This window comes from Halomonas sp. B23F22_3, assembly GCF_043496965.1.
Taxonomy (GTDB): domain Bacteria; phylum Pseudomonadota; class Gammaproteobacteria; order Pseudomonadales; family Halomonadaceae; genus Halomonas.
In genome coordinates this window covers 168,242-279,097 of the sequence record NZ_JBIEKG010000004.1, presented here as the reverse complement: position 1 = coordinate 279,097, position 110,856 = coordinate 168,242, and the positions used below count along the sequence as shown (strand labels likewise).

General features: G+C 69.1%; 104 protein-coding genes, 3 tRNA genes and 1 pseudogene. 46 read left to right on the top strand and 62 right to left on the bottom strand.

Going from position 1 to position 110,856, the window contains the following annotated elements; genetic code table 11:
• Positions 1-155: 155 nt before the first annotated feature.
• Genes acsA through ACGTNG_RS10470 form a run of 5 tightly spaced genes read left to right on the top strand, consistent with a single transcriptional unit; the run spans position 156 to position 5,418 of the window.
• Positions 156-1,913, top strand: coding sequence for an acetate--CoA ligase (acsA, locus tag ACGTNG_RS10490; RefSeq protein ID WP_394576964.1), 1,758 nt, complete (start codon positions 156-158; stop codon positions 1,911-1,913).
• Entirely contained in the window at positions 1,910-2,932 is a 1,023-nt protein-coding gene (gene pdhA, locus ACGTNG_RS10485; protein WP_394576963.1) for a pyruvate dehydrogenase (acetyl-transferring) E1 component subunit alpha, read from the top strand. Before acsA ends, pdhA begins: the two co-directional genes overlap by 4 nt.
• The gene (locus ACGTNG_RS10480; protein WP_394576962.1) at positions 2,929-3,909 is read left to right on the top strand and encodes an alpha-ketoacid dehydrogenase subunit beta; all 981 of its coding nucleotides are present in this window, start codon (positions 2,929-2,931) and stop codon (positions 3,907-3,909) included. Before pdhA ends, ACGTNG_RS10480 begins: the two co-directional genes overlap by 4 nt.
• Positions 3,910-3,937: 28 nt before the next feature.
• The gene (locus ACGTNG_RS10475; protein WP_394576961.1) at positions 3,938-5,173 is read left to right on the top strand and encodes a dihydrolipoamide acetyltransferase family protein; all 1,236 of its coding nucleotides are present in this window, start codon (positions 3,938-3,940) and stop codon (positions 5,171-5,173) included.
• Complete coding sequence (locus ACGTNG_RS10470) at positions 5,161-5,418, top strand: acyl carrier protein (RefSeq protein WP_394576960.1); 258 nt, start codon at positions 5,161-5,163, stop codon at positions 5,416-5,418. The genes ACGTNG_RS10475 and ACGTNG_RS10470 overlap by 13 nt, the downstream gene beginning before the upstream one ends.
• A gap of 31 nt (positions 5,419-5,449) precedes the next feature.
• Here the strand turns inward: ACGTNG_RS10470 and ACGTNG_RS10465 are convergent, their stop codons facing one another.
• Together ACGTNG_RS10465 and ACGTNG_RS10460 are read right to left on the bottom strand one after the other, a co-directional pair.
• The gene (locus ACGTNG_RS10465; RefSeq protein ID WP_394576959.1) at positions 5,450-5,884 is read right to left on the bottom strand and encodes an META domain-containing protein; all 435 of its coding nucleotides are present in this window, start codon (positions 5,882-5,884) and stop codon (positions 5,450-5,452) included.
• A gap of 193 nt (positions 5,885-6,077) precedes the next feature.
• Entirely contained in the window at positions 6,078-7,265 is a 1,188-nt protein-coding gene (locus tag ACGTNG_RS10460) for a M24 family metallopeptidase (protein ID WP_394576958.1), read from the bottom strand.
• Between the two features lie 148 nt (positions 7,266-7,413).
• On the opposite strand from ACGTNG_RS10460, the gene ACGTNG_RS10455 reads away from it, so the two are divergent.
• The gene (locus ACGTNG_RS10455) at positions 7,414-8,142 is read left to right on the top strand and encodes a YebC/PmpR family DNA-binding transcriptional regulator (protein ID WP_394576957.1); all 729 of its coding nucleotides are present in this window, start codon (positions 7,414-7,416) and stop codon (positions 8,140-8,142) included.
• 19 nt (positions 8,143-8,161) lie between these two features.
• Here ACGTNG_RS10455 and ACGTNG_RS10450 read toward each other — a convergent pair whose 3' ends face one another.
• The 5 genes and pseudogenes from ACGTNG_RS10450 to dbpA form a co-directional block, all read right to left on the bottom strand.
• On the bottom strand, positions 8,162-8,713 hold the full coding sequence (locus tag ACGTNG_RS10450) for a hypothetical protein (RefSeq protein WP_394576956.1): 552 nt from the start codon (positions 8,711-8,713) through the stop codon (positions 8,162-8,164).
• Positions 8,714-8,893: 180 nt separating this feature from the next.
• Positions 8,894-9,328, bottom strand: a complete 435-nt coding sequence (locus ACGTNG_RS10445) for a DUF4399 domain-containing protein (protein ID WP_394576955.1) — start codon at positions 9,326-9,328, stop codon at positions 8,894-8,896.
• Positions 9,329-9,476: 148 nt separating this feature from the next.
• Positions 9,477-9,677 (bottom strand): annotated as a pseudogene (locus ACGTNG_RS10440) (tautomerase family protein); the annotation flags it as partial.
• 85 nt (positions 9,678-9,762) lie between these two features.
• On the bottom strand, positions 9,763-10,665 hold the full coding sequence (locus ACGTNG_RS10435; RefSeq protein WP_394576953.1) for a PA4780 family RIO1-like protein kinase: 903 nt from the start codon (positions 10,663-10,665) through the stop codon (positions 9,763-9,765).
• Positions 10,666-10,730: 65 nt separating this feature from the next.
• Positions 10,731-12,125, bottom strand: a complete 1,395-nt coding sequence (gene dbpA, locus ACGTNG_RS10430) for an ATP-dependent RNA helicase DbpA (RefSeq protein ID WP_394576952.1) — start codon at positions 12,123-12,125, stop codon at positions 10,731-10,733.
• Positions 12,126-12,370: 245 nt separating this feature from the next.
• Between dbpA and ACGTNG_RS10425 the strand changes: the two genes are divergently transcribed.
• Genes ACGTNG_RS10425 through ACGTNG_RS10380 form a run of 10 tightly spaced genes read left to right on the top strand, consistent with a single transcriptional unit; the run spans position 12,371 to position 23,098 of the window.
• On the top strand, positions 12,371-12,628 hold the full coding sequence (locus ACGTNG_RS10425; RefSeq protein WP_394576951.1) for a HypC/HybG/HupF family hydrogenase formation chaperone: 258 nt from the start codon (positions 12,371-12,373) through the stop codon (positions 12,626-12,628).
• On the top strand, positions 12,621-12,998 hold the full coding sequence (locus ACGTNG_RS10420; RefSeq protein ID WP_394576950.1) for a hydrogenase maturation nickel metallochaperone HypA/HybF: 378 nt from the start codon (positions 12,621-12,623) through the stop codon (positions 12,996-12,998). Before ACGTNG_RS10425 ends, ACGTNG_RS10420 begins: the two co-directional genes overlap by 8 nt.
• A gap of 28 nt (positions 12,999-13,026) precedes the next feature.
• Positions 13,027-13,863 carry a hydrogenase nickel incorporation protein HypB gene (gene hypB / locus ACGTNG_RS10415; RefSeq protein WP_394576949.1) on the top strand — a complete coding sequence of 279 codons (837 nt, stop codon included), beginning with the start codon at positions 13,027-13,029 and terminating at the stop codon, positions 13,861-13,863.
• Positions 13,860-17,363 carry a carbamoyltransferase HypF gene (gene hypF / locus ACGTNG_RS10410; protein WP_394576948.1) on the top strand — a complete coding sequence of 1,168 codons (3,504 nt, stop codon included), beginning with the start codon at positions 13,860-13,862 and terminating at the stop codon, positions 17,361-17,363. The genes hypB and hypF overlap by 4 nt, the downstream gene beginning before the upstream one ends.
• Positions 17,364-17,376: 13 nt before the next feature.
• Complete coding sequence (hypE, locus tag ACGTNG_RS10405) at positions 17,377-18,399, top strand: hydrogenase expression/formation protein HypE (protein ID WP_394576947.1); 1,023 nt, start codon at positions 17,377-17,379, stop codon at positions 18,397-18,399.
• A 30-nt stretch (positions 18,400-18,429) separates the two neighbouring features.
• Positions 18,430-19,572, top strand: coding sequence for a 4Fe-4S dicluster domain-containing protein (locus ACGTNG_RS10400; RefSeq protein WP_394576946.1), 1,143 nt, complete (start codon positions 18,430-18,432; stop codon positions 19,570-19,572).
• Positions 19,569-20,402 (top strand): FAD/NAD(P)-binding protein, encoded by an 834-nt coding sequence (locus ACGTNG_RS10395; RefSeq protein ID WP_394576945.1) that lies wholly within the window; start codon positions 19,569-19,571, stop codon positions 20,400-20,402. The genes ACGTNG_RS10400 and ACGTNG_RS10395 overlap by 4 nt, the downstream gene beginning before the upstream one ends.
• A gap of 2 nt (positions 20,403-20,404) precedes the next feature.
• Positions 20,405-21,229, top strand: coding sequence for an NADH-quinone oxidoreductase subunit B family protein (locus ACGTNG_RS10390; RefSeq protein ID WP_394576944.1), 825 nt, complete (start codon positions 20,405-20,407; stop codon positions 21,227-21,229).
• Positions 21,226-22,557, top strand: coding sequence for a Ni/Fe hydrogenase subunit alpha (locus tag ACGTNG_RS10385; RefSeq protein WP_394576943.1), 1,332 nt, complete (start codon positions 21,226-21,228; stop codon positions 22,555-22,557). Before ACGTNG_RS10390 ends, ACGTNG_RS10385 begins: the two co-directional genes overlap by 4 nt.
• Positions 22,541-23,098, top strand: a complete 558-nt coding sequence (locus ACGTNG_RS10380) for a hydrogenase maturation protease (RefSeq protein ID WP_394576942.1) — start codon at positions 22,541-22,543, stop codon at positions 23,096-23,098. Before ACGTNG_RS10385 ends, ACGTNG_RS10380 begins: the two co-directional genes overlap by 17 nt.
• 48 nt (positions 23,099-23,146) lie before the next feature.
• On the opposite strand, the gene ACGTNG_RS10375 is transcribed toward ACGTNG_RS10380, so the two are convergent.
• Positions 23,147-23,638 carry an Lrp/AsnC family transcriptional regulator gene (locus tag ACGTNG_RS10375; RefSeq protein ID WP_138181308.1) on the bottom strand — a complete coding sequence of 164 codons (492 nt, stop codon included), beginning with the start codon at positions 23,636-23,638 and terminating at the stop codon, positions 23,147-23,149.
• Positions 23,639-23,782: 144 nt separating this feature from the next.
• Here ACGTNG_RS10375 and ACGTNG_RS10370 point away from each other — a divergent pair, with 144 nt between their 5' ends.
• From ACGTNG_RS10370 to mltF, 6 genes are all read left to right on the top strand, one after another.
• The gene (locus ACGTNG_RS10370; RefSeq protein WP_394576941.1) at positions 23,783-24,400 is read left to right on the top strand and encodes a LysE family translocator; all 618 of its coding nucleotides are present in this window, start codon (positions 23,783-23,785) and stop codon (positions 24,398-24,400) included.
• 119 nt (positions 24,401-24,519) lie between these two features.
• The gene (locus ACGTNG_RS10365) at positions 24,520-25,983 is read left to right on the top strand and encodes a dihydrolipoyl dehydrogenase (protein WP_394576940.1); all 1,464 of its coding nucleotides are present in this window, start codon (positions 24,520-24,522) and stop codon (positions 25,981-25,983) included.
• A 2-nt stretch (positions 25,984-25,985) separates the two neighbouring features.
• A complete protein-coding gene (locus tag ACGTNG_RS10360) occupies positions 25,986-26,978 on the top strand; it encodes a patatin-like phospholipase family protein (RefSeq protein WP_394576939.1) in 993 nt (330 codons plus the stop codon).
• Positions 26,979-26,988: 10 nt separating this feature from the next.
• Positions 26,989-27,933, top strand: coding sequence for an aldo/keto reductase (locus ACGTNG_RS10355; protein WP_394576938.1), 945 nt, complete (start codon positions 26,989-26,991; stop codon positions 27,931-27,933).
• Positions 27,934-27,936: 3 nt separating this feature from the next.
• Positions 27,937-28,620, top strand: a complete 684-nt coding sequence (locus tag ACGTNG_RS10350) for a DUF6064 family protein (RefSeq protein ID WP_394576937.1) — start codon at positions 27,937-27,939, stop codon at positions 28,618-28,620.
• 84 nt (positions 28,621-28,704) lie between these two features.
• Positions 28,705-30,111 carry a membrane-bound lytic murein transglycosylase MltF gene (gene mltF, locus ACGTNG_RS10345; protein ID WP_394576936.1) on the top strand — a complete coding sequence of 469 codons (1,407 nt, stop codon included), beginning with the start codon at positions 28,705-28,707 and terminating at the stop codon, positions 30,109-30,111.
• A gap of 141 nt (positions 30,112-30,252) precedes the next feature.
• Here mltF and ACGTNG_RS10340 read toward each other — a convergent pair whose 3' ends face one another.
• Positions 30,253-31,584 (bottom strand): tetratricopeptide repeat protein, encoded by a 1,332-nt coding sequence (locus ACGTNG_RS10340; RefSeq protein ID WP_394576935.1) that lies wholly within the window; start codon positions 31,582-31,584, stop codon positions 30,253-30,255.
• A 218-nt stretch (positions 31,585-31,802) separates the two neighbouring features.
• Here ACGTNG_RS10340 and cysK point away from each other — a divergent pair, with 218 nt between their 5' ends.
• Positions 31,803-33,293, top strand: coding sequence for a cysteine synthase A (gene cysK, locus ACGTNG_RS10335; protein ID WP_394576934.1), 1,491 nt, complete (start codon positions 31,803-31,805; stop codon positions 33,291-33,293).
• 207 nt (positions 33,294-33,500) lie between these two features.
• Here the strand turns inward: cysK and ACGTNG_RS10330 are convergent, their stop codons facing one another.
• Positions 33,501-34,118 (bottom strand): LysE/ArgO family amino acid transporter, encoded by a 618-nt coding sequence (locus ACGTNG_RS10330; protein WP_394576933.1) that lies wholly within the window; start codon positions 34,116-34,118, stop codon positions 33,501-33,503.
• 135 nt (positions 34,119-34,253) lie between these two features.
• On the opposite strand from ACGTNG_RS10330, the gene ACGTNG_RS10325 reads away from it, so the two are divergent.
• Together ACGTNG_RS10325 and ACGTNG_RS10320 are read left to right on the top strand one after the other, a co-directional pair.
• Complete coding sequence (locus ACGTNG_RS10325) at positions 34,254-35,123, top strand: LysR family transcriptional regulator ArgP (protein ID WP_394576932.1); 870 nt, start codon at positions 34,254-34,256, stop codon at positions 35,121-35,123.
• A 156-nt stretch (positions 35,124-35,279) separates the two neighbouring features.
• The gene (locus ACGTNG_RS10320; protein WP_394576931.1) at positions 35,280-35,591 is read left to right on the top strand and encodes a hypothetical protein; all 312 of its coding nucleotides are present in this window, start codon (positions 35,280-35,282) and stop codon (positions 35,589-35,591) included.
• A 65-nt stretch (positions 35,592-35,656) separates the two neighbouring features.
• Here ACGTNG_RS10320 and ACGTNG_RS10315 read toward each other — a convergent pair whose 3' ends face one another.
• Positions 35,657-36,289, bottom strand: a complete 633-nt coding sequence (locus ACGTNG_RS10315) for a LysE/ArgO family amino acid transporter (RefSeq protein WP_394576930.1) — start codon at positions 36,287-36,289, stop codon at positions 35,657-35,659.
• Positions 36,290-36,526: 237 nt separating this feature from the next.
• Between ACGTNG_RS10315 and ACGTNG_RS10310 the strand changes: the two genes are divergently transcribed.
• Together ACGTNG_RS10310 and ACGTNG_RS10305 are read left to right on the top strand one after the other, a co-directional pair.
• The gene (locus tag ACGTNG_RS10310) at positions 36,527-37,525 is read left to right on the top strand and encodes an NADP-dependent oxidoreductase (RefSeq protein WP_394576929.1); all 999 of its coding nucleotides are present in this window, start codon (positions 36,527-36,529) and stop codon (positions 37,523-37,525) included.
• Positions 37,526-37,652: 127 nt separating this feature from the next.
• Entirely contained in the window at positions 37,653-37,868 is a 216-nt protein-coding gene (locus ACGTNG_RS10305) for a TIGR02450 family Trp-rich protein (protein WP_394576928.1), read from the top strand.
• A gap of 4 nt (positions 37,869-37,872) precedes the next feature.
• Here ACGTNG_RS10305 and ACGTNG_RS10300 read toward each other — a convergent pair whose 3' ends face one another.
• Entirely contained in the window at positions 37,873-38,049 is a 177-nt protein-coding gene (locus tag ACGTNG_RS10300) for a hypothetical protein (RefSeq protein ID WP_394576927.1), read from the bottom strand.
• A gap of 210 nt (positions 38,050-38,259) precedes the next feature.
• Here ACGTNG_RS10300 and ACGTNG_RS10295 point away from each other — a divergent pair, with 210 nt between their 5' ends.
• Positions 38,260-38,568, top strand: a complete 309-nt coding sequence (locus ACGTNG_RS10295; protein WP_394576926.1) for a YSC84-related protein — start codon at positions 38,260-38,262, stop codon at positions 38,566-38,568.
• Positions 38,569-38,979: 411 nt separating this feature from the next.
• On the opposite strand, the gene ACGTNG_RS10290 is transcribed toward ACGTNG_RS10295, so the two are convergent.
• The 7 genes from ACGTNG_RS10290 to ACGTNG_RS10260 all read right to left on the bottom strand — a co-directional run bounded on the left by ACGTNG_RS10290 (position 38,980) and on the right by ACGTNG_RS10260 (position 45,793).
• A complete protein-coding gene (locus ACGTNG_RS10290; protein WP_394576925.1) occupies positions 38,980-39,249 on the bottom strand; it encodes a hypothetical protein in 270 nt (89 codons plus the stop codon).
• Positions 39,250-39,658: 409 nt separating this feature from the next.
• A complete protein-coding gene (locus tag ACGTNG_RS10285; RefSeq protein WP_394576924.1) occupies positions 39,659-41,236 on the bottom strand; it encodes a glutamate synthase-related protein in 1,578 nt (525 codons plus the stop codon).
• 172 nt (positions 41,237-41,408) lie between these two features.
• A complete protein-coding gene (locus tag ACGTNG_RS10280) occupies positions 41,409-41,750 on the bottom strand; it encodes a thioredoxin family protein (RefSeq protein ID WP_394576923.1) in 342 nt (113 codons plus the stop codon).
• Positions 41,747-42,667, bottom strand: coding sequence for a putative RNA methyltransferase (locus ACGTNG_RS10275; RefSeq protein ID WP_394576921.1), 921 nt, complete (start codon positions 42,665-42,667; stop codon positions 41,747-41,749). Before ACGTNG_RS10275 ends, ACGTNG_RS10280 begins: the two co-directional genes overlap by 4 nt.
• Complete coding sequence (locus tag ACGTNG_RS10270) at positions 42,664-43,950, bottom strand: dicarboxylate/amino acid:cation symporter (protein ID WP_394576920.1); 1,287 nt, start codon at positions 43,948-43,950, stop codon at positions 42,664-42,666. The genes ACGTNG_RS10275 and ACGTNG_RS10270 overlap by 4 nt, the downstream gene beginning before the upstream one ends.
• Before the next feature lie 72 nt (positions 43,951-44,022).
• A complete protein-coding gene (yghU, locus tag ACGTNG_RS10265; protein WP_394576919.1) occupies positions 44,023-44,892 on the bottom strand; it encodes a glutathione-dependent disulfide-bond oxidoreductase in 870 nt (289 codons plus the stop codon).
• A 145-nt stretch (positions 44,893-45,037) separates the two neighbouring features.
• Positions 45,038-45,793 (bottom strand): TIGR01458 family HAD-type hydrolase, encoded by a 756-nt coding sequence (locus ACGTNG_RS10260; RefSeq protein WP_394576918.1) that lies wholly within the window; start codon positions 45,791-45,793, stop codon positions 45,038-45,040.
• Positions 45,794-46,041: 248 nt separating this feature from the next.
• Here ACGTNG_RS10260 and ACGTNG_RS10255 point away from each other — a divergent pair, with 248 nt between their 5' ends.
• Complete coding sequence (locus ACGTNG_RS10255) at positions 46,042-47,661, top strand: sensor domain-containing diguanylate cyclase (RefSeq protein ID WP_394576917.1); 1,620 nt, start codon at positions 46,042-46,044, stop codon at positions 47,659-47,661.
• A gap of 56 nt (positions 47,662-47,717) precedes the next feature.
• On the opposite strand, the gene ACGTNG_RS10250 is transcribed toward ACGTNG_RS10255, so the two are convergent.
• Positions 47,718-48,164 (bottom strand): DUF6789 family protein, encoded by a 447-nt coding sequence (locus tag ACGTNG_RS10250; protein WP_394576916.1) that lies wholly within the window; start codon positions 48,162-48,164, stop codon positions 47,718-47,720.
• 197 nt (positions 48,165-48,361) lie between these two features.
• On the opposite strand from ACGTNG_RS10250, the gene msrP reads away from it, so the two are divergent.
• Both msrP and msrQ read left to right on the top strand, forming a co-directional pair.
• A complete protein-coding gene (msrP, locus tag ACGTNG_RS10245; RefSeq protein ID WP_394576915.1) occupies positions 48,362-49,378 on the top strand; it encodes a protein-methionine-sulfoxide reductase catalytic subunit MsrP in 1,017 nt (338 codons plus the stop codon).
• Positions 49,378-49,998, top strand: coding sequence for a protein-methionine-sulfoxide reductase heme-binding subunit MsrQ (gene msrQ, locus ACGTNG_RS10240; RefSeq protein WP_394576914.1), 621 nt, complete (start codon positions 49,378-49,380; stop codon positions 49,996-49,998). Before msrP ends, msrQ begins: the two co-directional genes overlap by 1 nt.
• A gap of 43 nt (positions 49,999-50,041) precedes the next feature.
• Here msrQ and ACGTNG_RS10235 read toward each other — a convergent pair whose 3' ends face one another.
• Positions 50,042-51,034, bottom strand: coding sequence for a GlxA family transcriptional regulator (locus tag ACGTNG_RS10235; protein ID WP_394577259.1), 993 nt, complete (start codon positions 51,032-51,034; stop codon positions 50,042-50,044).
• Between the two features lie 192 nt (positions 51,035-51,226).
• Between ACGTNG_RS10235 and ACGTNG_RS10230 the strand changes: the two genes are divergently transcribed.
• Positions 51,227-52,309: a class I SAM-dependent methyltransferase gene (locus tag ACGTNG_RS10230; protein WP_394576913.1), complete on the top strand. Its 1,083-nt coding sequence runs from the start codon at positions 51,227-51,229 to the stop codon at positions 52,307-52,309.
• A gap of 295 nt (positions 52,310-52,604) precedes the next feature.
• Here ACGTNG_RS10230 and ACGTNG_RS10225 read toward each other — a convergent pair whose 3' ends face one another.
• The 9 genes from ACGTNG_RS10225 to ACGTNG_RS10185 all read right to left on the bottom strand — a co-directional run bounded on the left by ACGTNG_RS10225 (position 52,605) and on the right by ACGTNG_RS10185 (position 62,296).
• Complete coding sequence (locus ACGTNG_RS10225; protein ID WP_394576912.1) at positions 52,605-52,781, bottom strand: hypothetical protein; 177 nt, start codon at positions 52,779-52,781, stop codon at positions 52,605-52,607.
• A 252-nt stretch (positions 52,782-53,033) separates the two neighbouring features.
• Positions 53,034-53,573, bottom strand: coding sequence for an ATP-binding protein (locus tag ACGTNG_RS10220; protein ID WP_394576911.1), 540 nt, complete (start codon positions 53,571-53,573; stop codon positions 53,034-53,036).
• Entirely contained in the window at positions 53,570-55,102 is a 1,533-nt protein-coding gene (locus tag ACGTNG_RS10215) for a GNAT family N-acetyltransferase (RefSeq protein WP_394576910.1), read from the bottom strand. The genes ACGTNG_RS10220 and ACGTNG_RS10215 overlap by 4 nt, the downstream gene beginning before the upstream one ends.
• On the bottom strand, positions 55,077-55,880 hold the full coding sequence (locus ACGTNG_RS10210; RefSeq protein ID WP_394576909.1) for a helix-turn-helix domain-containing protein: 804 nt from the start codon (positions 55,878-55,880) through the stop codon (positions 55,077-55,079). Before ACGTNG_RS10210 ends, ACGTNG_RS10215 begins: the two co-directional genes overlap by 26 nt.
• Before the next feature lie 79 nt (positions 55,881-55,959).
• Positions 55,960-57,537 carry a glutamine-hydrolyzing GMP synthase gene (guaA, locus tag ACGTNG_RS10205; protein WP_394576908.1) on the bottom strand — a complete coding sequence of 526 codons (1,578 nt, stop codon included), beginning with the start codon at positions 57,535-57,537 and terminating at the stop codon, positions 55,960-55,962.
• Between the two features lie 82 nt (positions 57,538-57,619).
• Positions 57,620-59,089: an IMP dehydrogenase gene (gene guaB / locus ACGTNG_RS10200; protein WP_394576907.1), complete on the bottom strand. Its 1,470-nt coding sequence runs from the start codon at positions 59,087-59,089 to the stop codon at positions 57,620-57,622.
• Positions 59,090-59,184: 95 nt separating this feature from the next.
• Positions 59,185-60,231, bottom strand: a complete 1,047-nt coding sequence (locus ACGTNG_RS10195; protein WP_394576906.1) for an ABC transporter substrate-binding protein — start codon at positions 60,229-60,231, stop codon at positions 59,185-59,187.
• Positions 60,228-61,631 (bottom strand): sensor histidine kinase, encoded by a 1,404-nt coding sequence (locus tag ACGTNG_RS10190; protein ID WP_394576905.1) that lies wholly within the window; start codon positions 61,629-61,631, stop codon positions 60,228-60,230. The genes ACGTNG_RS10195 and ACGTNG_RS10190 overlap by 4 nt, the downstream gene beginning before the upstream one ends.
• The gene (locus ACGTNG_RS10185) at positions 61,628-62,296 is read right to left on the bottom strand and encodes a response regulator (protein WP_394576904.1); all 669 of its coding nucleotides are present in this window, start codon (positions 62,294-62,296) and stop codon (positions 61,628-61,630) included. The genes ACGTNG_RS10190 and ACGTNG_RS10185 overlap by 4 nt, the downstream gene beginning before the upstream one ends.
• Positions 62,297-62,431: 135 nt before the next feature.
• Here ACGTNG_RS10185 and ACGTNG_RS10180 point away from each other — a divergent pair, with 135 nt between their 5' ends.
• From ACGTNG_RS10180 to ACGTNG_RS10155, 6 genes are all read left to right on the top strand, one after another.
• On the top strand, positions 62,432-63,412 hold the full coding sequence (locus tag ACGTNG_RS10180) for a Bug family tripartite tricarboxylate transporter substrate binding protein (protein WP_394576903.1): 981 nt from the start codon (positions 62,432-62,434) through the stop codon (positions 63,410-63,412).
• Positions 63,409-63,870 (top strand): tripartite tricarboxylate transporter TctB family protein, encoded by a 462-nt coding sequence (locus tag ACGTNG_RS10175; protein ID WP_394576902.1) that lies wholly within the window; start codon positions 63,409-63,411, stop codon positions 63,868-63,870. Before ACGTNG_RS10180 ends, ACGTNG_RS10175 begins: the two co-directional genes overlap by 4 nt.
• 12 nt (positions 63,871-63,882) lie before the next feature.
• Positions 63,883-65,391: a tripartite tricarboxylate transporter permease gene (locus tag ACGTNG_RS10170; RefSeq protein ID WP_394576901.1), complete on the top strand. Its 1,509-nt coding sequence runs from the start codon at positions 63,883-63,885 to the stop codon at positions 65,389-65,391.
• A 57-nt stretch (positions 65,392-65,448) separates the two neighbouring features.
• Positions 65,449-66,516: an AbrB family transcriptional regulator gene (locus tag ACGTNG_RS10165; protein ID WP_394576900.1), complete on the top strand. Its 1,068-nt coding sequence runs from the start codon at positions 65,449-65,451 to the stop codon at positions 66,514-66,516.
• Between the two features lie 82 nt (positions 66,517-66,598).
• Positions 66,599-68,008 carry an exodeoxyribonuclease VII large subunit gene (gene xseA / locus ACGTNG_RS10160; RefSeq protein WP_394576899.1) on the top strand — a complete coding sequence of 470 codons (1,410 nt, stop codon included), beginning with the start codon at positions 66,599-66,601 and terminating at the stop codon, positions 68,006-68,008.
• Between the two features lie 160 nt (positions 68,009-68,168).
• Positions 68,169-68,822 (top strand): peroxiredoxin, encoded by a 654-nt coding sequence (locus ACGTNG_RS10155; protein WP_394576898.1) that lies wholly within the window; start codon positions 68,169-68,171, stop codon positions 68,820-68,822.
• A gap of 84 nt (positions 68,823-68,906) precedes the next feature.
• Here ACGTNG_RS10155 and glrR read toward each other — a convergent pair whose 3' ends face one another.
• From glrR to ACGTNG_RS10125, 6 genes are all read right to left on the bottom strand, one after another.
• Positions 68,907-70,304, bottom strand: coding sequence for a two-component system response regulator GlrR (glrR, locus tag ACGTNG_RS10150; RefSeq protein ID WP_394576897.1), 1,398 nt, complete (start codon positions 70,302-70,304; stop codon positions 68,907-68,909).
• Positions 70,305-70,319: 15 nt separating this feature from the next.
• The gene (locus tag ACGTNG_RS10145; RefSeq protein WP_394576896.1) at positions 70,320-70,895 is read right to left on the bottom strand and encodes a hypothetical protein; all 576 of its coding nucleotides are present in this window, start codon (positions 70,893-70,895) and stop codon (positions 70,320-70,322) included.
• Positions 70,892-72,397, bottom strand: coding sequence for a sensor histidine kinase (locus tag ACGTNG_RS10140; RefSeq protein WP_394576895.1), 1,506 nt, complete (start codon positions 72,395-72,397; stop codon positions 70,892-70,894). The genes ACGTNG_RS10145 and ACGTNG_RS10140 overlap by 4 nt, the downstream gene beginning before the upstream one ends.
• Positions 72,398-73,217: 820 nt before the next feature.
• Positions 73,218-74,531 (bottom strand): amino-acid N-acetyltransferase, encoded by a 1,314-nt coding sequence (gene argA, locus ACGTNG_RS10135; protein ID WP_394576894.1) that lies wholly within the window; start codon positions 74,529-74,531, stop codon positions 73,218-73,220.
• 117 nt (positions 74,532-74,648) lie between these two features.
• Positions 74,649-75,914: an inorganic phosphate transporter gene (locus ACGTNG_RS10130; protein ID WP_394576893.1), complete on the bottom strand. Its 1,266-nt coding sequence runs from the start codon at positions 75,912-75,914 to the stop codon at positions 74,649-74,651.
• A 73-nt stretch (positions 75,915-75,987) separates the two neighbouring features.
• Entirely contained in the window at positions 75,988-76,668 is a 681-nt protein-coding gene (locus tag ACGTNG_RS10125) for a TIGR00153 family protein (protein WP_394576892.1), read from the bottom strand.
• A gap of 106 nt (positions 76,669-76,774) precedes the next feature.
• Here ACGTNG_RS10125 and ACGTNG_RS10120 point away from each other — a divergent pair, with 106 nt between their 5' ends.
• Both ACGTNG_RS10120 and ACGTNG_RS10115 read left to right on the top strand, forming a co-directional pair.
• The gene (locus ACGTNG_RS10120; RefSeq protein WP_394576891.1) at positions 76,775-77,668 is read left to right on the top strand and encodes a CYTH domain-containing protein; all 894 of its coding nucleotides are present in this window, start codon (positions 76,775-76,777) and stop codon (positions 77,666-77,668) included.
• A gap of 53 nt (positions 77,669-77,721) precedes the next feature.
• Positions 77,722-78,651 carry an ion transporter gene (locus tag ACGTNG_RS10115; RefSeq protein ID WP_394576890.1) on the top strand — a complete coding sequence of 310 codons (930 nt, stop codon included), beginning with the start codon at positions 77,722-77,724 and terminating at the stop codon, positions 78,649-78,651.
• Positions 78,652-78,679: 28 nt separating this feature from the next.
• Here the strand turns inward: ACGTNG_RS10115 and ACGTNG_RS10110 are convergent, their stop codons facing one another.
• Both ACGTNG_RS10110 and ACGTNG_RS10105 read right to left on the bottom strand, forming a co-directional pair.
• Complete coding sequence (locus ACGTNG_RS10110; protein WP_394576889.1) at positions 78,680-79,303, bottom strand: L-threonylcarbamoyladenylate synthase; 624 nt, start codon at positions 79,301-79,303, stop codon at positions 78,680-78,682.
• Positions 79,304-79,396: 93 nt separating this feature from the next.
• The gene (locus ACGTNG_RS10105; protein ID WP_394576888.1) at positions 79,397-80,299 is read right to left on the bottom strand and encodes a PHP domain-containing protein; all 903 of its coding nucleotides are present in this window, start codon (positions 80,297-80,299) and stop codon (positions 79,397-79,399) included.
• Between the two features lie 119 nt (positions 80,300-80,418).
• Here ACGTNG_RS10105 and ACGTNG_RS10100 point away from each other — a divergent pair, with 119 nt between their 5' ends.
• Both ACGTNG_RS10100 and mnmC read left to right on the top strand, forming a co-directional pair.
• Positions 80,419-80,718 carry a YciI family protein gene (locus ACGTNG_RS10100; protein WP_108445195.1) on the top strand — a complete coding sequence of 100 codons (300 nt, stop codon included), beginning with the start codon at positions 80,419-80,421 and terminating at the stop codon, positions 80,716-80,718.
• Between the two features lie 185 nt (positions 80,719-80,903).
• On the top strand, positions 80,904-82,958 hold the full coding sequence (gene mnmC / locus ACGTNG_RS10095) for a bifunctional tRNA (5-methylaminomethyl-2-thiouridine)(34)-methyltransferase MnmC2/FAD-dependent 5-carboxymethylaminomethyl-2-thiouridine(34) oxidoreductase MnmC1 (RefSeq protein ID WP_394576887.1): 2,055 nt from the start codon (positions 80,904-80,906) through the stop codon (positions 82,956-82,958).
• Between the two features lie 15 nt (positions 82,959-82,973).
• On the opposite strand, the gene ACGTNG_RS10090 is transcribed toward mnmC, so the two are convergent.
• From ACGTNG_RS10090 to ccmA, 13 genes are all read right to left on the bottom strand, one after another.
• The gene (locus ACGTNG_RS10090) at positions 82,974-83,243 is read right to left on the bottom strand and encodes a YheU family protein (protein WP_394576886.1); all 270 of its coding nucleotides are present in this window, start codon (positions 83,241-83,243) and stop codon (positions 82,974-82,976) included.
• Complete coding sequence (ligA, locus tag ACGTNG_RS10085; protein WP_394576885.1) at positions 83,240-85,285, bottom strand: NAD-dependent DNA ligase LigA; 2,046 nt, start codon at positions 85,283-85,285, stop codon at positions 83,240-83,242. Before ligA ends, ACGTNG_RS10090 begins: the two co-directional genes overlap by 4 nt.
• A 121-nt stretch (positions 85,286-85,406) precedes the next feature.
• On the bottom strand, positions 85,407-87,074 hold the full coding sequence (gene zipA, locus ACGTNG_RS10080; protein WP_394576884.1) for a cell division protein ZipA: 1,668 nt from the start codon (positions 87,072-87,074) through the stop codon (positions 85,407-85,409).
• 226 nt (positions 87,075-87,300) lie between these two features.
• On the bottom strand, positions 87,301-90,795 hold the full coding sequence (gene smc / locus ACGTNG_RS10075; RefSeq protein WP_394576883.1) for a chromosome segregation protein SMC: 3,495 nt from the start codon (positions 90,793-90,795) through the stop codon (positions 87,301-87,303).
• A 4-nt stretch (positions 90,796-90,799) separates the two neighbouring features.
• Complete coding sequence (ccmI, locus tag ACGTNG_RS10070) at positions 90,800-92,044, bottom strand: c-type cytochrome biogenesis protein CcmI (RefSeq protein ID WP_394576882.1); 1,245 nt, start codon at positions 92,042-92,044, stop codon at positions 90,800-90,802.
• Complete coding sequence (locus tag ACGTNG_RS10065) at positions 92,041-92,511, bottom strand: cytochrome c-type biogenesis protein (RefSeq protein WP_394576881.1); 471 nt, start codon at positions 92,509-92,511, stop codon at positions 92,041-92,043. The genes ccmI and ACGTNG_RS10065 overlap by 4 nt, the downstream gene beginning before the upstream one ends.
• Positions 92,499-93,029 carry a DsbE family thiol:disulfide interchange protein gene (locus ACGTNG_RS10060; RefSeq protein WP_394576880.1) on the bottom strand — a complete coding sequence of 177 codons (531 nt, stop codon included), beginning with the start codon at positions 93,027-93,029 and terminating at the stop codon, positions 92,499-92,501. Before ACGTNG_RS10060 ends, ACGTNG_RS10065 begins: the two co-directional genes overlap by 13 nt.
• Positions 93,026-95,017 carry a heme lyase CcmF/NrfE family subunit gene (locus ACGTNG_RS10055; protein ID WP_444875023.1) on the bottom strand — a complete coding sequence of 664 codons (1,992 nt, stop codon included), beginning with the start codon at positions 95,015-95,017 and terminating at the stop codon, positions 93,026-93,028. The genes ACGTNG_RS10060 and ACGTNG_RS10055 overlap by 4 nt, the downstream gene beginning before the upstream one ends.
• A 24-nt stretch (positions 95,018-95,041) precedes the next feature.
• Entirely contained in the window at positions 95,042-95,548 is a 507-nt protein-coding gene (gene ccmE, locus ACGTNG_RS10050; RefSeq protein WP_394576878.1) for a cytochrome c maturation protein CcmE, read from the bottom strand.
• Positions 95,538-95,762, bottom strand: coding sequence for a heme exporter protein CcmD (gene ccmD / locus ACGTNG_RS10045; RefSeq protein ID WP_394576877.1), 225 nt, complete (start codon positions 95,760-95,762; stop codon positions 95,538-95,540). The genes ccmE and ccmD overlap by 11 nt, the downstream gene beginning before the upstream one ends.
• Positions 95,762-96,502 (bottom strand): heme ABC transporter permease, encoded by a 741-nt coding sequence (locus ACGTNG_RS10040; protein ID WP_394576876.1) that lies wholly within the window; start codon positions 96,500-96,502, stop codon positions 95,762-95,764. The genes ccmD and ACGTNG_RS10040 overlap by 1 nt, the downstream gene beginning before the upstream one ends.
• A 14-nt stretch (positions 96,503-96,516) precedes the next feature.
• Positions 96,517-97,260 (bottom strand): heme exporter protein CcmB, encoded by a 744-nt coding sequence (gene ccmB / locus ACGTNG_RS10035; protein WP_394576875.1) that lies wholly within the window; start codon positions 97,258-97,260, stop codon positions 96,517-96,519.
• The gene (ccmA, locus tag ACGTNG_RS10030) at positions 97,247-97,891 is read right to left on the bottom strand and encodes a cytochrome c biogenesis heme-transporting ATPase CcmA (RefSeq protein ID WP_394576874.1); all 645 of its coding nucleotides are present in this window, start codon (positions 97,889-97,891) and stop codon (positions 97,247-97,249) included. Before ccmA ends, ccmB begins: the two co-directional genes overlap by 14 nt.
• Before the next feature lie 205 nt (positions 97,892-98,096).
• Between ccmA and lexA the strand changes: the two genes are divergently transcribed.
• Positions 98,097-98,567, top strand: coding sequence for a transcriptional repressor LexA (lexA, locus tag ACGTNG_RS10025; RefSeq protein WP_394576873.1), 471 nt, complete (start codon positions 98,097-98,099; stop codon positions 98,565-98,567).
• Positions 98,567-99,187 (top strand): IMPACT family protein, encoded by a 621-nt coding sequence (locus ACGTNG_RS10020; protein WP_394576872.1) that lies wholly within the window; start codon positions 98,567-98,569, stop codon positions 99,185-99,187. The genes lexA and ACGTNG_RS10020 overlap by 1 nt, the downstream gene beginning before the upstream one ends.
• A gap of 89 nt (positions 99,188-99,276) precedes the next feature.
• Here the strand turns inward: ACGTNG_RS10020 and ACGTNG_RS10015 are convergent, their stop codons facing one another.
• The 3 genes from ACGTNG_RS10015 to ACGTNG_RS10005 are packed head-to-tail and all read right to left on the bottom strand — an operon-like array spanning position 99,277 to position 102,733.
• Complete coding sequence (locus ACGTNG_RS10015) at positions 99,277-100,602, bottom strand: sodium ion-translocating decarboxylase subunit beta (RefSeq protein WP_394576871.1); 1,326 nt, start codon at positions 100,600-100,602, stop codon at positions 99,277-99,279.
• Between the two features lie 11 nt (positions 100,603-100,613).
• A complete protein-coding gene (gene oadA, locus ACGTNG_RS10010; protein ID WP_394576870.1) occupies positions 100,614-102,434 on the bottom strand; it encodes a sodium-extruding oxaloacetate decarboxylase subunit alpha in 1,821 nt (606 codons plus the stop codon).
• A gap of 50 nt (positions 102,435-102,484) precedes the next feature.
• Positions 102,485-102,733, bottom strand: a complete 249-nt coding sequence (locus tag ACGTNG_RS10005) for an OadG family protein (protein ID WP_394576869.1) — start codon at positions 102,731-102,733, stop codon at positions 102,485-102,487.
• A 172-nt stretch (positions 102,734-102,905) separates the two neighbouring features.
• Here ACGTNG_RS10005 and ACGTNG_RS10000 point away from each other — a divergent pair, with 172 nt between their 5' ends.
• Positions 102,906-103,886 carry a tRNA dihydrouridine synthase gene (locus ACGTNG_RS10000; protein ID WP_394576868.1) on the top strand — a complete coding sequence of 327 codons (981 nt, stop codon included), beginning with the start codon at positions 102,906-102,908 and terminating at the stop codon, positions 103,884-103,886.
• Positions 103,887-104,055: 169 nt separating this feature from the next.
• Here ACGTNG_RS10000 and ACGTNG_RS09995 read toward each other — a convergent pair whose 3' ends face one another.
• Both ACGTNG_RS09995 and ACGTNG_RS09990 read right to left on the bottom strand, forming a co-directional pair.
• Positions 104,056-104,928, bottom strand: coding sequence for an urea carboxylase-associated family protein (locus ACGTNG_RS09995; protein ID WP_394576867.1), 873 nt, complete (start codon positions 104,926-104,928; stop codon positions 104,056-104,058).
• Entirely contained in the window at positions 104,918-105,058 is a 141-nt protein-coding gene (locus ACGTNG_RS09990) for a hypothetical protein (RefSeq protein ID WP_394577267.1), read from the bottom strand. Before ACGTNG_RS09990 ends, ACGTNG_RS09995 begins: the two co-directional genes overlap by 11 nt.
• 219 nt (positions 105,059-105,277) lie before the next feature.
• Here ACGTNG_RS09990 and ACGTNG_RS09985 point away from each other — a divergent pair, with 219 nt between their 5' ends.
• On the top strand, positions 105,278-105,706 hold the full coding sequence (locus ACGTNG_RS09985) for a LysR substrate-binding domain-containing protein (RefSeq protein WP_394577258.1): 429 nt from the start codon (positions 105,278-105,280) through the stop codon (positions 105,704-105,706).
• 210 nt (positions 105,707-105,916) lie between these two features.
• Here the strand turns inward: ACGTNG_RS09985 and ACGTNG_RS09980 are convergent.
• The 6 genes from ACGTNG_RS09980 to alaS all read right to left on the bottom strand — a co-directional run bounded on the left by ACGTNG_RS09980 (position 105,917) and on the right by alaS (position 110,729).
• Positions 105,917-105,993: transfer RNA gene (locus tag ACGTNG_RS09980), tRNA-Arg, on the bottom strand.
• Between the two features lie 73 nt (positions 105,994-106,066).
• A tRNA-Arg gene (locus ACGTNG_RS09975) sits at positions 106,067-106,143 on the bottom strand.
• Positions 106,144-106,164: 21 nt separating this feature from the next.
• Positions 106,165-106,257: transfer RNA gene (locus ACGTNG_RS09970), tRNA-Ser, on the bottom strand.
• Between the two features lie 110 nt (positions 106,258-106,367).
• Positions 106,368-106,562, bottom strand: a complete 195-nt coding sequence (csrA, locus tag ACGTNG_RS09965) for a carbon storage regulator CsrA (RefSeq protein WP_138182289.1) — start codon at positions 106,560-106,562, stop codon at positions 106,368-106,370.
• Between the two features lie 201 nt (positions 106,563-106,763).
• Positions 106,764-108,014 (bottom strand): aspartate kinase, encoded by a 1,251-nt coding sequence (locus ACGTNG_RS09960; protein WP_394576866.1) that lies wholly within the window; start codon positions 108,012-108,014, stop codon positions 106,764-106,766.
• A 105-nt stretch (positions 108,015-108,119) separates the two neighbouring features.
• A complete protein-coding gene (alaS, locus tag ACGTNG_RS09955; RefSeq protein WP_394576865.1) occupies positions 108,120-110,729 on the bottom strand; it encodes an alanine--tRNA ligase in 2,610 nt (869 codons plus the stop codon).
• Positions 110,730-110,856 lie beyond the last annotated feature (127 nt).

Here is a 110,856-nt window from a genome sequence, read left to right as displayed (position 1 = left end):
CCCCTCGCCTGCAGTGTAGTCACAGCGGCTCCTCCGCCAACGGCCAGGCGATCTTCGCGATGCTTGTCCCGGATCAAGTCGACCCCATGAGCGGCGCGCGGGAACAATTCCGCGGACTACGCTGGAAGAGTCATGGATCCACGAGGTCGTCGCCCATGGAGATTTTCCGCAAGAGCCGCCGCGAGGCCGGTGAGGCGGTGCTGAAGGACTACCCGTCGACGTGCGCTGGCTTCTCCTGGGAGCAGGCGCGGTCGTGGCTCGACGGCCTGCCGGGCGGCGGGCTGAACATCGCCCACGAGGCGGTGGATCGCCATGCCACCGGCGAGACGGGGGAACGCATCGCGATCCGCTGGCTCGGCAAGTCGGGGACGCGCCGCGAGATCCGCTACCGAGAGCTGGCCGAGCTGAGCAGCCGTTTCGCCAATGTGCTGGAGGCCCTGGGCGTGGCCCGCGGCGCCGGCCTCTTCCTGCTCGCCGGGAGGATTCCCGAGCTCTACCTCGCGGTGCTCGGGGCGCTCAAGCAGGGCGCCGTGGTCACGCCGCTGTTCTCGGCCTTCGGCCCCGAGCCCATCGCCACCCGGATGACCCTCGGCGAGGGCCGGGTGCTGGTGACCACCACCAGCCTCTACCGTCGCAAGGTGGCCCCGATCCGCGACCGGCTGCCGTGCCTCGAGCACGTCCTGGTGGTCCGCGACGACGATGATGATGAAGCGCTACCCGAGGGCACCCGGGAACTCGCCCCGCTGCTCGAGGCGGCCTCGCCCGACTACACGATCCCGGCGACCGACCCCGAGACGCCGGCCCTTCTGCACTTCACCAGCGGCACCACCGGCAAGCCCAAGGGAGCCCTGCACGTCCACCAGGCCGTGGTCGCCCACCACGCCACCGCCCGCTTCGCCCTCGACCTGCGCGGGGGGGATGTCTTCTGGTGCACCGCAGACCCCGGCTGGGTCACCGGCACCTCCTACGGCATCATCGCCCCGCTCTCCCTCGGCGCCACCCTGGTGGTCGACGAGGCGGAGTTCGATGCCGAGCGCTGGTACCGGATCCTGGAGCGCGAGGCCGTCAGCGTCTGGTACACCGCCCCCACCGCCGTGAGGATGATGATGAAGGGCGGCTCGGAGCGTGCCCGCGCCCGGGCCTATCCCGCCCTGCGCTTCATCGCCAGCGTCGGCGAGCCGCTCAACCCCCAGGCCGTGCACTGGGGCGTCGAGGCCTTCGGTCTGCCGATCCACGACAACTGGTGGCAGACCGAGACCGGCGGGATCATGATCGCCAACTTCGCCAGCATGGACATCCGCCCCGGCGCCATGGGCAAGCCGCTGCCCGGCATCGAGGCCGCCGTGCTGCGCCGCCTGCCCGACGGCGGCGTCGCCCCGGTCGAGCATGTCGACGACGAGGGCGAGCTCGCACTGCGCGTCGGCTGGCCCTCGATGTTTCGCACCTACCTGAATGAGGAGGAGCGCTACCGCCGCTGCTTCGCCGGCGACTGGTACCTGACCGGCGACCTCGCCCGCCGTGACCCCGAGGGCTACTTCTGGTTCGTGGGCCGTGCCGACGACATGATCAAGTCCGCCGGGCACCTGATCGGCCCCTTCGAGGTGGAATCGGCACTGATGGAGCACCCGGCGGTGGCCGAGGTCGGGGTGATCGGCAAGCCGGACCCGGTGATCGGCGAGATCGTCAAGGCCTTCGTGGCCCTGAAGCCGGGTCATGCGCCCGGCGAGGCCCTGCGCCGCGAACTGCTCGGCTTCGCCCGCCAGCGCCTCGGCCCCGCGGTCGCGCCCAAGGAGATCGACATCCAGCCCTCGCTGCCCAGGACCCGCAGCGGCAAGATCATGCGTCGCCTGCTCAAGGCCAGGGAGCTGGGCCTGCCCGAGGGCGATACCTCGACCCTGGAGACCTCGCGATGACCCCCCAGGACACCCCCGACACCCGGCCCGCCATCGGCGCCGCCGGGCTGGACGACCCCGACCGCGCCAGGGCACTGCTGTGGCAGATGGTGCGCATCCGCCGCTTCGAGGAGAAGTGCGCCGAGCTCTACAGCGCCGGCAGCATCCGCGGCTTCCTGCACCTTTACATCGGCGAGGAGGCCATCGCGGCCGGCGCCCTGCCCGCCCTGCGCGACACCGACAGCGTGCTGGCCACCTATCGCGAGCACGGCCATGCCCTGGCCCGGGGCGTGCCGGCCGGCGAGATCATGGCCGAGATGTACGGCAAGCAGGAGGGCTGCAGCCGCGGCCGCGGCGGCTCCATGCACCTGTTCGACGCCGGCCGGCGCTTCGTCGGCGGCAGCGCCATCGTCGGCGGCGCCCTGCCGCTGGCGGTGGGCTTCGCCCTGGCCGACCGGCTGGCCGGCCGCGACAGCGTGACCGCCTGCTTCTTCGGCGACGGCGCCGTGGCCGAGGGCGAGTTCCACGAGTCGCTCAACCTCGCGACCCTCTGGCAGCTGCCGGTGCTCTTCCTGTGCGAGAACAACCGCTACGCCATGGGCACCGCGCTGGAGCGCCACCAGTCCCAGGTCGACCTCGCCGCCAAGGCCGCCGCCTACCGCCTGCCGAGCGAATCGGTGGATGGCATGGACGTGGTGGCGGTGAGCCGGGCCACCGAGGCCGCGGTGGCCTACGTGCGCGGCGGCCAGGGGCCGATGTTCCTGGAGTACCGCACCTACCGCTTCCGCGCCCACTCGATGTTCGACCCCGAGCTCTACCGCGACAAGGCGGAGGTCGAGCAGTGGCGGCAGCGCTGTCCCGTCGAGACCTTCGCCCGGGACGCCGTGGCGTGCGGGCTGCTCGAGGCCTCGGTGCGCGACGAGATCGAGCGCGAGGTCGCCGAGGAGATCGATGCCGCCGTGGCCTTCGCCGAGGCGGGCACCTGGGAGCCGGTGGAACACCTCTGCCACAACGTCTATGCCCGGGAGGTGCGCCCGTGACCACCCAGACGATCGCCTACCGCGAGGCCCTGCGCCAGGGATTGCGCGAGGCCCTGATCCGCGATGAACGGGTCTTCCTGATGGGCGAGGACGTGGGCCGCTACGGCGGCACCTATGCGGTCAGCCACGGCCTGCTGGAGGAGTTCGGCGAGGCGCGCATCCGCGACACCCCGCTCTCCGAGTCGACCTTCACCGGCGCAGGCATCGGCGCGGCCCTCAACGGCATGCGCCCCATCGTCGAGATCATGACGGTGAACTTCAGCCTGCTCGCTCTCGACCAGATCATGAACAACGCCGCCACCCTGCGCCACATGTCCGGCGGGCAGTACAGCGTGCCGGTGGTGATCCGCATGACCACCGGCGGGGGTCGCCAGCTCGCCGCCCAGCACTCCCACAGCCTGGAGGGCTGGTACGCCCATATCCCGGGGCTGCGCATCGTCGCCCCCGCGACCCACGAGGACGCCCGCGGCATGCTGCTGGCCGCCCTGGAGGACCCCGACCCGGTGCTGATCTTCGAGCATGCCCTGCTGCTGGGCGCCGAAGGCACGGTCGAGGGCGAGGCGCATCCCATGGAGCTCGACCATGCCGCCATCCGGCGGGAAGGCAGCCAGGTCAGCCTGATCACCTACGGTGGCATGCTGCACAAGACCCTGGCGGCCGCCGAGCAGCTGGCCACCGAGGGCATCGATGCCAAGGTGCTCGACCTGCGCACCCTGCGCCCCCTGGACGACGCCGCGATCATGGCCTGCGTGGCCAAGACCCACCGGGTGGTGGTGATCGACGAGGGGTGGCGCAGCGGCAGCCTGTCGGCCGAGATCATCACCCGCATCAACGAGCAGGCCTTCTTCGAGCTCGATGCTCCCCCGGTGCGGGTCTGCAGCCAGGAGGTGCCGGTGCCCTACGCCAAGCACCTCGAGGACGCGGCGCTCCCCCAGGTCGAGGACATCGTCGCCGCCGTCCGGCGGCTGCTCGGCTGATGGCGAGGCACGACATGGGGAGGGACGCATGAGCGAGTTCCGCATGCCCTCGCTGGGCGCCGACATGGAGCACGGGACCCTGGTCGAGTGGAACATTCGGCCGGGGGACCGGGTGGAGCGCGGCCAGATCGTCTGCGTGGTGGAGACCCAGAAGGGCGCCATCGACGTGGAGGTCTGGGAGAGCGGGACCGTGGAGCGCCTGGTGGTCGAGGAAGGCCAGCAGGTTCCCGTGGGCGAGGTGCTGGCGGTGATCCACTCCGAAGGCGAAGAAAAAGCCGAGGGAAAGGAGGCCGCCCCGACGGCGCCGGCCGGCCGCCCGACGCCGGCAGCGTCCCCGCCACCGGCTCCCCCTGCGCCCGAGCGCTCTCCGTCACCCCGCTCGGCGAAGACGGCCGCCGGCGAACGGCTGCGCATCTCGCCCGCGGCACGCAAGCGGGCGACCGAGCTGGGCGTCGACCCGGCGAGCGTGAGCGGCACTGGCCCCGGCGGCGCCATCACGCTATCCGATATAGAACAGGCCGACATCGAACAGGCCGCCGCGCCGGCCCCCGAGGCACCAGCCGGGCCTCGGCCGGTCGCCGGTCATGACGCCCACGCCGCCATGCGCCAAGCCATCGCCGCCGCCATGGCCCGCTCCAAGCGCGAGATTCCCCACTACTACCTGGGCCAGACCCTGTGCGTGGAGCCGGCGCTGGCATGGCTCGAGGCCTGCAACGCCGAACGCTCGGTGGCCGAACGGCTGATCTTCCCACTGCTGCAGCTGCGCGCCGTGGCGATGGCGCTTCGGGAGGTGCCGGCCCTCAACGGCTGGTTCGTCGACGGCGCCTTCCGCCCCGCCGAAGGCGTGCACCTGGGGGTCGCCATCGCCCTGCGCGGCGGGGGTCTGGTGGCCCCGGCGCTGCATGATGCCGACCGGCTCGACCCCGACGCCATGATGGCCGCTCTGCGCGACCTGCTGACCCGCGCCCGACAGGACCGCCTGCGCAGCTCGGAGCTCACCGACGCCGGCCTCACGGTGACCAACCTCGGGGATCTGGGCGTCGACAGTGTCCAGGGCGTGATCTACCCGCCCCAGGTGGCGCTGGTCGGCTTCGGACGCGTCGCCGAGCGGCCCTGGGTCCGCGCCGGCAGGGTCGTGGCCGCCCGCTGCCTGCAGATGTCGCTTGCCGCCGACCACCGGGTCACCGATGGCGCCATCGGCGCCCGCTTCCTGGCCCGACTCACCGACCTGCTGACGGAGCCCGACCGCCTATGGCCCCCCTGAGCCGCGACACCCTACGCGACACCGTGACCGACGCCATCCTGATGGTCGCCCCCGAGGCCGACCTCGAGGCATTGCGCCCCGGCCGACCGTGGCGAGAGCAGCTCGAGATCGACTCCTTCGACTTCCTCAACATCCTGGTCGACCTCGAGAAGCGCCTCGGCGTCAGCGTGCCGGAGCGCGACTACCATGAACTCGAGACCCTGGAGGGCCTGCTCGACTACCTGGAGAGGCGGCTCGCCGCCTGACGGCCGGCATCGGGCCGGCCGGGGCGTCGGTTCAGGTGAGGTGCACGGCTTCGAGGCGCGCCAGCACCTCGCCCTGGGCGTCGAGCAGCGTGAGACGCTGGCCCTCGATCCGCCATTCGGCTACCTGGCCCAGCGCATTCAGGAAGGCCTGCTCGGTCTGCATGCCATCCGGGCAGGCCATGCGGGTGCTGGCCAGCTGTGCGAAGCTCAGGGAATCGCCCTGAAGCCGATAGCGGCCGGTCATGCGATTACAGCCGGTGGAGCCCATCACGCGCTGATCTTGGATGTGCAGCACGAAGTGCGCCTCGCGCTGCTGCTCGACCACCGTGACCGGTGCATCGCTGAGATGGGTCAGCTTCCAGTAGGTGTTCACGAGCGGCTCATCGACCGTGCGCTCCGCGGATGCACACCCCACCAGCAGAAGCGCCACCAGCAGCATTGCCGATACCTGGATGATCCGTTTCATGCGTAATTCCTTGTATATGAAGTGACGTCGCTAAGACCGCGGAGATCCATAAGGTTCCCTGCCCGTGGAAGACACCCCGCGCCAGCCTCAGGATCCGCCGTCTACCGTCCCTAGCATAGAAGGGGTGCGGCGGCTGCCTCACTCCTCGCCACGCCCTCGCCCCGGCAGCGCTAGCCGTACACTTGGTCGCCGCTCAAGGCCGCTCCTGCAGCTGCCAGTCGTTATCGGTGAGCGGCTGCCCGCCCTCGGGGGTGACGCGCACGGTGTCGCTCAGGCCGATGCCCCAGCGGCCCGGCAGACGCAGGCAGAGCGGCAGGTGGAAGACCATCTCGGCCTCGAACTCGCGCTGCTGGCCGCGGGCGATATAGCCCGTGCCTTCGACCCAGCTGGGCGGGAACTGGGCCCCCACCGCATAGCCAAATACGCCGGAGAAGAAGGCGCGATCGGCATGGGGCGCCAGCACCGCTTCGGCGGCCCGGGCCGCCTCGTCGAAGGTGTGACCGGGGCGCATCGCCGGGAGCAGCGCCTCGTACATGCCACGGCAGACGTCGCGCAGCGCCTGCATCTCGGCGCTGGCCCGCCCGGCCACGGCGGTGCGCATCATCGGCGCGGTGTAGCGATGGTAGGCGGCGCCTAACTCCAGGAACACCGGCTCGTCTTCGGCGATCACGTGGCGCTGGTGATTGACGTGGATGATGCTGATGCGCCGACCGGTGGTGACGATGGGCTGCAGGCTCATGAACTCGCTGCCGGCGGCCAGCAGGGCGCGGCTACCCTCCGCCGCCACCTCGTTGTCGGTGACGCCGGGGGCGATGGCCGCGATCGCCGCCCGCAGGCCGATAGAGGTGATCCGCGCGCTCTCGCGCAGGCAGTCGAGCTCCGCCGACGTCTTGACGATGCGCAGGCGGTCGAGCAGCTCGCCGCCGTCGTCGCGGAAGCGTTCGACCCCGAGCTGGGCCTGCAGCGCGCGAATGACGCCATGGCGCAGACCGGCGCCGAAGGCGTCCAGGCCGATGGCCCGGAAGGACGCGAGCACCTCCGCCAGCGGCTCGATCACCTCCTCGATGCCCTCCCAGCGATAGCCCAGGATCTCATCCACCCGGGCGGTGACCACCGCCGGGCCGGTCTCGATGGAGGGCACCTGCAGCACCAGGCGGTCGGCCGAGACCACCAGGCAGGTGTACACCGAGACCTCGAAGGTGTGATAGCCCGTCAGGTAGAAGATGTCGGCGGGGTCGGTGAGCAGCAGCGCCTCGAGCCCGGCCTCGCGCATGACCTGTCGCACGCGGCGGCGGCGGGTGTCGAACTCCGCGGGGGGAAAGGGCAGCTCGCGTTCGGCGAGGCACTCGGCCAGGGCATGGCGGTAGGCGTGGTGGTCCATCCGGTGAGGCTCCTGGGTGGGCGGGGTCACTGGCAGTGTAGCCATGACGGCCGTCACGACGGAGGCGCGATGCGCAAAATATCCCTGTTACCGTCCGCGACGGTTTCGTAGAATCCAGCCTCGAATTTCGACGCCATAGGACAATGCAATGGGCAGGGCCTTCCAGAACCGCAAGGAATCGATGGCCAAGACGGCCGACGCCAAGACCAAGGTTTACAGCAAGTACGGACGCGAGATCTACGTCTGCGCCAAGCAGGGCGGCACCGACCCCGCCGGCAACCTGTCCCTGCGCGGCCTGATCGAGCGCGCCAAGAAGGATCAGGTGCCGTCCCACGTCATCGACAAGGCCCTGGACAAGGCCAGCGGCGTGGGCGGCGAGGACTTCTCGCCGGCCCGCTACGAGGGCTTCGGGCCGGGCAACTGCATGGTCATCGTCGAGTGCCTGACCGACAACCCGAACCGCACCTTCGGCGACGTGCGCGCCTGCTTCACCAAGGCCAAGGGCAAGCTCGGCACCCCGGGCAGCGTCAGCCACATGTTCGATCACTGCGCCATCCTCGCCTTCGAGGGCGAAGACGAGGAGGCTACCCTCGAGGCGCTGATGGAGGCCGATGTCGACGTCACCGACATCGAGAACGAGTCGGGACACATCACCGTATTCGCGCCCCACACCGAGTACGCCAAGGCCAAGCAGGCGCTGATCGACGCCTTCGGTGAGCTCGACTTCGAGGTCGACGAGATCCAGTTCGTGCCCCAGACCGTGACCCCGGTCGAGGGCGACGACGTGGCGGTGTTCGAGAAGCTGATGGACACCCTGAACGACCTGGACGACGTGCAGAACGTCTTCCACAGCGCCGAGGTCGAGGGCCAGGCCTGACGCCGAGGGGCCCTGACGCCTAGTCGCGCGGCCCCACCGGAACCATCAGGTGCTGGTAGTCGGTACCCTGCCACATCAGGTAGGGACCACCGGCGTAGGGGTCGGTGGAGTAGCCCTCGAGCAGCGCCGCCGGGGCGATGAGCATCAGGTGCGGCCCCTCCTCGATCCAGGCGTTGTCGCCGGTGGGCGCCTGGGCATAAGGATCGACGAGGCTCGCCCCCTCGTCGCCGGCCAGCATGTAGGCGATGCCCAGCGCATCGACCGTGATCGGCTGCTTGTGCTGCCAGGCCATGGCCCAGTGCATCCAGGCCTCGTCGAGGCACATCGGGGCGCGGCCGTCGAGGGTCGGCGGCGTCGGCAGGCAGGTGTAGCCGTTCGTGCCCCCCTTCAGCTCATTGCCTTCCCAGTCGATCACCTTGGCGCCTTCCGCCAGGCCAGGCGGGGCCGCCGCCAGGGCATCGTCGATCTTCGCCTGATCGGCCACGGCCAGCCCGCTCCCGGCAAGGTTCGCCAGCAGCGCCACCAGGCCCGGTCCGACCCAACGCTTCCTACCGCCATGCAGGTGTTTCATCGTCGCTACCTCGCCGTGACGTGCCCACTCGAGCACTCGGCTTCAGTACAGCGCTGAAGCCCCCCACCGGCCAGCGGGAGGACGAAAAAACCCGTGGAGAGCATCAGGAAGCAGGTGCACCGCGCCCGTAGGCGCCCGGGAGGGAAGCCCGTCAGGCGCTCGCGCCTGACGGGCGGTGGATCACTCCACCGTGATGGTGATGGCCTCGGAGGTCACTGCCGGGTCGAAGCTCATGTGGCTTTCATCCATGAACAGCAGCTGCAGGGTGTGCTCCCCGGGCTCGAGCTCGAGTTCGACTTCGGTCTGGCCCCCGCCGAAGTGGCGCATGGTCTCGCTGGACGGCAGCGGCTGGTCGAGATCCACCTCGTCCAGCGGCGTGTCGACCAGCAGGTGGTGGTGGCCGGTGCCCTCGCGCTCGGTCCCGGCGGGCGCCACGCCCATGCCCGAGAGGCCCATGCGTACGGTGACGGGGCTCTCGACCGTCGCCCCCGCCTGGGGTGAAATGAAGTAGACCTCACTCCCCTCGGGGGCCGCGCTGCGCTCCGTCTGAGCCATGGCCGTGGTGGCCAGCAAGAGGCTGCCGGCCAGTCCCAGGCCTGCGATCCATTGTTTCATGGCGTATCTCCTTGTCCGTCGACGTACGATGCTCACAAGCGACCGGGCCACCGTGTCGGACGGCGGCCCTGCCGCCCACACAGCCTAGTCGAACATCTCGGACGCCGACACGACAAAGGTCGCAACGACACTGCCTCCCAAGGCGCGGTCAGCGCGGGCCGTCCTCGCGGTCACAGCCCATCGCGCCGCCGCGGGCCCAGTGCTCGCCATCCACCTCGTTGAAGAAGACCTGCACGGACTCCGCGGAGCTGCCGTAGACCTCCTCGAACGCCTCGGTGATGCGCCGGGCCAGCTCGCGCTTGTGCGCCACGCTGCGGGGAAACTGCTGAATGGTGACGATGGGCATGCTCGACTCCTGTGGGGCGGAAAAAGGGCGCCCAAGATAGCAGAAACCCGCCTCGCGGCGGGTTTCATGGCCGGGTCAACGCCAGCATTCAGGGCTCCTCGTGGGCGGCCCGCCAGTCGGCCGCCGCCTCGGCCACGCCGGCGTCCCGGTCGCCGCCGAGCAGGGCCCGGCGCTCTTCCTCCTCCTCGCGCACGTCGTCGATGACGGTCATCAGGTCGTCCACGTCGACCTCGCGGGTGTCGTGCTCGAAGCAGCCGGTCAGTTCGCTCTCCGGGTGCAGGTCACCGGCCTCATAGAGCGACCAGATCTCCTTGCCGTAGTCGGTGGCCAGCAGCTCCGGGGCGAAGCGGCCGAAGTAGCGGCGCATGTTGTCGACGTCGCGCTCGAACATCCAGGCGGCGCTGTTGTTGCCGGCGGCATCCACCGCCTGGGGCAGGTCGATGATCACCGGGCCATCGGCGGCGAGCAGCACGTTGAACTCGGACAGGTCGCCATGCACCAGGCCGGCGCAGAGCATGCGCACCACGTCGCCGATCACCTTGGCGTAGTGGGCCCGGGCCTCGTCGGCCGTCAGGGTCACGTCGTCCAGCCGCGGGGCGGTCAGCCCCTCGGCATCGGTGATCATCTCCATCAGCAGCACGCCGTCGATGAAGCCGAAGGGCTTGGGCACTCGCACGTCGGCGGCCGCCAGCCGGTAGAGGGCATCGACCTCGGCGTTGAGCCAGGCCTGCTCCTGCTCCTTCTGGCCGTAGCGGGTCTTCTTGGCCATGGCCCGGGAGCGGCGGCTGTTGCGCTCACGGCGCCCCTCCTGATACTGCACGGCCTGCTTGAAGCTGCGCTGCTTGGCTTCCTTGAAGACCTTGGCGCAGCGCCGCTCTCCATGGGAGCGCACCACGAACACCTGGGCTTCCTTGCCGCTCATCAGCTGGCCCTCGACCTCGTCGATCAGGCCATCCTCGACCAGCGGCTGTAATCTCTTGGGTATCTTCATGTCACCACGTTGGCATAGAACCCGGCGGCTGGGTATGCCCCGGGCGAATCGCATTGCAGGAACGGTCAGCGGCGGATGCGACGGGCCCGGAAGCTGCGTCCCTTGAGCTTGCCGTTGGCCAGCTGGTCGAGGGCCGCACCGACCACGTCGCGACGCACGGCCACGTAGGCCCTGTTGGCCAGCACCTTGATCTTGCCCACCTGGTCGCCGGCGATCCCGCCCTCGCCGGTCAGGGCGCCGAGGATGTCGCCGGGGCGCACCTTCTGCTTCTTGCCGCCGCCGAGCTCCAGCGTCGCCATGGTCGGCGTGAAGGGCGAGCGCTCCAGCACCGCGCGGGAGGGCAGCGGCTCCGGGGCGAGGGTCTCGCCGAGGAAGTCGGCAAGGCGCGCCAGCCGGTACTCCTCCTGCTCGGCGACCAGGGTACAGGCCACCCCGGAGCCGCCGGCACGGCCGGTGCGCCCGATGCGGTGGACGTGCACCTCGAGCTCCCGGGCGATGCGGTAGTTGAATACCGCATCCAGCGACGCGATGTCGAGCCCGCGGGCGGCCACGTCGGTGGCCACCAGGATCGAGGCGCTGCCGTTGGCGAACAGCACCAGCAGGCGATCGCGGTCGCGCTGCTCCAGGTCGCCGTGCAGCGCCAGGGCACTGAAGCCCGCGTCGTTCAGGGCCTCGGCGACCTCGTCGGTCTCGCGCTTGGTGTTGCAGAACACCACGCTGGAGGCGGGCCTCACGTGCAGCAGCAGGCGACGCAGCGCCTCGAAGCGGGCCGACTCGTCGGCCACCCGATAGAAGTGCTGGCGGATGGTGGTGTCGTCGTGGGGCTCGTCGACCTCCACCGTGACCGGCTCGCGCATCAGCCGCTCGGCGATGGGCCGGATGGCCTCGGCATAGGTGGCGCTGAACAGCAGCAGCTGACGGCGCGCCGGGGTCTCGGCGATGATCGCCTCCATGGCGGCCTGGAAGCCCATGTCGAGCATGCGGTCGGCCTCGTCCAGCACCAGGGTCTCGAGCCCGGAGAGATCGAGCGCCCCCTTGCGCAGGTGCTCCTCCACCCGCCCCGGCGTGCCGACCACGAGGTGCGCGCCGTGCTCCAGAGAGGCGCGCTGTGGCCCCAGAGGCGCGCCGCCGCACAGGGTCAGCACCTTGACGTTGGGCAGGCTGCGCGCCAGGCGGCGCAGCTCGCCGGCCACCTGGACGGCGAGCTCGCGGGTCGGGCAGAGCACCAGCCCCTGCACCCGGGAGGAGGCGAGGGTCAGCCGCGAGAGCAGCCCCAGGCCGAAGGCCGCGGTCTTGCCCGAGCCGGTCTTCGCCTGGGCGATCACGTCGCGCCCCGCCAGCATCGGCGGCAGGCTCTCGGCCTGGATCGGCGTCATGGTGCGATAGCCCAGCGTCGCGAGGTTGGACAGCAGTTCCGGCGCCAGCGGCAGCGCGGCGAAATCGGCAGAGGAATCAGACACGTAATAGACCTGCGGGAATAAACGGGCGGCGTGACGGGGCGTGATGACGGCGGGCGCCGCCCGCCCGGGGCCACGGGAGCTAGGATGAAAGTCGGCCAGCATAGCAGAAAGTGCGGCCCGTCGCCTGCAAGCGGCCAGGCCGGAAGAAGCGCGCCCGGTCTTCTACAGTGAGGGTCAGGAGTACCGTCAGGACCGGGCAGGGGCGCCTCGCCCACGCCCGCCGACCAGGGAGCAGACCGCCGACCATGTGCCTGGCCATTCCCATGCAGATCACCCGCCTCGACGGCGACACGGCGCGCGCGGCCTCCCGCGGCATCGAGCGCGATATCGACCTGATGCTGGTCCGGGACCAGCCCCTCGCCGTGGGCGACTTCGTCATCGTGCACGTCGGCTATGCCCTGCAGCGCCTGGAGCCCGACGATGCCCTGGCGACCTGGCGGCTGATCGACGAGATGGAGGCCGCCGGCGACACGGACGACCCAGGAGCCCCGGAACGTGCATGAGCTGAGCCTCTGTCGGTCGCTGATTCGCCAAGCCAGCCGGGTCGCGGCCGAGCATGGTGCGCCGCGCATCCGGTGCGTCAGCGTGCGCATCGGGCCACTCTCCGGCGTCGAGGTCGAGCTGATGCGCGAGGCCTTCCCGCTGGCCAGCCGCGACACCCCCGCCGAGGGCGCGCGGCTGGAGATCGCGACCTCGCCGGTGCGGGTGCACTGCCCCCGCTGCGGCCAGGAAGCCGAGGCCCGGGTCAACGACCTGACCTGCCCCCGCTGCGGCCACTGGCAGACCCGGCTGACCGGCGGCGACGAGCTCCTGCTGGTCAGCGTCGACCTCGCCTCACCCTCAACCGAATTCCCCGTCCCCTCGAGCCCCTAGTCCCAACAAGTCATAAGGAGGCCCCATCGTGTGCCAGACCTGCGGCTGCGCCCTGCCCAACCACCTTCATCCGGACGCGAACGAGCACGACGTTCATACCGTGGCGGTGCTCGAGGGCCTCAAGGCCCACAACGACGCGGCCGCGCGCCATAACCGCGCGCACTTCGACCGTGCCGGGCTGCTGGTCGTCAACCTGATGTCCTCGCCCGGGGCCGGCAAGACGCGCCTGCTGGAGGCCACCATCGAGGCGCTGGGGGGGCGCCACCGGCTGGCGGTGATCGAGGGCGACCTGGAGACCGAGAACGACGCCCGGCGCATCCGCGCCCGGGGGGTTCCGGCGGTGCAGATCACTACCGGCAGCGCCTGCCACCTGGACGCGGCGATGGTGCACCGCGCCGCCCACGAGCTGGCGCTGGACGAGCTCGACATCCTGTTCATCGAGAACGTCGGCAACCTGGTCTGCCCGGCGAGCTTCGACCTGGGCCAGCATGCCAGCGTCACCCTGCTCTCGACGCCGGAGGGCGACGACAAGCCGCTCAAGTACCCGGTCATGTTCCGCGCGAGCGACCTGGTGCTGGTCACCAAGGCCGACCTCCTGCCGGTGCTCGACGACTTCGACGTCGCGGCGGTGGAAGCGCACATGCGCAGGCTCGCCTCCCCCGCCCCGGTGCTGACGCTGAGCAGCAAGACGGGGGCGCTCGAGGCCTGGCTCGCCTGGCTCGAGGAGGGCCTCGCCGAGCGACGGCGAGCCTTCCGTCCGGTACAGCGTGGAGAGCGCCTGCTGACACCTCCCGGCGCTCCCAACCATGCGCCCGGCCACGCGCTTGACCAGCCGCTCACCCCACCGGGATCGCCCGCGCCATGACGGACCTCTCGCCCGGCGACTGGCTGTCGCGGATCCGCGCCCTGCCCCGGCCGGCCTCGGGGCGCCTGCGGGTTCTCAACGTCTGCGGCGGCCACGAGCGCACCATCACTCAGGCCGGTCTGCGCACGGTGCTGCCCGACCATCTCGAGCTGATCCCCGGGCCGGGCTGCCCCGTCTGCGTCTGCCCCGAGGAGGATATCCAGGCCGCGGTGGCCCTGAGCCTCACGGACGGCGTCATCGTCGCCACCTTCGGGGACATGGTGCGCGTACCCTGCAACGCCCCGAAGCGCGAGCCACGCTCCCTCCAGGCGGCCCGGGCCCTCGGCGGCAACGTGGTGCCGGTCGCCTCCCCGAGCGAGGTGCTGGCCCTGGCCCGTCGCCATCCCGGAAAGCGGGTGGTCTTCTTCGCCGCCGGCTTCGAGACGACCACCGCACCGATCGCCGCGCTCTTCTCGCGCGACGACCTGCCGGACAACCTGCTGCTGCTGCTCAGCGCCCGCCAGACCTGGCCGGCCATCGCCCACTTGCTGAAAGGCGGCCGGGCCGACTTCGATGCGCTGATCGCCCCGGGACACGTGGCCACCATCATGGGCGCCGAGCAGTGGCGCTTCGTGGCCGAGGCCCACGCCTTACCTACCGCCGTGGCCGGCTTCACCCCGGGCCTGATCCTCGAGGGCCTCTACCGGGTGCTCCAGCAGGCACTCGACCGCGCGCCCCGGCTGGAGAACGCCTATCCCCAGTGCGTCGGCCCCGAGGGCAACCCTCGGGCGCGGGCGCTGATCGCCTCGACCTTCGACATCACCGCCGCCGAGTGGCGCGGCATCGGCTCGCTGCCCGACTCGGGCTATGCCTGCCCCGAGGCCCTGGCCCACCGCGATGCCCGGCGGCAGTTTCCCGGGGTGTTCGAGGCCGCCTACGCCCGCCGCGGCGAGATGCCCCCCGGCTGCGACTGCGCCGCGGTGGTGCTGGGCCGGATTCGGCCCCCCGAGTGCCGGCTCTACGGCCGCGGCTGCACCCCGGATCGGCCGGTCGGCCCCTGCATGGTCTCCGACGAGGGCGCCTGCCGGATATGGTGGGCAGGCGGCGTCCGCGCGGGCCAGGACGCGAGCGCCCGGCGGATCAGTGCCACCTCGGTCGACGCCGCCCCCGAGGCGTCCCCCGCCGACCTGGAGGCGCGCCGCTGGGTGCTCACCGGCGTCGTCCAGGGCGTGGGCTTTCGCCCCTTCGTCAAGCGCCTGGCGAGCCGGCTGGAGATCGCCGGCGAGGTACGCAACCGCGGCGGCGAGGTGGTGATCGAGGCCCAGGGCAGCGCCGAGCGGCTCGCCGCGTTCGAGCACGCCCTGCTCATGGAAGCCCCACGCCTGGCGAGCCCGCGCATCGCCGGCCGCGAGACGATCGACGTGGCGCAGAGACCCTCGTTCGTGATCCGGCCAAGCGACGGCGAGGACCAGCCCGCGGGCCCGGTCCACCTGCCGCTGGATACCCCGGTCTGTCCGGCCTGCCTGGCGGAGATGCGCGACCCGCAGGACCGCCACTACCGCTACCCCTTCACCCACTGCGACCAGTGCGGCCCGCGCTACAGCGTGATCGACCGGCTCCCCTATGATCGCGCGCGCACCGCCCTCAGGGCCTTCCCGCTCTGCGCGGCCTGCCGGGCGGAGTACGAGGATCCGAACAATCGGCGCTTCCATGCGCAGTCCATCGGCTGCCCCGACTGTGGACCGCGGCTTCGCCTGGTGGACGGCAACACGGAAACGACGGGCAACGAACAGGCGCTGGCGGCCGCCGTCGCGGCACTCGATGCCGGGCGCATCGTCGCCGTGAAGGGCGTCGGCGGCTACCACCTGATGGTGGACGCCGGCCGGGCGGCGGCGGTGGCGACCCTGCGCGAGCGCAAGCACCGCCCCCAGAAGCCGCTCGCCGTGATGTTCCCCTGGCGAGGCGAGGACGGCCTGGCCGCCGTCCGCGAGCACGCCCGGCTCACCCCGGCGGCCGCCGAGGCCCTGCTCTCAGATGAGCGCCCGATCGTGCTGCTGCCCAAGCGCGACGACCCGGCGATCTGCGATGGCTCGGTAGCGGGCCTTGCAGAAGGCATCGCCCCCGGGCTCGACGAGGTCGGCGTCCTGCTGCCCTATGCGCCCCTGCATCACCTGCTGCTGGAGGCCCTGGGGCGTCCGCTGATCGCCACCTCGGCCAACCTCTCAGGCGAGCCCCTGATCACCGACCCCGAGGAGGCCGAGGCGCGCCTCGGCCGGGTCGCCGACGCCTTCCTGCACCACGACCGCCCCATCCTGCAGGGCATCGACGACGGCGTGAAGCGGCTCATCGCCGGCCGGGCGCGTCCGCTGCGCCAGGGGCGCGGCGCCGCCCCCCTGGAACTCGATTTGCCTGATGGACCAGCGCCCCCCGTCCTCGCCGTGGGCGCCCACCAGAAGGCCACGCTCTGCCTCGCCTGGGAGCATCGACTGGTGCTGTCGCCACATATCGGCGATCTCTCGAGCCTCGCCGCCCAGCGCGCCTTCGACCGCCAGGTCGCGACCCTCTCGAGGCTCTACGGCGTGACCCCGGCGCGGGTCCTCCACGACGCCCATCCCGGCTATCACACCACCCGCTGGGCCCGGGAGAGCGGCCTGCCCCGCCAGGCGATCGCCCATCATCACGCCCATGCCGCCGCCCTCTGCGCGGAGCACGGCCGCTTCCAGGAGCCGACCCTGGTCTTCACCTGGGACGGCACCGGCCTGGGGCCGGACGGCACTCTGTGGGGTGGCGAGGCGCTCTACGGCCGACCCGGCCACTGGCGGCATGTCGCCTCCTTCATGCCCTTCGCCCTGCCCGGCGGCGAGGCGGCCATCCGCGAGCCCTGGCGCCTCGCCGTCACGCTCTGCTGGCAGAGCGGCCTGGCGACGCCGGATGTCCCCGCCAGCGGCGACGAGCTCGCCCTGCTGCGCGAGATCTGGGAGCGGCGCCTCAACGCGCCGCCCTGCTCCGCCGTGGGCCGGCTCTTCGATGCCGCCGCGGCACTGCTGCTGCCGATACGCCGGGTGAGCCACGAGGCCGAGGCCGCCATGCGCCTCGAGGCGCTGGCCGAGGGCGAGGCAATGGGAGAGACAATGGCCCTCGACCTGCCCCATCATCGCGACACGGACGGGGTGCTACGCTGTGACTGGCGCCCGCTGATCCGCCACCTCAGGGATGCCCGTCTCGCCCCGAGCCGGCGTGCCGCGGACCTCCACGCCACCCTGGTCCAGGCGCTGCGCCGCCAGGCCGAGGCGGCCCGGAGCGCCGCCGGGGTGACGATCCTCGGCCTGACAGGGGGCGTGTTCCAGAACCGCCGCCTGACCGAAGCGGCCGTGGCGGTGCTGGAAGAAGACGGCTTCACGGTGCTGCTGCACGAACGGCTGCCCTGCAACGACGCCGCCATCAGCGTCGGCCAGGTCGTGGAGGTCCTGGCCCGGGAGGCTCACGGCCACGACCGCTCCGACATGACCGCCCCGGGATAAGGAGAAGCGAGCGATGACGCCCGAGCCCGACACGGACACCGTCACCCTGGCCCACGGCAACGGCGGGCGCCTGATGCGCCGGCTGATCGAATCGGTCTTCGTCCGCCACCTGGGCAATCCCTGGCTGGCACCCCTCGCCGATGCCGCCGTGCTGCCCCCTGCCACCGACGACCAGGCGCTGGTCTTCACCAGCGACGGGGTCACCGTGCAGCCGCTGTTCTTCGCCGGCGGGGATATTGGCAGCCTCGCCGTGCACGGCACCGTCAACGACCTCGCCGTCGCCGGCGCCACCCCGCGCTTCCTGAGCCTCAACGCCTTCCTCGAGGAGGGGCTGCCGCTCGCCGAGCTCGAGCGCATCGTCGAGAGTCTCGCCGCGGCGGCCCGGGCCTGCGATGTCCAGGTAGTGGCCGGCGATACCAAGGTGCTTCCCCGCGGCCTCTGCGGCGGCGTCTATTTCGGAGTCTCCGGGATCGGCCTGCGCCCGCGCGACCTCGCGCTCGGCGCGGACGGCATCCGCCCCGGCGATGCGGTGCTGGTCAGCGGGCCGCTGGGCGATCACGGCATCGCCGTGATGCTGGCCCGCGAGGAGTTCGGCCTCGGCGGCACCCTGGCCTCCGACAGCGGAAGCGTCTTGCCCCTGACCCGGGCGCTGCTCGACCTGCCCGGCCTGCGCTTCCTGCGCGACCCGACCCGCGGGGGGCTCGCGACCGTGCTTCACGAGGTGATCCACGCAACGGGCCTGGGAGTGACCCTCGAGGAGTCACGACTGCCGATCCGCGGCGCCGTGCACAGCGCCTGCGACATGCTCGGCTACGACCCCCTCTACATCGCCTGCGAGGGCCGGGTGGTCGCCATCGTCGCCGAGGAGCAGGCCGAGGAGGCCCTCACACGCTGGCGGGCGTTGCCCCAGGGGCGGGAGGCGCAGCGGATCGGCACCCTCGACCCGCACCACGACCGGCTGCTGCTGGTCAACGACTGGGGTGGCGAGCGCCTGCTGCAGGAGCTCGAGGACGATCCCCTGCCGCGCATCTGCTGAGCCCCGACGGGGCCTGCACGGGAGAGAACCATGAAGGTGCATCACTTCCTGGCGAGAGACCGCTTCCAGACCCTGCTCAAGGCGCTGGCGGCGGCGGGCTATGAGGTCATCGGCCCCCAGGTGCGCGACCACGCCATCGTCTTCGCGCCCCTCGTCTCAATGGATCAGCTTCCCCGGGGCATCATCGACGACCAGGCCCCCGGTCACTACCGGCTCGAACGCACCGACTCGGCACGCCTCTTCGACTGGACCACGGGCCCCCAGGCGATCAAGCCGCTGACCTTCGCGCCCCGGGAGACCCTGTGGAAGAGCGAGCGCCAGCCCGACGGCCGGCTGCTCTTTCGCGAGCAGCCCCCCGAGGCCCAGCCGACGGCGGTGATCGGCGTGCGCGCCTGCGACCTCGCGGCGCTGTCGATCCACGACCGCCACTTCCTGCATGACGCCCATCCCGACCCGCACTACCGCGAGCGACGCCAGAACCTCTTCCTGGTTGCCGTCAACTGCCTGCGCTCCGCGGCCACCTGCTTCTGCACCGCCACCGGGGATGGCCCGCGGGTGCAGCATGGCTTCGACCTGGCGCTCTCCGAGCTCGACGAGGGCTTCGTGGTGGAGGCGCACTCCAAAGAGGGCCAGACGATCCTCGACGCCCTGGAGACGACGCCTGCCAGCCATGATCAGCTCGAGCAGGTGGAGGCCGGCCTCGAGCGGGCCAGCGCCCAGCAGACGCGCCGCCTGCCCGAGGGCTCGCTGCCGGAGATGCTGCAGGCGGCCGTCGCCCACCCGCACTGGCAGACCCTGAACGACCGCTGCCTGACCTGCGGCAACTGCACCGCGGTCTGCCCCACCTGCTTCTGCCAGACCCACGTCGACGAGCTCTCGCTGGACGGCCAGACGGCCAGCCACGACCGGCAGTGGGCGAGCTGCTTCGACCCCGACCACAGCACTATCCACGGCACCGTCATCCGCGCCGAGCGGCCCCAGCGCTATCGCCAGTGGCTGACCCACAAGTTCGGCACCTGGGTGGAGCAGTACGGCCGCAGCGGCTGCGTGGGCTGCGGCCGATGCATCGCCTGGTGCCCGGTGGGCATCGACGTGACCGAGGAACTGGACGCGCTTTCTAAGGCGCCCGAAGACGCACCCGCCAAGGCGCCCGGCGGGGAGGAGCGATCATGACCAGTGCGCTGTTGCCCCTCGAGGCCGAGGTGGTCGGCCGCAAGGAAGAGACCCCGGACATGTTCAGCCTGCAGCTGCGCTTCGCCGATCCCGAGGTGCAGGCCGCCTACCGCTTCGCGATGGGCCAGTTCAACATGCTCTGCCTGCCGGGCATGGGCGAGGTGCCGATCTCCATCGTCTCCGACCCCGACGAGCGGGAGTGGATCGACCACACCATCCGCAAGGTCGGCTCGATCACCAAGAACCTCGGCCGACTACAAGTCGGCGACCGCCTCGGCCTGCGCGGCCCCTACGGTCGTGGCTGGCCCACGGAGGCGGCGGAGGGCACCGATCTGGTGATCGTCACCGGCGGGCTCGGCTGCGCGCCCTCGGTCTCGCTGATCGAGTACGTCCTGCATCGGCGCGGGCGTTACGGCCGCCTGCACATCATCCAGGGGGTCAAGCACTCCAACGACCTGATCTGGAGAGACCGCTACGACGGCTGGCGCCAGCATCCGGACGTCGAGGTCTACCTGACCGCCGATACCGGCGACACCCTCTGGCCCTGGCACACCGGCCCGGTGACCCAGTTCTTCGAGCGCATCACCTTCGACCCGGCGCGCTGTTCGGTCTTCCTCTGCGGGCCGGAGGGCATGATGCGCGCGGTGATCGAGGCGATGCGCCAGCGCGAGGTGCCGGAGGAGCGGATCTGGCTCAGCATGGAGCGCAACATGCACTGCGCCATCGGCTCCTGCGGGCGCTGCCAGCTGGGGCCCAAGTTCGTGTGTCGCGACGGCCCGGTCTTCACCTGCCGGGAACTGGCGCCCTACCTGTCGCACCGGGGAGTCTGACCATGACCACCACGACCCGCCGCCCGCGCATCGCCGTGCACAAGTTCAGCTCCTGCGACGGCTGCCAGCTGGCCTTCCTCAACCTAGGCGAGCCGCTGCTGGCCCTGGCCGAGACGGTCGACATCCTGCACTTCGCCGAGGCCGGCCCCGTCGACGAACTGGCCGAGGTCGACATCGCCTTCGTCGAGGGCAGCGTGGCCACCTCCCAGGACGCCGCCCGCCTGCGCGGGATCCGCCAGCGCAGTCGCTACCTGGTCACCATCGGCGCCTGCGCCACCGCCGGCGGCATCCAGGCGCTGCGCAATCTGCATGACGCCGACGAATGGGTCTCCGGCGTCTATGCCCGGCCCGAGCATATCGACCTGCTCGCCGACTCGACCCCCATCGCCGAGACCGTCAGGGTCGACCTGGAGCTCTGGGGCTGCCCCGTCAGCGGCGAGCAGGTGCTCGGCGCCACCACGGCCATGCTCGCCGGCCACCTGCCCCGGGTCGACCACAGCGCGGTGTGCATGGAGTGCAAGCGCCAGCAGGCGGTGTGCGTGATGGTCGCCCAGGGCCGGCCCTGCATGGGGCCGGTCACCAGCACCGGCTGCGGGGCGATCTGCCCGCGCTTCCAGCGCGACTGCTATGCCTGCTACGGGCCCGCCGTGCAGGCCAACGTCTCGGCCCTGGCCACCCACCTGGCCGATAGCGGCATGCCGGCCGGCGAGGTCGCCCGGCGCCTGCTGTTCATCAACGGCCATGCCGAGCCGTTCCGCGGCGCGGGCCTGGACTGGCAGGCCCGGGTCATCCATCGATCGGGCCGCCGAGAGGAGGAGCAGGGATGAGTCGCACCACGCGCACCGGCGAGATCCACGTGCCGATCCTGGCGCGGGTCGAGGGCGAGGGCGCCCTGGAGCTGCGCATCGAGGGCGGCCGGATCGAGGCGTTGAAACTGCGGATCTTCGAGCCGCCGCGGCTGTTCGAGAAGCTGCTCGAGGGGCGCAGCACCCAGGACGTGATCGACAGCGTGGCCCGCATCTGCGGCATCTGCCCGGTGGCCTACCAGCTGAGCGCGGTGACGGCGATCGAGTCGATCCTCGGCGTCACGCCCAGCCCCTGGGTGAAGGCGATGCGGCGGGTGATGTACTGCGGCGAATGGCTGCAGAGCCACAGCCTGCACATCCACCTGCTGGCCGCCCCCGACTTCCTCGGCTATGACAGCGCCCCGGCGATGGCCCGGGACTTTCCCGACGAGGTGCGCCGCGGCCTGCGCCTCCAGGCACTCGGCAACGAGATCCTCCGCACCTTCGGCGGCCGCTCGGTACACCCGGTCGGCATCTGTCCCGGCGGCTTCTTCCACGCCCCCGACACGGCCACCATCGAGGCGCTTCGGGAGCGCCTGGCGAAGGGCCTCGAGGAGGCCCGCGCGCTCATCGCCTGGACGGCGGGGCTGCCGCTGCCCGAGGATGACCAGGACTTCGTCTCGGTCTCGCTGCGCCATCCCCGCGACTACCCCATCACCGCCGGCCGGATCGTCTCCGACCGGGGGCTCGACCTCGACCCGGCCGACTTCGCGCAGCGCTTCCAGGAGTTTCAGGTACCCCACTCGACGGCCCTGCACGCCCAGCTCGACGGCCACCCCTACCTGGTCGGCCCGCTGGCCCGGCTCAACAACAACCTCGACCGGCTGCCCGAGGAGCTGCGACAGCTGCTCGACGACCTCGGCGTGCGCTTTCCCAGCCGCAACATGTTCCACAGCATCGTCGCCCGGGCGGTGGAGATGCATGTCGCCCTCGCCGAGGCGCTGCGCCTCACCGAGGACTACGACCCCGCCGCCGAGCCCCGCGTCGAGGCGCCCGCCCGGGCCGGCGGCGGCGTCGGCTGCACCGAGGCCCCCCGTGGCATCCTCTGGCACCGCTATGCGCTGGACGATCAGGCCCGGGTCGTCGAGGCCCGCATCGTCCCCCCGACCAGCCAGAACCAGGCGCGGATGGAGGAGGACCTCGCGGCGAGCCTCACGCGCTTCGGCCTGGAGCGTGACGACGACGCCCTGCGGCTGCACGGCGAGATGGTGATCCGCAACTACGACCCTTGCATCTCCTGCGCCACCCACTTCCTGGACTTCAATGTCTTGCGAGAAAATGACTTGCGAGAAAATGTCCTGCGAAAATAAGCCCGGCGGGAATGACCCGGGCGCGACCGGGGCGGGCCTTGCCAAGCAGGATGGGGCCGCCGGACGGCCCGGGGGCCATGCCTATCTCTTCGGGCTCGGCTCGCCCCATGGCGGGGACCGGCTGGGCTGGCTCGCCGCCGAGTGGCTGGGCGATGCGCTGTGCGAGCGCGATGACCTCACGGTCGCGCGACTCGACCAGCCCGTCGACCTCTTCCTGCACGCGGTGACCCCACGCGACCGCCTGCTGCTGGTCGACGCCATGCGGGGCCAGGGACCGCCCGGCACCCTCAAGGTCTTTGCGCCGGCAGAACTCCCCAACGCCGCCGCGCGGCTGTCATCACACGGCCTCGACCTGGCGAGCACCCTGGCGCTGGTCGAGGCCCTGGGGCTCTTCCGGGCGGGCATCCGGATCATCGGCATCGAGATGCCGGCAGAAGCAGGCCACGACATGCCTGGCCACGAGATAACGGCACCCGGGCTCGACGAGGCGCAGGCCCGGCGACTGCACGCGGCGGTCCTGGGCTGGCTCGATGCCGGCTAGGGTCCCGGACCAGGGCGGGCCTCAGGGGCGTCAACCGACGGGCAGCGGCTACCGGCCCTCGCCCCCGGGCCGTGTGAGCGGCAGTGGGCCGTGCTCCTTGACGGTCTGGATGGCGAAGTTGCTGCGGATGTCGCTGACGCCCGGCAGGCGCAGCAGGGTCCCGGTCAGGAAGCGCTCGTAGGCCGCCAGGTCCGCCACCACCACCTGCAGCAGGAAGTCCGACTCCCCCGACACCAGGTGGGCGGAGACCACCTCCGGCAGCGCCACGACCGCCTCGCGGAAGGCATTGGCCTCGGCCTCATGGTGGCGCTCCACCTTGACCCCGACGAAGACAGTGAGGCCGAGGCCCACCCCGCCACGGTCCAGCTCGGCGTGATAGCCGCGGATCAGCCCCGCCGCCTCCAGCTGGCGCACCCGTCGCAGGCAGGGCGAGGGCGAGAGGTTCACCTCCTCGGCCAGCTGCACGTTGCTCAGCCGGGCGTCACGCTGCAGTGCCGCCAGGATGCGCCGGTCGATGGCATCCAGCCGAGTGTTTGGCATGAACATTCACCTCAATTTTCTTCATTGGCATTTTCTGCCACTTTTATCTGCTTTCCTGGCCGACTTCGCAAGGACCTGCCGGCCCCCCCGGGGCTAGACTGGCAGCGTTCCAGCAAGACGTTTCACGACGGCGGAGGCGAACCCATGGAGCTGTGGCTGTTCATCGGCGCCCTGGCGGCGGTCTACCTGCTGCCTGGCCCTGACATGCTCCTGGTGCTGCAGACCGGCAGCCAGCAGGGGCACACCCGGGCGCTGGCCACCGCGGTGGGACTGGCCGTGGCGCGCGGCCTGCACGTGGCCCTGGCGGCCCTGGGGCTCGCCACGCTGTTCGCCAGCGCGCCCTGGACCTTCGATGCGGTGCGCTATGCGGGGGGCGCCTACCTGGCCTGGATCGGCCTGCAGCTGCTCCGCTCGCCGCCCGACACGGAGGGCATCGACGCGGTCAGTGTGGGGAGGCTCGACGACGGTCACCGCCGCGCCTGGCGCCGTGGCCTGCTGACCAACCTGCTCAACCCCAAGTCGCTGCTGTTCTGCTCGGTGCTGCTGCCCCAGTTCGTGTCTCCCGGGGAGGGGCCCGTGCTGCTGCAGTTCGCCCTGCTGGGCAGCCTGCTGGTGGGCATCGGCCTGCTGTTCGATGCCGGCTACGCCACCCTGGGGGCCGCGCTGCAGCGCTGGTTCGCCGGCAGCCCGCTGCGGGCGCGCCTGCAGCGCTGGACCTTCGGCTCGCTGATGATCGGCTTCGCCCTGCGCCTGGCCGCCTGAGGGGCCGGCGGCCTTGTCCTGCGTCAAGACGCCACCGTTGCGTCCCGGCGGCCCATCCCCACCCTGTGCCATAGTGAGGCCATGCACATCGACGCACCCACCCATGAGAGGAGACCCCGATGCAGGAACGTGAGGTCGAGATCGCCATCATCGGGGCCGGCAGCGCAGGCTTGAGTGCCTGGCACGCCGCCCGCAAGCACAGCGACAGCGTGCTGCTGATCGAGGGGGGCGCCTACGGCACCACCTGCGCCCGGGTAGGCTGCATGCCCTCCAAGCTGCTGATCGCCGCCGCCGACTCCGCCCACCAGGCCCGTGAGGCCGGCGGCTTCGGCGTCGAGGTCGGCACGGTCGAGGTGGACGGGCGCGCCGTGATGGAGCGCGTCCGGCGCGAACGCGACCGCTTCGTGGAGGGCGTGCTCGGGACGGTGGAGCGCCTCGGCGAGGAACATCGCCTGGAGGGGCACGCCCGCTTCGCCGACCCGCACACCCTGGTGGTCGGCGAGCATACCCGGGTGACGGCCCGCACCATCGTCATCGCCACCGGCTCGCGGGGCACCTGGCCAGGCTTCTTCGAGGCGGCCGGCGACCGGCTGATCGTCAACGACGATGTCTTCGATTGGCAGGCGCTGCCCGAGTCGGTGGCCGTGTTCGGCCCCGGCGTGATCGGCCTGGAGCTCGGCCAGGCGCTGCACCGGCTGGGCGTGCGCCTGCGGATGTTCGGCGTAGGCGGCGCCCTGGGCCCCTTCCGGGACGAGACGGTGAGAGCGTATGCCGAGCGCACCTTCCGCGAGGAGTTCCATGTCGACCCCGATGCCGAGGTGGAGCAGATCGAGCGCGACGGCGACACCGTGGCGATCACCTTCCTCGAGCGCGACAGTGGCGAGCGTCTCACCGAGCGCTTCGACTACCTGCTCGCCGCCACCGGCCGGCAGCCCAACCTCGACCGGCTCGACCTCGAACGGGCCGGCCTGGCGCTGGACGACCGGGGCGTGCCCCGCTTTCACCGCTACACCCTGCAGTGCCTCAACGCCGACGAGAGCCCCGGCCACATCTTCATCGCCGGCGACGCCAACCAGGCGCTGCCGCTGCTGCACGAGGCCAACACCGAGGGGCGCATCGCCGGCGACAACGCCGGTCGCTACCCGGAGCTGCGCGCCGGCCATCGCCACGTGCCCCTGGCGGTGGTCTTCACCGACCCGCAGATGGCCACCGTCGGCGCCGGTCGAGACGAACTCGAGCGCCAGTTCGGCGAGGACTGCATCGCCACCGGCGAGGCCTCCTTCGAGGACCAGGGCCGGGCCGTGGTGATGCGCCAGAATCGCGGCCTGATGCGCCTCTATGCCGAGCACGGCTCGGGTCAGTTCCTGGGCGCCGAGCTGTTCGGCCCGCGGGTCGAGCACCTGGCCCACCTGCTGGCCTGGATGCTGGAGCAGCGAGTCAGCGTGAGCCGCCTGCTCGAGATGCCCTTCTATCATCCGGTGCTGGAGGAGGGCCTGCGCAGCGCCCTGCGCGACCTCAACGCCAGCCTGCGCCAGGGGCCGGCGATCACCGAACGCTGCATGGAGTGCGGCCCGGGAGACTGAGGATGACGCCACGACGCCTCGCCACGGCCGTCACGTCCGCGATCACGAGCGTCCTGCTCACGATCGGGCTCCTCTGTGCCACTCCGACCTTCGCCGCCGACGAGGCGCTCACGGCAACACCCGATGCAACGGCGCCAGAGACGCCGGCGCGCCCGACCATCGGCCTCGCGCTGGGCTCGGGCGGGGCCAACGGCCTGGCGCACATCGCCATCCTCCAGGTCTTCGACGATCTGGGAATCGTGCCCGACCGCATCGCCGGCACCAGCATCGGCGCGGTGATCGGCGGGCTCTATGCGGCGGGCCTCTCCGCCGAGCAGATCCACGACATCTTCGACGACGTGGCCGGATCGCCCCTGGATGCCGTCTCCGGCCTGGCCGAATCGGATCTGAAGCTGAGACAGCTGCTGCCGTTCCGGCGCGAGGAGGCCGGGCTGCTCGATTCCAGGGGCTTCCTGCGCTTTCTGGCCGGTCATACCGAGACGCGCTCCTTCGAGGGGCTGCGCATCCCGCTCGAGATCGTGGCCACCGACTACTGGACGGCGAACAGCGTGGTCCTCGACGAGGGCCCGCTGTTTCCGGCCATCGGGGCCAGCATGGCGGTGCCGGGGCTATTCGTGCCCGTCAGCCACGGCGAACAACTGCTGATCGATGGCGGCACCTCCAACCCCCTGCCCTTCGACCTGTTCGACGGCGAAGTCGACCTGGTCATCGCGGTGGACGTCTCGGGCAGCCAGCCACGGGACGACGGCGAGGAGATCGGCCTGACCGACATGCTGTTCCAGAGCTTCAAGATCACGCAGAAGGCGATCATCCGGCAGTCCCTGCGCTACCGTCCTCCCGACCTCTACCTGCGCCCGGAGACCCAGGGCGTACGCCTGCTTCACTTCCATCGCCTCGATGAGATCCTGCGCCAGGCCGCGCCCGCGGCCGAGACGCTTCGCGAACGGCTAAGGGAGTGGCAGGCAACGCCGACCGGGACCGCCCCGCCGGCCTAAGGAGCGCACCATGGCTTCTCTGCATCCTCCGCATCTCGCCCTCTCCCGCCGGCGGCTGCTGCGCGGCCTGCTCGCCGCGGCGGCCGCCTCAGCACTGCCCCTCCCGGGGGCCCTCGCGCAGGCGAGCGAACCGCTGACCCGCACGCTGCCCGGCACCGGCGTGGCGCTGCCCCGGGTTGGCCTCGGCAGCTGGATCACCTTCAACGTCGGCGACGACCCGGTGCTGCTCGAGGCGTGCACCGCGGTCATGGCGGCCTTCTTCGCCGCGGGGGGACGCCTGATCGACTCCTCGCCGATGTACGGCACGTCCCAGGCGACCATCGGCCACGCCCTGAAGCGGCTCGGTGCCGTGGAGCGCGTCTATGCCGCCGACAAGGTCTGGACCTTGCGCCGCGACGAGGGGCCGGCGCAGATCGAGGCCTCCCGCCAGGCCTGGGGGGTGCCACGCTTCGACATGCTGCAGGTCCACAACCTGCGGGGCTGGGAGGGCCACCTCGAGACCCTGCAGGCGATGAAGGCGGCCGGCGAGGTCCGCCACCTCGGTATCACCACCTCCCACGGACGGCGCCATGACGAGGTCGAACACATCATGCGCAACGCGCCGCTGGACAGCGTCCAGCTCACCTACAACATCGTCGACCGTGAGGCCGAGAGCCGACTGCTGCCGCTGGCCCGGGAGCGCGGCATCGGCGTGATCGCCAATCGACCCTTCCAGCGCAAGCGCCTGATCCGGCGACTGTCGGGCCAACCGCTGCCGCCCTGGGCCGCCGAGATCAATGCCACCACCTGGGCGCAGTTCATCCTCAAGTTCATCATCTCCCACCCGGCGATCACCTGCGCCATCCCCGCCACCACCCGGGTCGAGCATGTCCGCGAGAACCTCGCCGCCGCCCGGGAGCCGCTGCCCGACGAGGCGCTGCGCCGGCGCATGGCCGATCACGTCCGGGGGCTCTAGGGCATGGGCGCCAGCGCCTGGTGGACCTATCGCCCCGAGGATCTGCTGATGTTCTCGCCGCGGGTCTACGCGCGGCTGTTCGAGCTTCACAACCAGGCGCTGTGGCCCGCCCAGCTGCTCGCCCTGGCATTGGGTGCAGCGGCGCTGGCGGTCCTGCTGCGCCCCGGCCCGCGGGGCACTCGCCTGGTGGTCGTGCTGCTGGCCGTGGCCTGGGCCTTCGTGGCCTGGGCCTTCCTGTGGCAGCGCTACGCCCCCATCCACTGGGGCATCGCCTATGTCGCCCCGCTGTTCGGCCTGCAGGCGCTGCTGCTGGCGGGCCTGGCGGTCCGGCGCGGCGGGCTCCACCTGGCTCGGCACGGCCGCGTGCGGCGCGGCCTCGGCATCGGGCTCTTCGCCTATGCCCTGGTCCTTCACCCGCTGGTCGCCCTGGCGACGGGGCGGGGCCTGGCGGGCGCCGAGGTGCTCGGGCTCACGCCCGACCCACTCGCCATCGCCACCCTGGGCGTGCTGGCCATGGCACAACCGGCCCGCCGCGCCTGGACGCTGCTGGCCCTGCCCGCCCTCTGGTGCCTGCAGAGCGGGCTCACCCTCTACCTTCTCGGCGAGCAAGGCGCCTGGCTACCGCCGCTGGCCCTCGCCGCCGCCCTGGCGGCGCGGTGTTGGTCGGCGCCTGACACGCTGCGTTGACTCGCCCCGGCCGGAGGGCGAAACGAGGCTGTTAAGCTGGTGCCCAGCTGACATTTTCTCTTCGCCGATCAGGAGTTATCGCCCATGCTCAGGTTCCGCCTGCTGATCGCCCTCCTGCCGCTGGCCCTGCTTCAGGCCTGCGGCCCGGACGAGGCCTCGGTCGCCACCCTCGAGCCGCCCGGCCCCGGCGAGACGCTCCGAGTGGCCACCCGCAACGCCGCCACCACCTACTACCTCGACCGCCGGCAGGAGCCCGCCGGCCCCGAGCACGACCTGGTCGAGGACTTCGCCGAGGCCAACGGCTGGCAGGTCGAGTGGGTGCCGCTCGGCTCCACCGCCGAGGTGCTGAAGGCCCTGGAGGGCGACGAGATAGACCTGGCCGCCGCCGGCCTGACCCACCTGCCCTCGCGCGACGAGCGCTTCCGCCAGGGGCCGAGCCACACCGACGTGGTCGAACAGCTGGTGTGCCATCGCGAGATGCGCCCGATGCCCCGCGAGGTGGAGGAGATGGCCGACGTCGAGATCCGCGTCACGGCGGACTCCAGCTACACGGAGCGGCTCGAGAGCCTCGCCAACGATCACACCGGCATCGCCTACGAGGAGGATCCGCGCACCACCGAGATGCTGCTCGCCGCGGTGGCCGAGCGGCAGATCGACTGCACCCTGGCCGACTCCAACATCGTGCAGGTGGTGCGCCGCCACTTCCCGCACCTGGAGGTCGCCCTGAACCTGACCCGGGGCGACCGGCTGGGCTGGTACCTGCCCGCCGGGCATCAGGCCCTCGCCGCGCGGGCCAGGGAGTGGATGCAGGGCCCCGAGGGCCAGGCCAGCCTCGAGACGATGCAGCACCGCTATTACGACTACATCGGCGATTTCGACTTCGTCGACCTGCGGGCCCTGAACCGGCGCATCGAGGAGCGCCTGCCCTCCTTCCTGGAGCTGTTCGTCAAGGCCTCGGACGAGACCGGCATGCCCGCCGACCTGCTCGCCGCCCTGGCCTACCAGGAGTCGCACTGGGACCCACACGCCGTCTCTCCCACCGGGGTGCGCGGCATCATGATGCTGACCCGCAATACCGCGAAGTCGCTCGGCGTGGCCAATCGCCTGAATCCGGCCGAGGCCATCAACGGCGGCGCCCGCTACCTGGCCGACCGGCACGATCGGCTGCCCGACACCATCCCCGAACCGGACCGCACCTACCTGGCGCTGGCCAGCTACAACATCGGCCGCGGCCACCTGCTGGATGCCCGCCAGCTGGCCCGCGAGCTCGGCAAGAACCCGGACTCCTGGGCCGACATGAAGGAGGTGCTGCCGCTCAAGGCCGACAAGCGCTACTACCCCCAGACGCGCTACGGCTATGCCCGGGGCTACGAGCCGGTGCACTACGTGCAGCGGATCCGCAACTACCTGGACGTGATCAGCGCCGCGGTGGAGTGGCTTCCCCTGGAAGCCCGGAACGCCGAGGACGAGGGCCCCACCCGGCAGGGCTAGACCAGGGGTCCTCGCTCAGACCGTCGCGGGGGAATGGATGGCCAGGTGCACGGCGATGACCGCCATCATCACGCCGATGGTGCCGTCGATCGCCCGCCAGGCGAGCGGCCGGGAGAGCCCGGGCGAGAGCGCCGCGCCGCCTCAGACCCGGGTCGCTTCCCGGCGGGAGGCGCGGGTCAGGAAGTTACGATTGACCCGGCTGTGGGGCTTCAGGGCCAGGCGCTCGTGGGCCAGGGCCTCGGCCAGGTCGTGCAGGCCACCACGCACGGCGGCTTCGGTCAGCGTCCAGTCGATCACGTCGCGCTGGGCGTGGCTGCCGCCGAAGCGATTGGCGATGAAGCGCGCCGCATGTAGCTGTTCCGCCGCCACCCGGTAGTCCCCGTGCCAGAAGGCCACGAAGCCCTGGACCAGCGGCAGGCCGATGTCCCGCGTCCATCGGGCCACCTCGGCGGACGGCTCCCCGGGCGAACGGAAGGCGGCCAGGACCCGTGCCACGTCCTGCTCGCGCCCCGCGCCCAGATAGGCCATCACCGCGTGCCAATCATTGAAGGGGTAGAGCCGGCCATCGGCATGGCGATCCCAGGTATCCGCCAGCTCCTGCCAGTGCCCGGCAAGATCGCAGCCCAGCAGCGTCAGTCGCCACAGCAGCGCTGAGGCGTCGATCATGTCGAGGGCCACCACGCTGCGGTCCTGGCGCACCGGACCGTCGTAGAGTGCCAGCGCCTCGTCGACCCGGCCCAGGTCGAGGTAGTAGAGGGCGTGATGCCACCAGTTGTGGACCCGGAAGAAGTTGTCGTCGCCGGACCAGTAGGGCTCCCGGGTGGTCATCCAGCCGACCCCGTCCTCGGCCCGGCCCTGCATCTCCATGACATGGGCCACCGCATGGTGCGCCCAGCAGTCGAGGGGCTCGAGCTCGATGGCCCGGCGCCCCTGCGCCTCGGCGCGGGCGTAGTCGCCGGTCTCCTCCAGGCCGAAGGCGTGCATGCCGAGCAGGATCGAGTAGCCCGGCACCTCGGCCGACCAGCGGGGCAGCACCCGGCTGATGCGGTCACGCAGGTCGCGGGCACTGGCCCGGTAGAAGTCCAGCAGGTGGCCGCACTGCAGGCCCACCAGATCCCGGGGGAAGGCGACGTTGTGGTGATCCAGGGCGAGCGCCGCGGCGGTCCAGTTGCCCTGCAGCAGGCGATCCAGGGCGGCCAGCAGCGACGCCTCCCGCGCGTCGAGCGCCAGGAGTCGTGTCGACTCGGCGATGGCGCGGGCCTCCACCGCGGCCTCGGGCTCGGTGGCCACCGCGTACAGCCAGGCCTTGAGGAGATGCGCCATCGCGAAGGCGGGCGCCTGGGCGATGGCCTCGTCCAGCCGGGCGACGGGGTCGCCCCGGTACAGGTTGAAGGCCGTGACGGCCTCGTCGTAGGCGTCGACCGCCGCGGGGGTCGCGCCCGACAGAGCATTACCTTGCCGGTCGGTTGACATGGAAAGTCCCTCCGGAAGCACGGACGCCAGGGAGTCGCGCCCCGGCACCGCCATGACCGCGCCAGGCGAGCCGAGCGCTGGGCATCTTTCCTGAGTCTAGCCCGGGGACGCGCGGCCCGAGCGGCTGGTTCGCCTCGGCCTCGATTCAGCCGAACAGCCTATGGCGAGGCCCACCCGGCCTTCATACAGTGAGCCTGAGGCACCTGGAATCCCTCGCCATGAGCCATCGCTACCAGAGCATCCTCGAGACGATCGGCAACACCCCGGTGGTGCGCATCAACAATCTCGCCCCGCCGGGGATATCGCTGTTCGTCAAGATCGAGGCCTTCAACCCCATGGGGTCGGTCAAGGACCGCCTAGCCCTCGGCGTCATCGAGGACGCCGAGCGTCGTGGCGACCTGGCGCCGGGACAGACGGTGGTCGAGGCCACCAGCGGCAACACCGGCATCGGCCTGGCCATGGTCTGCGCCCAGAAGGGCTACCCCCTGGTGGTGACCATGGCGGAGAACTTCAGCGTCGAGCGGCGCAAGCTGATGCGCTTCCTCGGCGCGCGGGTGGTGCTGACCCCGGCCTCGGAGAAGGGATCGGGCATGGTCGCCAAGGCCCGCGAGCTCGCCGAGAAGCACGGCTGGTGGCAGTCCCGCCAGTTCGAGAACCCGGCCAACGCGGCGATCCACGAGCGGACCACGGCCGTCGAGATCCTCCGCGACTTCGCCGACCAACCCCTGGACTACTGGGTGACCGGCTTCGGCACCGGCGGCACCCTGAGCGGCGTCTCCCGGGTCCTCAAGCGCGAAAGCCCGCACACCCGCATCGTGGTCTGCGAGCCCGACAACGCCGCCATCCTGGCCAGCGGCATCCCCCAGACCCGCCTCCCCGACGGCGGCCACGCCCAGAGCCACGCGCAGTTCCGCCCCCACCTGATGCAGGGCTGGACGCCGGACTTCATCCCGCAGCTGGTGGAGCCGGTGCTGGCGGAGCATCGCATCGACGAGTACCTGGCCATCAACGGCAAGGACGCCCTGCGCTGTGCCCGCGAGCTGGCCAGCCGGGAAGGCATCTTCGTCGGCATCTCCGCCGGCGCCACCTTCGCCGGGGCGCTGCAGGTGGCCGAACGGACCCCGGCTGGCACCACCCTGCTGTGCATGCTGCCGGACACCGGCGAGCGCTACCTGTCCACGCCGCTGTTCGAGGACGTGCCCGTCGAGATGACCGAGGAAGAGACCCTGTTGTCCTGCTCGACCCCGGGCTACCGCTTCGACGTGGCGCCCCGCCCCGCCCCCACCGGCGCCGCGGCCCCCGCCGAGGCCACCGATGCCGAGGCGGAGGCCGAGGTCGACCGGCTGATCGGCGACCCCCACCAGCCGGTGGTGATGTTCGCCCTGGAGTGGTGCGAGTTCTGCTGGTCGGTGCGCAAGCTGCTGCGCCACTACGCCATCCCCTACGAGAGCGTCGACCTGGATGCCGTGGACTACCAGCAGGACAACCTGGGCGGGCGAATCCGCGCGGTGCTGCGGGCCCGCACCGGCGTGCTGACGTTGCCGCAGATCTTCATCGGCGGCGACTTCGTGGGGGGCTGTACCGAGCTGTTCGAGGAGAGCAAGGACGAGCGCCTGTTCACACGCCTGCTGGCCCTGCATGTCACCCACGACACCAGCCGGCCGATCGATCCCTATAGCCTGCTGCCGGGCTGGCTGCACCCGCGCTGAGTGCCACGTCGATCCACACCCGGCGCCCTATCCCCAGCGTTTGCAGGCGACCAGGTCCTCCAGCGGCGTCCGCGACCGCCAGCCGGTGGTCTCGAACTCCCGGAGCTCCAGGACATGGCCGACATCGACCAGGCATGGGTAGGCGACGGGTAACCCCGTCGCCGGCAGCCAGAGGCCTCCTTGCATCGCCGGCATCGGCGCGCCGAGTCAGACCAGCCCGTCGAGCCCGCCGACGGCCAGGTGCACGGCGATGACCGCCATCATCATGCCGATGGTGCCGTCGATCGCCCGCCAGGCGAGCGGCCGGGAGAGCCAGGGCGAGAGCGCCGCGCCGCCCCAGGCGAGCAGGCTGAACCAGAGGATCGAGGCGGTGACCGCCCCGGCCACGAAGGTGGCCGCGCTCTGCTGCTGGGCGCCGATGGAGGGGATCAGCAGCAGGGTATCCAGGTAGACCTGGGGATTGAGCAGGGTGACCGCGAGGGTGGCGAGCAGCACGCGCCTCGGGCTGCGCTCGCCCGCCCCGCCCACGGAGAGCCCCTGCCGGCCGCTGGCGGCGCGGAAGAAGGCCTGAGCCGCCAGCCAGGCGAGGAAGGCCACGCCCAGCCAGCGCAACGCCTCCAGGGCACTCGGCATGCTCAGCAACACCGCGCTGACGCCGAACATCCCGGCCAGCAGCAGCAGCGCATCGGTGCTCATGCAGAGCCCCGCCGACCACCAGTGATGCTCTCGGCGCACGGCCACCCCCAGCACATAGGCATTCTGCGCGCCGATGGCGACGATGATGCCGCCGCACACCAAAAGCCCGGTGAGATAGCTCTCCAGCATCGCGTTTCCCCTTCCTGGTTCCCGTCGAGAGGGGCCAGCATAGCGACGCCTCGACATGCCGGAAAATCATCCTGCTAATATCACATCAGTATTGCTTATACCGAACGCCTCTCATGAATGCCCGAAGGAGGGCCGATGCTGGACTACAAGCTGCTCCAGGCGCTGGCCACGGTGATCGAGTGCGACGGCTTCGAGCGCGCCGGCGAACAGCTGGGCCTCTCGCAGTCGGCAGTTTCCCAGCGGATCAAGGCGCTGGAGGTCCGCCTGGGGCAGCCGGTGCTGATCCGCCACCCACGGCTCGCCCCCACCCCCGCGGGCCAGCGGCTGCTCAACCATGTCCAGCAGGTGCAGCTGCTGGAGCGCGACCTGCGCACGACGCTGCCGACCCTGGAGGAGGCCGCGCCGCGCCTGCGCATCGCCCTCAATGCCGATAGCCTGGCCACCTGGTGGGCCGAGGCCGTGGGCGAGTTCTGCCGGGCCAAGGGCCTGCTGCTGGATCTGGTGGTCGAGGACCAGGACGTGGGGCTCAAGCGGCTGCGCGACGGGGAGGTGGCGGCCTGTCTCTGCGCCAGCGACCGTCCCATCGCCGGGGCCCGCTGCGTGCCGCTGGGCACCATGGTCTACCACCCCTACGCCACCCCGGCCTACATCGCCCGCCACTTCCCGACGGGGCCGACGGCCGAGGCCTTCCGCCGCGCCCCGGCCATCGTCTACGGCCCCCATGACCAGCTGCAGCATCGCTTCCTGGCGAGCTGCGGCTACCATGGCCGCTTTCCCTACCATCTCTGCCCATCGTCGGAGGGCTTCGTGAGCCTGACGCTCGCCGGCATGGGCTACGGCATGATGCCGCGCATGCAGGTGGCGTCGCTGGTGGCCGAGGGCCGGCTGGAAAGCCTGGCCCCGGAGCGCGCGCTGTCCGTCCCGCTCTTCTGGCACTTCTGGCGACACAGCGGCGAGGTGCTGGAGCAGCTGACCGGCGTGCTCGGCGAGGTCGAGCTTGAGTGATTCCGCGCCCGCGGGGGGCGCAACCGTCCGGTGCGCCCCCCGGTGGCGGCGATGGTCAGTCGAGCGAAAGCCTGTATGATGACCGAGCAACATTTTTCACCGCAGGGAGCAGCAGACACGATCGAGTATTCTTTCCAGCCAGCACAGGAGGTTCACATGAAGGTCTACAAACCTGAATGGCAGTGCACGTTTAGCGTCAACGAAGGCATGGAAGAATCCGCCAGCTGGAAACAGCGAATGGCCTGGCGCTTCAGGGCATTCGCCGATCGGCTGGACGGCGGTGGTAGAACGCTGAAGATTGACTGCAACGTGACCCCCGAAGTGAGCCGCGAGGAAGTCGATTCCTGCCTGGAGAAGGGCTTCGCCGTGACCCAGGGCCTGCTGATCCAGCTCGCCCATCAGGCCGCCTGCGAGGACGTCATGCGCGATGCCAAGGCGGAACTCTTCGAGGAACAGCCTCAACGCTGAGGCCATGAGCACGACGCGGCGCTCACCGCACCCCATTCGGCCCACGCCGGATGGGGTGTTTTGCGTCAGGGCAGCGGCCAAGCCTGGTCGAAGAGTCGCGACTCGCGGGCCAGGTGCACGGCGATGCCCACCATCATGAGGCCGGTGACGGTCTCGATGGCGCGCCAGGCCGCCGGTCGAGCGAGCCAGTGGGACAGCCGGGCGCCGCCCCAGGCCAGCAGCGCGAACCAGGCCACCGAGGCAGTGACGGCCCCCAGCATGAAGACCGTGGCGCTTCCGAGCTGGATCCCCACCGAGGGAATCACCAGCAGAGTCTCCAGGTAGACCTGGGGATTGACCAGCGTCACCGCCGCCGTCGCCAGCAGCACCTGGCGACGGCTGCGCACCCTGGCCCGCGTCGAGACCAGCCGGTCATTGCCGCTGATCGCGCGCCACAGGGCCTGGGCGCCGAGCACGGCAAGAAACGCCACCCCCAGCCAGCGAATCACCTCCATGGTCACCGGCAGGGCCAGCAGCATGGCGCTGATGCCGAACATCCCGGCGCCGAGCAGCAGCACGTCGCTGCCGATGCATAGCCCCGCCGACCACCAGTGATGCTGGCGTCGAATCGCCTGCCCGAGCAGGTAGGCATTCTGGGCCCCGATGGATGCGACGAGGCCACCGTTCAGCGCCATTCCCGTGAGGTAGCTCTCCAGCATGGTGTTCGCCTTCCCTAGCGGGATGCGCCACACCCGGCGCGAGCGCAGCCCCCTCAGGCTAGTCGAGCCGCCCCGTTCCGCCAGGACTTCCCTCGGCCCGCCTCGCGGATGCGCGCCACGGGGCGCCACACTGCCGCGATCACGATGGCGGAAGTGGTGGCTTGGCCTGTTCGCCGGCATGGATTAGACTGGTCGTCTAGTACGGCACGACCCCCGCACACCGACAGGAGTCGCACGATGCAATCCCGCTACTTCACCATCAACGATCATCCCCAGGGCACCCCGGCCCACGAGCTCTTCGAGCTGCACGAGCAGGCGCTGCCCGCCCTCGCCGAGGGCGAGGTGCGCATCCGCAACACCTGGCTGTCGGTGGACCCCTACATGCGTGGCCGCATGAGCGGCGTGACCACCTACATCGAGCCGTTCGAACTCAACGCGCCACTGGAAGGCGCGGCCATCGGCGAAGTGATCGAGTCCCGCGCGGCGGATTTCCCGGTGGGCACCAAGGTGCGCCACATGGGCGGATGGCGCGACGTCGCCCAGTTGCCCGCCGCCGAGCTCGAGACCCTGCCCGCCTTCGAGGTGCCGGAGCAGGCCTACCTGGGCGTGCTCGGCATGCCGGGCATGACCGCCTGGACCGGCCTCAACCGCATCGCCGAGATGCAGGACGGCGACAACGTGCTGGTCAGCGGCGCCGCCGGCGCGGTGGGCTCACTCGCCGTGCAGCTGGCGAAGGCCAAGGGCGGCACCGTAGTCGGCATCGCCGGCTCCCAGGAGAAGCTCGACTGGCTCGAGGCGCACGGCGTCAAAGCCGTCAGCTACAAGGGCAAGGACGCCGCCCAGCTCACCGAGGCCCTCAACGAGGCCTGCCCCGAGGGCTTCGACGTCTACTACGAGAACGTCGGCGGCACCTGCCTGGAAGCGGCCCTGAACACCCTCAAGGTCGGCGCGCGTATTGCCGTGTGCGGCATGATCGCCCGCTACAATGAGGACACGCCGAGCGCCGGCCCGGGCAACCTGGCGATGATCCTGATTCGTCGTGCCCGCATGGAAGGCTTCATCGTCTTCGATCACTGGGCGCACTATCCGCAGTTCCTCGAGGAGGTCGGCCCGCAGGTCGAGGGCGGCCAGCTCGACTACGAGGAGACCGTGGAGGAGGGCCTCGAGCGCACCCCGGACGCCTTCCTCAAGCTGTTCGAGGGCGCCAACCGCGGCAAGATGCTGGTCAGGCTCTGATCCGCATCGCCTGACGCGAACCCGCCGTGAAAAGAGGGGGCACCGGCCGAGCCGGCGCCCTCCGTTGCGTTGGCCCACCCGGGCTGGAATCCTGGCGATACGCCCCACCCGCCCCGAGGAGACGGCCATGAACGCCATCAATCCCGAGAAGCTCCACCACAGCAAGTGGACCGCCGTAGCGCCCCGCCACAAGGAGAAGCACTTCCTGGTGACGAAGCTCGTGCGCGACGAGGAGGAGAGCGTGGTCGAGGTGATCCTCGAGGCGGTCTATACCCGCCGCGAGACCATCCTGCCCTGGCAGGCCCTCAAGGATGACGCCACCTGGCTCATGGGCTGGCGCTGAGCGCTCAACGGTCCGCCGCATCGTCGCCCTCGGCGACCTCCGAGCCCCTAGAGGTGACCTTGCTGATCATCTGAGGCAGCCGGCGTTCCGTGAAGCCCGCCACGAAGGACCCGAAGAGCAGCTTGGCCAGGTCCGGTCCCGCGCTCGGGAAGGTGTCGCGGAAGATGCCACACGGGAGCACCGCCCAGATCACCAGGAACCGCTGGTTGGCGTAGAAGGTCAGGCGAAGATCAGCCCCAGCACGGCGACCGCCGCCGTGGTAATGGCGATCAGGCGCCGGGTGATGGAACTGATGAGCCGGATGCGCTCCATGGGGCGGACTCCAGACCCGGCCCCCTGGCCATGAAGGCGGATTGATCTCCGGCGGACAATATGGAACAGGGATCTCCGCATGAATGGAGAGACCTATGGATATTGTAACGCTGCCGCCGCCTCTTACGGGCTTCAAGCGGGTGTGCAGTCATTTGGATATGCCATGTTTTTCATGACGGATTCTGCGCTGCAGTACCTCAAGAAGAGTTCTGGATGGGAGGTCGGTATCAGCCACAGTATTGTCATCATTGATGAAGGGATGGCAAGTTCGATGACGACCACGAACCCCAAGAGTAATATCGATGTCGTTATTTACGTTCAGAAAGGCTTGATGGCGGATATTGGCCTTCAAGTTTCCAGGGTACCTCAAATCGACCCTGACAAGTAATGCCCCTTTCTATTCGAGCCATTCCAGAGATAATTTCAGGATCCTAGATAAAATTGCACCACGAAACTCCCTTGGCGATCCGCCAAGGGGCCATGTCTTCAGCAGTTCATCAGACAGCCGGTCGTTGGATGCACCAGCCCCTTCAGTCGGGCATTCTCGGCCTCAAGCATCCACAGGCGCTGGCCTCTGATACCTCCAGGCCGCTGTCATTGGCCTTGCAGAGGTAGAGGGTCTGCTTCCGTCAAGCCGTTCTGCCGGCGTACCGGTTTCTGGGGAAGGTCAACTCAACGACGAAGAGCCAAAGGCAAAGAGGCCTGCCATCCATGGCAGGCCCCCTTTCAAAACCTGTGTTGAGTACTATTGTTGCTAAAGCAGAACGGTCAGTGAAGAAACTCTTCAGACACCGTCCTCTTATTCATTAGATCTAATGTGCTCGATAATCTTGAAGACCAATTCCTGAAGTTCGTTCACCTGGAGCTGGAGGGCATCGACCTGAGACATCTTGGATGCGACGGTCTCATCTTTGACCATCTGCATGTGTTCCTCGAAGGCCGTGGCATTCATATCCAATTGCTCCCTGTGCTCTTTCAGGGCAGCGGAGTCAGCAAAGGTCGGACCGGCTATCAGCATTGACGCCACCAATGCCGCGGACAGTCCCTTGAGATTAATCATTGTCTTCATAGCTCACCTCGCGTGTGCGTCACCCGGATCGGATAATCTCAGATGAGAGCCAACAGACCGTCGACGTAATCGTGCCGACCGCAGGCCCTGTATCGGTCAATGGGCACTGCGCCCCACTGCCGCCTTAGTGACCTTAGACAAATACGTACGGGCACACATAATGAAATTAATATAAGCATAAAGAATGCTATATATAATCTTTCCGAGCTAAAAAAATCATGCCGGGTAAGTTGACGATAATGGCACTCTCCACCCAGCCCATCGCGTGCCATTGCAGATGCCCTGCATCGCCTTCTCGCACCGAAAGCGAGGGCTTGGCTGACCCTCAAGGACGACGACACCTGGCAGATGGGCTGGCGATGATCACCGGGCGCCCTTCCGGCACGTTTTACCAGCAGCCTCGCGCCGCTCAGCCGCGCGGGTCCAGCACGCCGGCGTAGCGCACCCCGCTGAGCAGGGCCATCTCGCGCTGCCAGGTGGCGAGATCCTCCGGGTTGAACTGATCCAGGCGGTCGTGGCCGCAGGCCCGCGCCATCACCTGCATCAGCGCGACGGAGGATTCAAGGAAGGTCGTCAGCTGGCCGGCGGACTTCTCGACGTCGAGCCGCTGGCGCAGGTCCTTGCGCTGGGTGGCGACCCCCGCCGGGCAGTTGTTGGTGTTGCAGATCCGCGCGGCCACGCAGCCGATCGACTGGATGGCGCTGTTGGCGATGGCGATGCCGTCGGCGCCGAGCGCTAGGACCTTGACGAAGTCGCTCGGCACGCGCAGCCCGCCGGTGACGATCAGGGTGACGCGGCCGCTGGCGCCCTGGGCGTCGAGATGGCGCCGGGCCCGCGCCAGGGCCGGAATGGTGGGCACGCTGATGTGGTCGCGAAAGAGCGTCGGGGCCGCCCCGGTGGCGCCACCGCGGCCGTCGAGGATGAGGTAGTCGGCGCCGGCATCCAGGGCGAACTGGATGTCCCGCTCGATATGGTTGGCGCTGAGCTTGAAGCCGATCGGGATGCCGCCGCTTCGCTCCCGCACCCGGTCGGCGAAGTGGCGGAAGTCGGCCGGCGAGTGCAGGTCCTCGAAGGTGGGCGGCGAGACGGCCGGCTCGCCCTCCGGGATGCCGCGCACCTCGGCGATCCGGGCGGTGTTCTTGTTGCCCGGCAGGAAGCCGCCGGTGCCGGTCTTGGCACCCTGCCCGCCCTTGAAGTGGAAGGCCTGCACCTTCTCCAGCAGCGACTCGTCGTAGCCGAACCGGGCGCTCGCCAGTTCGAAGAAGTAGCGCGAGTTCTCCTGCTGCTCCTCGGGCAGCATGCCTCCCTCGCCGGAACAGATCCCGGTGCCGGCCCGCTCGGCCCCGCGGGCGAGGGCGATCTTGGCCTCCTCGGAGAGGGCGCCGAAGCTCATGTCCGAGACCAGCAGCGGCATGGCAAGCGTGAGCGGCTTCTTGGCCTCGGGGCCGATGACCAGCTCGGTGGCGACCTCGGCCTCTTCGCCGAGCGGCTGCGTCGCCAGCTGGGCGGCCATGATCTGCAGGTCGTCCCAGTGCGGCAGGGTGTGGCGCGGCACGCCCATGGCGCTGATCGGTCCGTGGGGGCCCATCTGCTCGAGTCCCTCGCGGGCCAGCCGGTGGATGAAGGCCACCGTGGGCTCCTCCTCGGTGGCCTTGGCTTCCGGCGCCCCGCCGCTCTCCTCCGATGCGTCCGACTCGGCCGACTCGTCGGCGACGTCGCCGGGGCCTTCCTGGCCCACCTGGTCATCGCTGAAGCGCGCGTGGGTGCCGTCGCAATAGGGCGCATCGCCGGTGTGCTTGCAGCGACACAGGGTGGCCTCGCCGTCCTCTTCGGCCACGAAACTCTTGGGCGTGAAGCCCGTGCCGGCGTGGGAGCCGTCGCAGAAGGGCTGGTTGGCCGAGCGACCGCAGCGGCAGAAGGCGTACTCCTTGCCCTTGGTCAGGGTCACGGTCACGGGGGAATTGGCGGCAATCACGGGCGTGTTCATGGGCACGGGCTCCTCGGTCGGCGAATCGACGCTACCTGCCAAGATAGTCACCGACCGCGACCGGCGAAAACCCCGCGACCTCGATGCGCCCGATCGGCCCTGGCTATCGATCCCGGTTATGGCCTCCGGCTATCGGCACCGTCCATCAATCCCGAGCACGGACGCCAGCGCGCTAGTCGTGCACCGCGAACCGCGCCGCATAGGGGCGCTGGAGGGCGCGACGCACCTCGGCGAGCGAGAAGGCCCGCACGAACGTCTCGAACCGCTGCCCCTCGAACCACAGCTCGACCACCGGCAGCGAGAAGACGCGCTGCTGGGCGCAGAGCGCCGCGACCTCGCCCTGGCAATCGACGTAGAGGGCCTCCAGGCGAGGAAACTCGGCGGCCAGCATCGCCCCGAGGCGCGGCTTGATGGCCTGGCAGACGCCGCAGGCCTGGCCGCCATAGAGCACCAGCACCGCCGGGTGCGCGGCCAGGGCGGCCTCTAAGGCCGCCCGATCCGTGACGGGCGTCACGCCGCCGGCTCCTCGGCGCCGAGGCGCGTGAAGCGGGTCAGGCGTACCTCCACGGTGACGGTGAGCGACTCGAGCGCCGCCGCGCGCTCCCGGCCCTCGGCGCTGGCGCGATAGAGGTGCGGGGTCATCGCCAGCAGGTCGGCAATGGGCCCGGCGCCCTCGAGCTCGAGAGAGTAGCGCAGGGTCTCGGTATCGAGGCGCGTAAAGCCCTCCGGCGCCGCGGGCTCCGCGGTGCGCTCGGGCTTCAGCCGGGGGTAGATGATCTCGCGCAGCTCGCGCAGGTGATCCGGGCCGGCCTCGGCCATCAGCAGCACCCCGCCGGGCTTCATCACCCGGGCGAACTCCGCGGCCACCGGGAAGCCGAACAGGCAGAGCAGCCGATCCAGCGTGCCCGACTGCACGGGCAGGTGGGCGTTGCTGCCCACTACCCAGCTCGCCGGCACCCCCGCCTGCTTGCCCTGCCGGGCGGCGGCGAGCACCGCCCACTTGGAGATATCCAGGCCCAGCAGCGACAGCGACGGCGGCGTGTCGCTCGCCCCCTCGAGCCCCTCGTCAGCACTCTCTTCACTTCTCTGTTCACAGGCCCGGGCGAGCTCGCGCAGGTAGTAGCCCTCGCCGCAGCCGGCATCGAGGCAGCTCAGCGGCTCCTGCCCGGCCCCGGCCAGCACGGCGCGGCCGACCGCCTCGGCGACCGGCCGGTAGTGGCCGGCCTCGAGGAAGCGCTGGCGTGCCGCGACCATCGCCTTGCTGTCGCCAGGATCCCGGGAGCGCTTCTGCTGCACCGGCAGCAGGTGCACGTAGCCCTGCCGGGCGATGTCGAAGCTGTGGCCGGCGGCGCAGCGCCAGGCGCCGTCGTGGCGCTCCAGCGCCTCACCGTCCAGCGGACAGGCCAGCGCCGCGAAGGGAGTGGCGCTCATGAGGCATCACCCTGGCCGGCGGCGGCCGTCGCCTGCGGCGCGGCGCGAGCCTCGATGCGCTCGCCCTCGCTGCGGCCGATCACGGCGGTGCCGACGAGATCACCGGTGACGTTGAGCGCCGTGCAGCCCATGCCGACCAGCGCATCGATGGCGGTGAGCAGCGCCACGGCCTCGATGGGCAGGCCGACCTGGGAGAACACCGTGGCGATCATCACGATGCCGGCGCCGGGCACCCCGGCGGTGCCGACCGAGATCAGCGTGCCCACCACCACGATCTGCAGCATGCTCGACCAGTCCAGCGGCGCGCCCATCACGTTGGCGGCGAACACCGCCGAGATAGCGATGCGGATCGCCGCCCCGTCCATGTTCAGGGTCGCGCCCAGCGGCAGGCTGAAGCCGTAGAGGCTGCGCGGCAGGCCCAGGCGGCTCGCGGCGTCCAGGGTCAGCGGCAGGGTGCCGGAGCTGCTCTGGGTGGCGAAGGCGGTGGCCATGGGGGTGCGCGCCTCGCGGAAGAAGGCCCGCGCCGGCACGCCGAAGCCCTTGAGCAGGCCCAGATAGACCAGCAGCTGCACGCCCAGCGCCAGGTAGAGCACCACCACCATGTCGCCCAGCGACAGCAGGGTCGAAAGCCCCTGCTCGGCGACGGTGCCGACCACGATGGCGAAGACCCCGATCGGCACGACGTGCAGGATGCCGCCCATCACCTTGAGCGTGGCGGCGTTGAGCGCCTCGATCAGGCCATAAAGCTTCTCGCCCAGCTCCGCCTGGGACTCGGACTGGCGCATCTTCGCCACGGCGAGGCCGAACACCAGCGCGACGAAGATGATGCCCAGCAGGTCCTGCTCGGCGAAGGCGGCGACGATGTTGTTCGGCACGATGCCGAGCACCACCGAGAGGATACCGGGATTGTCCGGCACCGAGACCGAGCCGGCCCCCTCGAGCGACATCCCCTCCCCCGGCGACAGCAGGGTGGCCACCGCCAGGCCCACGGCGATGGCCAGCGCCGAGGTGGCCAGGTAGTAGAGAAATACCTTGCGGCCGATCCGCCCGAGGCTGCCGGCCCGGCCCTGGTTGATGCCGGCCATCAGGGTGAACAGCACGATGGGCAGGATGATGAACTTCAACAGCCGCATCAGCAGCTCGCCCAGCGGGGCCAGCCATTCGGCCACCGTGGGCCCGCCGACCAGGCCGACCACCACGCCCAGCACCAGGGCGAGGCTCACGCGCAGGATCAGCGAGGCATCGCGATAGCCGTGCCACAGGGGGGACAGAAGAGTAGACATCTTGACCTCATGGGAAACGATAAGCGCCGCGGACCTTAGGCCCACGGCGCTCGGTGTGCAAAGACCGGACGGTTAAGAGCTTATAACGTCCTGCGTCTTGTGCTCGAAGTCGCTGGCGTCATGGCGCTCGTGGAGCTGCATGGACGGCTCGCCGAAGGTGCGGTTGACCATGCGGCCACGCTGCACCGCCGGGCGGGCATCGATCTCCTTGGCCCAGCGCTGCACGTGTTCGTACTCCTGCACCTGCAGAAACTCCCCGGCCTCGTACTGACGGCCCAGCGCGAGCTGGCCGTACCAGGCCCAGTTGGCGATATCGGCGATGGTGTAGGTGTCGCCGGCCAGGTAGCGGGTCTCCGCCAGGCGGCGGTTCAGCACGTCGAGCTGACGCTTGACCTCCATGGTGTAGCGGTCGATGGGGTACTCCATCGGCTCCGGCGCATAGGCGTAGAAGTGGCCGAAGCCGCCGCCCAGGAAGGGCGCGCTGCCCATCTGCCAGAACAGCCAGTTGAGCGTCTCGGTGCGCGCAGCGTGCTCGCTCGGCAGGAACTCGCCGAAGCGCTCGGCCAGGTACAGCAGGATGGCCCCGGATTCGAACACTCGCACCGGCTCGTCGCCGCTGCGGTCGACCAGCGCCGGGATCTTCGAGTTGGGATTGACCTCGACGAAGCCGCTGCCGAACTGGTCGCCCTCGCCGATGCGGATCAGCCAGGCATCGTACTCGGCTTCCCGATGACCGAGCGCCAGCAGCTCCTCGAACATCGTCGTGACCTTCACCCCGTTGGGCGTGCCCATGGAGTAGAGCTGGAACGGATGCTCGCCGACCGGCAGCTCCTTCTCGTGGGTGGGCCCGGCGACGGGGCGATTGATGCTGGCGAAGGTGCCGCCGCTGGCCTTCTCCCAGGTCCAGACCTTCGGCGGAGTGTAGTCGTTGCCTTGGCTCATGGGCCCTCCTCGGTAGCGAATCGTGTGCTAAGACCGGATATGGGGACGCGTTAGCCTGCTATCAACCTGCGGCCGTGGAGGAAGCAGGATAAGGGGGTCGAAGAGAGGGTCAGCGAGAGGGGACCCACGTGGGGAACTCGCCCGCTCAGGGCGTCTCCAGCAACGCCTCGACCAGCGCCTCAAGGCTCGCCTCGCAGCGGGCCTTGGGCGCCCTCTCCTCGTCGCCCGGGCGATACTTGCCCGAGCGCACCAGGCACGCCGCCAGGCCGAACTCCATGGCGGCGAGCACGTCGCACTCCACGTCGTCGCCCACCATCAGCGCCTCATGGGGTTCCACCCCGGCCTCGTCGAGCACGGCGTGGAAGAAGTCGGCCGAGGGCTTGCCGAGAACACGCGCCTCGACGCCGGCGGCGTACTCAAGTGCCCTCACGAAGGGACCGGCATCCAGGTGCAGGGTGCCGCTCTCGCGAAAGTAGCGATTGGTGCCCACGGCGAGCAGCAGCGCGCCCGCCAGCAGCAGCCGGAAGGCCTCGTCGAGGTGGGCGTAGTCGAGGCGCTGCTCGGCGTCGCCGAGCACCACGGCGCCGGGCTCTCCCTCCGGCAGGCCGGCGAACTCCGGCTCGAGCCGCTCGTGGATCAACAGGTAGGGCGTCAGCCGATGGCGTTCGAGATGGCGCCGGATCGCCCCCGGCGCGGTGAAGACCTGCTCCGGCGCCACGTCGAAGCCGAGGCGCTCGAGCGCCTCGCAGACCGCCGCCGAGGTCTTGCGCGAGGTATTGGTGAGAAAGCGCAGCGCCAGCCCGCTCGCCTTGAGCCGCGCCACCGCCTCCACGGCGCCGGGCAGGGCCTCGTCATCCTCGGTCAACACCCCACTGATATCGAGCAGTACCGCCTTCAGCATCGTCGTGTCCTCCGCCGCCCCCTCACCCAGCCTAGCCGCTCGAGGCTGGCTCGGCCCGGTAGCGCGTCGGGCGGGCCCGGGGCAGCGATCGCGCTAACGTTGATCCGGGTCGCGAAATTGCCGGCGGTGAGTGGCTGCTGCGTTGACCGTTCGATGATAATGTCATTGTTAGCTAATCAAGGATGATCCTCGATGATGGACTGCCTTCGGCGGAGACTCACGGCAACCTTCAAGGCCCTTCCGCGCTCATGACCATCTTCCACGACGCGCCCCACGCGGCCGCCTGCGACGCTGACGCTCCCCTGCTCGACCGGCTTCAGACCCCCGTCTGGATCTTCGATATCGAGCAGGAACGCATGCGCTATGCCAATGCCGCCGCGCTGAAATTCTGGGGGGCGGACACGCCCCAGGACCTCTACGCCCGTGACTTCTCCGCGACGATGAGCGAGACGACGCGGCGACGCCTGGCGGATTATCTCCCGCGCCTGGCGAGCGGCGAGGTGATCGATGAGCACTGGAGCTTCTACCCCGGCGACCAGGCCGTCTCGCTGCACTGTCGCTGCAGCCACCTCGTGATGAGCGATGGGCGCAGCGGCATGCTGGTGGAGGGAGGCGACAGCGCCCTCTCCCTGGATGCCTCCAGCCTGCGTGCCCTCGAGGCCGTGCGGCACTCGCCGATGATGGCCTCCGTGTTCGATGGCCAGGGACGCCTGCTGGCGCGCAACCCGGCCGCGCTGGAGGCACGCGGCGAACTGGCCTCGTTCGAGGCCTGCTTCAGCGACCGCGACCTGGCCGAGCGGCTGCTCCAGCGGCTCGAGGACGAGCCACGCACTTCCCTTGAGGCGATCATGCGGATCGACGGCGGCGAGCGCTGGCATCATCTCGACCTGTGCCGCGCCACCGATCCCGAGACGGGGCTGCCGATGATCGTGATGGGCGAGCTCGACATCACCGCCCGCAAGGCGCTGGAGGCCGCGCAGCGGGTCTCCCAGCGGCAGCTGGAGGTGGTCATCGAGGGGCTGGACCTGGGGCTGCTGCTCGAGGACGAGCAGCGCCGGGTCATCGTGGCCAACCAGGCCTTCTGCGACCTCTTCGGCTTCGATGCCTCGCCCGAGAGCCTCGCGGGCCTGGACTGCCGCGAGGCGGTCCAGGCCTCCAAGGGGAAATTCACGGAACCGGACGCCTTCGTCTCGCGCATCGAGGAGCTCATCGGCGCGAGGCGCAAGCAGACCCGCGACCTGCTGGCCATGACCGACGGCCGCTTCCTCGAGCGCTGCTACACGCCGCTGTTCGTCGCCGACGAGTACCACGGCCACCTCTGGGTGTATCGCGACGTGACCCGGCAGAAACGCCAGCAGGCCTACTGGGCCCGCCAGGCCAGCACCGACCCCCTGACGGGGCTGGCCAACCGCCGCTCCTTCGACGAGGCCGCCGGCGAGGTCACACGATCGGTCCAGCGCGAGGAGATCGAGGCGGCCCTGCTGATGATCGACATCGACCGCTTCAAGGCCATCAACGACAGCCTGGGTCACGCCGAGGGCGACAAGGGCCTCAATCTGTTGGCGAACACCCTGCGTAACAACCTGCGCCCCAGCGACCTGCCCTGCCGCACCGGCGGGGAGGAGTTCATGGTACTCATGCCCGACATGGCCACCGAGGAAGCGGAGACCGTCGCCTGGCGCCTGCTGCGCCAGATCGCCGAGGCCACGGTCGACGCGGAGGAACTCCCCTTCCACTTCACGGTGAGCATCGGCGTCACCCGCTTTAGGCCGAACGATGCGAACGTCCAGGCCGTAACCCAGCGGGCCGATGCCGCCATGTACCAGGCCAAGCGTGAGGGCAGGAACCGCGTGGCGGTGCGCTGGTAGCCGCCATCGCGGCGCGGCCCCTGCCCTGCGGCGCCGCTCTTCTCACGCTGCGGCGGCTAGACCACGCCCTTCCCCCAGCCGTAGACGGCGCCGATCACCGCCCCGAACACGAGGTGGGCGATCAGCATGGAGAGCGGGGCCACCAGCCCGAGGCCCAGCCCGAACAGGCCAGAGCCCGCCAGGGGGAAGACCGTGAGCATCACCACCAGCCAGCTGGCCACGCCGAACTCCAGCCCGCGGCGGGTGGGCGTTCGGCCGGGGAGATAAGGCACCAGCAGCGCGAACAGCAGCCCCCAGATCAGCGTGCCCACCGCGAAGTGGATACCCCAGGCAAGCATATGGCTGTCCGGCGTGCCGAGCAGGTCCTGGGCGGCCAGGTTCATGACTTCGATGGGGTCGTACCAAGGGATGATGCCCGCCGCGAGGCGCAGCACCAGGATCAACGAGATGACCAGGGTGGCCGTGAACCCGGCCATCACCCCGCGTAACAGGCGAGACATCATGGCGTCCTCCCGCTGTCACCGTGTCTTTTCAGTGTAGCCCTTCCCCGCACAGCCCCTCACCGGGAGTCGCGGCGCAGGGGCAGGCCCCTGCACCGCATTACAAAGCTGTCATCTTGGCGTCAGCGGTTTGACGAGGCCGGCGTGTCACGATGCCGAAAACTCGCCGCGTCACCGACCGGCGCCAGTGGAGGCCTCCCATGCTGATCAACATCGCCAAGCCCAGCGATCTGCGCGACTCCGATGTGACCCCGGAATCCGTCTACCTCTCCCGCCGCCGCTTCATGGGCGGCATGGCCGGCCTGGGAGCGGGGCTCGCCCTCTCCGGCCGGGCCAGGGCCAGCGCCGACTACTCGGACGTGCCAGACGGCGACGCCCCCGCCTGGCTCGAGGAAAAGCTCGAGGCCGCCCGCCGGCGCGCCATCGTGCCGGCCGACCCCGAGAAGGACGCGATCGCCCCCTTCGGCGACGCCAGCGGCTACAACAACTTCTACGAGTTCGGCGCGAGCAAGTCCGACCCGGCCCGCCACGCCGACAGCCTCGAGACCCAGCCGTGGAGCGTGGTGATCGACGGCGAGGTGAACAACGGCGGCCGCTTCGACCTGGAGGACCTCGCCAGCCCCTCCCAGTTCGAGGAGCGCATCTATCGCCTGCGCTGCGTCGAGGCGTGGTCGATGGTGATTCCGTGGCTTGGCATCTCGCTGGCCGACGTCATCAAGCGCGCCGAGCCGACGAGCAAGGCCAAGTACGTGCGCTTCGAGACCCTGGTCGACCCCGAGCAGATGCCCGCCCAGGACTCCGCGTTCTCGCTGCTCGACTGGCCCTACGTGGAGGGGCTGCGCCTGGACGAGGCCATGCATCCGCTGACCCTGCTGGCACTCGGCATGTACGGCCGCGAGCTGCCCAACCAGAACGGCGCGCCCCTGCGGCTGGTGGTGCCGTGGAAGTACGGCTTCAAGAGCATCAAGTCGATCGTGCGCATCTCGCTGGTGGAGGAGCAGCCCGTCAACTCCTGGCAGCGGATCGCCCCGGAGGAGTACGGCTTCTACGCCAACGTCAATCCCGAGGTCGACCACCCGCGCTGGAGCCAGGCCACCGAGCGGCGCCTGCCCAACAGCCTGTTCAACCCCAACACCCTCGAGACCCGGATGTTCAACGGCTACGCCGACGAGGTGGCCGAGCTGTACGCGGGCATGGATCTGCGGAAGCACTTCTGATGGCGACGCCGCGCAAATGGCTGCTCTGGCGTGGCGGCGTCTTCCTGGCGGCGCTGGCGCCCCTGCTGCTGTGGGGCTGGCAGGTCGCCAGCAATGCCGCCGGCCCCGAGCCGGGGCGCTACCTGCTGCTGAACATCGGCCTGGGCGGGCTCTGGATGCTGCTGCTCACCCTGAGCCTGACGCCGCTGACCAAGCTCACCCGCTGGAAGGGCTTTGCGCTGATCCGCCGCCAGCTCGGCCTCTGGACGCTGGCCTACGCCACCCTGCACCTGATCAGCTATGCCCTGTTCATCCTGGGGCTCGACTGGGCGATGCTCGGCAGCGAGCTGGTCAAGCGCCCCTACATCCTCGTCGGCCTGCTCGCCCTGATCGGCCTGGCGGCCCTGGGCGCGACCTCGAACCGCTGGTCGATGCGCCGGCTCGGCAAGCGCTGGAAGCCGCTGCACAGGCTCGCCTACCCCATCCTTGGGCTGATCCTCCTGCACTTCTTCTGGGGGGTGCGCGCCGACCTCGGGGAGTGGACCCTGTACGCCACGGCGTCCGCCCTGATCATGGCGACCCGCCTGCCACCGGTAGCCCGACGCCTTCCCAGGTTTCGGAAGCGACTCGCCAGCACCTAGATTGACGGCGGGAGGTGGCCGGCCCCGCGAGGCAGCGACGGCATCATGATGGCCGAGGCGGCCGCGCGTAGTCCGGGAGGCGGAAGTGCCGGCGATAGGCGCTCGGGGTGAGGCCGGTGGTGCGCTTGAACAGCCGCCGGAAGAAGGCCGCATCTTCGTAGCCGACCCGCCAGCTGATCTCGTCGACCGAGGCGTCGGAGCGCTCGAGCCGACGCTTGGCATCCTCGATGCGCAGGCGCAGGACGTAGGCGATCGGGGTAAGGCCAGTGGCACCCGAAAAGCGCCGCTTGAAGGAGCGCTCGGCGAGCGCCGAGCGCCTGATCATCTCCTCCACCGGGTGGGCGAGCGCGAAGTGATCGCCCACCCATTCCTGTGCCCCCAGGACTTCCGCATCGCCGTGATCCGTGCGGCCCTCGAACACCAGATAGGGCGTAAGGCCCACCTGATGCCACTGCAGCGCGAACCTGCGGGCGACCTCCTGGGCCGTGATCGACCCGGCGAAGCGAGCGATGAGATAGAGCACCAGGTCGTGCCAGCTCATCGAAGCCCCCGAGCTCACCAGTTCCTCGCGCGACCCGCCGATCACCAGCACGCGCTCCGGATGGATTTCCACGGCCGGATAAGTGGCCGCGAAGGTCGCCGCGTAGCCGAAATGCACCGTGGCGTCCTGGCCGTCGAACAACCCGGTCTCGGCCAGCAGGAAGACCCCCGAGCAGGCCGAACAGAGCAAGGCGCCGCACTCGTGCATGCGGCGCAGCCAGGCGACCAGGCCGGGATAGCGGCCCGGCTCCCAGCCAGACGGAGGCAGGAGCATGGCGGGGACGATCACGATGTCGCTCGTCTCGATGGTGTCGACCACCCGCTGCACGGTGATCGGGATGCCGCTCGCCAGTTCCAGCGGCCCCACGGCCTCGCCGACGATCTCGATGCGAAACGGTGCCGGGGCGTCATGCTGCATCAAGCCCATGAGCGCCGGGCTATTCATCACATCGAAGATACCGGCAAGCGTGGAGATCGCGGCGTCGGGCAACGCCACCAGACTGACGTGTCGGGAGGGCGCACCGGCTGAGGGGGTGTGTCCACTCATGGCGGGGGAAACTCATGGTGGGACATTCAGTGTGGCACGAACCGACCGATTACGGCGTTTCCCGCTCTTCTGCCGTTCGGGTGGCGGGACGATCATGGACAGGCAGTTGACCACCCGTCCAGCCAAGCAGGAGCTACCCCTATGAACGCACCTATCAACACCCCGATCGACCAGACGAAACTGGAAGCCTTTGTCACCCGCGCCGTTGACGACCTGTCCGCCGGCTACGGCGGGGTGATGGTCAGCCTCGGCAGCAAGCTCGGCCTCTACCAGGCCATGGCCGGTGCCGGCCCGCTCAGTGCCGAGCAGCTCGCCAGCCGCACCGGCTGCGACGAGCGCTATGTCCGCGAGTGGTTGAACGCCCAGGCCGCGGGCGACTATGTGAGCTACCACGCGGTCAGCGACACCTACGAATTGTCCCCCGAGCAGGCGCTGGTGCTGGCCGACGAAGACAGCCCGCTGTTCATCCCCCATGCCTGGCAGGTGCCGGCCTCCATGTGGTTCGACGAGGAGCGCACCCTCGAGGCGTTCCGCACCGGCGAGGGCGTGGCCTGGGGCGAGCACGACGGGCGCCTGCAGTGCGGCGTGGCGGCGTTCTACCGCAACGGCTATCGCGCCAGCCTGGTGCCGGAGTGGCTGCCCGCCCTCGAGGGCGTGGTCGACAGGCTCGAGGCCGGCATCGAGGTCGCCGACGTAGGCTGCGGCCACGGCCACTCGACCGTGCTGATGGCCCAGGCCTTCCCGCGCTCGCGCTTCCATGGCATCGATGTGCATGCGGCCTCGATCGACGCCTCCCGGCGCAACGCCGCCAAGGCGGGGGTCAGCGAACGGGCGAGTTTCGACCTGGCCAAGGCAACGGACTACGCCGACCGGCAATACGGCCTGATCTGCTTCTTCGACTGCCTGCACGACATGGGCGACCCGGTCGCGGCGGCCCGCTACGCCGCCCGGGTGCTGGCGCCCGGTGGCACGGTGATGCTGGTCGAGCCGTACGCCCAGGACCAGGTCGAGGATAACCTGTCGACCGTCTCGCGGATGTACTATGCGGCATCCACCACCATCTGCTGTGCGCATGCGATCTCTGAAGGCGGCACGCTCGTGCTCGGCGCCCAGGCCGGCGAGGCGCGACTCGCCGAGGTGTTCCGCCAGGCGGGCTTCAGCCACTTCCGGCGCGCGGCCGAGACGCCGTTCAACCTGATTCTCGAGGCACGCCTCTCCGAGTGACGTGGCACGGGAGCGGAGCGGCAACACGTGACCCCGCTCTCGAACCTCGTCCGTTCGTTGACCAGGGCCCGCTTACCGGGCCCTGTTTTTTATACCGGCAGGGCAAGCAGGTGGCCGACCAACTTCCTCGCGGCTGCCCCTTCGACGGCACCGCTGGGGTTTGACTCGCCTGGCAGCCTTCCACACCAGAGGCACAGAACCCGCCGATTGGCGGGTTCTGTGCGTCCAGCAGCACATCATTGGAGAGGGAAATTCACTCCATCTCGATCGTCGCGGGCGGCTCGCTGCTTACAACCTACGCAAGAATGGGGGTCTGTCCCTCATTGCTCCAGTCGCCCTGGCGATAGCCGGGCACCCGGGCCTGCAGCACCAGGTCCGGGTTGGTGCCGACCGGCGCCAGGGGATCGAACTGGATGGTACCCAGGCGGCGGATGACGCTCGACAGCGGCGCCGGCCGGAAGTGATAGCGCACCAGGCAGCCGGCGGGCGTCGGCGCGCGTCAGGGTGAGGCGTTGGGAGGCGGTCATCGGCAGTCCTTGTCCCGGTGCTTCGCCCATCCTAGGGGAAAGCGTGCCGTTTAACTCGGGCATGCCCGCATCTGGGAAATTGGGGTCTGCCCCCGATTGGTTTCCGTTATGTGACCCCTTAAAAATGGAGCTTCCTTTTTTATCTGCTCCTTTCTTTAATTAAAAAACAATCACAAAACCCACAAAAAGGGCACTACTTACGACCAAATAAAATCAAGAGACCTTGCATGCTCAATCTTGCAAACTGTCAAGGGAACACCTATCTCTTGAGATATGTTATACCCTTGAATAACGGAATTAAGCTGATAGTCAAATATTTCGGAACTAGTGCGTATAGGGCGCGACCTCTCCTTATCACCCCTTCTTCTTGCTTCAATAACTTCCGCATCGTCAGTCAAAACTAGCAAGTGAGCCACACCTACTGCTCGAAAGACTGACGGAGAAATAGGTACAAGACCACCGGGCGTGTCTATCACTGTATGACAATCTAAAACCACGAAAGAAGACTTATCTTTCAACCTTTCAAAACCAAGGACAAGAAGCGCCTGATTTTCATCTATATCAAGCTCCCTTAGGAAATCTTGTCCAATAGATTCAAGATCTCTGATTCTAGCACCCTCTCTTATCAAAGAGCTGGCCTGAAGATGTTGAACTGGAAAATCATCACTTAATTTTTTTATGAAGCTAGACTTGCCCACACCTGAAACACCTGCCACGGCGACAATCTTTTGAGTCATAATCTAAACCCCAAATCAAGCTTATCTAAAATAATTCTCGCTTTTTCTTCTCGGACTTCAAATATAGATTGAGGGGGATTGTTATTAAAAACATGCGAACTATATAGCTCAGAAAGGGTTATTGCTGGCTCAATATACCCAACGAGGAGGAAGTTTATAACTTTGACAGGTCTTTCACTCGCCCCCCATCCTTCTAACTCTTCTTCACTGTAAACGGACCGCCCACCTGTAAGTCGCATCAAATCTTTGGTTGAACTTGCCAAAGCAACTTCTTCGAGCACTCCTATCGCGGTTAATGCTTGAGATGGATTACCTTTAGACTTTCCTTTGTAGAAAAAAAGCAAAGAACCAGCCCTACCAAGGTTAGAAGGAGATCGACAAAGATAAACCTTTCTTATTGTATTTCCTGGTCGGCGGGGGCCGCTCCCCAAACCAGCACACTCAAAGAGATCACCTTGGTAGACTTCTTTTAGGTCTGGGAACAAAGTGTCATGATATTCTTCTTTAATAGGAATCCCGAAAAATTTAATATCCGGAGAGGTAACAAACCTCGGATAACTCTTCCTATCTAAAAAGTAAACATCCTCATTTTTAGACCTGAGAAGCTTTCTCTTTGAAAACCTTTTCTCGTATATTATTTCACCATCACCTTTGATTTCTGTCTGAACAAAACCGTAAAACTCCAAAAGGTCTATCAAAGCTTCCTGGGTGTTATACGCGGTAAGATAAACCAAATCGTAACTATTTTTCTGAGCATACCAAAAAACCTTCTTGAGAAGCAGCTCTCCTAACTTCGTGCCTCGCTTCTCTGACTTCACCTTAAAAGTACATATCTTTAAAATCTTTTTTGCTTTTAAAGTAGCGTCAGTTTTAGAAGGATCTTCGTCTTTTCTGACAATAAGACCAGCAAGACCGGAATCGTATACTACCCAGCAGGGACGATGCTCACGTATACATTTATTACGCCACCAACGATCAAATTCAGGGTAATCCTCGCGCAGGGTATCAAAAATATCATCGCATAAAGGTATAGTGTTCGCGGTCACTTCCTCAACAAACCTGACGGGAATCTCTTTGGGCTCAAAAGTTGTCTTAAGCAACTCCACAGCGTCAGCTATGTGAAGCACTCGCCGCCCAAGCTCAGATGAATATCGCCGTGCGCGAAGATGTAAACCTTTATCTTGGGTAACTAAGAAGTCAGCCGCACCGATACTTAGCGCATGAAGCAAAGTAGAATCAACAAGATCATTTGGCTTTCGTAAAGGCCCGAAGCTACTTCCAAGCTCTTCTTCTGTTAACCCACGAACCCTATCAATTACCTGAAACTTTTCCAGCTTACTAAGAGATACCTTCCTTCTCTTCTCGTCTTTGTCGCGTAAAATATCGTCCCTAGCTGCAGCATGCACGAAAACACCAACTCCGTGCTTTACTGCCATGCTAAAAAATGTTGAAAATACAGGTTCTACTGCATGATTATCTTCAAGACCAATTATGATATTCGTATCAATAAGATACGTCTGGACATTCATCCTGAAGCGCCCTTATTAGTTTTGGTTTGGCATAGTAGAATGACTGGGGTGGCGTGAATCTGAACCGATCCCTCAGTTCTTGAAGCCCGACTTGTCGGGAGAACTCTCTAGCCCCCTTCAACTCTAATACGTAGCCACTCTCAATGCCTGAAAAGTAGCTATCAAAATCTTTTTTCCTTATACAAGCAAAATCTGAATACCTATCCCAAATCTGTTTTACTGGAAGCTTCACAACATTACAAATTACTGCAAACCCAACCATGGCCATAGTTGGAGATGTGGAATAAATATAAGCGACAGCCCCTTTTGCCGACTCTTCTGGGAATCTTCGCCTCAGCTCTACAGTCTTCTTCCCCTCCAATATTTTTTCAGAAAACTCTGGGCGAATACTAATAACGATATCACGCTTATCACCCATACCAACTTCATCAAACACGGGAAGAACTAACTGCTCTTTTTGATCTTCTACCCCCGATCCATCTGAGGCATCTAATGAAAAATCAGCCTCTATTTTCAACCTAGCACCAAGCGCTTCTAAGTAATTCTGCAGTGTGGAAAGCTTTATATCTCTACAGTGCTCAAACTTTGATATGGTCGTGCGGGAAACACCTAAACGTTGGGCCAACTGCCACTGAGTAAGCCCAACCATTTCGCGTATTTTTTTTAAATACGGCCCTACCACACGTTCTGACTCACCGCTTTTCGTCATAATGGCCGAAATGACTTTATTGTCAAAGTTCCCCATGCCAGCCTCTAGCTTTACAAAGTAGTAAAACACTTTTTTTCTTACTCATGAGACCCGGCAAAATTTACCGTCCAAAAAAGTTGGCCCACTGTAACAGTGGGCCAAGCTTAGGTCACTCCCACTCGATGGTCGCAGGCGGCTTGCTGCTGACGTCGTAGGTCACGCGGGAGACGCCGGTGATCTCGTTGATGATGCGGTTGGAGACCTTCTCCAAGAGCTCGTAGGGCAGGTGCGCCCAGCGGGCGGTCATGAAGTCGATGGTCTCCACGGCGCGCAGCGCGATCACCCACTCGTAGCGGCGGCCGTCGCCGACCACGCCCACGGACTTCACCGGCAGGAAGACGGCGAAGGCCTGGCTGGTCTTGTGGTACCAGCCGGCGTTGTGCAGCTCCTCGATGAAGATGGCGTCGGCCTCGCGCAGGATGTCGGCGTACTCCTTCTTCACTTCGCCGAGGATACGCACGCCCAGGCCCGGCCCCGGGAAGGGGTGACGGTAGACCATGTCGTAGGGCAGGCCGAGTTCGACGCCGAGCTTGCGCACCTCGTCCTTGAACAGCTCGCGCAGCGGCTCGACGAGCTTGAGCTTCATGGTCTCGGGCAGGCCGCCCACGTTGTGGTGCGACTTGATCACGTGCGCCTTGCCGGTCTTGGCGGCGGCGGACTCGATCACGTCCGGGTAGATGGTGCCCTGGGCCAGGAAGTCGACGCCCTCGATCTTGGCGGCCTCGGTATCGAACACGTCGATGAAGGTGTTGCCGATGATCTTGCGCTTGGCCTCGGGCTCGTCGACACCCTCGAGCTTGCCGAGGAACAGGTCTTCGGCGTCGACGCGGATCACCCGCACGCCCATGTGCTTGGCGAAGGTCTCCATCACCTGGTCGCCCTCGGCCTTGCGCAGCAGGCCGTTGTCGACGAACACGCAGGTCAGCTGGTCGCCGATGGCCTTGTGCAGGAGGGCGGCGACCACGGAGGAGTCGACGCCGCCGGAGAGGCCGAGCAGCACGTGGCGGTCGCCCACCTGGTCGCGCACGCGGGCGATCTGGTCCTCGATGATCTGCGCCGGGGTCCAGTTGCGCTCGCTGCCGCAGATATCCAGCACGAAGTGCTCGAGGATGCGCTGGCCCTGCAGGGTGTGGGTCACCTCGGGGTGGAACTGCACGCCGAAGAAGCGCTTCTCCTCCCAGCTCATGGCGGCGATCGGGCAGCTCGGGGTGGAGGCGGTCACCGTGAAGGTATCCGGCACCTCGGCCACCTTGTCGCCGTGGCTCATCCAGACGTCTAGCAGGCTGCGGCCGGTCTCGTGGTCGATGTGATCCGAGATGTCCTTGAACAGCGCGGTCTCGGCATCGAGGCGAATCTGGGCGTAGCCGAACTCACGCACGTTCGATCCGGCCACCTTGCCGCCGAGCTGCTCGGCCATGGTCTGCATGCCGTAACAGATGCCGAACACCGGCAGGCCCATCTCGAACACGCACTGCGGGGCGCGGGGCGAATCCAGCTCGGTGACCGACTCGGGGCCGCCGGCGAGGATGATGCCGTTGGGGGCGTACTCGCGAATCTCGGCCTCGGTGATGTCGAAGGCGCGAACCTCGGAGTAGACCCCGATCTCGCGCACGCGGCGGGCGATCAGCTGGGTGTACTGGGAGCCGAAGTCGAGGATCAGGATCTTGTGGGCGTGAATATCGGTCATGGGAACGTCTCGGTGTGGCGGCAGGCCGGATCCAAAAGCGAGCGGCGGGGTTGCCCCCGCCGCGGTAGTTCTGAGGTCGGGATCACCCGGCCCGGTAGTTCGGGGCTTCCTTGGTGATCTGCACGTCGTGCACGTGGGACTCGTTGAAGCCGGCCCCGGTGATCTGCACGAACTGCGGCTTGGTGCGCATCTCCTGGATGTCGCGGCAGCCGGTGTAGCCCATGGAGGCGCGCAGGCCGCCCATCAACTGGTGGACGATGGCGCTCATCATGCCCTTGTAGGGCACGCGGCCTTCGATGCCTTCCGGCACCAGCTTCTCGGCGCCCTCGCTCTTGTCCTGGAAGTAGCGGTCGGCGCTGCCCTGGGTCTGGGACATGGCGCCCATGGAGCCCATGCCGCGGTAGGCCTTGTAGGTACGGCCCTGGAAGAGCTCGATCTCGCCCGGCGCCTCCTCGGTGCCGGCCAGCAGGCCGCCGGCCATCACGGTGCTGGCACCGGCGGCGATGGCCTTGGACAGGTCGCCGGAGAAGCGCACGCCGCCGTCGGCGATCAGCGGGATGTCGTAGGGCACCAGGGCCGCGGCGACGTTGGAGACGGCGGTGATCTGCGGCACGCCGACGCCGGCCACCACGCGGGTGGTGCAGATGGAGCCGGGGCCGATGCCGACCTTGACGGCGTCAGCGCCGGCCTCGGCCAGCGCCTGGGCGGCCTCGGCGGTGGCGATGTTGCCGCCGATCACCTGGATCTGCGGGAAGTTCTCCTTCACCCAGCGCACGCGCTCGATCACGCCCTTGGAGTGGCCGTGGGCGGTGTCGACCACCACCACGTCGACCCCGGCCTCGGCCAGGGCGGCCACGCGGTCCGGCGTCTCGGGGCCGGTGCCCACGGCGGCGCCGACCAGCAGGCGGCCGTCGGCGTCCTTGGCGGCGAGGGGGAAGGTGCGAGCCTTCTCGATGTCCTGGAAGGTGACCAGGCCGCGCAGGCGGTTCTCGTCATCGACCACCAGCATCTTCTCGATGCGGTGCTCCTGCATCTTGCCCTTGATGACGTCGAGGGTGGTGCCCACCGGCACGGTCACGAGCTTCTCGCCGGGGGTCATGATGTCGGCGACGCTGTCGCCGTGGTTGGGCTGGAAGCGCATGTCGCGCTCGGTCACCAGACCCACCAGGGTCTCCCCTTCCACCACCGGGAAGCCGGAGAAGCCGTGCTCCTCGGCCATCGCCAGCAGGTCGGCGAGCTTGGCCTTGGGGCTGACAGTGACCGGGTCCTTCACGATCACGCTCTCGTGCTTCTTGACCTTGCGCACCTCGGTGGCCTGCTGCGCCATGGTCATGCTCTTGTGGATGATGCCGATGCCCCCTTCCTGGGCCATGGCGATGGCCAGGCGCGCCTCGGTGACGGTGTCCATGGCGGCGGAGACCAGCGGGATGTTCAGGTAGAGATCCCGGGTCAGGCGAGTCCGAAGGCTGACGTCGTTAGGCAGGACCTCGGAATACCCGGGGACGAGTAATACGTCATCGAACGTAAGAGCTTCTTGGGCCATACGTAGCATATGCGGCAACACCCATGGAGGTAGGAGGAGGGAGTGAAGTTAATCCCCCATTATAGCGGTCGGCCCCGGGGTCCGGCAATCCGTGGCGTGCCTGCTCACTCCTCCTCGGCGCGGCGAAACTCGCGCCGCCAGCGCTCCAGGAAGGCGGCCCGGCGCTGGGGATCGACTAAGGCCAGCAGCGAGGCGTTCAAGGGAATCGGGAAGAGCCGCTCGCCCACCTGATCGCGCAGCCGCGCCGCCGTGAAGGGCCCCACGATGTCGGGGCGCACGCTGAACAGCGGCGTCTGGCCGGCCAGCACTCGCTGCCCCTCGCGGCCGAGCAGGAAATTGACGAAGGCCTCGGCGGCCACCGGGTGCGGCGCGTCGCGATGGACGAAGGCCATGCGCATCATCACCAGCGAGTAGTCCCGTGGCACCTGCACGATCACCTCGGGATGCTCCTGGGCCCAGACCATGGCATAGGAGCCGAGCAGGTTGTAGCCGAGCCAGTAGCGCCCGTCGGAGAGCCCCTCGAGCATCGCCCGGGTGCTGCCCTCGAGGTGAGCGCTTACCCGCCCCATGCCGGCCACCAGGTCCCAGAAGCGCGGCGTATAGCGGGCGTCCTGCTGGTGGAGGGTGTAGCCCACCCCGCTCTTCAGGGGCGAGTAAGTGGTCACCTTGCCCTCGAGGGTCTCCCGCTCGGTGGTCAGCAGGGTGTGCAGGTCGGCGTGGGTCTGGGGTGGGGCCATGTGACGCGAGAGGTCGAGCCGGTAGGCCATGACGATGGGCTCGAAGGTGAAGCCGAACACCTCGTCGCGCCACTTGGCCCAGGCCGGCCAGCGCCGCGCCGCCAGCGAATCCAGCCGCCGCGCGTAGCCCTGGTTGACCCGCGCCATCTGCCAGGGCATCGCCGAGCTGATCACCACGTCCGGCGCCGGATCGGTCTCGGCGACCCGGGCATCGACCTCCAGGGTCGAGCGGTCGTGATAGACCAGGCGGATCTCGGGATGGGCGGCGCGAAAGGCGTCGAGCAGCGGCGCGACTACCTCGCGGTCGAGCGCCGCCTCCACCACCAGCGGCGTCGGCGCCGCGCGCAGCGGGCCGGCGCCGACCAGCAGCAGCGCCAGCAGACCGAGGGAGAGGCTGACTCGCCAGGACATCATGGGGCCTCCTCGGGATCGCACAGGGGCAGGTGAAGCCTGACCACCAGGCCGTGGGGGGCTCGGGCGCCGAGGGTCAGCCGCCCGCCGAGCCGCCGGGCGATGGAGTCGACGATCGACAGGCCGAGCCCGGAGCCGTCGGTATCCTGGCGCCCGCCCCGCTCGAAGGGCTGCAGCAGCCGCTCGCGGGCCTCGGCGGGCACGCCGGGGCCGTCATCCTCGACGAATAGCAACGCCTCGTCGCTATGCGCCGCCACCCCCAGGGTGATGACGCTGCCCGGCGGCGTGTAGCGCAGGGCGTTGTCGATCAGGTTGCCGAGCAGCTCGCGGATCGCCCAACCCTCGGCGCGCACCCAGACCGGCCCGGCGGCAAGCTCGGCGAGGCCCAGGTCGTGGTCCCGGGCCGCCTCGCGCCCGGCCCAGTCGAGCACGGTCTCGCGCAGCGCGGCGGCGAGGTCCAGCGGCGCCACCGCCTCGGCCTCGCCGAGGTGGCGCAGCCGGGCCAGGCTCAACAGCTGGCCGGCGAGCCGGCTGGTGCGCCCGGCGCCCTCGTGCACCGCCGTCAGGGCGGCCCGCCACTCGGCCGGCTCCTCGCTCGCCAGCGCCAGCTCGCTCACGCTCTGCAGCCCGGCCAGCGGGGTCTTGAGCTGGTGGCTGGCGTCAGCGGTGAAGCGCAGCAGCGCCTCGCGGCTCTGGCGCTGGCGGGCGAAGAGGTGATCGAGGGTCTGGGCCAGCTCGCGCATCTCCTCGGGCACCCGGGCGTCCAGCGGGCGCATGTCATCGGCGTCGCGGCGGCGCAGCACCCGGCGCAGCCGGCGCATCGGCCCCAGCGCCACCCGCAGGGCCAGGGCCATCAGCACCCCGGCCAGCAGCACCATGGCCACGAAGCGCGTCAGGGTGCGCTCGAAGAGCTCGTCGGCCAGCGCCATCCGCCCGGCGCGTGTATGGCCCACCCAGACCTGCACCGGCTCCTGGGAAACCCAGCCCGCGGAGTCGACCTCGCGGCCGTAGAGCCGCCAGGCCTCACCGTCGAGGCGGGCGGTCAGCGCCAACGGCGCCTCGGCCGCCCGCTCGCGCCAGTCAGGGTCGATGACGAAGGGCAGGTTGGTGGAGACGGGCTCACCGTCGGCGTCGAGCACGGCGTAGAAGACCCGCTCCTGGTGCCGGGTGGCCAGTATCTGCAGGGCCGCCGCGGGCACCTCGATCAGCGGCTCGCCCTGCTGCCACTGCACGGCCTCGGCGATGGTCAGGGCGGCGGCCTCGAGCTGGCTATCGAAGGCGCGCTCGGCGGCGCGCTGGCTGCTCACCCGGGCCTCGATCATCAACAGCGCCCCGAGGCCGGTGACGGTGACCAGCAGCCACACCGCCAGGCGGCGCTTGAGCGAGCCCGTGACCTCGATCACCCGACCTCGTCCTCCAGCCGGTAGCCGAGCCCGCGGAAGGTGCGGATCTTGAGCCCGGAGCCGGCGAGCCGCTTGCGCAGCCGGCTGACGTAGACCTCCAGGGCGTTGGAGCCCACCTCGTCGAAGCCGAATAGGCGCCGCTCCAGCGCCTCTCGTGGGGCGATGCTGCCGGCGTGCAGCAGCAGCCCCTCGAGCAGCAGCAGCTCGCGGCGCGGCAGCGCGAGCGTCGCGTCGTCCAGGGTCGCCACGCCGGTGGCCGGATCGAAGACCAGCCCGCCGAAGCGCAGGCGATTGTCGCTGCGCTGCTGGCTGCGGCGCAGCAGGGCCCGCACCCGGGCCTCCAGCTCGGCGATCGAGAAGGGCTTGGCGAGGTAGTCGTCGGCGCCGAGGTCGAGACCGCTAACCCGGTCGTCGATGCCGTCGCGGGCGGTGAGGATCAGCACCGGGGTGGTGTCGCCGCGGTCGCGCAGCGCGGCGAGCAGCTCGAGGCCGTCGCCGTCGGGCAGGCCGAGGTCGAGCAGGATCAGGTCGAAGCGGTCGTGGCCCAGGGCGGCCCGGGCCTCGGCGTGGGTGGCGAACACCTCGACGGTATTGCCCAGGGGCGCGAGCGCCCGCTCCAGGGAGCGGGCGATCAGCGCATCGTCCTCGATGACCAGCAGGCGCATACGACCAATGTCTCAGGCGGTAAAGGGAAAGGTGACAGGTTCATGAAAGGTGGCGGCCCTAGCATCGCCCTGGCCATCACGCGAGGCGCAAGCAGGCCTCGCTCACGTCGCATAACAAGAGAACAGGAGTTCGCCATGAAGATCAACACGGCCATCCGCCACGCCTCCGGCCTCGCCCTGCTGGGCGGTGCCCTGCTCGCCGGCCCCGCCCAGGCCGCCGGCGAGGCGGAATGCATCGCCCCCGCCAAGCCCGGCGGCGGCTACGACCTGACCTGCCGCCTGGCCGCCAACGGCCTGCTCGAGACCGGTCGCATCGACTCGCCGATGCTGGTGACCTACATGCCCGGCGGCATCGGCGCCGTGGCCTACAACCACGTCAACGGCGTGCGCACCGACGACGAGAACCTGATCGTCGCCGCCAGCACCGGCGCCGCGGTCAACCTGGCGCTCGGCAAGTTCGGCCAGTACGACGCCGACGAGGTGCGCTGGCTGGGCGCCCTGGGCGTCGACTACGGCGCCATCGTGGTCGGCGCCGACGCGCCCTGGCAGTCGCTGGACGAGCTGATGGCCGATCTCCAGGCCAATCCCGGCGAGATCGCCTTCGGCGCCGGCGGCACCGTGGGCAGCCAGGACTGGATGAAGGCCGCGCTGACCGCCAAGGCCGGGGACGTCGACCCGCGCGACCTGCGCTACGTGGCCTTCGAGGGCGGCGGCGAGGCGCTGGCCGCGCTGCTCGGCGACCACATCCAGGTCTTCACCGGCGATCTCTCCGAGCTCCAGTCGCAGCTCGAGAGCGGCAAGGTCCGCGTGCTGGCGGCGCTCTCCGAGGAGCGCATGGGCGGCCCCTACGCCGAGATCCCCACCGCCGCCGAGCAGGGCTACGACGTGCAGTGGCCGATCTGGCGCGGCTACTACATGGGCCCCGAGGTCAGCGACGAGGCCTACCAGGCGTGGGTCGAGCGCATGCAGGCCCTGGCCGAGGACCCGGCCTTCGCCGAGATCCGCGAGGCGCGCGGCCTCTTCCCGATGTCGCGCTTCGGTGACGACTTCGACGCCTACGTGAAGGAACAGGTCGCCGGCTTCCAGTCACTGGCCGAGGAAGTGGGTCTGAAATGAGCCAAGTCACCAAGCCGGTCGCCGACCGGCTCCTGGGACTCGTACTGATCGGCCTGGCGGCGTTCGTCGCCGTCCAGGCCATCAACCTCGAGGTCCCGTTCAGCTACGAGCCCGTGGGTCCACGGGCGTTTCCGCTGGGTCTTTCGATCCTGCTCGCCGGCCTCTCGCTGGTGCTCGTCGTCAAGCCCGGTGCCGACGGCCACTGGCCGCACAAGGCGCTGACCCTGCGCCTGCTGCTGGTGCTGGGCCTGCTGCTGGCCTACGCCATGCTCTTCACCCGCCTGGGCTTCATTCCCACCTCGCTGCTGGTGGTGGCCGCCCTGGCGAGGCTCTTCGGCGCCAGCAATGGCAAGGCGCTGATCACCGGCGTGCTGCTCTCCGCGGGCAGCTATGTGCTGTTCACCGAGGGCCTGGGCATCGCCCTGCCCACCGGCACCTGGCTTGCCGCGCTCATCTAGAGGACTGCCACCATGTTCGATTTCCTGATCGAGGGCTTCGGCGTCGCCCTGACGCCGCTCAACCTGGGGCTGGCCTTCCTCGGCGCGCTGCTCGGCACCCTGTTCGGGGCGCTGCCGGGCATCGGGCCGATCAACGGCATCGCCATCCTGATGCCGCTGGCCTACACCCTGGGCCTGCCGGCCGAGTCGGCGCTGATCCTGCTGGCCGGCATCTACACCGGCGCCGAGTACGGCGGGCGGATGTCGAGCATCCTGCTCAACGTGCCGGGCGACGCCGGCGCGGTGATGACCACGCTTGACGGCCACCCGCTGGCCAAGAAGGGCCTGGCCGGCCCGGCGCTCGGCCTCTCGGCGGTGAGCTCCTTCGTCGGCGCCACCATCGCCATCATCGGCCTGACGCTGTTCGCGCCGCTGCTCGCCGAGGTGGCGGTGATGTTCGGCCCCGCCGAGTTCTTCGCGCTGATGGTGTTCGCCTTCTCGTCGATGTCGGTGATGATGGGCAAGGACCCGATCAAGACCGCCATCGGCGCGGTGCTGGGCGTGCTGATCGCCACCGTGGGCGTCGACTCCGGCACCGGCGTGATGCGCTACACCTTCGGCATGCCCGAGCTCTACGACGGCATCGACTTCGTGGTGATGATCATCGGCCTGTTCGCGATCAGCGAGATCCTGCTGATGCTGGAGCACGCCCACCGCCAGGACAGCGACGGCGAGCTGCCGCCGCTGGGCCGGGTCTTCGTCAGCGTGAAGGAAGTGCTCTACTGCAAGGGCGCCATGTGGCGGTCGGGGCTGCTCGGCTTCATCATCGGCGTGCTGCCCGGCACCGGGGCCTCGGTGGCCGGCGCGGTCTCCTACACCACCGAGAAGCGCCTCTCCGACAAGGAAGGCACCTTCGGCAAGGGCGACATGCGCGGCCTGGCGGCCCCGGAGTCGGCCAACAATGCCGCGGCGGCGGGCTCCTTCGTGCCGATGCTGACGCTCGGCATCCCCGGCTCCGGCACCACCGCGGTGCTGCTCGGCGCGCTGATGCTCTACAACATCACCCCCGGGCCGATGATGTTCACCGAGCGGCCCGAGGTCGCCGGCGGCCTGATCGCCTCGCTCTACATCGGCAACATCGTGCTGCTGGCGCTCAACCTGCCGCTGGCCGGGGTGTTCGCCCGGGTGCTGACCATCCCGCGCTGGGTGCTGGTGCCGGCCATCGCCATCCTCGCCTTCGTCGGCGTCTACCAGCTGCACTCGGACCTGACCGCCATCTACCTGATGCTGCTGATCGGCGTGTTCGGCTACCTGCTGCGCAAGCTCGGCTTCTCGCTGGCCCCGGTGATCCTGGGCTACGTGCTGGGCGGGCTGATGGAGCAGAACCTGCGCCGGGCGCTGTCGATCAGCGGCGGCGATACGGGCATCCTGTGGCAGTCCGGCATCTCGCTGGGGCTGTGGATCGCCGCCGCCGCGCTGCTGGTGCTGCCCTGGCTGGTGCCGAAGCTGCTCGCCGCACGCACCCGCCGCCACGCCGGCTGACACTGCCTCGGGCCCGCTTCGGCGGGCCCGAGACGTTTCGTACGGAGATGCCTCGACGTGCCTTTCGCCCTACCCCCTGCCGTCCCCGCCCTGCTGCGCTTCCTGCCCACCCTGGCGCTCGGCCTCGCCGGCGGCGCGGCGGCTTTCGCCATCGACCTGCCGCTGCCCTGGCTGCTCGGCGCCATGCTCGCCACCACCCTGGCGAGCCTCGCCGGCGCGCCGCTGCGCTCGCCGGGACGGGGGCGCCAGGGCGTGCTGGTGGTGATCGGGGTGATGCTGGGCTCGGCCTTCACCCCGGAGATGTCCGGCGACCCGGGACGGTGGAGCCTGAGCCTGGCGGCGATGCTCGGGGCCACGGCGGTGATGATGGGCTTCTCGGTGTGGTTCTCGCGGCGCATCGCCGGCCACTCGCTGGATACCGCCCTCTACGCCGGGGTCCCCGGCGGCGTCTCGGCGGTCACCGGCATGGCGCTCTCCTCGGATGCCGACCTGCGGGTGGTCGGCATGACCCACGCGGTGCGCATCCTGGTACTGCTGGTCGCCATTCCGCCGGTGCTCGACGGCATCGGCCACGTCAGCCTGAGCGCCGCCACCCCGGACCCGGCCCGGTGGCTGTGGCTGCCCGGCCCGGTGGATGCCGCCTGGCTCGCCGGGGCCGGGGTGCTGGGCGCCTGGCTCGGGAAGCGGCTGCACCTGCCCAACGCCCTGCTGTTCGGCCCCGCGCTGGTCTCCTCGGCGCTGCACCTGACGGGGCTGACCCATGCGGCCCTACCGCCGACGCTGATCGCCCTGGCCCAGGTGATCATTGGCGTCTCGGTGGGCGTGCGCTTCACGGGGACCTCGCTGTCCACGCTGGGCCATACCCTGGCGATGGCCGCGCTGCAGGCGCTGGGCCTGCTGGCGATCGCCATCCTCGCCGCCTGGGCCATCCACGAGGCGACGGGGGTGTCGCTGGCCGCGGCGCTGCTCGCCTACATGCCGGGCGGGGCGCCGGAGCTGAGCCTGGTGGCGCTGTCGCTCGGCATCGACCCGGCCTTCGTGACCGCCCACCACCTGCTGCGCATCACGGTGTTGATCCTGCTGATGCCGGTGCTGCTGGGCGCCTGCCGGCGACTGACCGCCTAGCGTTGCCAACCCACAGGTCGGCCTGCGGACGACGCCGCCATCCATGCTAGGCTGGGCGGCGTTCCCGCCGGAGACCCATCCCATGCCGCCGCCCCTCAGCGACACGCCCCAAGACCCTGCCCGCGATAACGAGGCGCTCTCCGTCAGCGAGCTCAACCGGCGTGCCCGGCGCGCGCTCGAGCAGGACGTCGGCGAGGTGTGGGTGGAGGGCGAGCTCTCCGGCGTGTCGCGGCCCAGCTCGGGGCACGTCTACTTCACCCTCAAGGACGACAAGGCCCAGCTTCGCTGCGCGCTGTTTCGCACTCGCGCACGCTTCGTCGCCGCGCCGATGCGCGACGGCGACCGCGTCAAGGTGCGCGGGCAGGTGTCGCTCTTCGAGCCCCGCGGCGACTACCAGCTGATCGTCGAGGCGGTGCGCGCGGCGGGCGAAGGCGAACTGCTGGCCGCCTATGAGCGCCTCAAGGCGCGTCTCGCCGCCGAGGGCGTGTTCGCCAACGCGCGTCCCCTGCCCTTCCCGCCGCGCCACCTGCTGGTGCTCACCTCGCCCACCGGCGCGGCGATCCGCGACGTGCTGGCGGTGCTGGCGGCGCGCTGGCCGCTTTCGCAGGTGACGCTGATCCCGGTGCCGGTGCAGGGTCGCGAGGCGGCGCCGGCGATGATCGGGGCACTGGGGCTGCTTAATCGCCAGTCGGCCCTGGACCCCGAGCGCGATGCCATCCTGATCACCCGCGGCGGGGGCAGCCTCGAGGACCTGTGGGCCTTCAACGACGAGCACCTGGCCCGGGCGATCTTCCACTCCCGGCTGCCGGTGATGGCCGCGGTGGGCCACGAGGTGGACACCACGCTCGCCGACTTCGCCGCCGACGCGCGCGCCCCCACGCCCTCGGCCGCGGCCGAGCAGCTGGTGCCCGACCGCCGCGAACGGCTCCACCGCCTCGAGCGACTGGCCGAGCGGCTGACCCGCGCCCAGCGCGCCCGCCTCGACACCGATGCCCAGCGCCTGGATCACCTGCGCGCGCGGCTGCGCCACCCCGGCGAGGTGCTGGCGGCGCGTCGCCAGCAGCTGGATCAGCTGGAGGCGCGGCTGCGCCGGGCCATGCGGGCACGGCTCGACCAGGAGCGGCGCCGCGCGCACCACCTGCATCAGCGCCTGGCCCTGCGCTCGCCGGACCGGCTGACCGACCAGGCCGGGCAGCGGCTCGAGCGCGCCACCCAGCGCCTGCATCAGGCGATGCCAAGGGCGCTGGCCCGCCACCGGGAGCGGCTGGGCGGGGTCGTCCGCGAGCTGCAGGCGGTGAGCCCGCTGGCGGTGCTGGGGCGCGGCTATGCGATCCTCGAGGACGAGCGGGGCCGAGTGGTCCGCCGGGCGGCGGACACCACCCCGGGCCAGGCGCTGGAGGCGCGCCTGGGCGAAGGGCGGCTCGCGCTCACGGTGACCGGCGTCGGGAGCGATGGCGCAGCGGCCCGTGGCGGAAAGACATCGAAGAGATAGTTTATGGAATATAAATATTCCATAACATGATATTTATACTGATACCGTCCTCCCCTTGACGACGGGAGGCCGATGCCTATATCTCAAGGGACTAGGCCCCTTCCCGAGCCCGACCGCCGGTCGCTCGGGGACATATCCCCCAACCACAGGGAGCACCACCATGTCACTGCGCATCAATGACGTCGTACCGGACTTCGAGGCCGAGACCAGCCAGGGCCCGATCCGTTTCCACGAGTGGATCGGCGACAGCTGGGCGATCCTGTTCTCCCACCCGAAGGACTTCACCCCGGTCTGCACCACCGAGTTCGGCGCCGTGGCCAAGCTCAACGCCGAGTGGCAGAAGCGCGGCACCAAGGTGATCGGCGTCTCCGTGGACGGCGTGGAGGATCACAAGAAGTGGATCAACGACATCTCGAGCTTCGCCAGCTGTGACGTCGGCTTCCCGATCATCGCCGACGAGGGCCTCAAGGTCGCCAAGCTGTTCGACATGCTGCCGGCCGAGGCTTACCTCCCCGACGGCCGCACCCCGGCCGACAGCGCCACCGTGCGCACGGTGTTCATCATCGGTCCGGACAAGCAGCTCAAGCTCTCCATGACCTACCCGATGAACGTGGGCCGCAACTTCGCCGAGGTGCTGCGCGCCCTGGACGCCCTGCAGACCGCCAACGGCAAGGGCGTGGCCACGCCGGCCGACTGGAACGTCGGCGAGGACGTGATCATCCCGCCGACGGTCTCCGATGAGGACGCCAAGGCCAAGTTCGGCGAGTACGAGACCATCTTCCCCTACCTGCGCCGGACCAAGCTGCCCGAGTAAGGCGGGCGCTTCATCCCCACACGACAAGGCCCCCTGCCTCGGCAGGGGGCCTTGCGTTGTGCGCCATGAATCCCGCGCTACGGGCTAGTGGTGCTCGGGCTGGCGCGCCGCGGGCTTGAAGGCGGAGGGCTCGAGCTCGTGGCGGGCCAGCAGCTTGTAGAAGTCGGTGCGGTTGCGCCCGGCGATGCGCGCCGCCTGGGTGACGTTGCCCTCGGTGATCTTGAGCACCTTGACCAGGTAGCTGCGCTCGAAGCCGGCCCGGGCATCGTTGAAGGTGGGCATGGCGTTCTCCTCGGCGACCAGCGCCTGGGCCACCAGCCCCTCGGGGATCATCGGCGAGGTGGTCAGGGCCACGCACTGCTCCACCACGTTGACCAGCTGGCGCACGTTGCCGGGCCAGGCCGAGGTGGCCAGCAGGTTGAGCGCCTCCGGCGAGAAGCCCTTGACGAAGGGCTTGTGCCGCGCGGCGGCCTGGGCGACCAGGTGCTTGGCGAGCAGCGGCACGTCCTCGGCGCGTTCCTTGAGGGGCGGCAGGCGCAGGTTGACCACGTTGAGCCGGTAGTAGAGATCCTCGCGGAACTCGCCCTCGTGCATGGCGCGATCCAGGTCGCGGTGGGTCGCCGAGATGATCCGCACGTCGATGGGCACCGAGGTGGTCGAGCCGAGCGGGCGGATCTGGCGCTCCTGCAGGGCCCTCAGCAGCTTGACCTGCAGGGTCAGCGGCATGTCGCCGATCTCGTCGAGGAACAGGGTGCCGCCGTCGGCCGCCTGGAAGAGGCCGCGGTGCTCACTGACCGCCCCGGTGAAGGCGCCCCGGGCGTGGCCGAACAGCTCGCTCTCCAGCAGCTGCTCGGGCAGCGCCCCGCAGTTGATCGCCACGAAGGGCTTGTCGGCCCGCGAGCTCGCCTTGTGGATGGCGCCGGCCAGCAGCTCCTTGCCCGAACCCGAGGCGCCGGTGACCAGCACGCTGACGTCCGAGGCGGCGACCATGCGCGCCTGCTCGAGGATGCGCTCCATCTCGGGGCTGCGGGTGATGATCGCCTCGCGCCAGCGATCGTCGCCCTCGGTGGCGGAGGTCGAGGTCTGGGCCAGGGCGTCGTCGATGGCCGAGAACAACTCGTCGCGATCGACCGGCTTGGTCAGGAAGCCGAACACCCCCTGTTGGGTGGCACTCACCGCATCGGGAATCGAGCCGTGGGCGGTGAGCAGGATCACCGGCAGGCCCGGCAGACGGCGCTGGATCTCCTGGAACAGCGCCAACCCGTCCATCTCGTCCATGCGCAGGTCGGTGAGCACCAGGTCCGGGCGGGCGACCTCCAGCCGCTTGAGGGCCTCGCGTCCGCTCTCGGCGGTGGTGACACGATAGCCGCGGCTCTCGAGCCGCATGCCCAGCAGTTTCAGGAGGCTGACGTCGTCGTCCACCAGCAGGATGTGCGCGCCATGATCGCCGGCGGCGTGGGGCAGGCGTCCGGTCTGCTTCATGTCGTCTCTCCGGGGTTATTCACTCTGCTGTCGCAGGTTGATGTTTTGTTCGATGGCGGTGAGCTGCTCGAGCTTCTCGGCCATGGCCTCGATCTCCTCGCTGAGCGCCGCCTTCTCCTCCGCGATGGACTCGTTGGCGCTGCGCTGCTCGGCCAGCTGACCGGACAGTCGCCGGCGCCCCTCCAGCTCGTTGAGCCAGTAGCGCAGCAGCGGCTGCAGCTCGGTCGGAGCGCTCGCCAGGTCGGCCTTGTAGAGCTCCGAGGCGCGGTTCCACTGCTGCCCGCTGCCCCCCCAGGAGAGCAGCACGGCGCGGGCCAGGCGGCGCTCCTTGGTCTCGCCCGCGAGGCTCGCCAGGGTGCCCTCGCGCCACGCCCGGTCGCCTCGCTGGGAGGCCAGGCCGAAGGCCACCCACTCGGGCAACAGGCACTGGTCGTCGTCGAAGTCCGGCAGCGCATCCGTGCAGGAGGGCGTGCCCTGGGAGGCGTTCGGCATCGCCACGCCCGGGGAGTGGGGCGCCAGCGGCGCGGGCATATACTGACATCCAGTCAGCCACAGCGTGGTCAGACACAGCAGCCAGGGGCGTAGAGTCATGACAGGTCCTTCGTTGCGTCGTCACCCATCAGGGCGGGTCTCGATGTCGGGTCGCCCTGCTCGGGCGACGGGGTCGGCCAGGGCAGGGTGAGCCGGAAGCACACCGCCAGCCGCGCGTCGTCCACCAGCTCCAGGGTGCCCTGCTGGAGGCGGGCGCAGTCGGCGGCCACCGAGAGGCCGATGCCGGAGCCCTTGAGCGGGCCCTTGCGGCGCACCCGCCCCTGGTAGAAGGCGTCGAAGAGCCGCTCGCGATCCTCCTCGGCGATCGGCTCGCCGCTGTTGGCGACCTCGACCACCAGGCGGTCCGGCAGCGTGCGGGCGCGGATCTCGAGTTCGCCGCCATCCTCGCCATAGGCCACGGCGTTGGAGATGAGGTTGTCGAGCACCCGGGCGGTGGCGGTGCCGTCGAGCGCCCAGTTCAGCGGGCCATGGAAGCAGTTGACCCGCATCTCCTTGTTGTCGAGCGCCAGGCGGTGCTTGGCGAGCACCTCCTTGACCACGGTGGCGACGTCCAGCCGGGCGATATCGAGCTGACGACTGTGCTTGAGCAGGTTGTAGTCGAGCAGCTGCTCGATCAGCTGCTGCAGCTCGCGCCCGCTGGTATCGATCAGGTCGAGGATCTCGCGCTGGCGCGGCGTGACCTCGCCGGCCACGCCGTCGGCAAGCAGCGACGAGCCCTCGCGCACGCTGGCCAGCGGCGTCTTGAGCTCGTGGGACATGTGGCGCAGGAACTGCTGCTTCTGGGCCTCCAGGTCGTCGAGCCGGGAGGCCAGCCAGTCCAGGCGCTCGCCCAGGGTGACCAGTTCCGCCGGCCCGTTGAGGGGACTCTGGTCGCGTTCGTTGTCGCCGCCCAGGCTGCCGATGCCGAGGATGCGCCGCTCGAGCTGGCGGATCGGATGGATGATCAGCCGCGTGAACAGCAGCATCAGCACCAGGCTCGCCGAGACCAGCGCCGCGGTCTGCCACCACAGGCGGATCTGCACGTCCTCGGCACGCGCGCTGATGGTGTCGATGCGCTCGTCGATTCGCCGGTTGGTGGCCTGTCGCATCGCCTCGGTATGCTGGGCGAAGGGCAGGAAGTCGGAGAGCCGCGCCTTGAATTCCTCGAGCGGCAGGTCGGGCAGCTCGGCGAGGCCATCCAGCGCCTCCTCCAGCGCCGCCACGTGGGGATCATCGGGCAGCAGCTGGCGCTGCTGGGCCAGCAGCTGCCGGAACTCCGCGAGGCGCTCGTCGAAGATCTCCAGGAGCCCCTCCTGCTCGACCACCGCGTACTGGCGCGCGCCGCGCTCCATCTCCAGCGCCAGCGCGCCCAGCGAGCGGGCACGCCGGGTCTCCTCCACCGCCTGGCGGGCACTCTCATCCGCCAGGCGCGAGAGCTCGGAGAGGGCCTGACCGGCCTGGATCATCAGCACCGCCAGCGGCAGCATCACGACCAGAAAGGCCAGCAACACCAGCTGCAACAGCGAGCGCGGGCGCCAGCGGCGCGTTACGGCTGTGGTCATGAACAGCGTTCTTTGCAGGAGGGTAAAGGGAACCACCATCGTCCATCCCTTAGGATACCAGAGATCGGCCGACCGCCTCGCGCTCGTTCGGCGTCACCCGCAGGCGAAAAAAAAGGGCCGGCATGGCCGGCCCAATACGCAGGGAACTGAAGGGTCTGGAAACGCCACCGATCGTCGACCTGGTCCGACCATCGCTGACCTCCCCAAGGGCCAGAGGCCCCCGAAGCCATGAGAACGCCGTCTGCCACCAGGGGCCGGTCGTTCCCATGCGGGTGGCCGACCGGCCACCCCGCTTCGTTACTGGCGACAGCGCCGCAAGGGCGATGCCGCGCGATTCGATCCCCCCTGACGGGGGAGAGGCATCCTTGCCAGGGCATCCTTGCCCTCTCGATACCGATCCTTGCCTCTCGGCGGTACCGTCTCATCGCAACCTAAAGTCACACATCGCTTGGAGCAGACACTGGTCGCATTCGGGGGACCGGGCGCACAGGGTAGTGATGACGCGGCGCCCCCTCGGCAACCGGAAAACGGATCGAGCCGTATGACCCGCTTCCCTTGCTCACCCAACCTATTGCCAGCTGCGTGCCAAGAAACCCTATATTTCTTTAAAATCATCGACTTAAAAAAGTCACGAGGCGACGAGTGGGCACACGAGACGCCCAGGCGGGAAGAAACAGAGGCGGGAGCGGGCCATTTCGTCGCCAGATGGAGACGCCTTTCCGACCTAACCGGGAAAATCGTTGCTGGTCAGCGGATTGCGGCGTTCCTCGGCGGCGACGCCGCGGTGCCGGGCGACGCCTCTCGGCGACAACCCGGCCGTTCAGGCGAGGGTCTTGATCAGGATCTTGGACTTGCGGGCGTGGTTGTAGGTGTCGCGACGCAGGGTGGGCAGCGCCTCGATGTCGGCCAGGCGAAAGCCGTGCTCGAAGAACCAGTGGGTGGTGTGGGTCGTCAGGGCGAACAGCGACGAGAGCTTCAGGCGGTGGGCCCGGCGTTCGATCTCGGCGAGCAGCCGCTCGCCCCGCGCGCCGCCCCGGTAGTCATCGTGCACGGCCACGCAGGCCAGCTCGCCCATGTCCGCCTCGCCGAAGGTGTGCAGGGCGGCACAGCCGATGATCATGCCGTCGCGATCGATCACCAGGTAGTCGTCGATCTCGTACTCCAGGCGCTCACGGGAGCGCGGCACCAGCATGCCCCGCGACTCCAGCGGCTCGAGCAGTTCCACCAGCCCGCCGATGTCGCCGAGTTCCGCCGGACGCAGCTGCTCGTAGCGGTGCTCGGTGATCATGGTGCCCACGCCGTCGCGGGTGAACAGCTCGCCGAGCAGGGCGTCGTGATCGTGCCAGGAGAGCAGGTGGGTGCGGGCGACCCCGTGGCGCGCGGCCGCGCAGGCCGCCCCCAGGTGCCGGGCCAGCTCGCTGGCGGGATCGGCCTGGGTGAGCAACGGCGCGGCCTCGGCCGGGGTCAGCTGGCGCTGCAGCTGGCCGCTGGCGTCGACCAGCCCGCAGGCATCGCCGAGCAGGATCAGCTTGTCGGCACCGAGCGCCGTGGCGGCATGGTGCGCCACCTCGGCGGCGTCCAGGTCGAAGACCTCACCGGTGCTGGAGAAGCCCAGCGGCGGCAGCACCACCAGGGCGCCCCGCTCGAGCAGCCCCTCGACCGCCTGGTCGCGCACCCGGCGCACCTCGCCGCTGCGGTCGAAGTCGATGCCGTCGCGCACGCCCAGCGGCTTGGCCATCACCAGGTTGCCGGAGACCACGGTCATCTCGATCCCGTGCAGCGGCGTGTTGGGCAGGCCGGGCGAGAGCCGCGCCTCCAGCCACAGCCGCTGCTCGGCGGCGATGCGCTCGACCCGCGCCATGATCGCCTCGTCGGCCACCCAGCGCCCCCGATGGCGGGTCGGCACGATGCCGGCCTCGTCCAGCGCCTGCTGCACCTGGGGACGAATGCCGAACACCACCACCAGGCGCACGCCCAGGGTATGCAGCAGCGCCAGGTCCTGGATCAGCTGCTCGCCGCGACCGCTCGCCATGGCCTCCCCCTCGATCAGGATGACGAAGGTTCGTCCCCGATGGGCGTTGATGTAGGGCGAGGAGTTGCGAAACCAGTCGACGAAGGGGAAACGAGTATCCAAGGCCGCACTCCGGCAGCAGGTGAACGAAGGAGGGGTCGACGCTCACTATATCAGAGCGACGAAAACGGCGGCACCACCGAGGTGATGCCGCCGCCAGGGCCTCCGGGCGAGCTCGGACTAGCCGAACATGCCCTTGAGCGTGAAGAAGAACAGGATGGCCAGGCCCGCGCCCGCCGGCAGGGTGATCAGCCAGGACATGGCGATGGTGCCGATGACACGCAGGTTGAGCGCCGCCATGCCGCGCGCCAGGCCCACGCCGAGCACCGCCCCGACCAGCGTATGGGTGGTGGAGATCGGCAGGCCGGTGCCCGAGGCGAGCACCACGGTGGTGGCGGCCGCGAGGGTAGCGGCGAAGCCGCGGCTCGGGGTCAGCTCGGTGATGCCGGTGCCCACGGTGGCGATGACCTTGTGGCCGTAGGTGACCAGGCCGACGACGATGCCGCCGCCGCCCAGCACCAGCACCCACCAGGGCACCAGGGCGGCGCCCTCGACCTTGCCGCCGGTCTGCACCACGCTGATCACCGCCGCCAGCGGCCCCACGGCGTTGGCCACGTCGTTGGAGCCATGGGCGAAGGCCATGGCGCAGGCGGTGAAGATCATCAGCACGCCGAAGACCCGCTCCACCCCGGAGAAGCCGAACTGGTCGGCCTGACGGCTGGCAGCCTTGACGCGACGCTCCATGAAGACGCCGAGCGCCGCGATCAGCAGGCCGGCAAGGATGGCGAGCAGCAGGCTGGTGCCAAAGCCGAGATCCAGGCCGACGTGCTTGAGGCCCTTGGTGAGGGTCACCATGGTCACCGCGAAGCCGACCAGGAAGATGTACATCGGCACGTAGCGCTTGGCCGCGGCGAAGGGATCCTGGGCCTCGAAGATCAGGTGCTGGACCGACTTGAAGAGCGTGAAGGCGATGGTGCCGGAGAGCAGCGGCGAGACCACCCAGCTGGCGGCGATGGTGCCCACCGCGCCCCAGTCGACCGCGGCCGCGCCGAGGCCCGCCACCGCGAAGCCGACGATGGCGCCGACGATGGAGTGGGTGGTGGAGACCGGCCAGCCCTTCATGGAGGCGACCAGCAGCCAGGTCGCCGCCGCCAGCAGCGCCGCCAGCATGCCGTAGACCAGCAGCTGGGGATCGTCCTTCAGAAGCTCGGGATCGATGATCCCCTTGCGGATGGTGTTGGTGACCTCGCCGCCGGCCAGCCAGGCGCCGAGGAACTCGAAGATCACGGCGATGATGATCGCCTGCTTGATGGTGATGGCCCGGGAGCCCACCGAGGTGCCCATGGCGTTGGCCACGTCGTTGGCGCCGACGCCCCAGGCCATGAAGAAGCCGAAGAGACAGGCGAGGATGATGAAGACCTCACCGTGCTGAGCAATGATCGACATAGGGAGCGTTCCCTTGTTGCGGTCAGAAGAAGAGCGAAACAACGGGGCCCCGGGATCGCCGGGGCCGCTGCGTTCAGTTGGCCGTCATGATCTGCAGTCGGCTGCCGACGCGCTCGGCGCGGTCGGAGAGCTCGCCCACCCAGTCGATGATCTTGTAGAGGAACATCACGTCCACCGGCGGCAGGCGGTCCTCGAGCTCGAACAGCTGGCGGCGGATCGCCACCTGCTGGCTGTCGGCCTGCTGCTCGAGCACGTGCAGCTCGCGAATCAGCTTCTGCATCACGTCGGAGACGTTGCGCCCGAAGCCGGACTCGAGCAGGTCCTTGAGCTCCTCGAGGGCATGGCGCGCCTGGGCCACGCAAGCCACCGAGGTGCGCATGTAGTCGCGCATCGGCTGGGCCAGCTCCTCGGGCATCTGCATGCGACGACCGAGCATGATGCCGGTGATGTCGCGCACCTTGTTGGCGATCTTGTCCTGGACGCTGATCAGGTCGAGCAGGTCGGAGCGAGAGACCGGCAGGAACATGGTATTGGGCAGGTTGAGACGCAGCTCGGTCTTGAGCTCATCGGCCTCGTGTTCGAGGCGGGTGATGGTCTCGCGATGCTGCTCGGCGGTGTCCCAGTCGCCCACCAGGGACGCCTCGAAGAAGGGCAGCAGCTCGTCGGCACACGCGTTGGCCTTGACGATGTGGGCCAGCAGCGGATGGAATGGCGAGCGGCCGAACATCGCGGAGAAGGGATTGGATGTCACCATGGGGCATCTATGAACCTGGAAAAATGGCGGCGTCAGTATAGTGACTGACATCCCCAGCGTCATGAAAAAATCATCCAATATTCATCAAAACGAGGTAGCTCTCCCGATGGCACACGAGATCGAACTCAAGCTCGCGCTGGGGACCGAGAGTGCCGAGGCCCTGCGACGACATCCCCGCCTGGCCGGCGTCACGCCGACCCTCACCCAGCTGGGCAACACCTACTTCGACACCCCCGAGGGCGATCTGGAGAGCGCGCGCATGGCGCTGCGCCTGCGCCGCGCGGACGGGCGACTGCTGCAGACCCTCAAGACCCGCGGCCAGGGCGGCGGCGGGCTCTCGACCCGCGGTGAGTGGGAGTGGGAGGTGCCGGGTCCCGGCCTCGACCTCGAGGGGCTGGCGGCGCTGCCGCCCCTGGCCGAGCGTGAGGCGGGCCTGCTCGAGCGCCTGGCCCCGCGCTTCGCCACCGACTTCGCCCGCGAGACCTGGTGGCTCGATCATGAAGGCGCGACCATCGAACTCGCCCTGGACCTCGGCGAGATCCGCGCGGGCGAGCGGGTCGTGGCGATCCGCGAGCTGGAGCTCGAGCTCAAGGCGGGCGAGCCCGAGGCGCTCTGGTCGCTGGCCGAGGCCCTGACCGACAGCGTGGCGCTGCGCCCATCGGACACCAGCAAGGCGGCCCGGGGCGGCGCCCTGCTCGAGGGGGCGCGATCGCTGCCCGAGGCCAGTTCCCCCGTCGGCTGGCTGCACCGCGCCACCGTGGCGCTGGATGCGCTGGCGGATAGCGGCGACGACGCCTGGCGCCTGGAGGCGCGCCGGGCCTTCCAACGGCTGGCGGAACTGGGCGATGATGCTGATGGAGACAACGGCGCCGCCTCACGGCGCGACGAGGCCCGGGCGCTCGCCGAGGCGCTGGACGACGAGCCCTGGCTGACCCCGACCTTCGGGCGGCGCATGCTGCGCCTGGCCCGCCGGCTGCCCGGTGACGCCGACCTGAGCTGAGCTCAGCCGACTCCGCCCGACGGGCCCGGCCCGCCACCACAAGGACGACGCTCGTGAACTACCTTCCCAAGCCCGCGGGCGAAGGCCTGCGCACCCGGGTCTTCCAGATCATCTTCGAGTCGGACACCCTGGCGGCCAAGGCCTTCGATATCGGGCTGATCGTGGCGATACTGGCCAGCGTGATGGTGGTGATGCTGGAGAGCGTCGCGGCCTTTCGCGACGGCCACGCGGCGCTCTTCTACTGGATCGAGTGGGGGTTCACCATCGCCTTCACCCTCGAGCTCGTGGTGCGCCTCTACTGCCTCGAGCGCCCGCTGCAGTACCTCAAGAGCTTCTACGGCATCATCGACCTGGTGGCGATCCTGCCCACCTGGCTGGCGCTGATCCTGCCGGGCGCCCAGTCTCTGGTGGTGGTGCGCCTGCTGCGCACCCTGCGTATCTTCCGCGTGCTGCGCCTGATGGAGTTCGTCGGCGAGGGGCGGCTGCTGGTCGACGCCCTGAAGCGCAGCAGCCACCAGATCTTCCTGTTCCTGTTCACCGTCTTCATGCTGGTGACCATCTTCGCCTCCCTCGTCTACCTGATCGAGCCCGAGGAGGCCGGCTTCACCAGCATTCCCACCTCGATCTACTGGGCGGTGGTCACCCTGACCACGGTGGGCTACGGCGACATCACACCGGTCACCCCGCTGGGCCAGGCGATCTCGGTGATGGTGATGCTGATCGGCTACTCGATCATCGCGGTGCCCACCGGGGTCTTCTCCGCCGAGGTGATCCGCTCGATCCGCGCCGATCGCTACTCCGACGAGGCCTGCCCGGGGTGCGGCCACGACCGCCACGAGCAGCGCGCCCGGTACTGCCTGCGCTGCGGCACCTGGCTGGACGAGAACTCCCCCGACCCGCGCCTGCCCGAGTCGGAGCAGGAGGCTCAGGAAGGCTCGGACGAGGGTGACGACGAGGACGAGACGCCCCCGCCGGCACGTTGAACCGGCGGCGGGGGATCGACGCGGGGAATCAGACCTGGAAGGGACGGACGTCGCCGCGCCCTTCGCGCAGGATGGTCGGCGGCAGGTCGCGCAGGTCGATCACGCTGGTGGGCTCGAGATGGCAGGCGCCGCCGTCGATGATCAGGTCGAGATCGTTGCCGAAGCGCTCGCGGATCTCCTCGGCGTCGGTCATCGGCAGCTCCTCCCCCACCGGGATCAGGGTCACGCTCATCAGCGGCTCGCCGAGGGCGCCGAGCAGTTCCCGGGTGATCTGATGATCCGGCACCCGCACGCCGATGGAGCGGCGCTTGGGATGCAGCAGCAGCCGCGGCACCTCGGTGGTGGCATCGAGGATGAAGGTATAGGCCCCCGGCGTGTGCGCCTTCAGCAGCCGAAAGACCGTGTTATCCACCTTGGCGTAGGTGCCGATCTCCGAGAGGTCCGAGCAGACCAGGGTAAAGTTGTGCTTGTCGTCCAGCGAGCGTAGCCACTTGATCTTCTCGATGGCCTTCTTGTCGCCCAGGTGGCAGCCCAGGGCATAGCCGGAATCGGTCGGATAGGCGACCACGCCGCCGCGGCGAATGATCTGGATCGCCTGGTCGATCAGGCGCTTCTGGGGATTGTCCGGGTGGATCTGGAAGAACTGGCTCATGCGAGCTCCCTGTTCGGTGACCGGAAATGGGGTAGCGCCACGATAACACGTGGCGCCGGGCGCACGATGAGGCCGACCGCCACCGGCGCGTGTTCAGCCGGCGGCCGTCGCGGCGATGCCGGCTAGGCGCGGATGGGCCCACACCGGCGGCGTGGCGGTGCGCGGTACCGGGCTCATGCTGCCCGGCGCCAGATGGCCGCCGGGGAAGTGGAAATCGCTGCCCACCGAGCCGTAGAGCTCGCGCTCCTGCAGCTGGCGCGCCAGGTCGCGGGTCACGTCGGGATTCTGGAAACCGCTGACCAGCTCCGCGGCCTGGCCGCCGGCGGCGGCGAAGTCGTCGAGCAGCAGCCCGCGCTTGCGCCGGGTCAGGCCGTGGCGCAGCGGATGGGCGAGCACCGCCACCCCGCCCGCATCGAGGATCCAGGCCACCGCCGTGGCGAGAAACGGCCAGTGGGCCTTGATATCGCCGGCCTTGCCGTTGCCGAGGTGCTTCTTGAAGGCGCTGCCGATGTCGGGCACCAGCCCCGCGGCCACCAGCGCCCGGGCGAAGTCGGGCCGCCCCAGCGGGCGGTCGGAGCCGGCCTGCTCCCGGGCCCGGGCCAGGGCGTCCTTCAGGCCGATCTTCTCGAGCCGCTCGGCGATGCGCCAGGAGCGCTGCTCTCGGGCCTCGGCCTGGGCGGCGAGCCCCGCGACCAGGTCGCCCCGCGCCCCCTCGGGCAGCAGGCCCACCACGTGGATGTTGATGCCGCGCCACTGGGTCGAGAGTTCGGTGCCGGGAATCAGGCCGATGCCCTGCTCGCGGGCGGCGGCCTCGGCCTCCTCGATGCCGTCCATGGTGTCGTGGTCGGTCAGCGCCATCAGGGTCACGCCCTTGGCCCGGCACAGCGCCACCACCTCGGCCGGCGGCAGGGCGCCGTCGGAGGCCGTGGAGTGCATGTGCAGATCGACGCGGTGCGGTTCGCCCTCGAATCGGGCGGGAGGTGCGCTCATGGGCATGACGCCGGCAGGTGACTTTGTCAGAATATCCCGACATGGTGCTCGCGCGGCCGATGACGGTCAATGACGAGGCCATCGGCACCCGCGGCGCGAGCCGCCCACCACGAGGAAGAACCGCGATGCTCTACGCCATCATCAGTGAAGATGTGAACGACAGCCTGGAACGGCGCCTGGCCGCCCGTCCGGATCACCTGGCTCGCCTCGAGGCGCTGCGCGACGAGGGCCGCCTGGTGCTGGCCGGCCCGCACCCGGCCATCGACAGCAACGATCCGGGCGAGGCCGGCTTCACGGGGAGCCTGGTGGTCGCCGAGTTCGAGAGCCTCGAGAGCGCCCAGGCCTGGGCCGATGCCGACCCCTACATGATCGCCGGCGTCTACGCCAAGGCGATCGTGAAGCCGTTCAAAAAGGTCCTGCCCTGAGCCTCATCCACAGGTTTTTCTGTCCACAGCCGGTTTCCCACAGCTGCTGTGGACAAGCCTGTTGAAACGCCGCGGACGCCTTCCGCCAGCCCCGATGCCGTGCCGCCGCGACGCGATCGATCAAACCTTGATCACCGCGTCGCCGCCTCCCCTGCCCCCGTGACCGGAACGACCGGAGCCGCCCCGTGACCGCTGCCCCCGATGCCCTGCCGCCGCTCGCCGGCCTTCAGACCGCCCGCCTCGACTGGCGACGGGACGACGGCGGCGAGGAGGCACCCCACTCCGCGGCCTTCGACGACGTCTACTTCTCGCGCCACGACGGCCGCGCCGAGACCGAGCACGTCTTCCTCGACGCCAATCGGCTGCCGGAGCGCTTCGCCGAGTGGCAGGAGCCCCGCCCCTTCGTGATCGGCGAGACCGGCTTCGGCACCGGGCTCAACATGCTCTGCGCCTGGGCCTGCTTCGAGGCCCACGCCCCGCCGGCGGCGCGGCTGCACCTGGTCTCCACCGAGAAGTTTCCGCTGGAACGGGCGGATCTCGCCCGGGCGCTCGCCGCCTGGCCGGACCTCGCCGACCGGGCCGCTCGCCTGGTCGCCCAGTGGCCCGAGCCGGTGGCTGGCGTGCACCGGCTGTCGCTCGACGAGCGGGTGACCCTCGACCTGCACTTCGGCGATACCACCGAGCGGCTCGAGCGGCTCGACGGCCGGGTCGACGCCTGGTTCCTCGACGGCTTCGCGCCGTCCAAGAACCCCGAGATGTGGCGGCCCGAGCTCTTTGCCGCCATGGCCGCCCGCTCGCGCCCCGGCGCCACCCTGGCCACCTTCACCTGCGCCGGGGTGGTCAAGCGCGGCCTCAAGGCGGCCGGCTTCGCCTGGCGCAAGGTGCCGGGGTTCGGCCGCAAGCGCGAGATGCTCGCCGGCGAGATCGCCACGCCCCCCGAGGATCGGCGCCGCCTGGCCACGCCCTGGTTCACGCCCCCCGCGGCGCGACCGGCCCGCCACGTGGCCGTGATCGGGGCGGGCATCGCCGGCACTAGCGTGGCCGCGGCGCTCGCCCGACGCGGCGTGGCGGTGACGCTGATCGACCGCGAGGGGCCGGGCGGCGGCGGCTCCGGCAACGAGCAGGGGGCGCTCTACGTCAAGCTCGCCGCCGACACCAATCCCCAGAGCCGGGTCTATCTCGCCGGGCTGCTGCACAGCCGCCGCCTGCTCGAGACGCTCGACCCCGCGCGGGCGCTGTGGTCGCCCTGCGGGGTGCTGCAGCTGGCGATGAGCGACAAGGAGCAGGCGCGCCAGGCACGCTTCCTGGCCCATCATCCGCTGCCCGAGAGCGTGGTCCACGGCGTCGCGGCGGAGACGGCGTCGCGCCTGGCCGGCACGCCGCTGGCGCACGGCGGGCTTCACTATCCCGAGGCGGGCTGGGTGCGCCCGGCGGCGCTGTGCCGGCGGCTGGCGGCCACGCCGGGCGTCGAGTGGCGCCGGGCGGAGGTGACCGGGCTGACGCCGGAGGAGCACGGCTGGACGCTGGCGCTCGCCGACGGCGAGCGCCTGGCGGCCGACCAGGTGGTGATCGCCACCGCGGCGCTGGCCAACCGCTTCACCCAGACGGCGGCGCTGCCGCTGCAGCCGGTACGCGGCCAGGTCAGCCAGCTGACGCTGCCCGAGGAGGCGCCGACGCTTGCGCGGGTGGTGTGCGCCGGCGGCTATGTGCCACCGCCCCTCGCGGGGACGCTGACCTTCGGCGCCACCTTCGCGCCGAACCAGGACGCGACCGAGGTGCGCGAGGCCGATCACGCGGCCAACCTGGCCGAGCTCGAGGCCACCCTGCCGGCCTTCATGGCCGCCCTGCGCGAGGCGGGCGCGACGCTCGCGCCGGGTGCGCTGGCGGGCCGGGCGGCGGTGCGCGCCGCGAGCCCCGACAAGTCGCCTTACGCGGGCCCGGTGCCGCTGGCCGAGGCCTGGGCGGCGGACTACGCGAAGCTTTCCAAGGACGCCACCCGGGTACCCGAGACGCCGGGGCGCCACCACGAGGGCCTGTGGATCAGCGCGGCCCACGGCTCCCGGGGCTTTTCCAGCGCCCCGATCTGCGCCGAGCTGATCGCCTCACGGATCTGCGACGAGCCGCTGCCCCTGGAGGCGCCGCTGGTCGATCATCTGCACCCGGGACGGCGGCTCATCCGCGACCTGATACAAGGGAAGCATGACTCAGCATCAGCGCGAGGCGTCGGGAACGGCGCGTAGAAAGGGGCCCAGGCCCTACCCTTCCTCGTCGTCGGCCAGGTCGCGGCCGAAGGCGCGCCACTGGGCCAGGGTCATCACCTCGGTGGACTCGGTCTCGAGGTCGTGGGCGATCAGCAACTCGCCGCGGTCGAGCTGGCCCTTGAGCTGGCCGACCCAGCCGCGCATGCCCTCGCCGGTGTCGGTGGTGTCGTAGCCCTGGCGGGTGACGAAGGCCTCCAGCAGGCCATCCAGGGTCTCCGGCGGCAGCATGCGGTAGGGCACCTCGATGAAACGATCGCCGATCATGATGTCGTCTCTCCTCGTTCCCAGTCGGCCAGCCGCTCGAGGAAGCTGGCCTCGTCGATGACCGGCACCCCCATCTGCTCGGCCTTCTCGCGCTTGCTGCCGGCGGCCTCGCCGGCCACCACGCAGGCGGTCTTCTTCGAGACGCTGCCGGCCACCTTGGCGCCCAGCGCCTGGAGCCGCGCCTTGCCCTCGTCGCGGGTCATGCTCTCGAGCGTGCCGGTGAGCACCCAGCTCTGCCCGGCCAGGGGCTGGGGGCGCTCGCCGATCGTCTCCTCCTCCCAGGTCAGGCCACAGGCCAGCAGGTCCTCGATGGTCTCGCGGTTGTGCGGCTGCTGGAAGAAGGTGTGCACGTGGGCGGCGACGATGGGGCCCACGTCGTCGACGGCCTCCAGGGCGGCCAGGTCGGCGGCCATCAGCGCCTCCAGGCTACCGAAGTGGCGGGCCAGGTTGGCGGCGGTGGTCTCGCCCACCTCGCGGATGCCCAGGGCGAAGACGAAGCGCGCAAGCGTGGTCTGCCGGGCCTTGTCGAGGGCTGCGACCAGGTTCTCGGAGGACTTCTTGCCCATCCGCGGCAGTTCGGCGAGGCGCTCGGCCTCGAGCCGGAAGAGGTCCGCCGGGGTGCTCACCCACTCGCGCTCGACCAGCGCCTCGATCAGCTTCTCGCCCAGGCCATCGATGTCCAGGGCGCGGCGGGAGGCGAAGTGCTTGAGCGCCTCCTTGCGCTGGGCGGGGCAGTAGAGCCCGCCGGAGCAGCGCGCCACCACCTCGCCCTCGAGGTGCTCGATCTCGGAGCCGCAGGCCGGGCAGTGCGCGGGGAAGACGATCGCTTCGGCATCGACCGGGCGGCGCTCGGTGAGCACCCGCACCACCTGGGGGATGACGTCACCGGCCCGGCGGATCGCCACGGTATCGCCGATCTTCACGTCGAGCCGGGCGATCTCGTCGGCGTTGTGCAGGGTCGCGTTGGAGACGGTGACGCCGGCCACCGAGACCGGCTCGAGCCTCGCCACCGGAGTGATCGCCCCGGTGCGCCCGACCTGGAACTCCACGTCGTTGAGCCGGGTGGTCTCCTCCTGGGCGGGAAACTTGAAGGCGATCGCCCAGCGCGGGGCGCGGGCCACGAAGCCGAGCTCGCGCTGCAGCCGCAGGTCATCGACCTTGATCACCACCCCGTCGATGTCGTAGCCGAGGCGGTCGCGTTTCTCGCCGAGCGCGCGGCAGTAGTCGATGATGCCCTCGGCGCCCTCCACCACGGCGAGCTCATGGCTGGTGCGAAAGCCGAACTCGCCGAGCCTTGCCATCAGCTGGCTGTGGCTGGCGTCGCCCTGCTCCGGCTCGATGCGTGCCACCTGGTAGGCGCTGAACTCCAGCGGCCGGGTGGCGGTAATCCGGGGATCGAGCTGACGCAGGCTGCCGGCGGCGGCGTTGCGCGGGTTGGCGAAGACCTTGGTGTCCTCCTCCCGGGCACGGTCGTTCAGCGCCTCGAAGCCCGCGTGGCTGATGATCACCTCGCCGCGCACCTCGAGAAGCGCCGGCGGGTCGTCGCCGCGCAGCCTGAGCGGGATCGAGCGCAGGGTGCGCAGGTTGGAGGTGATGCCCTCGCCGGTGCGGCCGTCGCCGCGGGTGACGCCGGCGATCAGCTCGCCGCGCTCATAGACCAGCGAGACGGCGGCGCCGTCGAGCTTGGGCTCGCAGCAGAAGGCCAGCGGCTCGCCATGCGCCTCGAGGCGGTCGGCGACGCGCCGCACGAAGGCCTTGATCTCCTCCTCGTTGAAGGCGTTGTCCAGGGAGAGCATCGGCACGGCATGCGCCACCTCGGGGAAGCCCGCGTCCGGCGCGGCCCCGACCCGCTGGGTGGGGGAGTCGGCGGTCGCGAGTTCGGGATGCTCGGCCTCGATCTCCTGCAGGCGGCGCAGTCGACGGTCGTAGTCGGCATCGGTCATGCGCGGCTCGTCGAGCACGTAGTAGCGGTAGTTGGCGTCGTCGAGCTCGTCGCGCAGGCGCGTCGCCTCTTCCTGAATCGATGGATCGGTCTGGCTCATGGCGTCTCTGGTCTGGTATCACGAAGGCACGGCTATTCTCGCATACCCGCTTTCGCCTGCCCTAAACGAAACAACCCCATGAAATCATGGGGTTGTTTCACTGGCCCGCGAGGCGTTGCAGCTAGTTGGCCTGATAGCGGTTGAGGCGATTGCGGCGCTCGAACTCCTGCACCCGCTGGCGGGCGAACTCCACGGTCTGAGCGGTCATCACGCTCTGGTGCTCGTCCTTCAGCACGCCGCCCAGGTGACGGACGATGACCATGGCGGTCTCGACCATCGCCTCGAAGGCGGCCGCGGTATCGCTGGCGCCCGGCAGCGGCATCAGCAGGGTGATGCCCTGGGTGCGGAAGTCGTCCATGGCCTCGATGGGGAAGGTCCCCGGCTTGACCACGTTGACCATCGAGAACTGCAGGCGACTGTCGGGATCCTCGGTCTCGAAACGGTGGAAGATGCCCATGTCGCGACCGTAGCGCAGCCCGCAGGCCAGCATCAGGTCGAGCAGCGCCGTGCCCGAGAACCCTTCCTCGTCGCGGGACATCACACTGATCACGAGGATCTCCTCGGCGTGACTCAGGGTCTCGCGCGCATGCTCGGCGTTGACGTCGTGACGCAGCGCCCGCTCGAGCACCGGATGGGTGCGCACCACGTCGTCGCGCGCCGGACGGTCGTCCATGGCGGCCTCGGCGGGCTCTTCCAGGGGCGTGTCCGCGTGCGGCGCGGGGGCCTCGGCTTGCTCGTGCCGGCGGCGCGACGGGGTGAAGAGCGGATCGTCATCGTCGGCGCGCGCCACCTCCTCGGCCTCGCGGCGACGCCGTTCGGCCTCACGCACGGCCTCCTCATGCTCGGCCTTCTGCCGCTGCGCCGCCTCCCGGGCGGCCTTCTCGGCGCGGGCCTGCTCCCGACGCTGCTTCTCGTCGCGCTTGTGTTCGCGACGATCGTGCAGGGTCTTCTGCAGGGAGGCGCTGAAACGCTGCACGGAGGAGCCCACCCGGCGAGAACCGCTCTTCAGGGAGTCGCCCATGCCCTCGAGGTCCACCAGCCGGTAGCGCTCCTCGTCGGCGTAGGCGTCGTGATCCTCGGGATCGGCGGCCAGGGCGCCGATGCCCTCGGCCTCGCCGGGCGCCCGCGACGCGGACTCCTGCGAAGGAGTAAGCGCTGGCTCACGACGCGCCTCGGCGGTGTCGTGGCCGGCAGAGAGGCCGCTATCGGAGACGACGTTGGCGGAGAGGCCGGCGTGTTCGGCACTCGCGGCGTCATCTTGCGCGGTGGCTGTCCGGGAAGACGGGACCGGGTCAGCCTGCGCTTCACGGCGCACGGTGCGAGCGCCGTCACCATGGCGATCGCGCAACGCCGCGTCTGGGACACTGGTGCGCGATGTGCTGTGTGGGCTGTCCTGCTGGACGCCTGCGTCGTGGCGGGCGGGCGTTGACGCGCGGGCGTCGGCCGTCTCGGCCGGCCTGGCATCTTCCGCGTGACGCCGGAACTCCGAGAGCACCCGCGACGGGCCAGGATGCTCCTGGCGCTGCAGCTTGGGCTTGGGACGCACGCCCCCCTCGTCCGCCGGCCTGACGACCCGCGCCCCTCCATTGGGCAGCTCCCAGTTGATTTCGGCCCGTCGGGCCTCGGCGTCGGGATCCACCGCGGGCTCGGCGTGCTCGTCAGGGGCGTTGCCCTCGACCTGGTCCAGACGCGGTACGCGACGTTGGCGCTGCAGGCGACGCACGCCATCGATGACGATGAGGGTCACCAACGCCAGCCCTAGTATGATCAGCCACTCTCTTAATTCCATGGGTCGTCATGCCTTTTGCTAAGGCGCCATGCCTGATGGTTGTCCGTCAACAGCATAGCGCGATTGCCAAAAAAAGGGCCAATTCTTTTGTTTGTCAAGTTCGGCATTGTCATGCCGTCACCCGACCTGGCCCTTCGCAATCGCCCTTCAGGTTCCCCATGCGTCCATGCACTACCGTCTTCATTGTCATCCTTGTTAACCCGTTTACCGTTGACGTTCAAGCCCGTCAGGCCTCGGCCAGGGCCGCGGCCTCCTCCACGCCCACCGAGACCAGGCGCGAAACACCCGGCTCTTGCATGGTCACCCCCATCAACCGTTCCGATGCCTCCATGGCGATCTTGTTGTGGGTGATGTAGATGAACTGAACGGTATCAGACATCTCCTTCACAAGCTTGGCGTAGCGTCCGACGTTGGCATCATCCAAGGGCGCATCGACTTCATCGAGCATGCAGAAGGGCGCCGGATTGAGCTGAAAGATGGCGAAGACCATCGACAGCGCGGTGAGGGCCTTTTCTCCGCCGGACAGCAGGTGAATGGTGCTGTTCTTCTTGCCCGGGGGACGCGCCATGATGGCCACGCCGGTCTCCAGCAAATCCTCGCCGGTCAGCGTCAGCCATGCGGTTCCGCCACCGAAGACTCGCGGGAAAAGTCCCTGCAGCCCGTTGTTGACTCGCTCGAAGGTGTCGCGGAATCGCGTCCGGGTTTCCTGATCGATCCGGCGAATCGCCCGATCCAGGGTCTCCAGGGCCTCGCTGAGCTCGGCGTGCTGGGCCTCCAGGTAGTCGCGACGCTCGGCCTGCTGGTCGTACTCCTCGATGGCCGCCAGGTTGATGGCCCCCAGTCGCCGGATGCGCTCGCCGACCTCCTCCAGCCGGGTCTGCCAGGCGGATTCGGTGGCGTTGGGGTCGAGGTGTTCGGCCAGGCTCGCGGCATCGTGGTTCAGCTCGGCGAGCTGCTCGTCCTGGGTCTCGGCCTTGAGGGCGAGGGCCTGGACCTGCATGCGCGACTCCTGCAGGCGCTCGCGGATCCCCTCGAGGTTACGCTCGTGCCCCTGGCGGGCCTGCTCGTCCTCGCGCAGGCGCTCGACCAGTTCGGCGGCGCGGGCCCGGGTCTCGTTGAGCACCCGCTCCTCGCGCTCGCGGCGGGCCAGCAGCTCGTCGAGGCGCTCGCGCCGCTCTTCGTCGGGCTCGTGGAGCCCCTCGCGGGCCTCCTCCAGTTCGGCGCAGCGCAGCTCGAGGCGCTCACGGGCCTCGCCGGCGCGGCCCTGCTGCTCGGCCAGGCCGGTGCGCTCCGTGGCCAGGCGCTCCTGCTCGAGGGCCAGGCGCTGGGCCTGATCGGCGAGCGGGCGCTGGCGGGTGCGCAGCGCGGTCAGTCGCTCCCGGGCCTCGCGGCGCTGCCGCTCGAGGCGCTCGCGCGTCTCGGCGCCCTCCTCCAGCCGCGCCATGGCCGCCTGCCACTGCTCGCGCGCCTCCTCGAGGGCCAACATCGCCTCCTCGCGGGATTCGGCCAGCCCCTCGAGTTCCTCGGCGAGCTCGGCGGCGCGCCCCTCCAGGTGTTCGAGGCGGCTGGCGAGCCCGCTCTCCTGCACGGCCAGCTGCTGGCGCTGCTGCTCGAGCTCGCGCTCCTCCTGGCGCGTCCGCTCCAGGGCCGCTTCGCCCTGCTCGACCCGGCCCGCGGCCGCCTCGAGACGCTGCTCCTGCGCCTCGAGGCGCGCCTCCACCTCGGCGAGGCTCTCGCGAACCTCCGCCTCGCGGCGCCGGCTGACCAGCAGGGCGTCGGGCCCGGCACCGGCGCCGCGGTGACGCACCCAGCCCGCGCCCAGCCAGAGGCCGTCGGGGGTGATCAGGCTCTCGCCGGCGGCGAGCGCCTCGCGCTCGGCCCAGGCCGCCTCGCGGCTCTCGACGCAGCGGATGCCGGCGAGCCACTGACCGGCCGCCCCGGCGCCGCGCACCCGGGCGGCGAGGCTGCCCGGAGGCGCGCTGACCTCCTCGGCCTCGAGCAGGCCGAGTTCGGCCTGGGGCGGCGCCGCCATCGCCTCCTGAGAGGCGTCCCGAGGCGCCAGGCGCGCACTCAGCCAAGGCGCCAGCACCCAGGAAACCGCCTCCTCCCAACCGGACTCAACCTCGAGCGCCTCGCCGAGGCGCGGCCGCTCCCCCAGGCCGTGAGCGCTCAGGTGGGCGTCGAGGGCCTCGTCATGATCGGCCAGGGCGGCCTCGATCAGGGCCTCCAGCGAGGCCAGCTCGCCCTGCAGGGTGCTGCGCCGCTGACGGTCAGCCTCGCGGGCCTCCTCGGCCTCGCGCACCTCGCCACGGGCGGTGTCGCGATCGGCCTGGAGCTCGCCGCGGCGCGCCTCGAGCTCGGCCAGCTGCCCCTCGAGCTCGGCGTGGCGCTCGGCCAGCTCACGGCGCTGCTCGCCGAGGCCCGCGATGTCGGGGAGTTCCTCATGCTGCTGGCGGCGGCGACGCTCGTCGGCCGAGAGGCGCTCGAGCCCGCTTTCCAGGTCGCGCAGGCGGTCCTGGGCGCGCTCGGCCTCGCGGCTCTGCTCCTGCCAGCGCTCGCCGAAGCTCTCCCAGGCGGCCTCGGCCTCCTCGGCGAGCGGTTCGGCCTCCTCCAGGGCGGCCTCCAGCTCGGCGAGCTGCTCCGCCACCTCCTCCTGCTCGGGCCCCAGGGTCTCGAGACGCTCCTCGAGGCGCGCCAGGCGTTCGCCGTCGTCATCGCCCAGGCGCGCAAGCTCGGCGAGCTCGCGGCGCGCGGCCTCGAGATCCCGAGCCAGCTGCTGGTCCCGGGAGCGGGTGTGCTCCAGGTCCTGCTCCAGGCGCGCGATGGCGGTGGTGGTCTCGTAGAAGCTCGACTGACGGCCGTCCAGCTCCTCGGCCAGGCGGTCGTGCTCGGCGCGCGCCTCCTCGAGGCGCGTCTCGGCCTGGCGCATGCCCAGCACCTCGCGCTCCACCGCGGTCTCGAACTCGCGGACGCGATTCTCCTCCTCGGTCTGGCTGGCGCGCAGGGCGCGACCGCGCAGCAGCGAAAGCTCGCCCTTGAGGCGATGCTCCTCCTGCTTGAGGGCCTGGTAGCGCCTGGCCGCCTCGGCTTGGCGCTTCAAGCGCTCGAGCTGCTTGTCGAGCTCCTCGCGGATGTCCTCCAGGCGCTCCAGGTTCTCCTGGGTGCGCCGCATGCGGTTCTCGGTCTCGCGGCGGCGCTCCTTGTACTTGGAGATGCCGGCGGCCTCCTCGAGGGTGGCGCGCAGCTCCTCGGGGCGGGCCTCGATCAGCCGCGAGATCATGCCCTGGCCGATGATGGCGTAGGAGCGCGGCCCCAGCCCGGTGCCCAGGAACAGGTCGGCGATGTCGCGCCGCCGGCACTTCTGGCCGTTGAAGAAGTAGCTCGACTGGGCGTCCCGGGTGACCTGGCGCTTGACCGCGATCTCGGCGTACTGGGCGTAGATGCCGCCCATGGCGCCGTCACGGTTGTCGAAGATCAGCTCGATGGAGGCCATGCCCACCGGCTTGCGCCCGGTGGAGCCGTTGAAGATGACGTCGGTCATCGACTCGCCGCGCAGGGTCTTGGCCGAGGACTCGCCCATGACCCAGCGCACGGCGTCGATGATGTTGGACTTGCCGCAGCCGTTGGGGCCGACGATGGCGGTCATGTTGCCGTCGAAGGGCACGGTGACCGGATCGACGAAGGACTTGAAGCCCGCCAGGCGAATCGATGTCAGGCGCATGGACTCACTCGACGACCCGGTCGATCACCACCTCGACGGCATCGCCGTCGAGCATGCCCACCGCGACCCCGCCGCGGGTACCGACCAGATCGCCCGGCTGCGGCGTGGCTTCCCCGCTCCGGGAAACGCGCACGGTCAGCCGCGCCGTCTCCACCTGGGAGAGCTTGGCCATCGGCGCCATGGCGTCGGCGTCGTTGAGCACCGTGGTCAGCGGCAGCTCGCCGAGCCGCGCCCGCGCCACGGCCAGCGGTGGCAGCTCGCCGGCGGGGTCGCGGGCCACCACGAAGACGGTGGCGTCGTCGTCGAGACGGCCGGCGAGCTCGTCGGCCAGGCGCACCCGCACGGCGATACCGGGTCCCTCGGCGACGGCCGGCTCGGCCGGGTCGGGGGTCACGCCCAGGCGCTGCTGGGCGACGCGGATGCCCTCGCGCAGGGCCTCGGCGGAGTCCGGGTTGCTCATGCCGGCGATGGCCCGGCGCCACTGGTCGATGGCGGTCTCATAGTCGCCGGACTCGAAGGCCTCGATGCCGAGCATGCCGAGCACCGTGGGCTGGGCGGGTTCCTGGGCCAGCACCTCATCGACCAGCGCCTGGACCTCCTCGGTCATCTCGCGGCCGGCAGCGAAGTAGCGGATCTGGGCGAGCTCGGCGAGCAGCCAGGGCTTTCGCCCCTCCAGCGTGACCAGCCGCTCCAGGGCGCGGGTGGCCTCGGCGATGCGGCCGCTGTCGCGATAGAGGGGGAAGAGCGTGCGCCAGACGTTGGGGTTGTCGGGCTGACGCGCGGCCTGCTCCTCGAGGCGCTCGATCAGCACCGGCAGCGAGCCCTCGGGGTCGCTCATCACCTGGCGCTGCACGGTGTAGAGGGCGAGGTCGCCCTCGGCCCCCTCGTGGTGGTACCAGGCAACGCTGGCCAGCACCACGGCCACCATCACCACCGGCACCACCAGCCGGCCGGAGGCGGCCGACTTGAGCGGGGCGCGCTCGAGATGCTCGGTGTCCTCGAGCAGGCTGCGCTCGAGCTCCAGGCGATCCTCCTCGAGGCGGGCCGCGTCGATCTCGCCGCGAGCGTGGGCATCCTCCAGCGACGCCAGGCGGCGACGATAGATGGCGAGGTTCTGTTCGGTGGTGCGGTCGTTGGCCTCGACGTCACGCTGGGCCGCGCTCACGGCCGCGGCACGACGCAGCGGAGCCACCAGCAACCACAGGGCCGGCAGCAGCAGCACGGCCAGGGCGATCCATAGCAGGGTCATTCGTTTCTCTCGCGATTGATCAGGGCATCCAGGCGATCACGCTCCTCGGTGCTCAGGGCGCGGGCCGAGGTGCGGCGCCGCGCGCGCACCATCAACACCACCACCACAGCGCCGAGCAGCACCAGCGCCGCGGGCAGCCCCCACAGCAGCAGGGTACGACCCTCGAGGCGCGGGTTGTAGAGCACGTAGTCGCCGAAGCGGCGCACCATGAAGTCGAGGATCTCCTTGTCGGAGCGGCCGTCCTGTAGCTGGGCGTAGACCCGGTCGCGCATGTCACCGGCGATCGGCGAGTCGGAGTCGCCGATCGCCTGGTTCTCACACTTGGGGCAGCGCAGGCTAGCGGTGAGGTCCTGATAGCGCTGCTCGGTCACCGGGTCGTCGAACTGGCGGACCTCGATGCCCGCCGCCTGGGCGAGCAGCGGCAGCAGTAAGAGTGCGGCCAGCAGGCCGCGGATCAGTCGCGCCATTTTTCCACCTCCGGCAGGATCGTCTCGCGCACGTCATCCGGCTTGATGTAGCCGGTGTGGTGATAGCGGATGATGCCGTCGGCATCGACCAGAAAGGTCTCCGGGGCGCCGTAGACGCCGAGATCGAAGCCCAGGGTGCCCTCGGGGTCGAAGACGTTGACCTCGAAGGGGTTGCCGAACTCGGCCAGGAACTCGCGCCCCTTCTCCCGGGTGTCCTTGTAGTCGACGCCGACCAGGCGCACGCCGCGATCGGCGAGATCGAGCAGCTGCGGCATCTCCTGCTTGCAAGTCGGGCACCACTCGCCCCAGACGTTGACCAGGGTGACCTCGCCCTCGAGCAGCGAAGCGTCGACGGTGCGCTCGGGATCCTCCAGGGTCGTCAGCTCGAAGGCCGGGAACTCCCGGGCCATCAGCGCAGAGTCGCGATCGAAGGGGTTCATCGACAGGCCCTGGTAGAGGAAGCCCCCCAGCACCAGGAAACCGATCAGCGGCAGCAGCAGCAGCAGGCGACGCTTCATGCCGTGGCCTCCTTGGGCTTGGCCGCGGCGGCCTGCTCGGGGTCGCGGGCGGTCGCGGCGCGCCGATAGCGGCGATCGGCCACCGCCAGGATGCCGCCGGCCGCCATCAGCAGGCCGCCGAGCCACAGCCAGCGCACGAAGGGCTTGTACTGCAGGCGCATGGCCCAGCTGCCGTCCTCGAGATCCTCGCCCATGGCGACGTAGAGGTCGCGGAACAGCCCCGGGCGCAGCGCGACGTCGGTCATCGGCATGCCCCGGGCGAGGTAGAGGCGCTTCTCCGGGGTCATGGTGAAGCTGCGCTCGCTCTCGCCGCGGCGCACCTCGATCTCGGCGAAGTCGGCCAGGAAGTTGGGGCCGCGACGATTGCCGAGCTCGGTCATGGTGAAGGTGTAGCCGGCAAGCTCGACGCTGTCGCCCACCCCCATGCGCACGTTGCGGTCGATGGCGTAGTTGGAGACCACGGTGACGCCGATGATGGTCACCGCCACGCCCAGGTGGCCGAGGATCATGCCCCAGTAGGCGAGCGACAGGCGCCTGGCGCCGGCCAGCCGGCCGGACGAGTGGCGCGTCTTGGCCCACAGGTCGCGCCCCATGGGCAGCACGACCCACAGCGCGATCAGCACGCCGAGGCTCACCTGGAGGTTCCACTCGCCACGGTAGAGCAGCGGCGCCAGGGCGCCGATGACCAGCGCCAGCAGGCCGGCGAGCCAGCTGCGCTTGAAGAGGTCGCGCCCGTCGGTGCGCTTCCAGCGCGCCAGCGGCCCGAGCCCCATGAAGAGGCAGAGCACCACGGTCAGGGGCACGAACAGCGCATTGAAGTAGGGCGGGCCGACGCTGATCTTGCCGAGGTTCATGGCGTCGAGCAGCAGCGGATAGACCGTCCCCAGCAGCACCGTGACGGTGATGATCACCAGCAGGATGTTATTGATCAGCAGCAGGGCATCACGCGACAGCCAGCTGAAGCCGACCTGGTGGCTGACCCGCGGCGCGCGCAGGGCGAACAGCAGCAGCGACAGGCCCACGGTGATGCCCAGCAGCACCAGGATGAACATCCCCCGGGAGGGGTCGTTGGCGAAGGCGTGTACCGAGGTGAGCACCCCCGAGCGCACCAGGAAGGTGCCCATCAGCGACAGCGAGAAGGTGGAGATCGCCAGCAGCACCGTCCAGCTCTTGAAGGCGCCGCGCTTCTCGGTCACCGCCAGGGAGTGGATCAGCGCGGTACCGGCGAGCCAGGGCAGCAGCGAGGCGTTCTCGACCGGGTCCCAGAACCACCAGCCGCCCCAGCCGAGCTCGTAGTAGGCCCACCAGCTGCCCAGCGCGATGCCGACGGTCAGGAAGGCCCAGGCGACGTTGGTCCAGGGGCGCGCCCAGCGCGTCCAGGCGGCGTCCAGGCGGCCGCCCAGCAGGGCGGCGATGGCGAAGGCGAAGACCACCGAGAAGCCCACGTAGCCCATGTAGAGCATCGGCGGATGCACGATCAGGCCGAAGTCCTGAAGCAGCGGATTGAGGTCGGCGCCGTCCTGGGGGACGTTGGGCAGCAGCCGCTCGAAGGGGTTGGAGGTGATCAGCACGAAGGCCAGGAAGCCGACGCTGACCAGCCCCATCACGCCCAGCACCCGGGCCAGCATGTCGCGGGGGAGCTCGCGGGAGAAGCGGCTCACCGCGAAGGTCCAGGCGCCGAGGATCAGGCTCCACAGCAGCACCGAGCCCTCGTGGTTGCCCCACACGGCGCTGGCCTTGTAGTACCAGGGCAGCAGCGAGTTGGAGTTGTTGGCCACGTTGGCCACGCTGAAGTCATCCAGCAGGTAGCTGGCGGTCAGGCAGGCGTAGGCGATGGCCAGGAACAGGAACTGGCCGGTGGCCATGGGGCGCGCATAGGCCATCCACAGCGGGCGACGGGTCGCCGCGCCGGCCAGCGGCATGACGCCCTGGACCAAGGCCATCAGCAGGGCAATGATCAGGGCGAAGTGGCCGATTTCGGGGATCATCAGGGTCTGCATGGACACTCCGGATCAGTTCGCGCGGGCGCCGTCTTGCTGCGCCTCGAGCCGTTTGCCCACCTCGGCCGCCTTGGCCTGGTAGTCCTCCGGCGAGTAGCCGGCCTCCTCCAGCGCCTGGGCCACCTCGGGGGGCATGTAGTTCTCGTCGTGGCGGGCCAGCACCTGGTCGGCTTGCAGCCAGCCGCCCTGCTGGAGCTCGCCCACCACCACCACGCCCTGCCCCTCGCGGAACAGGTCCGGCAGGATGCCGCTGTAGCGCACCTCGACGTCCTCGACGTAGTCGGTCACGGTGAACACCACCTCGAGGCTGTCCGGGTCGCGCTCCACCGTGCCTTCGCGGACCATGCCGCCGGCGCGGATCTGGCGCTCCAGCGGGGCGTCGCCGGCGGTGATCTGCACCGGGCTGAAGAACAGGTTGATGTTGCTGCGCAGCGCATAGAGCGTCAGGCCCACGGCGATGGCGGCCAGCGAGACCAGACCCAGGATCACGAACAGTTTCTGCTTGCGTTTAGCTCTCACGGGCGTGGCCCTCTTGATGTGAATCCGGTGTCGAGGCGCCCCGGCGCTGCTCGCGGCGCGCCCGGCGGCGCAGGTCACGCAGCAACGCCCGGCGCTCGGCGCGGGCATGCACCACCACGCCGATCAGCAGCAGCCCGGTCAGGCCCCAGGAGGCCCACACGTAGATGCCGTGGCCGCCCATGGCCAGGAAGGCCGAGAGGGAATCGAAGGCCATCAGGTCACCTCCCCGGCGAGCTCACGCACCCAGCGCTTGTTGGATTCGCGACGCAGGATCTCGCTGCGCGTGCGCATCAGGGTCACCGCGATGAAGAAGCAGTAGAAGCCCAGCACCATGATCAGCAGCGGCGCCCACATCTCCAGCGGCATGGCCGGGCGCGAGGTGACGCTGAAGGTGGCGGGCTGGTGCAGGGTGTACCACCAGTCGACCGAGTACTTGATGATGGGGATGTTGATCACGCCGACCATGGCCAGCACCGAGGCGGCGCGTGAGGCGCTGTCGCGGCTTGCGAAGGCGCCGCGCAGCGCGATCACGCCGAAATAGAGGAACAGCAGGATCAGCATCGAGGTGAGGCGCGCATCCCACATCCACCAGGTACCCCAGGTGGGCACGCCCCAGACCGCGCCGGAGAACAGCGCCACGAAGGTCATGGCGGCGCCCAGCGGGGCCATCATCGCCGCGGCCATGTCGGCGACCTTGATCTTCCAGACCATGAAGACGAAGCCGGCGATCGCCATGCTGACGAAGATCGACTGGGCCAGGAAGGCCGCCGGCACGTGCACGTAGATGATGCGGAAGCTGTTGCCCTGCTGGTAGTCGGCAGGCGCGAAGGCCAGCCCCCAGACGCTGCCGACGACGATCAGCAGCGCCGCCGCCGCCCAGAACCAGGGCGAGAGCCGCGCGCTGATGCCATAGAACCACTTGGGGGATCCGAGCTTGTGTATGAAGGCCCACATGCCGATTGTCGTCCTCAACCGTTGATACTGATGCGCAGTGACGCCGCGATCGCCCAGGGGGCCAGGATCAGCGCGACTGCAAGAAGCGCCCCGAGAATCGCCAGGTGCGCCGCGACCCCCTCGCCGAAGATGGCCGCCTGCACGGCGCCGGCGCCGAAGATCAGCACCGGGATGTAGAGCGGCAGCACCAGCAGCGAGAGCAGCACGCCGCCTCGGGAGAGCCCCACGGTCAGCGCCGCGCCGATGGCGCCGATCAGGCTCAGGCTGGCGCTGCCCAGCGCCAGCGACAGCGCCAGCACCGCGTAGCTGCCCGCCGGCAGTGCCAGCATGATGCCCAGTATCGGCGCCATCAGCGCCAGCGGCAGGCCGGTCAACAGCCAGTGCACCGCCACCTTGGCCAGCGCCAGCGCCGGCAGCGGCTGGGGCGAGAGCAGCAGCTGCTCCAGGGAGCCGTCATCAAAGTCGCTGCGAAAAAGGCTATCCAGCGACAGCAGGGCCGCGAGCAGCGCCGCCACCCACAGAAGGCCCGGCGCGATGGTCGCCAGCAGTTCCGGGTCCGGCGAGATGCCGATCGGGAACAGGGTGATCACCAGGGCGAAGAACACCAGCGGATTCAACACCTCGCTGCGCCGGCGCATCAACAGCACCAGGTCGCGTTTCAGCGTTGCCCGGATTGCGACCCCGGCACCGCCCTCGGGTTCCCGGAACAGCCGAACGGCGTCCGCTTGCGGTGCCAGGCGGGGGTCAGAGTTCGGCATCGCGCGCCCCCTGACCGAGCCGGATGCGCCGCAGGGCGGGCGTGTCGGCGAGCTCGTGGTGGGTCGTGACCAGCACGCAGCCGCCGCGCCGGGCATGAGCGGCCAGGCGCGCCTCGAGATCCGCGACGCCGTCGCGATCGATGGCGGTGAACGGCTCGTCGAGCACCCACAGCGCGCGCGGAATCAGCTCGAGACGCGCCAGGGCCACGCGGCGCTGCTGGCCGGCGGAGAGCTGTCCGGCGGGCAGGTCCTCGAAGCCGACGAGGCCCACGGCCGCAAGCGCCGCGAAGCGCGCGGGCTCGTCATCGGGCTCGCCCGCCAGGGCCTGATACCAGGCGAGGTTCTCCAGCGGCGTCAGGGCCGCCTTGACCCCCGGGGCATGGCCCAGATAGAGCAGGTTGGCCAGGAAGTCCTGGCGCGTCCGACGCATGGGATGCTCGTTCCAGTAGAGCTCGCCGTCGAAGTCGGCCAGCTGCCCGGAGAGGATCTTCAACAGGGTGGTCTTGCCACTGCCGTTGGGACCTTCCACGCGCACGATCTCGCCGGCATGGATATCCAGATCCAGGTCTTTGAACAGCCAGCGATCGTCCCGCTCACAGGCCAGCTTTCGGGCTTGCAGACGCAGGCTCAAGGCACTCTCCCGGCATGGATAATTGCGCCCGGAACTCTACACGGAAAGGGCCCTGGCTACCAGTCGAGGGGGTTGCGGCAGCCGGTCGCACTTGCCCTGAGTCAAGCGCGTGGCGGGCAGCTTTCCCTTGCCAGTTTTCGATCGGCTGCTATGCTCGTGAAACACTGTATGTATCGACAGGTTTAGACGACCGGGGAGAGACCGCATGCCCAACGTCACACCGCAGTACCTGCAGCGCCGACCCAACCTGCCCCTGGCCGAGGCCTGGGAGGCCATCGAAGCCGAGACCCTGACCGAGATCCCGATGCTGGGTCAGGTCTCGGCGGGCATGCCCATCGAGGCCTGCCCGGAGGCCGGCAGCATCCGTGTGCCCACAACCATGGTACGCCGCAACACCTACGCCCTGCGGGTGCGCGGCGACTCCATGGTCGATTGCAATATCTTCGACGGGGATGTGATCATCATCGAACGCCGCGAGAGCGCCGAGAACGGCGAGACCGCCGTGGTGATGATCAATGACCAGGAGGTCACCCTGAAGAAGTTCTACATCGAGAAGTCGGGCGTGCGCCTGCAGCCGGCCAACGAGCGCATGGCGCCGATCTACCTGCGCAATGACGACGTCCAGGTGATCGGCCTGGTGATGGGCGTGGTGCGCCAGACGGAGCTGGCCGCCTGATGCGCTACGCGGTACCCGACCTGCCGCCCGGCCGCTGGCACGAGAGCGAACTCGAGGTGGAGAAGAGCCGCTTCATCGCCTGGCTCTGCCACGCGACCGACGCGTCCGCCTTCGAGGCGATGCTCGCCGAGGCCCGCCGCCTCCACCCCAACGCCAGCCACCACTGCAGCGCCTTCATCGCCGGCCCACCCGGCGAGCAGACCGCCATCGGCTTCTCCGACGACGGCGAACCCGGCGGCACCGCCGGGCGCCCGATGTTCCAGGTGCTGGACGGCGCGGCCCTCGGCCAGGTGGGCAGCGTGGTGACCCGCTACTTCGGCGGCACCAAGCTCGGCACCGGCGGCCTCGCCCGCGCCTACTCCCGGGCCGTCGCCCAGGCGCTGGAGACGCTACCCCGCCGCGAGGTGGTCGAGCGCGCCCCGCTGCGCCTGAAGGTCGACTTCGCCGGCGAGGCCGAGGCCCGCGCCTGGCTGGCCGAGCGCGACGTGCCGGTCGAGCAGGCCGACTACGGCGCCGAGGGAGTCGAGCTGACCGTGGGGTGGCCGAGCGACGCCCCCGCCGACCTGAGCGCGCTGGAGACCCGCCTGCGCGGACGCCTCGCCCTGCTGCAGGACGACTGAGCGCCCTGCCCCGCCCGCCTCGGCTCATGCCCACCCCATAAAAAAACGGCGCCCGCGGGCGCCGTTCTGGATGGGCAGGACGCTCGGTCTCACCCCAGGTACTTGATCATCACCCCGGCGGCCACCGCCGAGCCGATCACCCCGGCCACGTTGGGCCCCATGGCGTGCATCAGCAGGAAGTTGTGGGGGTTGGACTCGAGCCCCACCTTGTTCGACACCCGCGCCGCCATGGGCACCGCCGAGACGCCGGCGGAGCCGATCAGCGGGTTGATCGGCATCTTGCTGACGGTGTTCATCAGCTTGGCCATCAGGATGCCGCAGGCCGTGCCGATGGCGAAGGCCACCATGCCCAGCGCCAGGATGCCCAGCGTTTCCACCGCCAGGAAGCGGTCGGCGATCAGCTTGGAGCCCACCGAGAGCCCCAGGAAGATGGTCACGATGTTGATCAGGGCATTCTGGGTGGTGTCGGAGAGACGCTCCACCACGCCGCTCTCGCGCATCAGGTTACCGAAGCAGAACATCCCCAGCAGCGGCGCGGCATCAGGCAGGAAGAGCACCACCAGGATCAGCAGCGCCAACGGGAAGACGATCTTCTCCAGCTTCGAGACCGGGCGCAGCTGCGTCATGGTGATCTCGCGCTCCCGCTTGCTGGTCAGCGCCTTCATGATCGGCGGCTGGATCAGCGGCACCAGCGCCATGTAGGAGTAGGAGGCCACGGCGATGGCACCCAGCAGCTCCGGCGCCAGGATGCTCGAGACGTAGATCGAGGTCGGGCCGTCGGCGCCGCCGATGATGCCGATGGCGGCGGCCTGGTTGAGCGAGAAGTCCATCCAGCCCATGGCCGACATGCCCACCGCCCCGAGCAGGGTGGCGAAGATGCCGAACTGCGCCGCCGCGCCCAGGAACAGGGTGCGCGGATTGGCCAGCAGCGGGCCGAAGTCGGTCATCGCGCCCACGCCCATGAAGATCACCAGCGGCGCGATGCCCGAGGCGATGGCCACGCTGTAGAACTGGTAGAGCATGCCGTGGGCATAGCCACCGTCCATGGCCACGTCGTTGGCGGCGCGCACCAGGGCCGGCGAGATGTCACCGTGCAGTACCTCGGCGAGACTGTGCCGCCAGGCCTCGATCCCGGCGGCCGGGTCCAGGCTGAGCTGCAGGGACTGGGCCATCTGCTCGAGCAGTGCCGGCGACGCCAGGTGGGCCGCCTGCTCGGCGGCCGACAGGGCGAGGCCCGCCTCGGGGATGTTGGCCAGGATGCCGCCGAAGCCGATCGGCACCAGCAGCAGCGGCTCGAACTTCTTCTGGATGGCGAGATAGAGCAGCAGCAGCCCCACCAGCACCATCACGCCCTGGCCCAGAGTCAGGTTGTAGAGCCCCGAGCCGTACCAGAGGGTCAAGATCTTTTCCGACATGAAAACCGTCCTCAGAGCTCGATCAGCACGTCACCGACGGCGACGCTGTCGCCCTCGCCGACCTTGATGGCGGAGACGGTGCCGGCACTCGCCGCGCGCACCTCGGTCTCCATCTTCATGGCCTCGAGGATGATCACCACGTCACCCTCGGCGACGCTGTCCCCCTCGCGCACATTGACCTTGAAGATGTTGCCGGCCAGCGGCGCGGTGATGGTCTCGCCCGAGGGCGCGGCCGGAGCCGGGGCGCTGGCGGCCGGCTGGGCGCCGCCCTGCTCGGCGATCTGACCGATCTCGCCGCCCTCGGCGACCTCGACCACGTACTGCTTGCCGTTGACGGTGACGGTGTAGGTCTCGGGGCCGGCCGGTGCCGGGGCCTCGGCCACGGACTTCTGGGCGGCGGCCGGCAGGTTGGCCGACGGCGCCTCCGCGGCCTGGGGCGCCGGCTCGAAGGCGTCGGGGTTGTCGCGGTTCTCCAGGAACTTCAGGCCGATCTGCGGATAGAGCGCGTAGGTCAGGACGTCGTCGATCTCGCGCTCGCCCTCGGCGAGGCGGATGCCCTTCTCCTTGGCCTTCTCCTTGAGCTCGGCGGTGAGGGTCGCCATCTCGGGCTCGAGCCGGTCGGCGGGACGGCAGGTGATCGGCTCGCCCCCCTCCAGCACGCGCGCCTGCAGCTCCTCGTTGAACGGGGCCGGGGCGGCGCCGTACTCGCCCTTGAGGACCGCCTGGACCTCCTTGGAGATGGACTTGTAGCGCTCGCCCATCATCACGTTCATCACCGCCTGGGTGCCGACGATCTGCGAGGTCGGGGTGACCAGCGGGATGAAGCCCAGGTCGGCGCGGACCCGCGGAATCTCGGCGAGCACGTCGTCGAGCTTGTCGGCGGCGCCCTGCTCCTTGAGCTGGCCTTCCATGTTGGTGAGCATGCCGCCTGGCACCTGGGCGACGAGAATGCGCGAGTCGATGCCCTTGAGCGAGCCCTCGAAGGCGGCGTACTTCTTGCGCACCTCGCGGAAGTAGGCGGCGATCTCCTCGAGCAGCTCGAGGTCCAGGCCGGTATCCCGCTCGGTACCCTGGAGCATGGCGACGACCGACTCGGTCGGGCTGTGACCGTAGGTCATCGACATGGAGGAGATCGCCGTGTCGACGTTGTCGATGCCCGCCTCGGCGGCCTTGAGGGCCGTGACGGTGGAGAGGCCGGTGGTCGCGTGGCACTGCATGTGGATCGGGATGTCCACGACCTTCTTGAGCTTGCTGACCAGCTCATAGGCGTCGTAGGGCTTGAGCAGGCCGGCCATGTCCTTGATCGCCAGGGAGTCGGCGCCCATGTCGGCGATGGTCTTGCCGAGCTCGACCCAGCCATCCAGGGTGTGCACCGGGCTCACCGTATAGGAGAGCGTGCCCTGGGCGTGGCCCTCGACCCGGCGCACGGCCTGGATGGCCCGCTCGAGGTTGCGCGGGTCGTTCATGGCGTCGAAGACGCGGAACACGTCGACGCCGTTGGTCTTGGCGCGCTCGACGAACTTGTCCACGAGGTCATCGCCGTAGTGGCGGTAGCCGAGCAGGTTCTGGCCGCGCAGCAGCATCTGCTGCGGCGTGTTGGGCATCGCCTCCTTCAACGCCCGTATCCGCTCCCACGGATCCTCGCCGAGATAGCGGATACAGGCGTCGAAGGTGGCGCCGCCCCAGGATTCCAGCGACCAGAAGCCGACACGATCGAGCTTCTCGGCGATCGGCAGCATGTCGTCCAGGCGCATGCGCGTGGCGAACAGCGACTGATGGGCATCGCGCAAGACGACATCGGTGATACCGAGCGGGCGTGTCTTGTCATTCATGGTGTTGACCTTGTCGTTATGAATGGGAGGGGGAAGGCGGGACGATCGACTCAGCGCTTGTGGCGCTGGCGATAGCGGTGCACCGCCGCGCTGATGACCGCGGTGAGGTCATCGTCCTGGCGCGCGGCCTGCGCACGGGAATCACGGACGGCGGGGGCCACCGGCTCGGGGAAGAAACGGCCGATCGTCTTGGACATCAGCGTGGTGACGCCCACCAGCACGGTAAGAAAAACAAAGACGAAGCCCATTCCGAGGCCCATCAGGGCGAGGCCCTCGTTTATCAGCTGCGAATCCTGCATGCGAATTCTCCTGACTCTTGCGGCAAGTTGAGCGAGATACGGCAAAAAAAACCCGACTTGCGCATTTTTTGTGATCATATAACCTGCCAGATCCCCGACAGATTGCAATGGCGGCATGGTGGAAGTCAGCGTTGTTAATTTACTACATAAAGGCCGAATCGGCCTAGCGCCCATGGAGGGGGTCATCGATGCGGTGACCCGCGACCTGCTGACGCGCGCCCCCGGCTTCGACTGGGTGGTGACCGAATTCGTGCGCGTCGTCGATGCACGGCTGCCGCCCCGCGTCTTCTACAAGCACTGCCCGGAGCTCGAGGCCGACACAGCCCCCACCACCCCGAGCGGCGTGCCGGTGACGCTGCAGCTGCTGGGCTCCGACCCCGCGGCGCTGGCCGCCAATGCCCGGCAGGCGCTGCGCCTCGGCGCCACCGGCGTGGATCTCAATTTCGGCTGCCCGGCCAAGCTGGTCAACCGCCACGATGGCGGTGCCTCGCTGCTTCGCGACCCGCGCCGCGTGCATGCCGCCGTGGCGGCGGTGCATGCGGCCGTGGGCGAGGCGATCCCGGTGACCGCCAAGATCCGCCTGGGCTTTGCCGACCGCCGCCTGGCGCTGGCCTGCGCCCTGGCCACCCAGGACGCCGGCGCCCGGCGACTGGTGGTCCACGGCCGCACCCGCGACGAGGGGTATCGGCCCCCGGCCCACTGGGAGTGGATCGGCCGGATCCGCCAGCGCCTGTCCATCCCGGTGGTCGCCAACGGCGACATCTGGACCCTGGAAGACTACTGGAAGGCGCGCACGCTCTCCGGCTGCCGCGACGTGATGCTCGGCCGCGGCGCCCTGGCCGACCCCCGGCTGGCCGCCCGCATCCGCCACTGGCAGGCCACCGGCGACCGCCTGCCGGAGACGCCCTGGCAGGCGCGAGCGGCGATCCTCGGCGAGTTTGCTGCAACGCAGCGTAGCACGCTTCCCGACCGCGTCGTCACCTCGCTTTTGAAGCAGTGGCTCAACCATATGCGCCAGCGCGACGCCGAGGCCGCCCGGCGCTTCCAGGCGCTCAAGCGCATCACCCAGCTCGACGCCCTGCTCGAGGGACTGACCGCGCCAACGCCCCGCCCCACCTCCCATGCCATGACCGAGGCGACGCTCAGCGCCTAGCCCGCCCCCATCGTCGCGAGAAAGCGCCGATGGCGCGCCTGGACCTGCCCCAGGGACGTCGCCAGCAGGCGCACCAGCCAAGCATCGACCCTGGCATGCTCCAGGCGTGGGCGCATCGAGCCTCCTCCTCGCCGTTGAATGATCGGGCCCCGCGACCGGGGCCCAAGGCTCAGCAGCAGCGCTGCCGTTTGATCTCGGTCCAGTCGGTGTCCGGCGCGCGACGCCCGTGGCGGCCCCGATAGGGTGCCGGCTCGGGCGAGCGCCAGCCCGCCAGGCGCGCCTCGTCCAGGGCGTAGATCTCGACGCCGAGGGGATGGCAGGTCTCCAGCGGGTCGCGGGCGTCGGGGCCCCACAGATCCACCGACAGATCGCCCCCGGGGCAGCACGACATGGCGCAGAGCAGGTCGATCTCGGCGAAGAACTCGAGATAGTCGCCTTTACGCGCCGGGCAGGCCTTCATGAAGTACTGGTCGTCGTCGTTCAGCCCGGTGCACTGGAAGATGTTGAGCACATCGTGCACGTCGAATTCGGTCAGTCCCCAGGGCTCCACCGCGCGCACCAGGTTGGAGTGGCAGTGGAAGTCGAAGTCCTCGCCGGTGAGCAGGCGATTGACGTAGGGATCGCAGCGCGTGCCCAGCAGGTCGTGGACGCGACCGCCCTCGTCGTCGACGCCGTAGTCGGCCAGGGTGTCGTCGATGATGGTGGCCATGGGCCGCAGGTACGGTAGCGTCGACCACAGGCGATCGTAGGTGCTGACGTGGGCGCGCTGCAGCTGGCGGGTGCGCGAGGCCCACATCCGCTCGCGGGGGTTGTGCAGGTTCCACATATTGAAGTCGCCGACCTGGGAGCCCTCGATCACCTTGACCCGGAAGACGTGCCCCGCCGGCACCTTCCACGCCAGGCCGTCACGCAGCGGCACGGTATGCTCGGCCACCAGGCGACGCGCGCCGTGCGCCTCGGTCAGGCGATCGTAGAAGGCCTGATCCACGTCGAGGATCGAGCCCTGGGTGGCCTGGTAGGCCGCGGGTACCTTACTGCTCATGGGAAACTCCTTGCGCCTTGGCGGCGGTCGGTTCAGAGAGGGAATCCTGGGGACGGCGCCAGGTGTTCATCAGCGTCTCGAAGCACTCGCGCTCGGCGCGCCCCTCGCCGAGGCGACTGATCGACAACATCGAAAATGCGAAGTCCGACACCTCCTCGAATATGCCGAAGATAGCTGGCGGACCGCCGGAGAGCAGCCTTTAGACAGCCACGATAACGGAGCTCTACCAGCCGGCCGGCAATCGCCCCGTTGCGGGTCATTACGCGCCAGAACAGCGACAGCATGCCGACCAGGCTCATGCCTTCTATCAGCCCGCCCAGCGGCTCGACGGCCTCGGCCGAGGCGGCGGCTGGCCGGTGGCGAGCCCCTCTACCTGGAGCAGGCCGCCCCGCTGGCGACCCCCGGCGACCTGCTGAATCAGGAGCTGCTCCACGACGAGACCCATCGCCCCTGGCAGCAGTGGTTTCGCGGCCAGGGGCTGCTGCCGCCGATGATCGACACGGGCGTGCTCTACCAGGACTTCAATCTGCTGAGTGCGGCGGCCGTGGCCGGCCAGGGGGTCGCCCTCTGCCCACCGGTGCTGATCGAGAACGAGCTGGCCCAGGGCACCCTGGTCCGGCTCTTCAATGCGCCGGCCAACGAGGAGCGCGCCTACTGGCTCTTCTATCGCCCGGATCCCACCGCGGCGATGACGGCCTTTCGCGACTGGCTGGAGGCGGAAGCGAGCGCCCTGCCCTGCGACACGCGAAAGGACGAGGGGGACAGGGGCGCGCCTTGAGGCGCGGGGCGACCCTCGCACGCGCGAAGACGACCTGGAGAAACCTCCGGACATACAAACCGGGCATAAAAAAGAGGCGCACGTCGCAATGCGACGGCGCCCCAAACGATCGCGGAGCCGGGGCCCATCCTGGGCGCGGCCGGTCCGGCTAGCGAGAAAACATCGAAACAAAACAGAAGACCCGCCCTCTGGTGAGGACGGGTCGATATCTGGCGCGCCCGGGAGGATTCGAACCTCCGACCACCTGATTCGTAGTCAGGTACTCTATCCAGCTGAGCTACGGGCGCGAAAGGCAACGAGACGACTCATTGCGGGGACGGGGACGACGGCATGACGCTGTCGATCACATCCGGATGAAGATGGCGCGCCCGGGAGGATTCGAACCTCCGACCACCTGATTCGTAGTCAGGTACTCTATCCAGCTGAGCTACGGGCGCTTGACCTTCATGTGTCGATAATGGCGGAGAGGGAGGGATTCGAACCCTCGAAGAGGCTATAAACCCCTTACTCCCTTAGCAGGGGAGCGCCTTCAGCCACTCGGCCACCTCTCCCTCATCGGCACGGTGAGTATCCTACCGTTCTGTAAGGCCATTGTCCAGCGGTCCCGGCATTTTTTCGCTACCGGCCCGTGGCGCCGAGGCCCACGATCGTCCACCTCGCCCTAGTCGTCGTTCTCGACGTCGGGTTCGGACTTCTCGCGCTGGATACGCTGGTAGATCTCCTCACGATGCACGGCGACATCCTTGGGAGCATTGACGCCGATACGGACCTGGTTGCCCTTGACGCCAAGGACGGTGACGGTGACGTCGTCACCGATCATCAGGGTTTCGCCGACACGGCGGGTCAAGATGAGCATGACTGATCTCCTTCTCAGACTTCTGGCTACGGGATGCTCGCCGGGAGGGACGACATGGCTGCATTGTGCGACAACTCGCCGTCCCTGACCACTGATGCCAGCGCGTGGCCGGCCAGCACCACGTTGAAAGGCAGCCCTTTGACACAGGTGTCGGCGACCACTCCTAGAAGCGTAGAAGGTGTCGTCGACTCGAGTGAGCCCTTATTCCTGCTCGATACTGCGCTTGTCGAGGCCGAAGGCCTTGTGCAGTGCCTTGACCGCCAGCTCCATGTGCTTCTCGTCGATCACCACGGAGATCTTGATCTCGGAGGTGGAGACCATGCGGATGTTGATGTTCTCGTCGGCCAGCACGCGGAACATCTTGGAGGCCACCCCGGCGTGCGAGCGCATGCCCACGCCGACCAGCGAGACCTTGGCGATGTTGTCGTCCCCGCGCAGGTCGCCGCCACCGAGGTCGGGAATGACCTGATCCTGGAGGATCTTCATGGTCTGGCGGTAGTCGCCCTTGGCCACGGTGAAGGTGAAGTCGGTGTAGTCGCCGGCCGGCGCCACGTTCTGCACGATCATGTCGATCTCGATGTTGGCATCGGCGATCGGGCCCAGGATGCGCGAGGCGACGCCCGGCACGTCCGGGGTATTGAGCAGGGTGAGCTTGGCCTCGTTGGCGGTGAAGGCGATACCGGAGATCAGCGGTTCTTCCATGGAATCCTCGTCTTTGTCAGAGTCTGCAATGATCAGGGTGCCGGGGCCGCCCTCGAAGCTGGACAGCACGCGCAGCGCGACGTTGTACTTGCCGGCGAACTCGACGGCGCGAATCTGCAGGACCTTGGAGCCGAGGCTCGCCAGCTCGAGCATCTCCTCGACGGTGATGGTCTCCAGGCGCTGCGCCTTGGAGCAGACCCGCGGGTCGGTGGTGTAGACGCCATCGACGTCGGTATAGATCTGGCACTCGTCGGCCTTGAGCGCCGCGGCCAGGGCCACGCCGGTGGTGTCGGAGCCGCCGCGACCGAGGGTGGTGATGTTGCCCTCCTCGTCGACGCCCTGGAAGCCGGCGACCACCACGACCTGCCCTGCGTCCAGGTCGGCCTGGATCTCATCGGTCTCGATGCGCTGGATACGCGCCTTGGTGTGGGCGCTGTCGGTCTGGATGCCCACCTGGGAGCCGGTGTAGGAGGTCGCCGCCACGCCCAGCTTGTGCAGGGCCATGGCCAGCAGCGAGATGGTCACCTGCTCGCCGGTGGAGACCAGCATGTCCATCTCGCGCGGCGTGGGCTCGTCGTTGATCTCGTTGGCCATGCCGATCAGGCGGTTGGTCTCGCCGCTCATGGCGGAGACCACGACCACGATCTGATGCCCCTGGTCGCGAAAGCCCTTGACCTTCTCGGCCACGGCCTTGATGCGCTCCACGGAGCCCACCGAGGTGCCGCCGAATTTTTGTACGTATAGTGCCATTTGCCAATTTCCCTCGTATGTCGAGTGCGAGTCGCGCTCGGATGAGTGAAAGGTGTCCAGATACGACGAGGGCCGGTGCATCGCTGCTACCGGCCCTTGTGCATCCTACTTCAGTCGCTCCTCGACCCAGACGGGCACGCTCGCGAGCGCACCCGGCAGGGCCGACACATCGCTACCCCCGGCCTGGGCCATGTCGGGTCGACCGCCGCCCTTGCCGCCGACCTGGGAGGCCACGTGATTGACCAGCTCGCCGGCCTTGACCCGCGCGGTGAGGTCGTCGGTCACGCCGGCGATCAGGCTGACCTTGCCGGCCTCGGCGTCGGCGACACCGAGCACCACGATGCCGGAGCCCAGCTTGTTCTTGAGCTGATCGAGCATGCCGCGCAGCTCCTTGCCGGCCACGCCCTCGAGGCGCTTGGCCAGCACCTTGACGCCCTCGACCTCATGGGCCTCGCCGAGCATGTCGTTGCCGGCGGCGCTGGCCAGCTTGGCCTTGAGCCGCTCGAGCTCCTTCTCCAGGGTGCGGTTGCGCTCGAGCAGCGACTCGACCCGCTCCTCGGCCTGCTCCGGCTTGGCCTTGACGCGCTCGCCGATGCGATTCAGGCGCGCCTCCTGCTCGCGGAACCAGGCCAGCGCGCCTTCGCCGGTGATCGCCTCGATGCGCCGCACGCCGCTGGCGATCCCCGCCTCGCTGACGATGTGGAAGCAGCCGATGTCGCCGCTGCGGGCGACATGGGTGCCACCGCACAGCTCGATGGAGAAGTCGTCGGCACCGATGGTCAGCACCCGCACGCTGTCGGCGTACTTGGCCTCGAACAGCGCCGCCGCGCCTCTCTCCTTGGCCTCGTCGAGGGTCATCTGCTCGGTGCGCGTCGCGGCGTTGGCCAGGATCTGCTCGTTGACCAGGCGCTCCACCTCGGCCAGTTGCTCGCCGGTCAGCGGCTCGAAGTGGCTGAAGTCGAAGCGCAACCGCTCGGGGGTGACCAGCGAGCCCTTCTGCTGGACGTGATCGCCGAGCACCATGCGCAGCGCCTTGTGCATCAGGTGGGTCGCCGAGTGGTTGCGCACCGTGGCGGCGCGCAGGCTGGCGTCGACCCGGGGATGCACCTCGGCCCCCACGGCCAGCGCCCCTTCGAGGAGCACACCGTGGTGCAGGTGGTGGCCGGCCTGCTTCTGGGTATCGGTGACCAGGAAGCGCCCGCCGTCGAGTTCCAGGTAGCCGGTATCGCCCACCTGGCCGCCGGACTCGCCGTAGAAGGGAGTGCGGTCGAGCACCACGACGCCGCGCTGCTCGGGCGCCAGCTCGGCCAGGGCGTTGCCCTCGCGATCGACGATGGCGGTGACCGTGGCGCGATCCTCCAGCTGCTCATAGCCGGTGAAGGCGGTCTCGCCCTCGAGCTCGATCGCCGACGTGTAGTCGGCGCCGAACTGGCTGGCGGCCCGGGCGCGCTCGCGCTGGGCCTCGAGTTCGCGCTCGAAGCCCGCCTGGTCGAGGCTGACGTCGCGCTCGCGGCAGACGTCGGCGGTCAGGTCATAGGGGAAGCCGTAGGTGTCGTAGAGCTTGAAGACCGTCTCGCCGGGCAGGGTATCGCCCTCGAGGCCGGCCAGGGCCTCCTCGAGCAGGCCCATGCCGTGCTCCAGGGTGCGGGCGAACTGCTCCTCTTCCTTGAGCAGCACGCGCTCGATCTGATGGCGCGCCTCGCGCAGCTCCGGATAGGCCTCGCCCATCTCGGCGTCGAGCGCGCCCACCAGCTTGTGGAAGAAGTTGCCACGCGCGCCGAGCTTGTGGCCGTGGCGAATGGCGCGACGGATGATCCGGCGCAGCACGTAGCCGCGCCCCTCGTTGGAGGGCAGCACGCCGTCGGCGACCAGGAAGGCGCAGGAGCGGATGTGATCGGCGATCACCCGCAGCGAGGGCGCGGTGGTGTCGGCGTGGCCGGTGGCGCGGGCCGCGGCCTCCAGCAGGTGCTGGAAGAGGTCGATCTCGTAGTTGGAGTGCACGCCCTGCATCACCGCGGCGATGCGCTCCAGGCCCATGCCGGTATCGATGGAGGGCTTGGGCAACGGGTTCAGGGTGCCGGCCGCATCGCGATCGAACTGCATGAACACCAGGTTCCAGATCTCGATGTAGCGGTCGCCGTCCTCCTCGGGGCTGCCGGGCGGGCCACCCCACACCTCGGGCCCGTGATCGAAGAAGATCTCGGAGCTCGGCCCACAGGGCCCGGTGTCGCCCATCTGCCAGAAGTTGTCCTCGTCGAGCTTGGAGAAGCGCGCGGGATCGATGCCCATCTCGTCCTTCCAGATGCGCTCGGCCTCGTCGTCGCTGACGTGCACCGTGACCCAGAGCTTCTCCTTGGGCAGTCCCAGCACCTCGGTGAGGAAGGTCCAGGCGAAGCGGATGGCATCGCGCTTGAAGTAGTCGCCGAAGCTGAAGTTGCCCAGCATCTCGAAGAAGGTGTGGTGGCGGGCGGTGTAGCCGACGTTGTCCAGGTCGTTGTGCTTGCCGCCGGCGCGCACGCAGCGCTGGGACGAGGTGGCCCGCACGTAGGGGCGCGGATCACGGCCCAGGAAGACGTCCTTGAACGGCACCATGCCGGCGTTGGTGAACAGCAGGGTCGGATCGTTGCCCGGCACCAGCGAGCTGGAGGGCACGATGGTATGGCCCTGTTCCTCGAAGAACGTCAGGAAAGCCTGTCTGATGTCTGCGCTTTTCATGGGGTATCCGTAGCGATGAGCATGGTGGCCCGGTGGGTCGGCAAGCAGCGTGTCGATGCCGGTATCGGCTCGCCGCTGCGCCACAGGAGCGCCACCCGGGGCGTTCGCAAAGGGAGCCATTATAGCG

Excerpts from the sequence above, each read along its gene's own strand:
- acsA (WP_394576964.1), top strand. The coding sequence starts at position 156 with ATGGAGATTTTCCGCAAGAGCCGCCGCGAGGCCGGTGAGGCGGTGCTG.
- pdhA (WP_394576963.1), top strand. The coding sequence starts at position 1,910 with ATGACCCCCCAGGACACCCCCGACACCCGGCCCGCCATCGGCGCCGCC.
- ACGTNG_RS10475 (WP_394576961.1), top strand. The coding sequence starts at position 3,938 with ATGAGCGAGTTCCGCATGCCCTCGCTGGGCGCCGACATGGAGCACGGG.
- ACGTNG_RS10470 (WP_394576960.1), top strand. The coding sequence starts at position 5,161 with ATGGCCCCCCTGAGCCGCGACACCCTACGCGACACCGTGACCGACGCC.
- ACGTNG_RS10465 (WP_394576959.1), bottom strand. The coding sequence starts at position 5,884 with ATGAAACGGATCATCCAGGTATCGGCAATGCTGCTGGTGGCGCTTCTG.
- ACGTNG_RS10460 (WP_394576958.1), bottom strand. The coding sequence starts at position 7,265 with ATGGACCACCACGCCTACCGCCATGCCCTGGCCGAGTGCCTCGCCGAA.
- ACGTNG_RS10455 (WP_394576957.1), top strand. The coding sequence starts at position 7,414 with ATGGGCAGGGCCTTCCAGAACCGCAAGGAATCGATGGCCAAGACGGCC.
- ACGTNG_RS10450 (WP_394576956.1), bottom strand. The coding sequence starts at position 8,713 with ATGAAACACCTGCATGGCGGTAGGAAGCGTTGGGTCGGACCGGGCCTG.
- ACGTNG_RS10445 (WP_394576955.1), bottom strand. The coding sequence starts at position 9,328 with ATGAAACAATGGATCGCAGGCCTGGGACTGGCCGGCAGCCTCTTGCTG.
- ACGTNG_RS10435 (WP_394576953.1), bottom strand. The coding sequence starts at position 10,665 with ATGAAGATACCCAAGAGATTACAGCCGCTGGTCGAGGATGGCCTGATC.
- ACGTNG_RS10425 (WP_394576951.1), top strand. The coding sequence starts at position 12,371 with ATGTGCCTGGCCATTCCCATGCAGATCACCCGCCTCGACGGCGACACG.
- hypF (WP_394576948.1), top strand. The coding sequence starts at position 13,860 with ATGACGGACCTCTCGCCCGGCGACTGGCTGTCGCGGATCCGCGCCCTG.
- hypE (WP_394576947.1), top strand. The coding sequence starts at position 17,377 with ATGACGCCCGAGCCCGACACGGACACCGTCACCCTGGCCCACGGCAAC.
- ACGTNG_RS10400 (WP_394576946.1), top strand. The coding sequence starts at position 18,430 with ATGAAGGTGCATCACTTCCTGGCGAGAGACCGCTTCCAGACCCTGCTC.
- ACGTNG_RS10395 (WP_394576945.1), top strand. The coding sequence starts at position 19,569 with ATGACCAGTGCGCTGTTGCCCCTCGAGGCCGAGGTGGTCGGCCGCAAG.
- ACGTNG_RS10390 (WP_394576944.1), top strand. The coding sequence starts at position 20,405 with ATGACCACCACGACCCGCCGCCCGCGCATCGCCGTGCACAAGTTCAGC.
- ACGTNG_RS10385 (WP_394576943.1), top strand. The coding sequence starts at position 21,226 with ATGAGTCGCACCACGCGCACCGGCGAGATCCACGTGCCGATCCTGGCG.
- ACGTNG_RS10380 (WP_394576942.1), top strand. The coding sequence starts at position 22,541 with ATGTCCTGCGAAAATAAGCCCGGCGGGAATGACCCGGGCGCGACCGGG.
- ACGTNG_RS10375 (WP_138181308.1), bottom strand. The coding sequence starts at position 23,638 with ATGCCAAACACTCGGCTGGATGCCATCGACCGGCGCATCCTGGCGGCA.
- ACGTNG_RS10370 (WP_394576941.1), top strand. The coding sequence starts at position 23,783 with ATGGAGCTGTGGCTGTTCATCGGCGCCCTGGCGGCGGTCTACCTGCTG.
- ACGTNG_RS10365 (WP_394576940.1), top strand. The coding sequence starts at position 24,520 with ATGCAGGAACGTGAGGTCGAGATCGCCATCATCGGGGCCGGCAGCGCA.
- ACGTNG_RS10360 (WP_394576939.1), top strand. The coding sequence starts at position 25,986 with ATGACGCCACGACGCCTCGCCACGGCCGTCACGTCCGCGATCACGAGC.
- ACGTNG_RS10355 (WP_394576938.1), top strand. The coding sequence starts at position 26,989 with ATGGCTTCTCTGCATCCTCCGCATCTCGCCCTCTCCCGCCGGCGGCTG.
- ACGTNG_RS10350 (WP_394576937.1), top strand. The coding sequence starts at position 27,937 with ATGGGCGCCAGCGCCTGGTGGACCTATCGCCCCGAGGATCTGCTGATG.
- mltF (WP_394576936.1), top strand. The coding sequence starts at position 28,705 with ATGCTCAGGTTCCGCCTGCTGATCGCCCTCCTGCCGCTGGCCCTGCTT.
- ACGTNG_RS10340 (WP_394576935.1), bottom strand. The coding sequence starts at position 31,584 with ATGTCAACCGACCGGCAAGGTAATGCTCTGTCGGGCGCGACCCCCGCG.
- cysK (WP_394576934.1), top strand. The coding sequence starts at position 31,803 with ATGAGCCATCGCTACCAGAGCATCCTCGAGACGATCGGCAACACCCCG.
- ACGTNG_RS10330 (WP_394576933.1), bottom strand. The coding sequence starts at position 34,118 with ATGCTGGAGAGCTATCTCACCGGGCTTTTGGTGTGCGGCGGCATCATC.
- ACGTNG_RS10325 (WP_394576932.1), top strand. The coding sequence starts at position 34,254 with ATGCTGGACTACAAGCTGCTCCAGGCGCTGGCCACGGTGATCGAGTGC.
- ACGTNG_RS10320 (WP_394576931.1), top strand. The coding sequence starts at position 35,280 with ATGAAGGTCTACAAACCTGAATGGCAGTGCACGTTTAGCGTCAACGAA.
- ACGTNG_RS10315 (WP_394576930.1), bottom strand. The coding sequence starts at position 36,289 with ATGCTGGAGAGCTACCTCACGGGAATGGCGCTGAACGGTGGCCTCGTC.
- ACGTNG_RS10310 (WP_394576929.1), top strand. The coding sequence starts at position 36,527 with ATGCAATCCCGCTACTTCACCATCAACGATCATCCCCAGGGCACCCCG.
- ACGTNG_RS10305 (WP_394576928.1), top strand. The coding sequence starts at position 37,653 with ATGAACGCCATCAATCCCGAGAAGCTCCACCACAGCAAGTGGACCGCC.
- ACGTNG_RS10295 (WP_394576926.1), top strand. The coding sequence starts at position 38,260 with ATGAATGGAGAGACCTATGGATATTGTAACGCTGCCGCCGCCTCTTAC.
- ACGTNG_RS10290 (WP_394576925.1), bottom strand. The coding sequence starts at position 39,249 with ATGAAGACAATGATTAATCTCAAGGGACTGTCCGCGGCATTGGTGGCG.
- ACGTNG_RS10285 (WP_394576924.1), bottom strand. The coding sequence starts at position 41,236 with ATGAACACGCCCGTGATTGCCGCCAATTCCCCCGTGACCGTGACCCTG.
- ACGTNG_RS10275 (WP_394576921.1), bottom strand. The coding sequence starts at position 42,667 with ATGAGCGCCACTCCCTTCGCGGCGCTGGCCTGTCCGCTGGACGGTGAG.
- ACGTNG_RS10270 (WP_394576920.1), bottom strand. The coding sequence starts at position 43,950 with ATGTCTACTCTTCTGTCCCCCCTGTGGCACGGCTATCGCGATGCCTCG.
- yghU (WP_394576919.1), bottom strand. The coding sequence starts at position 44,892 with ATGAGCCAAGGCAACGACTACACTCCGCCGAAGGTCTGGACCTGGGAG.
- ACGTNG_RS10260 (WP_394576918.1), bottom strand. The coding sequence starts at position 45,793 with ATGCTGAAGGCGGTACTGCTCGATATCAGTGGGGTGTTGACCGAGGAT.
- ACGTNG_RS10255 (WP_394576917.1), top strand. The coding sequence starts at position 46,042 with ATGACCATCTTCCACGACGCGCCCCACGCGGCCGCCTGCGACGCTGAC.
- ACGTNG_RS10250 (WP_394576916.1), bottom strand. The coding sequence starts at position 48,164 with ATGATGTCTCGCCTGTTACGCGGGGTGATGGCCGGGTTCACGGCCACC.
- msrP (WP_394576915.1), top strand. The coding sequence starts at position 48,362 with ATGCTGATCAACATCGCCAAGCCCAGCGATCTGCGCGACTCCGATGTG.
- msrQ (WP_394576914.1), top strand. The coding sequence starts at position 49,378 with ATGGCGACGCCGCGCAAATGGCTGCTCTGGCGTGGCGGCGTCTTCCTG.
- ACGTNG_RS10230 (WP_394576913.1), top strand. The coding sequence starts at position 51,227 with ATGAACGCACCTATCAACACCCCGATCGACCAGACGAAACTGGAAGCC.
- ACGTNG_RS10220 (WP_394576911.1), bottom strand. The coding sequence starts at position 53,573 with ATGACTCAAAAGATTGTCGCCGTGGCAGGTGTTTCAGGTGTGGGCAAG.
- ACGTNG_RS10215 (WP_394576910.1), bottom strand. The coding sequence starts at position 55,102 with ATGAATGTCCAGACGTATCTTATTGATACGAATATCATAATTGGTCTT.
- guaA (WP_394576908.1), bottom strand. The coding sequence starts at position 57,537 with ATGACCGATATTCACGCCCACAAGATCCTGATCCTCGACTTCGGCTCC.
- guaB (WP_394576907.1), bottom strand. The coding sequence starts at position 59,089 with ATGCTACGTATGGCCCAAGAAGCTCTTACGTTCGATGACGTATTACTC.
- ACGTNG_RS10195 (WP_394576906.1), bottom strand. The coding sequence starts at position 60,231 with ATGATGTCCTGGCGAGTCAGCCTCTCCCTCGGTCTGCTGGCGCTGCTG.
- ACGTNG_RS10185 (WP_394576904.1), bottom strand. The coding sequence starts at position 62,296 with ATGCGCCTGCTGGTCATCGAGGACGATGCGCTGATCGCCCGCTCCCTG.
- ACGTNG_RS10180 (WP_394576903.1), top strand. The coding sequence starts at position 62,432 with ATGAAGATCAACACGGCCATCCGCCACGCCTCCGGCCTCGCCCTGCTG.
- ACGTNG_RS10175 (WP_394576902.1), top strand. The coding sequence starts at position 63,409 with ATGAGCCAAGTCACCAAGCCGGTCGCCGACCGGCTCCTGGGACTCGTA.
- ACGTNG_RS10170 (WP_394576901.1), top strand. The coding sequence starts at position 63,883 with ATGTTCGATTTCCTGATCGAGGGCTTCGGCGTCGCCCTGACGCCGCTC.
- xseA (WP_394576899.1), top strand. The coding sequence starts at position 66,599 with ATGCCGCCGCCCCTCAGCGACACGCCCCAAGACCCTGCCCGCGATAAC.
- ACGTNG_RS10155 (WP_394576898.1), top strand. The coding sequence starts at position 68,169 with ATGTCACTGCGCATCAATGACGTCGTACCGGACTTCGAGGCCGAGACC.
- glrR (WP_394576897.1), bottom strand. The coding sequence starts at position 70,304 with ATGAAGCAGACCGGACGCCTGCCCCACGCCGCCGGCGATCATGGCGCG.
- ACGTNG_RS10145 (WP_394576896.1), bottom strand. The coding sequence starts at position 70,895 with ATGACTCTACGCCCCTGGCTGCTGTGTCTGACCACGCTGTGGCTGACT.
- ACGTNG_RS10140 (WP_394576895.1), bottom strand. The coding sequence starts at position 72,397 with ATGACCACAGCCGTAACGCGCCGCTGGCGCCCGCGCTCGCTGTTGCAG.
- ACGTNG_RS10130 (WP_394576893.1), bottom strand. The coding sequence starts at position 75,914 with ATGTCGATCATTGCTCAGCACGGTGAGGTCTTCATCATCCTCGCCTGT.
- ACGTNG_RS10125 (WP_394576892.1), bottom strand. The coding sequence starts at position 76,668 with ATGGTGACATCCAATCCCTTCTCCGCGATGTTCGGCCGCTCGCCATTC.
- ACGTNG_RS10120 (WP_394576891.1), top strand. The coding sequence starts at position 76,775 with ATGGCACACGAGATCGAACTCAAGCTCGCGCTGGGGACCGAGAGTGCC.
- ACGTNG_RS10110 (WP_394576889.1), bottom strand. The coding sequence starts at position 79,303 with ATGAGCCAGTTCTTCCAGATCCACCCGGACAATCCCCAGAAGCGCCTG.
- ACGTNG_RS10105 (WP_394576888.1), bottom strand. The coding sequence starts at position 80,299 with ATGCCCATGAGCGCACCTCCCGCCCGATTCGAGGGCGAACCGCACCGC.
- ACGTNG_RS10100 (WP_108445195.1), top strand. The coding sequence starts at position 80,419 with ATGCTCTACGCCATCATCAGTGAAGATGTGAACGACAGCCTGGAACGG.
- ACGTNG_RS10090 (WP_394576886.1), bottom strand. The coding sequence starts at position 83,243 with ATGATCGGCGATCGTTTCATCGAGGTGCCCTACCGCATGCTGCCGCCG.
- ligA (WP_394576885.1), bottom strand. The coding sequence starts at position 85,285 with ATGAGCCAGACCGATCCATCGATTCAGGAAGAGGCGACGCGCCTGCGC.
- zipA (WP_394576884.1), bottom strand. The coding sequence starts at position 87,074 with ATGGAATTAAGAGAGTGGCTGATCATACTAGGGCTGGCGTTGGTGACC.
- smc (WP_394576883.1), bottom strand. The coding sequence starts at position 90,795 with ATGCGCCTGACATCGATTCGCCTGGCGGGCTTCAAGTCCTTCGTCGAT.
- ccmI (WP_394576882.1), bottom strand. The coding sequence starts at position 92,044 with ATGACCCTGCTATGGATCGCCCTGGCCGTGCTGCTGCTGCCGGCCCTG.
- ACGTNG_RS10065 (WP_394576881.1), bottom strand. The coding sequence starts at position 92,511 with ATGGCGCGACTGATCCGCGGCCTGCTGGCCGCACTCTTACTGCTGCCG.
- ACGTNG_RS10060 (WP_394576880.1), bottom strand. The coding sequence starts at position 93,029 with ATGAAGCGTCGCCTGCTGCTGCTGCTGCCGCTGATCGGTTTCCTGGTG.
- ACGTNG_RS10055 (WP_444875023.1), bottom strand. The coding sequence starts at position 95,017 with ATGATCCCCGAAATCGGCCACTTCGCCCTGATCATTGCCCTGCTGATG.
- ccmD (WP_394576877.1), bottom strand. The coding sequence starts at position 95,762 with ATGGCCTTCGATTCCCTCTCGGCCTTCCTGGCCATGGGCGGCCACGGC.
- ACGTNG_RS10040 (WP_394576876.1), bottom strand. The coding sequence starts at position 96,502 with ATGTGGGCCTTCATACACAAGCTCGGATCCCCCAAGTGGTTCTATGGC.
- ccmB (WP_394576875.1), bottom strand. The coding sequence starts at position 97,260 with ATGCCGAACTCTGACCCCCGCCTGGCACCGCAAGCGGACGCCGTTCGG.
- lexA (WP_394576873.1), top strand. The coding sequence starts at position 98,097 with ATGCCCAACGTCACACCGCAGTACCTGCAGCGCCGACCCAACCTGCCC.
- ACGTNG_RS10020 (WP_394576872.1), top strand. The coding sequence starts at position 98,567 with ATGCGCTACGCGGTACCCGACCTGCCGCCCGGCCGCTGGCACGAGAGC.
- ACGTNG_RS10015 (WP_394576871.1), bottom strand. The coding sequence starts at position 100,602 with ATGTCGGAAAAGATCTTGACCCTCTGGTACGGCTCGGGGCTCTACAAC.
- oadA (WP_394576870.1), bottom strand. The coding sequence starts at position 102,434 with ATGAATGACAAGACACGCCCGCTCGGTATCACCGATGTCGTCTTGCGC.
- ACGTNG_RS10005 (WP_394576869.1), bottom strand. The coding sequence starts at position 102,733 with ATGCAGGATTCGCAGCTGATAAACGAGGGCCTCGCCCTGATGGGCCTC.
- ACGTNG_RS10000 (WP_394576868.1), top strand. The coding sequence starts at position 102,906 with ATGGAGGGGGTCATCGATGCGGTGACCCGCGACCTGCTGACGCGCGCC.
- ACGTNG_RS09995 (WP_394576867.1), bottom strand. The coding sequence starts at position 104,928 with ATGAGCAGTAAGGTACCCGCGGCCTACCAGGCCACCCAGGGCTCGATC.
- ACGTNG_RS09990 (WP_394577267.1), bottom strand. The coding sequence starts at position 105,058 with ATGTTGTCGATCAGTCGCCTCGGCGAGGGGCGCGCCGAGCGCGAGTGC.
- csrA (WP_138182289.1), bottom strand. The coding sequence starts at position 106,562 with ATGCTCATCTTGACCCGCCGTGTCGGCGAAACCCTGATGATCGGTGAC.
- ACGTNG_RS09960 (WP_394576866.1), bottom strand. The coding sequence starts at position 108,014 with ATGGCACTATACGTACAAAAATTCGGCGGCACCTCGGTGGGCTCCGTG.
- alaS (WP_394576865.1), bottom strand. The coding sequence starts at position 110,729 with ATGAAAAGCGCAGACATCAGACAGGCTTTCCTGACGTTCTTCGAGGAA.